The following is a 115,343-nucleotide window of genomic DNA, read 5'->3' on the forward strand; positions in this document are numbered from 1 at the left end:
CCACCTGATCCCTTGCCGAACTCAGAAGTGAAACCGCTCAGCGCCGATGGTAGTGTGGGGTCTCCCCATGCGAGAGTAGGTCATCGTCAGGCATTTATTCAGAAGAAGCCCGGTTATCGAGAGATAATCGGGCTTTTTCATATGCATGGGAAGACCCCCCTCTTTATATGTGGGGCCGCGCCGATAACCCCCTCGGCGCGGTCCGGCCGCTCGCAGGCTCGCGTCGTTCGTCCCCCCTTGCAGCTTCGCTGCAAAAGCTCGGGGTGACTCACCCCCATGCGAGGGCGCTGTTGTTTGTGTGACGCCCTCAGGTCGTTTGCAGGAAGCCCATTGGGAGCGAGGCCAGGCGGCGTTGCCGCAGTCCTTGTGAAGAGCTTCGGGGTGACTCACCCCCATGCGAGGGCGCTGTTGTTTGTGTGACGCCCTGAGGTCGTTTGCAGGAAGCCCATTGGGAGCGAGGCCATGCGGCGTTGCCGCAGGCCTTGTGAAGAGCTTCGGGGTGACTCACCCCCATGCGAGGGCGCTAGTGTTTGTGTGACGCCCGGAGGTCGTATACCCCTCACAGTGGCATGTTGGCATGACCGGAAAAAGACTCAAGCGTTGAACCATCGCGCTGTTCAGGGGGTGGTCATGCGGCGTCGACATTGTCATGCTTTTTTTACGATACGCCTGGAACGGGTTCCAGGCGAGTCGCCGGGTTCGATTCGCGCATGAGGCGCGGTGAATCCTTTCCCTTCAGCCACAGAGCTGTCATGAAATCGCGGAATCCTCCGTGCTTCCTTCATGCCCATCAGGGCGCCATTCATCTTTCCCAAAAGGAGAGTCCGACAGCCTGACCCTAGTCTGCTGTCGCTACCCACCACATGAGTCATACCACCGCTTCCTCCGACTCGCGGGCTTCTTCGGCCGGTTCTCGACTGGGTGATCCCATCGTGCTCATCTTGAGCATCGGCTTCATCATGGGCTTCGTCGCCCTGTCTGTGTACGACATCGAGATGGTTGCCAACGGCATCTCGGCAGGCTTTGCCTGGACCGCCAAGACCCTGGGCAGCTATTTCCAGCTGTTGTTGCTGGCGACCTTCTTCATCGCCATGGGCATCGCCGTGTCTCCCAGCGCCAAGGCGCGTATCGGCAATCTCGAGACGCCAGAGATCAGTACCTTCAAGTGGCTGTCGATGATCATGTGCACGCTGCTCGCGGGAGGCGGTGTGTTCTTCGCCGCCGGTGAGCCGGTCTATCACTTCGTGGTGACGCCGCCGGCCTTTGACAGCGAAGCCGGGACGGCCGAGGCCATTTCAGGGGCTCTGGCCCAGTCGTTCATGCACTGGGGGCTGCTGGCCTGGGCCGTGCTGGGTACGCTGGCGTCGGTGGTGCTGGCTCATGCCCACTACGTCAAGGGACAGCCGCTGCAGCCGCGGACCCTGCTGTATCCGGTGCTGGGCGAAAAGGTCATGAAGGGGCCCTTCGGTGGCCTGGTCGACGCTCTGTGCGTAATCGCCGTGGTGGCGGGTACCGTCGGCCCCATCGGTTTCCTGGCGACTCAGGTCAGCTTCGGTTTTCATGAGTTGTTCGGTGTCAGTGAAGGCTACAGCACCCAATTGATGGTGCTTGCTGCTCTGGGGGTGGTGTACGTGACCTCGGCGGTCACCGGGATCCACAAGGGGATCCAGATCCTCAGCCGCTTCAACGTGTTTCTGGCTCTGGCGATCGCTGCCACGATCTTTATCCTGGGACCGACGCTGTTTCTGACCGATGCCTTTACCCAGGGGGCGGGCGCCTATCTGAGCTCGTTCTTCGAGATGGCGACCATGACCACCCAGACCGCACCGGACTGGTGGATGCAGTGGTGGACAGTGTTCTTCTTTGCCTGGTTTATCGGTTACGGCCCGCTGATGGCGATCTTCGTCGCTCGGATTTCTCGTGGACGCTCCATCCGGCAGATGATTCTGGCGGTGGCGGTGATGGCGCCTGTGGCTACCATGATTTGGTTCACCCTGCTGGGCGGTTCCGGCATCTACTATCAACTGAGCGGTGCCATCGATCTGACCGAGGCGCTGAACAACTTCCAGTTTGATGTCGCGACCCTGACCGTGGCCCAGGCGCTGCCCGGCGGAAGCCTGATGGCCATGGCCATCCTGCTGTTGACCACCATCTTCGTGGCGACGACGGGTGACTCCATGAGCTACGCCATTTCCGTGGTCGGTGCCGGTCACGACGAGCCCAACGCACTGGTTCGTGCCTTCTGGGGCATCGCCATGGCGCTGATGGCTGCCATTCTGCTGAGAATGGGCGCAGGCCAGATCAGTGCCCTGCAGCAGTTTATCGTGATCACCGCCATCCCGGTGTCGCTGGTGCTGCTGCCGACATTGTGGACGGCCCCTCGGGCGGCTCGTCAGATGGCCAAGGAGCAGGGCATCCTGTAATCGGGACATCGCCTCTGTTGGCCGCGGCCTGATGGCTCTGCAGGTTGAGTCCTGATTGCGGCCTCCGCTCCATTGTCTGCCCCCGACGCTTGCGTCGGGGGCAGTTTCGTATATGGCACAGCGGTCCGGCAGTCGCTACCGGATCGGCAAGTTGTGCGTCTTCCTGCGCGAGCTTGGCTCAGCGTACCGGGTGTGTCGCTCCCGGTGCGTCAAGCTGACCTCCAAGGCCGGGGAAGGACCGCGCGACTCGTCGCCAGGCGCCGTGACTGCTACCATGACCGACTTTCGTCGATCCTCTGGAGTGCCCCCGTGAACTTGACCACGCCGGCCCTGCTGTTTCCCGCCATTTCATTGCTGTTGCTGGCCTATACCAATCGCTTCCTGACCCTGGCCGGACTGATCCGCAAGCTGGCGGAGCAGGTAAAGGAGGGGGAAGAAGATCACGTCACCCAGATCCGACTACTGCGCCGGCGCATCTCGCTGACCAAGCGGATGCAGATCGCCGGGGTTTTCGCTTTTCTACTGTGCACCCTGTCGATGTTTGCGCTGTTCCTGTCATGGACGCCGCTGGGTATGCTGCTGTTCGGCATCAGCCTGGCATCGCTGTCGATATCTCTGGTGTTTTCGCTGTGGGAGGTGGTGATCTCCACCAACGCCCTGAATGTTCAGTTGAAGGATATCGAACTGACCGCCGAGGGACGCGCCGGACTCGACTGGAGAAAGAGAACCTTTACCCATGACGCCTGATCAAATCCTTCTGTTCTGTCGCCCGGGGTTCGAGCCGGACCTGGCCGCCGAGCTGACCGACCGCCTGCACGCTGAGTTCCTGGCCGAAGGCGAGGGCGCCAGCGTCGAGCCCCTGATGGAGGAGGGGCTGGTCAGGGTCAGCATGGACTGCGAGCACCCGGCCAATGACTTGCATCGTCGCCTGCGTCTCGACGAGCTGGTATTTGCCCGCCAGTCGTTGCTGGCCCTGCCGGAGCTCTCGCTGTCCCGGGACGATCGACTCTCGCCCATCTTCGAGCAGCTCAAGGCCTGTGGCTGGAGCTTCGAGTCGATCTGGCAGGAGACCCCGGATACCAACGAGGCCAAGGCGCTGAGTAGCCTGTTGAAGGCGTTGGAACGCCCGCTCAATTCCCAGCTCAAGAAGCGTGGTGCCTTGCGCCGCAAGGCGGGAGGACGACGGCTGCACCTGGTCTGGCGTGACGGTGACCGGGTCCAGCTGGCGATGAGCTTTCCCGGCAATCGCAGTGAATTCCCCGGCGGCATTCGACGTCTGCGCTTCCCCCACGCCGCGCCAAGCCGCTCGACCTTGAAGCTCGAGGAGGCCTGGCATGAATTCGTGCCACGTGACGAGTGGGACGAGCGGCTCGGGGAGGGCATGCAGGCCGCGGATCTTGGCGCGGCTCCGGGGGGCTGGACCTGGCAGCTGGTGCAGCGGGGGATGCAGGTCTACGCCATCGACAATGGCCCCATGGACAAGGCCCTGATGGCCAGCGGCATGGTCGAGCACCTGCGTGAGGATGGCTTCGTGTGGGAGCCGCCGATGCGCCTGGACTGGCTGGTCTGCGACATCGTCGACAAGCCCTCGCGCGTCATCACCATGATGGAGCGTTGGCTGTTGCAGCGCTGGTGTCGCGAGGCGGTGTTCAACCTGAAGCTGCCGATGAAGAAGCGCTGGGAGGAGGTATCGCTGTGTCTTTCCGGCCTCGCGTCACGCTTGCAGGAGGCCGGGGTTCGGGCTGAGATACGCTGTCGTCACCTCTATCACGACAGAGAAGAGGTCACCGTGCACGTTCGCCTCGATTGAGGCGGCGACACGGGCAGCAGATCGGCGTGGGTCAGTAGGCCGGTTCGAAGATCCGGACGTTTTCGGCCTCGGTCAGCAACGGCTGGACGTGCTGCATCACTCTTTCTCGGGCCTCGCTGTTGTACCATGCCTTCCAGGCGCGCAGATCGCGCCACTTGGTGATCATCAGACGGCGGTCGGAGCGTCCTTGTTCGACCAGGCTCTCGCCGCCGAAGAAGCCATCGGCGCCCAGCGACTGGCGCATGGCCTCTCGTGCGGCCTGCTCGTATTCTTCTTCCAGGCCCGGCATGATGCGGCGCTCGATGATGATCTTGATCATGCTTTCACTCCAACTCCGAGGTATTGATGGTGGATTCTTCCGATGCGCTGCCCGCAAGCGACAAGGAACTGGATACCAGCGGTCTGTTCTGCCCTGAACCGATCATGATGATGCACAACGCGGTGCGGGACATGAGTCCTGGCCAGGTGCTCAAGGTCACGGCGACAGATCCGGCGACCACCCGAGATGTGCCCAAGTTCTGCCAGTTTCTCGGGCACGAGCTGGTGGAGCATCGCAGTCTTGAAGATGGCTCGCACTTCTACTTTATCCGGCTGGGATGATATTGCCGAGGGAGGGGACTCAACGCTTGAGCCCCCTCCCTGGTGGTGACGCTCTTTCTGACGTTATGGCGCGGCTTCCTCATCGTCGTCAGGCATGACCATCATGGCCAGAGCTTCCAGTGTCGCCGGGTCTTCCTGGCGAATACGATTGGCGATCTGGCGCTGGAAGAAGTACACCACCCGGTGTCGGCTGTGGCCCGGGTAGAGGCAGGCGTCGCCGGGCAGCACCGGGACGGTTTCGATCAGGTTCTCGTCGGCCAGCAGGGACTCGATGGTGCCATCGCTGTACAGGCGCCAGCCGAAGACCTGCTTGAGCTGCCAGGGCGCGCCTTCCTCGTCCATGCACAGGGCGTGGGTACCCTGATGATCCGGCAGGCTCTGGATCAGGGTGGTTTCGCGGGTATCCTCGTATTCGAAGTAGGCCGCCGCGTGGGCCAGTTCCATTTCCTTGTGTTCCGGGGGCTGGTCGAACAGCTCCTCGGTTTCCGGATCACGGTAGCCGACGAAGTGACCGTGGTCCGGATCGTCGAGCTGCTCGCATGGCGTCAGCGACTCCATCCACGGGACCAGCCCGACAATATCGCCGTTCTCACGCATCCCCCAGGCCAGTATCGGCATGCCGTACAGGGTATCCGGGTGCGCGTCGAGTCGGTACACCATCTCCAGTCCATCGAGCTCCGGGGCCAGGCGAACCAGGCGTCTGCGGGCCAGTTGGCGTTGGCGCATGCTCTCCAGGTCGATGACCCGAGCGGGGCGGGGTGACAGTGGAATGCCCATGATCTCCCTCCAGCGGCTGCTTGCTTACGGCATCGCATCTCGGCCCGGGGCCGGACGCTGCGCTCTACGTCCCTGTTCTCATCAATAGCACAGACTCATCAACTAGCGTAAGTCCTCGTGGGTATCACAGCGTTGACGCCATTGCTGACGCAACCACAGGTGATCGTCTCGTACGCGCACGAAACTTGCCAGTGGCGTGGTTTCGCTGTCCAGGTCGAGCCATTGCCGGCGGTAGTCCTGAAAGGCCTGGCTGCCCGCCACATGGGCGTCCAGCAGTCGGTCCATGCCAGCGAACCAGCGTAGCGCCTGCGTCTCGAGGCGCTCAAGTGACGCTAGGGTGTCGCCTTCCTCGCGCAGCGTCGTCGTCTGTGAACATGCCGCATCAGCGCCGGTCCGGTCGTTGTCTGGGCCATGGCGGGAGGCGAGGGCGCGCTCAAGCAGTCGACTGGCTTCCTCGATGCGTTGGCTTGCCAGCATCAGGGCGCGCATCAGCTCGGCACTCAGTGGACGATCCAGCAGGGTGGCAAGCGCCTGTTCCAGTGGCCCGGACTCTGGCGTCCACTGGCGGTCGAACTGGTGGATGACCGCTTCGTTCAGATAGCCAAGCGCCGCAAGCTGCTCGTCGACCGCCGAGAGTTCGTCGAGAGGCAGGGGGGAGCTTGCCCGCGAGAAGCTGCCGGTCCACTCCTCGGAGGAGACCAGGGCGTTGTAGCTGGCCAGCGGCAGCTGGCGTGTCTTGATGTCGGTCAGGCGAGCCAGACGCTGGCGGTCGCCCTCGGCCAGGGCGTCGGCGGCCTCGGCGTTCCAGCAGGCGCTGAGGCGGCGCCACAGACGCAGCTCGTAGAGCCAGCGCTGGCTGGGGGCGGCGGTCTTGCCAAGCTGGTTGTTGCGCTCGGCGACCAGGTTGGCGATATGGCAGCCGCGCAGGGCAAAGACGTCGAGCATGCCTTCCCTGATCGGCGGGATCTCGAGCGTCAACTGACGGCGTTCGGGGAAGTCGCCGATGTTGGCCACCGGCGCGGGCTCCGGTGGTGGCTGGTCGAGTGCCTCGGCTAGCCGCTGTTGATAGGCCAGCAGATCACGTTCCAGCGCCGAGTCGCCACAGCCCACCAGCAGCGACAGGCAGGAGGTGAGCAGCAGCAGCCGCCACCGGCCAGGACGAAAGCCGTTCATGCTCAGCCGTCCTCCGCGCGCCTGGCAACGCTTCGGGCCTTGCGCCGGAAGCGCTCACCGAGCAGCAGCGCGGCGACGGTCAGCCCCGCGATCAGCCCGATCCAGTAGCCGTGTACCCCCATCGGTTCGATCCAGTCGCCAACCCCGTAGCGACCCAGCAGGTGGCCGCCGCCGAGGCCGACCAGCCAGTACGCCAGCAGGGTGATGAACATGATCACCCGGGTATCCTTGTAGCCGCGCAGGGCGCCGGCGAGAGCCACCTGCAGGGAATCCGATACCTGATAGAGCATCGCCAGCCCCACCAGCGACAGGGTCAGTGCCTGGACCTCGACGTTATGGGTGTAGAGCCCGACGATGGTCTCCGCCGTCAGCCACAGCAGCAGGCTGTTGAACAGCGCCACCAACAGCGCGATCAGGATGCCGTTCCAGGCCACCAGTCGCGCCAGCCGAGGGTCACCACCGCCGAGGGTGTTTCCGACCCGCACCGTCAAGGCCATACCCAGCGACAGCGGCAGCATGAACAGCACCGAGGTGTAGTTGAGCGCCACCTGGTGGGCGGCCACCACGATCTCGCCGAGGCTTGCGATAAACAGCGCGATCAGGGTGAACAGGGTGACCTCGACAAAGATCGCCACACCGATGGGAACGCCTACGTAGAGCAGTTCGGCGATCATTCGCGGGTTCGGACGGGTGGGCGAGTGCCACAGTTCGATACTGCCATAGGCGCGGCTCTTCTGGGTGTAACGGATCATCGCCAGGGTCATCACCCACATGGCGATGGCGGTGGCGATGCCGCAGCCATAGGCGCCCAGTGCCGGCAGGTCGGCCAACCAGCCGGGGGTGGCGTCGCCCAGCAGGCGAGTAAAACCGTCGCCACCGTAGATCAGCACATAGTTGCTGGGAATATTCACGGCCAGCCCGATCAGGCTGATCCACAGCGCCGGTCGGGTATGATTGACCCCGTCGGAGAAGGCTCGCAGTGCCAGAAAGATTGCGACGCCGGGCATTCCGAAGGCCACTGCGCCGACATAGTCACGCGCGCGTTCGGCCACTTCCGGCGGCACTTCCATCCAGGCGAATACCGGCGCCACCGCCAGGCGCAGCAACAGCGCCGAGACCAGCCCCAGCACCAGGCCCACCCACAGCGCCTGGTGCACGTTGGGGCGAATGCCCGCCTGGCGCCCGCCCCCCAGCAGCTGGGCGACGATCGGCGTCAGCCCCATCAGGGTACCGGTCATGAACAGCATCAAGGGCATCCACAGACTTGCACCGACGGAGACCGCGGCGAGGTCGGTGGCGCTCTGGCGGCCAGTCATCATGATATCGACGACGCTCATGCCGGCCTGTGCCAGTTGGGCGCCACAGATGGGCAATGCCAGACGGATCAAGGGCCAGCTCTCGCGGCGGCTGGTGGCGCCGAGGCCGGTGGGGAAAGGACGCACGTTCGTGGGCTCCATGCAGAGAATACGGGCTTCTTGCCCTGGTGCCTCGAGTCAGCGGGCCGCTGTCGGGACAGACGGCCAAGAGGTGATCGCCGGGCAAGCGCCGACTCCGGGCACGGGGTACCGTGAGAGTGTACCAGCGATGCACCATCTTGGCGCCGCGCGGCCAGTTGCCAGTGCGCGAAGGCGGAGCGCTGTCATCGGTGTCTGGTCAATCAAACCACCGATGTCGCCAGAATCGAACGCTTCGAGAGTTTGGCTGTGCGCCAAGCCTTGGTATCCTTGCCGGCTCGCGCCAGTCGGCATCGGCCACTGTTCTCGCCAGGCGGGCTCGGCCATCGTTGTCGGCAGGCGCCCTTGGCAAGCGCCCTCGCCAACATTGCTCGGTAGTGGCGTTGGTCAACAACCCGCCGCCGCTTTAGACAAACGCCCGACGTGAAGGAGCCCTTGTGGAGCACCGCCTGGAAGACGTGATCGAACTGTTCGATGGGCTGTTTCTGGGCCCCTGCAATACCCGTCTGGTGCGTGGCGGTGATGAGCCACTGTATCTGCCCGCCGACGATCAGGTGCCCTGGCATCGGGTGATCTTCGCACGGGGCTTTTTTGCCAGCGTACTGCACGAGGTCAGTCACTGGTGTATCGCCGGGCCGCGCCGGCGACTGCTGGAAGACTACGGCTACTGGTACGAGCCTGACGGTCGCAGCGAGATGCAGCAGCAGGCCTTCGAGAAGGTCGAGGTGGCGCCCCAGGCGCTGGAGCGCATCTTCAGCGAGGCGGCCGGGCTGACCTTTCACGTCAGCGTCGACAACCTCGGCGAGGTGGAGGTCGATCGCGAAGGCTTCGCCCGACGGGTGGCCGAGCGTGCCCGCCGTTACCGTGACGAAGGACTGCCGCGCCGTGCGGCAGCCTTCGAAGCGGCGCTACGCGGCTTCTATCGGCAAGGGCTGGCGTTGAGCGAGGCGATCGAGCTCGGACGAGAGCAGCTCGAGCCTGCCATCGCCTGATGGTGTCGGTCACTCGATGACGTCAAGATCATCGGGTAGCAGCACCCTGCCATCATAGTCGGCGCGAACCTCGTCAAGCACGCTCTCCCGCGGGGCCGAGTAGTGCAGAACATGGGTCAGCACCAGGGTGCCGGGACGCGCTTCCCGGGCCAACTCTGCCAGTTCATCGCTCAGCGTGTGGGCGTATTGATGGTAGGCCTGCCACTGCGGTGACAGTTGTTCCCACCCCTGACGGCTGATCACCTCGTGGATCAGTACGTCTGCGCCGCTTGCCTGGCGACGCACTTCCTCGGAAAGCGACGTGTCACCCGAGATCACCAGGGTCAGGTCATCGGTGACGACCTTGTAGCCGTAGGCCTGCTCCCAGTCTCCATGAGTTACCCCGAAGGCGTGGATGCTGATGCCGGGTGACTCGTGGACCAGCCCCTCCTTCTCGATTTCGGTCACCAGGGCCCTGGCCGCCGCTGGATTGGTGACAGGACTCTTGTCGGCCAGGCGCGTATTGGTGTCCTCGGCCAGCATGGTGTAGACCCCTTGGCTCATGGCCTCGGTACCCACCGGGCCGACCACCGAGATGGGCTGTTCGCGGCGCCACCAGTAGGTGCCGAGCAGTTCCGGGTAATCCAGTACATGGTCGCTGTGGAGGTGGGTCAGAAACAGCCGCTCGATGTTCACCGGGGCAAGCGCTTCGAAGCCCATTCGCTCCTGAGCCTGGCTGGCGCGCTCGACGACACCGGGGCCAACATCGAAGAGATAGGCCTCGCCATCATGGATGACCGCGACCCCCGAACCGGCCCGCTCTCCGTCGGGTACCGGGGTGCCGGTGCCCAGCATCACGATACTGGTGTCGGCCTGGGCGGAGGTGGGCAGGGTTGCGCTGAAAAGGGCTGCGCTGGCCAGGGCCAGGAAGGTGGCGATGGCGCGGGGGGCAGGTCGGAGGCCGGCAAGACGACGGGGCTGGGCAAAAGACGTGGCAATGGTCGTCGTAATGCTCGTGGCAATGTTCGTGGCAATGGGCATGGGCTCACTCTCTCGAAGCTTATTGTTCGGATGGCGTACTTAAGTTCGATTTGTTGGGAAGAACAAGCCTGGCCCGAGAGGAGGGAGGAGACCAGTCGACCAAGGTATACCGCGACCACCACGCCGGGGTGACGCCAGCCGCTGCTTTGCTTCGCGCCCGCACGGGCGGTACTGCGTAGTGACCAAGCGATAGTTCGCGAGAACGCCTGAAGCCCTGGTAACAGGGTATGTAGCTATGGGTGGGCTGGCGGGAGGGCTGACGGGAGGGCTGGCGGGAGGACTGACGGCCCGAGTCGCACCGTCAGCGGTCGCATTTCGTTTGCGGTCTCAGTCGCTGTCGCTGAGTCGCTTGTGCAGATGCAACATTACCTCTACCTCCTGCTCCGGACGCATGGGCTCGAGGCCCAGTTCGGCGAACAGCTCGTTGCGGGCGCGCGCCCACTCGCCAGGATCCAGGTCGGGATAGAGGGATTCTGCCGGGGCCAGCTCGACGAAGGGGTCGAGACCGTAGGTGTCGAACAGCCGTGAGATGGCCGCCTCGTCGTCGAATACGCCGGCGGTCAGCAGGGTGGCATTGAAGTGATCGGTTTCCAGTTCACGGATCACGTCCAGCGGACTCACGCCGATGCTGGCCAGTTCCTCGCGGCTGTAGTCGCCGAGGGACACCGTCTCGGCATCGAGCCAGTCCTCGTCGGGCTGGATCAGGGTGTGCTTGATGCGGCCATCGTCGAGGCTCCAGGCGATGGCCAGGGGCAGATCGCCATCGCCGCCGGTCTCCACGGCGATAAAGGCAGGCATGTCGCCCATGTCAGGACTCCTTGATATCGAAGAAGGCGCGGGCCGTCGCGGTGCTGCTGGCGGCAAGCTCAGCTTCGCTTTCGCCGCGCCAGTGGGCGATCTCTCGCACGATCCAGGGCAGCAGCGCCGGCTCGTGGCGGCGGCCCTTGAGCTTGGCCGGCAGATTACGCGGCAACAGGTAGGGACAGTCGGTCTCCACCATCAGTCGATTGGCGGCGATATCGCCCACCAGATCACGTAGATGATGGCCCCTGCGCTCGTCGCAGATCCAGCCGGTCAGGCCAATGTGCAGGTCAAGATCCAGGTAGCCGTGGAGCGTCTCGCGATCCGCGGTGAAGCAATGTATCACCGCCCGTGAAATATCATCTCGCCAGGCGCCGAGGATGTCACGCATTCGGGCACCGGCGGCGCGCTCGTGCAGGAACAATGGCAGCCCTGACTCGGCAGCCAGGGCGAGTTGCGCCTCGAAGGCGCGTTCCTGTTCGGCCGGGGTCGAGAAGTTGCGATTGAAGTCGAGGCCGCATTCTCCCACCGCGACCACCTGGGGCTTTTGGTGTAGCTCGGCCATGGCGGCTTCGAGCTCCGGACCCCATTCGCTGGCCTGGTGCGGGTGAATGCCGGCGGTGGCGTAAAGGCCTTCTTGGGCCTGGCACAGGGCCACCGCCTGTTCGGCATGCTCACGATCGGTACCGGTGAGAATCAGCGTCTCGACGCCGGCCGCGCGGGCACGGGCGAGGGTGGCATCGATATCGTGGGTAAAGCTCTCGTGGGTCAGGTTGGCGCCGATGTCGACCAGAGGGGCAGGCGAGTGAAAGCGCAGCGGCTCCGGCAGCGGGTTCGGCAGCGTCTCGTCTGGGGCTGGCTTGTCTGGGACGGACAACGCGGTCTCCTTGGGGCGGCTATATCGATGGAGGCGCATTGTACCTGTGTGTCGGCGGCACAACCACGTGGTGCGGTGCTCGAGGTGGCCATGTCGCTGATCGCGTAGTCTCTGATTTTGACTCTCAGGTGGGATCGGTCATGCCAGCAGGAGGGGGGCATGAGGTACACTGTCGCGATGATCAAGCGAAGAGGTGAAGCGTGACCCTGCTACGATTGGAGCAGTTGCAACTGGCCTATGGCCACCATGTGTTGCTCGACGGTGCCGACCTGGTGCTCGAGCGGGGAGAGCGGCTGGCGCTGGTGGGCCGCAATGGCACCGGCAAGTCCACGCTGCTGAGACTGGTGGCGGGCGAGAATCAGGCCGACAGCGGCACCATCTGGCGCGCCCCAGGCCTCAAGATCGGTGTGCTCGAGCAGGACCTGCCGGAGGCCAGCGGCGAGACCATCTTTGATGTGGTGGCCCAGGGCCTGCCCGAGGCCGGCGATCTGCTGTCCGAGTATCACCATCTGGTGCAGTCCGAGGATCCGGACATGAACCGCATGGCCACGCTGCAGACGCGGCTGGAGGCCATCGACGGCTGGTCGTTCCACCAGCGGATCGATGTGGTGCTGACCCGCCTGGGGCTGCCCGAAGACGCCGAGATGTCCTCGCTGTCGGGCGGCTGGCGCCGGCGGGTGGCGCTGGCTCGGGCGCTGGTCGCCGAACCTGATCTGCTGCTGCTCGATGAGCCGACCAACCACCTGGACCTGGACACCATCGCCTGGCTCGAGGAACAGCTTGCCGCCTTTGCCGGAGCGGTGCTGTTCATCACCCACGACCGCGCCTTTCTGTCGCGTCTGGCTACCGGCATCCTCGAGCTGGATCGTGGCAAGCTCGGGCGCTATCCCGGTGACTACGCCACCTACCAGGCCCAGAAGCAGCACGAGCTTGAGGTCGAGGCCCGGGAGAACGCCGAGTTCGACAAGAAACTGGCCCAGGAAGAAGCCTGGATTCGTCAGGGGATCAAGGCCCGACGTACGCGCAACGAAGGACGGGTGAGGGCGCTCGAGCAGTTGCGCCGCGAACGCAGCCAGCGGCGCGAGCGCCAGGGCAATGCTTCGCTGACGGTAGATACCGGCGAACGCAGCGGCAAGCGGGTGGTGGAGCTGTCTCACGTCACCCAGCACTTCGAGGATGCGACGGTCATCCGTGACCTGAATATCGAGATTCAGCGTGGGGATCGTATCGGTCTGATCGGGCGCAATGGCGCCGGCAAGACCACCCTGTTGAAGATCCTGCTGGGCGAACTCGAGCCGAGCGAAGGCACGGTGCGACTGGGGACCAAGCTTCAGGTCGCCTACTTCGACCAGCTCCGCGCCGGGCTTGAGCCTGAGCGCACCGTCTACGACAACGTGGCCCAGGGCAGTGATCGGGTCACGGTGGGTGGCAAGGACCGCCACGTGATGAGCTATCTGCAGGACTTTCTGTTCTCGCCGGAGCGTGCGCGTCAGCCGGTCAAGGCACTGTCCGGGGGCGAGTCCAACCGCCTGCTGCTGGCCAAGCTGTTCACCCAGCCGGCCAACGTGCTGGTGCTCGATGAGCCGACCAATGACCTGGACGTCGAGACCCTGGAGCTGCTCGAGGAATTGTTGCTCAACTTCGACGGCACCCTGTTGCTGGTATCACACGACCGCGCCTTCATGGACAACGTGGTGACAAGCGTGCTGGCCTTCGAAGGCAGGGGGCAGGTACGTGAGTACGTCGGTGGCTACAGCGACTGGGTCCGCCAGGGCGGCAAGTTGCCGCCGGCGCCCTGGGAGGGTGCGGCGCGCCAGCGGGTGGAGCCGACCGCGGATGACGCGGCACCGGCGCCGGCATCCAGCAAGACGGATACGGCGGACACGGCCGCAGCGCCAGCCAAGGCCAAGCCGGTCAAGCTATCCTACAAGCTGCAGCGGGAGCTCGATGGCCTTCCGGCGGAGATCGAACGGCTGGAGTCTGAGGTGGCCGAGCTCGAGGCGGAGGCGGGCAAGCCCGACTTCTACCAGCAGCCATCCGGTGTGGTCACCGAGCGGCTGGCGTTGCTGCAGGAGACTCAGGAACGCCTCGACGCGGTCATGGAGCGCTGGATGGAACTCGAGGCCATGGCCGCCGGCGAGTAGACCCGGACGCGCTCTGGCCCCTTTGCGTGGTACCGAGGAGTCGCTCGATAGGCGCCTTGCGAAAGGTGTCTTGCGAAAAAAGCTCGCCCGTCCACCGCTTGGGTGGACGGGCGAGGGCAAGCTCCCGGGAATGAACGGGGCAGTGGGCGCGATCCGGTTGCCGCGAGGTGCGATCCGGTCAACCGCTGGGGTTACTCTTCGCTTTCCTTGCCGACGCGCACGGCCAGTACGTCGCACTGAGCACCATGGAGCACGCCGGTGGAGGTGGAGCCGAGCAGCAGCGCAAAGCCATGACGGCCGTGGGAGCCGACCACAATCAGGTCGACGTCGTGTTCATCGGCGAAGCGATGGATCTCGGTATCGGGCATGCCGACGACCACGTGCTGGTCGTCGCGCGCCACGTGGGCATCGGCGATCTCGGCCAGGCGCTGCTTGGCATGGTCGTCCAACTGGTCCTGGATGCTGGTCAGGTCCATGGGGATGTCGCCCCCGTAGGCAAAGCCGAGGGGCTCCAGCGTATGCATGATCGACAGCTTCGCGTGGTTGCGATCGGCGATCTGCAGGGCGCGTTCGAGGATCTTGTGGGAGTCCTTGGTGAGGTCCACGGCCACCAGCACATGACGATATTCATTGCTCACGGGACTACGCCTCCAGCGGCGGTCGGTTGAGAAAAGGTCTGTGCTTCCACTCTAGGCCGCCAGTCCCGTCAAAACAATGCTGATGATCAACGATTTTTCTGAGGAAACCGTATGTTGTGGCTGCTGATCCTGGGGGTGGTAGGAATGGTCTTTGCCCCGGCCATGTGGCTGCGGCCCACCGCCCGAGAGCGTCGTCAGGGGTCGCTGCGCCAGGTGGCGATCGAGGCGGGGGCCAGCGTCAAGCTGGAGACGCCGCCGCTGCACGGCGAGACCGACAAGATGGCGGCCTATCGCTGGGTCTATCCGAGCCAGCGGCCTGGCCCACGTTTTGTGCTGGTACGCACAGAACGTGCCAGCGAGGCGCTCAAGTCGTTCGACTACGACAATGGTTGGCGCTGGCGGATTCAGCCGCTGGAGCCGTTGCCATCGGTGATCAATGCGCGACTGTCGCGACTGCTTACCCAGTTGCCCGAGGACGCCTGCGTGGTCGAATCCAGCGACAAGGCCTTGACGCTGTGGTGGGAAGAGTCGCTGGAGGCCGACGCCTTCGGCAGCCTGGCGGCGCCTGCGACGGCGCTACGCGACGCCCTGCAGGGACGTCCGGATCGTCCCGCCGCCAATCTCCCCAACTCGCCGCCCTGATATTGGCGGCTCGACAATGGACGATGGCGATCGACCACCCAGGATCGAACAGGGCTGCGTCAGGCTGGGTATCCGGCCCAGGTGTCAGGGCGGGCTTTGAAGGCGATCTCGGCGAGGCTCTTGCTGGGCTCGTCGAGCTCAGGTGTCAGCGCTGGCAATCATCCGGCGTCAGCAAGGCCTGACCGTTGGCCTCGATGCGGCTGAGCATGTCGCTGAGTCTTTCCTGTTCCTGCTCGTCCAGCCCCTTGAGCATCTCTTCCCTGGCCTGTTGCACGATGGCATCGATCTTCTCGAGCAGAGGCGTCGCCTGCTTGGTCAGGTGCACGCGTTTGGTGCGGCGATCCTGGTCACACGGACAGCGCTCGACCAGGCCCTGCTCGCAAAGCTGATCCAGCGTCCTGACCAGCGACGGCGCCTCGACGCCGATGGCCCGCGCCAGGTCGCACTGGGGCTGCCCGTCCGGCATGCGCCACAGGTGATAGAGCGTCACCCACCGCGTCTGGGTCAGTCCCAACGGTGCGAGGCGCTGATCCAGCACCGCACGCCAGATGCGTGGTGCCCGAGACAGTTGAAATCCGATGTTCTCGTTCATAGTGATCAAGATCGCAAGGCTGCAAATGATTTGATTGTCCGAACGCAGCGGCGGTAATGCAAGCCAACTCCCTCCTTTGCGCCGAATACGCACCTTAGATTCACTCTTCGGGGGTACAGCCGCTCCCTGGCTGTAGCTCGTTCGCGACTCACGACTCACGCCCTGTCTCACCGTTGTCGTGTTCCCCTTCATCGTCTGCTTGCGGCGCTTGCTCCTCCTTGCCCTCGCGATCCCCTTTCTGGTCAGCCGCCGAATCGCTCTCCCTCGTCTCGCCGCTTTGTCCCGTGGCATCTTTCGGCTCACCCTCCGCATCCTCTTCAGCAGGGGCTGGCTCCTCGTGATTCGGCGGCTCTTGCTGGCGTGCCTTGTCGGATGCCATGTCCGGTGTCTCCTGCTGTCCCTCGGGGCGGGCGGTCAACCAGCGTAGCCTGAGGCCGGGAATGCCCGCCTGGGTATCGATGCTGGCGTCGGCGGTGGTCGCCGCCCCAGGGTCTTCGGCAACCTCGAAGCGCAGTACGCCGATACGTTGGCCGCCGGCGGTCATCACATCGATGCGCCAGCTGCCGCTGCTGGCCTCGGGGAAGTTCTGCTTGCGGGTCCAGGCGCGATAGCCCTCGGCGCGTCCGCCGTAGATGTTCAGCGCGATGCGGTCGACGAGTTCTCCCTCGTGGCGCCACTCGTGTACCACCTCTTCCTTCAAGCCGCGTGGCGCATGGATCGCGGTGTAGGCATAGAGCCCTTGAGACGACAGCGCCTCCGGTGTCAGCGCCATGGAGCCCTGCGGCGTGCGTGCGGCCTCGTCGAAGGCCGGCGACAGGGCGCTGCCGGACAACCACAGGGTCGCCGGCGGCACCCACACCCGGCCCAGCCAGGCGACCCCGGCCAATAGCGGTAGCAGCGCGAACATCGCCAGCCAGCGGGCGGGACTCATGGGGCGCAGCAGATGCAACAGACTCGGCAGGCTGAATACCACCATGGCCACGGCGGCCGCCAGCATGCTCTGACCGGTACTCAGGTGCAGGACCAGCGGCAGGGTCACCAGCACCACCAGGAACACGCACTGGGCGTGGAACACGAAGTAGAGCCAGCGCTTGCGTTCGGCCAGTCGGTAGTAGAGCGGATCAACGATGGACAGCACCGCCATGCCAAGCATGAACAGGGTGAACAGCGCCTGACCACTGCTCCACACCGTGGTGGCGACCAGAAAGGGCAAGGCGAAGAACAGCGTCTCCTGGTGGATCATCTGGGCGATGAAGGTGGTGACGCCACGGGGAAGGGCAGGATAGCCACGGCGCACCATCAGGCGTCCGATCAGGCTCTCCGACAGCAGCAGGGTCCAGGCCAGCAACATGCCCCCGGCCAGCAACACGCCGAGCCACTGCTGGCGCTCGACCAGAAAGAAGCTGGCGACACCGGCAGCGAAGGCCAGCGGTGGCCAGAGCCAGTGCCAGGGCCGCAGACGCGCTACCCAGGTCTCGATGAATCGCTGCGTCGCGTTGAGGGTGGTGCGCTGAGGGGGCGAGGAGGGCATGGCGTGGTCCGCGGCGGCTGGGAGGGGCATGCTATCAGTATGCTTAAACGCTGGTGAAGCGCCGCTGCATGCTTCAACGCCTCGCAAGCCCTCTAAGGTATTGGTAGGGGTTGACGGAAGTGAATCTTTGCACCAAGCTGGCGAAATCAAACGGGCGTATGAATGTCGCCTGGCCCTTCGATTGTCGGGCCCTTTCCGGATGACACGGCATGACTTCAGTGGAGATGCGTGGATGATCTATCAAGGCAATGCCATTTCGGTGGCTCGCAATGGCGACGATATCGCCACTCTGACCTTCGACTTGAAGGATGAATCGGTCAACAAGCTCTCTGGCGCGGTGATCAAGGAGCTGGGCGAAGCGCTGGACGCGGTACGCGGCGAGAGCGGCGTCAAGGGCCTGATGCTGAAAAGTGCCAAGGACGCCTTCATCGTCGGTGCCGACATCACCGAGTTTCACGCCATGTTCGGCAAGGACGAGGCGGAGATCCAGGGCATGCTCGAGCAGGTCCACGGTATCTTCAATGGCCTCGAGGACCTGCCCTTCCCGACGGTCAGCGCGATCAACGGCCTGGCCCTCGGTGGCGGCTGTGAGGTGGTGCTGTCCACCGACTTCCGCGTGATGACGCCTGACGCCAAGATCGGCCTGCCCGAGACCAAGCTCGGTATCGTCCCCGGCTGGGGCGGCTGCGTGCGTCTGCCCAGGGTGATCGGCGCCGACAACGCCATCGAGTGGATCGCCGGCGGCACCGAGAACCGTGCCGACGCCTGCCTCAAGGTCGGCGCCGTGGATGCGGTGGTGCCCGCCGATGACCTCGAGGCAGCGGCGCTCGACATGCTGGCGCGAGCCAACGCCGGCGAACTCGACTTCAAGGCCCGGCGCGAGGAAAAGAACACCGCGCTGAACCTCAATCCGGTCGAGCAGATGATGGTGTTCGAGACCTCCAAGGGATATGTCGCCGGCAAGGCCGGGCCGCACTATCCGGCGCCGGTGGAAGCGATCAAGGTGATCCAGAAGGGCGCCGGTGAAGGTCGTGCGCGGGCCCAGGCGATCGAGGCCAAGGCCTTCTGCAAGATGGCCAAGACCGACGTCTGCTACAACCTGGTCGGGCTGTTCCTCAACGACCAGGTGGTCAAGAAGAAGGGCGGCAAGTACGCCAGCAAGGCGCAGCCGGTGCGCCAGGCGGCGGTGCTCGGTGCCGGCATCATGGGCGGCGGAATCGCCTACCAGAGCGCCTCCAAGGGCACCCCGATCCTGATGAAGGATATCAAGGAAGACGCCATCGAGCTGGGCCTCAAGGAGGCGCGCAAGCTGTTCGGCAAGCAGGCCTCCCGCGGCAAGCTGTCCGTCGAAGGCGTGGCCGAGAAGCTCGCCAACATTCGTCCGACGCTGTCCTACGGTGATTTCGACAATGTCGACCTGGTGGTCGAGGCGGTGGTCGAGAACCCCAAGGTCAAGGGTGCGGTGCTCAGCGAGGTCGAGCAGCAGGTAGGCGACAACACCATCCTGGCGTCCAACACCTCGACCATCTCGATCACCCGACTGGCCGAGAACCTGAAGCGTCCCGAGAACTTCTGCGGCATGCACTTCTTCAACCCGGTGCACCGCATGCCGCTGGTCGAGGTCATCCGTGGCGAGAAGACCAGCGACGCAGCCGTGGCCGCCACCGTGGCCTACGCCAAGGCCATGGGCAAGACGCCGATCGTGGTCAACGACTGCCCGGGCTTCCTGGTCAATCGCGTGCTGTTCCCCTATTTCGGTGGTTTCAGCCTGCTGGTCGAAAAGGGTGCCGACTACCAGCGCGTCGACAAGGTGATGGAGAAGTTCGGCTGGCCGATGGGCCCGGCCTATCTGCTCGACGTGGTCGGCATGGATACCGCGGTGCACGCCAACGAGGTGATGGCCGAAGGCTTCCCCGACCGCATGGCGCGTGACGCCAAGACCGCCATTCAGGTGATGTTCGACAACGATCGCCTGGGGCAGAAGAACGCCAAGGGCTTCTACGCCTACGAAGAGGATCGCAAGGGCAAGCCCAGAAAGGTCAGCGACGAGGCCGCCATCGAGCTGGTCAAGCAGGTGGTCAGCGAGAACCGCGAGTTCTCCGACGAGGAGATCATCGCGCGGATGATGGTGCCGCTGTGCATGGAGACCGTGCGCTGTCTCGAAGATGACATCGTCGGCACCCCGGCCGAGGCCGACATGGCGCTGATCTACGGCATCGGCTTCCCTCCCTTCCGAGGTGGTGCACTGCGCTATATCGATGCCATGGGTGTGGCCGAATTCGTCGCCCTGGCCGACAGCCTGGCCGAGGAGCTCGGGCCGCTTTATGCGCCCACCGATGGCCTGCGTGAGATGGCCAACAGTGGCAAGACCTTCTACGCCGACGCCAAGTGACCCCACCAGACAGGAGAAGACAGATGAGCTTGAACCCGAGAGATGTGGTGGTGGTCGATGGTGCCCGTACCGCCATGGCCAAGGCCAAGAACGGTGGCTTCCGCCACGTGCGTGCCGAGAACCTGTCGGCGGCGGTGATGAATGCGCTGCTCGAGCGCAACACCGCCGTTGATCCCGGCGAGGTGGATGACGTTATCTGGGGCTGCGTCAACCAGACCCTGGAGCAGGGCTTCAACGTCGCACGCAACGCCCAGATCATGACCGCCATGCCGCGCAGCGTGCCGGCCCAGACGGTCAACCGCCTGTGCGGCTCGTCGATGAGCGCACTGCACATCGCCACCGCCAACATCAAGGCCGGCATGGGTGACGTCTATCTGGTCGGTGGCGTCGAGCATATGGAGCACATCCCGCTGACCCACGGCATCGACGTCAACCCCAGCGCCAGCAAGCACGCCGCCAAGGCGGCGATGATGATGGGCATGACCGCCGAATTGCTGGGCAAGCTGCACAGCATCTCCCGCGAGCAGCAGGACAGCTTCGGCGTACGCTCCCACCAGCGTGCCTACGAGGCCCAGCAGAGCGGCGCCTTTGACCGCGAGATCATCGGTGTGGAAGGCCATGACGCCGACGGTCGCCGGATTCTGGTCAAGCGTGACGAGGTGATTCGTCCCGAGGCCAGCCTGGACAGCATGGCGGGCCTCAAGCCGGTGTTCGATCCGCGTGGCGGCACCGTTACCGCCGGCACCTCCTCGGCACTGTCGGTGGGCGCCAGTGGCATGCTGGTGATGAGCTACGAACGCGCCCAGGCCCTTGGTCTTTCGCCGATTGCCCGGGTGCTGTCCACCGGAGTGTCCGGCTGCGACGCCTCGATCATGGGCTATGGCCCGGTACCGGCGTCCCAGAAGGCGCTCAAGGCGGCGGGACTGAGCATCGATGACATCGACACGGTGGAGCTCAACGAAGCCTTTGCCGCCCAGGCGCTGCCGGTGCTCAAGGACCTGGGGCTGCTCGACGTGATGGACGAGAAGGTCAACCTGCACGGCGGCGCCATCGCCCTGGGTCACCCGCTGGGCTGCTCCGGCACCCGTATCAGCAACAGCCTGCTGAACGTGATGCGGCGCCAGGACACCCGCCTGGGTCTCGCCACCATGTGTATCGGCATGGGGCAGGGCGTGGCGACCGTGTTCGAACGCCTCGACTGAACTCTTGCCGCCTTCGGGCGGAGCAGAGCGGAAAACGCCGGCACTGTCTGACAGTGCCGGCGTTGTTGCGAGAGTGCAGTGTACACGCGCAAGTCATTCAACCGCTGGATGCTGCCGTGGCCATCATCTGATCGTGGCAGAGGCGCACCATGGCGCCTCCTCGTCCCAGTGGCACGATCTGACCGACGTTGTCCGGCGGGTTCTGCTGGTCCGATGGTTCGACCACTTCCTCGAGTTCCACCCTGTAGCGATGTCCGGTGAGGTGGGTCAACACGAACCGATGGCCCTCGGGCATCTCGGCGGAGGCCGGGAGGAGCCGGCGTACACGATCCAAGACCTCCTCTGACAATACCTCATCCTGCTTTTTGACCAACATCCAGCCAAGCTGCGTCACGATCCCCGCGACGGTAGCGATGGGGCCCGGGTAGAGCTGCCAGAACTGGGTGAAGGTGGGGCCGCGGGCGATCGATACGCTGACGTACTCGGGGCCGAAAATGATGATGAGAACGGCGATGATCAAGACAATCAGCGACACCGCAATGACCAGATAGCCAAAGACAGTATCACCGGTGTAGGAGGGACCTTCGAATTCGATCGGTAGGTCCTCCAGCGTCTGCTGTGCATCCATGCGCATCTCCTGTGGCTCCGTTGGCCGGAGCCGTTGTACTTCCCTGTAGACCCCGACCTCGCCGTGATTTACGGCATCCCTTGAACGGACGAGTATCGAGTGAGTGACGCACAGTCCGGGCGACATCAGGCATCTTGCCAAAGGCCCATCTGTACGTTGGTGAGAGTGTCTCCACAGGGATCGTGGCCTGGCAATGCCGAGGCTTTATGCGACCCAGCTAATGCGCCATTGGCGATGTGATGGTGCATAGTTGTGAGGTCTTGGCGACATTTCCGTTCGCCGCGGCAAGCAAGGGGACGGCGAGTCGATCGCGACGTCAGGCCTATTCGAACGTCTCCTCCGGCAGAGCATAGCGCCAAGGCGCTGACCAGACGGCGGCTCGGTAGCGAGGCTTCTCGATTCTGGATGGTGCTGGACGGTGCCTCTGTCGGCGCCGCTTGCGGCGATGGGTAGTGCCTGCCTGCGCCTTACACGATCCCCGCATCAAGCCCCGCCGCCAGGGTCATGGCGAGTTCTTCTACCTGACCGGTGAAGTCGTCCTGCCATTTACCCCGCAGCACCAGTGGCGCCTGGACCCATTTCCAGCGCAGACCGGTGACGATGCCTTCCACCGCCCGCTGCGTGCCGGTGCCGTCGTGACCCGCGCGGATGTACAGCACGCAGGGCAGCCCCTGGGTGTGTTCCAGCACGGGGTAATAGCTACGATCGAAGAAGTCCTTGAGGGCACCGCTCATGTAGCCGAGGTTCTCGGTGGTGCCAAGCAGGATGGCGTGCGCTTTCCTGACATCCTCGGGGCCAGCATCAAGCGGCGCCAGTACCTGGACGTCCACGCCGTCGATGTCCGGATGGCGGGCGCCACGCTCGGCCGCTTCCCTTAGTGCCAGGGTGTTGGGCGAGGGTGCATGGGCGACGATCAGCAGACGTTTCATGCAGGGCTCCTGCAAGGCTGGTGCGAGGATGGTGGCTAGAGCGGCGAGCGACGGTTCAGTGCGTCGATCTTCCGGCTGCCCCCCTTGAAGCCATGGGGGATCATCATCATGTCAAAGACATGCGGGTTTGACAGCCCGGGGCGACTCGTCAAGGCTGGACATGGCTGCCGCGGTGAAACATCGCCTAGCGGTTGCATGAAAATCACGCAGACGCCCTTTGCAGATTGTGAACCATTTCGATCCAGGGAGGATATCACCATGCCCTTTGCGCTTTCTTCGCTAAGAGTGACCAGCACCGCCTTCGACAATGACGGCGCCATCCCCGCACGGCACTCCCAGGAGGCAGAAGATCTGTCTCCGGCGCTGGCCTGGGACGGCCTGCCCGAGGGTACCAAGTCGGTGGCGGTCATCTGTCACGACCCCGACGCGCCGCTGGTCCAGAAGGGATGCTACGGCTTTGTTCACTGGGTGCTCTACAACCTGCCGGCGTCCCTCTCCTCGCTGGAGGAGGCTACCGAGGAAGGCACCCGAGGAATCAACGACGCCGGCAACCTCGGTTTCAATGGTCCGATGCCGCCGGAAGGGCATGGCGTGCACCGCTACTACTTCTGGGTACTGGCGCTGGACACCGAGACGAACCTGCCGGAGGGCCTCGGCATGAATGAACTGCTGTCCGAGGTCGAGCCGCACCTGCTCGGCATGAATCGGCTGGTGGGGAGCTATCAGCGCGACGCCTGAGGCGCCTCGGCCACCATCAGAACATGACGTACTGAAGCCCGTTTTTAACGGGCTTCTCGTTCAAGGATGACGCCCATGTACGAATGGATTTCTGCCCACAAGGATGTATTGCAGACGCTGGCCAGCGTCGGCTCCTTCATGATCTGGCTGATCTACGCGCAGCTTCTGTACTTTGGCTTTCGCCGCCAGCGTCGCCCTCGGCTGATCATCAATCGCGGCAAGCGAAAGAATCTGGATGCGCTGTGTGTGATCAGCAACATGAGCGCCGAGCCCATCTACTTGCAACATATCATGATGACGCTGGAGACCTCGGAAGGTGACTGGACGCTGGATGTCAGTGACCACGAGGCGGATCTTGATGATGATGAAGATCAGCAGGAAGCGGGCCACAACGCCAGTCATTGTACCCACCAAGGTCCGCTGGACAGCGGTGGCTTCGTTCATATCGGTTCGTTCAATGCCTTGAAGGAACGTATTACCACCATCGCCGACATCGACGAGTCGCGGGATGGGCTGGTATTCAAGGCCGTCTGTGTACGGGTGATCGGCACCTACTGTTCGGAGAACCTGCCGATCGGTGCCGAGCGGCGTTTCGTGTTTCACCAGAGCGAGGATTCCTGCACCCTGGTGCCCGAGACCTGGGATACTCTGCAGTTCAGTACTCGCCGCCAGCGGCGGGCCCTGAAGGCCGATATCAAGCGTATCCATGAGCGCCAGGCCCAAGGCGAGGGCGAAAAGGCGGAAAAGGAAGATAAGGAGGAATAGGGAGGAATAGGAAGACAGCGCCTGACAAGGCTCTCCTTCCATTGGACGACTGGCAATCCAGCGGGGGGCGGAGTACCGTCTTCGCTTTTCCCACCTGCGAGAGTGTCATGAGCGACCTGCCCCCCTGTCCCGCCTGTGAGTCCCCGTACGGCTACGAGGATGGCCATTCCCTGGTCTGTCCCGAGTGCGGCCACGAATGGTCGTTGAACGCCGAGCCCGATGAGAGCGGTGACCAGGTGCGGGACGCCCACGGCAATGTGCTGAGCGACGGCGACAGCGTCACCGTGATCAAGGATCTGAAGGTCAAGGGGTCTTCTTCGGTGGTCAAGGTTGGCACCAAGGTGAAGAACATCCGCCTGGTCGATGGTGACCACGACATCGACTGCAAGATCGATGGCATCGGTGCCATGAAGCTCAAGTCGATGTACGTCAAGAAGGCCTGAATGCGGCCCTTGAGGCGTCGTGCAAGAGCAAACGCCAGCGCTTGGAAAGCGCTGGCGTTTTTTTATGCTCGACTTGCGTTGGTTGCCCTGACGCGATCTGTGCTCAGGTGAGGCTGGCGCCCACGAACAATGTCACGGTGGTGACTCCCAGCGTCATCAGGATATAAGGCAGCGCCCACTTGACGAAGCGCTCGTAGGGTATCTTGGCAAGCGCCAGTCCGGCGACCAGATGGGCGGCGGTGGGGGCGAACATGTTGATCCAGCCGCTGGCGGACTGGAAGGCGGTGACCACCAGTTCGCGATCTACGCCCGAGAAGTCGGCCAGTGGCGCCATCAGCGGCATGGACACCGTGGCCAGCCCTGAAGTCGATGGGATGAAGAAGCTCAGCACGATGTGGACCACGTAGGCCACCACCACGAACAATCCCGAGGACAGGCCGGCTACCGCGCCTTCTGCCCAATTGAGGATGGTGTCGATGATCACGCCGTTGTCCATCACCACATAGATGCCGCGTGCCACGGCCACCACCAGGGCCACGCCGATCAGGTCCTTGGCGCCATCGAGGAAGGTCTCGATGAAGTCGGATTCGGACTGTCGATTGATCAGGGCGATCAGGATGGCAGCGCTCAGGAACAGGGTGGAGAGTTCATCGAACCACCACCACAGGGTCGGAAAAGCCGTGATGCCCATGTCTTCCCAGGGCACGACGCCGTAGACCATGATCCCGAAGGTCATGAAGAACACCGTCATGGTCAGCTTGTGGCGCAGGGTGAACGCCTGGGTCGAGGCGGCCTCCTTGGCCTGAGGGGCGGCTGTCAGATGCAGGTCCGCCAGCACCGAGCGCTGCGGGTCGCGCTTGATCCGCGCGGCGTAGCGCATCACGAACCAGATAGCCAGTGACACCAGGATCACGAACTGCGCCAGCCTGAGGGTGATACCGGCGCCGATCGGCAGGCCGGCGAAGCCCGAGGCGATGCCGGTGGCGAAGGGGTTGACGGTGGAGGCCAGCACACCGGTGCCGGAGCCGAGCAAGATGATGCCTGCGGCCACCATGCGGTCGTAGCCGGCGGCGGTGATCACCGGCAGGATGATGGCCCAGAAGGCGACCGTTTCCTCGGCCATGCCGTAGGTGGACCCGCCGAGGGCAAACAGCACCATCAGTACCGGAATCAGGTACTGCTCGCGCCCGCCAAAGCGCTCGACCACCGCGCCGATCCCGGCATCCAGGGCGCCCGAGCGCATCGTCACCGCCAGGAAGCCGCCGATGACCAGCACGAACAGGGCAACGTCCACGGCCTTGTGGAATCCCTGGATCGGTGCCACCAGCACATCCAAAGGCCCCTGGGGGGAGCTTTCCAGCACCTGGTAGGTGCCGGGAATCGGCAACAGGCGGCCGTCACCCTGATAGTCGAGCACGTCGCTGGCAGCAATGACCTGATCGCTGCCTTCCACATGGTAGTCGTACTTGCCGGCGGGCATGACCCAGGTCAGCACCGCCACCAGCGCGGTGATCACAAAGAGCAGGGTATAGACCGTGGGCATGCGCAGGCTGGAGCGCCGTTTGGAGGAGGTCACTTGCGTTTCCATCTCGGTTTCCTCGTTTCAGAAGGTCATGGTGTAGGCTCTTTTGTTGTCGGTGTGATCAGGGACAGACGGCCCTTGTGTGACCGCCTGTCTTCGAGTCTACGGGCCTCGACAGTCTGCCGGGAGTTGGGTCGGCACAATGCTTGATCCGCTGCAAGGACGGCGACGATGCGGCGAGATGAGAGGTAAATTTGCTGGCCTGGCTCAAGAAATGAGGCGACGCCAATGTTTCACCACACGCGGTCTCGCTGCACGACGAGACACGCGCAGGGTTGTCGTGTGCAGGGCAATAGGAAGTGGCGCTGGGGTCGGCTGACAGGGCCGCTGAAAGGGCGGCCGGGAGGCCGACTGAGCGAGCGGCCGGCCCTGCCGCAAATGAGGGCCTAGGGTCAAGTGATCTGGCCAGGGGCCCGGTGTGGCGGCCCCTGGCGAGTTCATCCATAGCCCAGAGATCAGCCTTCGAAGTTCCAGGTCAGGCGGGCGTTGATGCGACCCTCGCGGCTATCGGTCTCGAGGTCACGATCGCCGATGGGCTCAGCGTATTCCAGGGTGAGGCCGTACAGACGTCCTTTGCCCAGGCTGACGCCGGCCGCCGCCGAAGCCAGGTGGCTATCCGCGTTGCGCTCCTGAAACTCGGTGCGGGCGCCATCCAGCACCAGGTAGGGCTCGACGCGGGAAAGCCAGGCACTATTCACAGGCTGCAGATAGCGTAGTTCCAGCGCCCCGGCGAAACCGTAGTCGCCCTCCGCCTGGCCGGCGTCATAGCCGCGACCGAAGCGTTGGCCACCGTAGTTGCCGCGCTCGGGTTCCGGCAGCGCATCGTCGGAGTAGAAACCGTTGGCGCTGGCGGTAAGGCGCCAGTGATCGCCATACAGGCGTCTGTACTGGGCGTCCAGCTGCCAGCGGGTGAAGTGTAGATCTCCGTTGTCGGCAAGCGGTGTACCGTTGAGCCGGCGCTGCTGCTCGTTGGCCCCCAGATCCATGCCCTGGCGCAGGGCCAGCGAGGCCAGCCAGAACTGCCGTCCACGCTGGGTGCGATAGTTCAGGTCCAGATCGGCGGCCGAATACTCGGACTCCTCGACCAGTTGGTTGAGGGTCTGTTCCTCGAAGCTGAGTGATGTGGTCTTGGTCTCATCGTGGTGACGCAAGGCGCCGCCCAGGGTCAGGCTCGAGGAGCGTGACAGCAGCAAGGGGTAGGACAGCCCCAGGCGATAGCGTTGTCGGTCGGTGTCCTGGTCCAGGTCAAAGAGCCGTCCTTCGAATGGATAAACATCTTCATCCTCACCACGATAGCTGTCGGAGGAGGCAGATAGCGTCAGGCCGTCGTGGCCAATATCGGTACGATAGTCTAGCGCGTAGAGCTCGTTGTCGTTGTCGATGGGCCACAGCCAGGAGAAGCCCAGGCTGTCTCCTCCGGCCGTCAGGCTCTGGGCCGACACCCGATTGATGAAGATGGTGTCCTGCTCGTCGCCACCGCTGATGTTGCCCGAGTAGCCATAGTGATCGATTCGACGCTGTTCGACACGCAGGGTGGTGGCGCCGCTGGGGGTGCGCGGCACCGGTGCCTTCAGGGTCAGGCTGGCACCGGGAATTCGCTCGATCAGCCCGCTGACACGCTCAAAGGTGCTGCGCGTCAGAGGGCGTTCTTCCAGCAATGGCTGGACCAGTTTCTCCACCCGGCCCGCCACGGGGTCATCGTCTACCACGATCTCGGTACGGGCGATATGCCCCTCCACCAGTACGATGCGCACGTTGCCGTCACGAAAGTTGTTGGTCGGCAGGTAGGCGAAGGACAGCGGATAGCCGCCTTCCTGGTAGGCGTCGGTGATCGCCTGGACTTCGGCCTCGATGGCCTCTCGGCTCACGCTCTGCCCGATCATGGCCTGAAGTCCCTGACTCAGTTCGGCCAGATCCAGCACGCTGTCGCCGATGAAGCGCACGTGACGCACGGTGACGTGGGCGGGGATGCCGGCGCTGGCGTCGCTTGGCAGGTCAACCTCGGTTTCTACGCTGCGCTGTTGTGGCGCCAGCCGGCGATTCTCGATGATGTCGTCGACGGTCTCCAGCGTCTGCTGGGCCTGGAGGGGGGACACGGCCAACAGGCTGCCGGCGGCCATCACCAGGGGAAGGTGGCTGTATCGCGAGCGTGGTGGGGAAGGGGGGTGTGTGTGGGGCGTTGGATGCGGCGTAGTGCTTGGCATAGGCTTCCTTGTGGATCCCTGGACGAGGCCCGTCAGGGGGCCTCGAATATTGTTATGAGCAGCGTCTGGACTGGTGTTGAGCATGATTCCAAGAAGAGGCCCGATACCCGCGGGGGTATCGGGCCTGCGTTTACCATTCTGGAGCGGGCAAGATTAGTTCTTGCCCAGAAGGCCTCCTACCAGTCCACCGACGATGCCCTTGTCGCTGCTGGCGTCATCACCGCTGTCCTGGTTGCCGCCCAGGTCACCGGTGAGCTTGTCGGTCACGCCACCGACGGTGTCCAGGGTGCCGCCGACCAGGCCGCCGCTGCTATCGTCACCGCCGAGGCTGCTGGTCAGGCTGTCGGAGACCCCGGACACCAGACCGCCGCCGCTTTCGCTACCGCCGAGGCTGCCGGTCAGGCTGTCGGAGACCCCGGACACCAGGCCGCCGCCACTGTCGCCACCGCCGAGGCTGCCGGTCAGGCTGTCGGAGACCCCGGACACCAGGCCGCCGCCGCTTTCGCTACCGCCGAGGCTGCCGGTCAGGCTGTCGGAGACCCCGGACACCAGGCCGCCGCCGCTTTCGCCACCGCCGAGGGTGCCGGTCAGGCTGTCGGAGACCCCGGACACCAGACCGCCGCCGCTTTCGCCACCGCCGAGGGTGCTGGTCAGGGTATCGGAGACTCCAGAGACCAGGCCGCCGCCACTGTCACCACCGAGCGAGTTGCCGAGCCCGGCGGTCAATCCACCGTCGCCGCCCAGCGTATCGTTGAGTCCGGCGATGAGGTTGCTGTCACCACCTAACTGGCTTCCGAGTCCCGCCTCGAGGCCACCTTGCTGGCCTCCTCCGAGGTCAGAAAGCAAGGCCCCTTCGCCCAGCAGCCCGGCCGATTCCAGCTGACTGAGTCCCTGTCCGTCGAGACGCGAAAGCAGTCGAGCTTCATCACCGCCCAGCAGTCTGCCGGTGTTGGCGGCGATGCCTCCGACACCGCTGACAGCCGCACCCAGGCCAGTGGCGAGGTCATTGCCCTGGCCCAGGCGACCACCCAGACCATCCACCGCAACACCGGTCTGGATCAGCACGCTGCCTACCTCGGGGCCGACCACCAGGGCCTGGCTCAGCTGGGTAACACCGCTATCTGTCTGGATGACAACGGGGCGCAATACCGCTGACACTTCGCGGGTCAGGCCACCAAGGTGCGAGCCGTCGTCGTTGAAGTTCAGTGTCAGCACGTTGCCGGCCTGGGTCACGCCGCCACCAAGGGCCGCGACGCTGCTGCCGAGCTGGGTGATGGCGCCGCTGCGGTTGTCGAGCTGCATGACCAGGGGGAGCTGGTTCAGGTTGCCGACGGTGGCGCCGAGGCTGGATACCACCTCTCCGGTTTCGGATACCGCTACACCGCCGCCGGCCAAGGTGGTCCCCAGAGCGTTGGGATTGTTCGAGAAGTTGCCCAGACCATTGTCGAGTCCGTTGCTGAGCCCGGATACGGCTTGGCCGCCATTGCTGATGACATTGCCCAGTCCGTCGGTGACGAACTCTCCACGTCCTCCTAGACTTTGCTGCGAAATGCCATCGCCCAGGGCGGTGACCGCGTCTCCAGCACCGGCCCCGGTCTGTCCTGCGCTGGCGATGGTGCGTTCCAGGTCGGTGCGGCCGTCTTCAGGCGCGCTGGTATCGCCATCGAGCAGTCCGCCGAGTCCCCCGCCTGAGCCATTGTCGCCTTCACCTCCGCCGAGCAGCTCGCCGGTCGCGATGACGATATTGCCGGTACCGGTCACGCTGTCTCCGGCGCCGCCAAGCAGAGAGTAGCGTTCACCGATACGCTGACCGAGGTCGGCCAGGGTGCCACCGGTGCGTAGCAGCAGGTTGCCGGCCTGGGCCGGCAATACCAGCGCTTGACCGACGCGAGTGACCTTACCGTCTGTGCCCAGCAGCACCGGACGAAGGGCAACACCAAGCTTGGTAGTGGTGGCCCCGAGCACCTCGCTGGAATCCTCGAAATTGACGCTGAGAGCATCGCCTACGCGCTCCACTTTGCCGCCAAGGCCATTGACGGTGGTGGCGAGCTTGGTCACCAGGCCTGTCCGGGCATCGAGTTCCAGCACCACGGGCAGTTCGCCCAGCCCCGCAATGGTGTCTCCTGTCGCCGAAACTGCCTGTCCAAGCTCGCCAACACCGTTGGTCACGCCAGCGGCAGTGGTGCCCAGATAGTTGTCATTGGTGCTGAGGCTGCCGGCACCATCGCGTACGCCGCTCGAGATGTCGCCGACCGCATCGCCCGTTTCGGAGACGATCGTACCTGCAGGCTCGGTGACGCTTGCCATGCGGGGGGCGACACTCTGTTGGGAGATGCCGTTACCGATATCGGACAGGGTTGTATCGACTCCATCACCGGTATCGGCGGTCTTCAGGAAGACGTCTTCCAGCGATGAGCGGGCAATGCCATCGCCGCCATCGCCACCGTCGGATCCATCACCATCGCCATCGCCGCCATCGCCGTCGGAGCCGTCACCATCGCCGCCGTCACCACCGGAGCCATCACCATCGCCTCCATCGCCGCCAGAGCCGTCACCACCGGAGCCGTCACCACCGGAACCATCACCACCGGAGCCGTCACCACCGGAGCCATCACCACCGGAGCCGTCACCACCGGAGCCGTCACCACCGGAGCCATCGTCGCCACCGCTGGTAATCGGGTCCTGGCTGTTACTGGCCAGGGTGCGAGAGTTGCTGGAATCACCAGAGCAGGCGGTCAGGGTCGCCATCGCGCTGGCGAGAGCAATAACGAGTAGTTTTCGTTGCAAAGTCATCGGTTTATACCTCACCTAGTCCGGATGTAATGGTTATCTTGGTGGAAAGGCAATGAAGCTTGTATGGGCTTTCTAAAACTCTTGTAGTTGAATATTTAGCGTAGATGCATCTTTACGCATAATTCCTTTTTATTAGCTTTTTATGGGTTTTAATTGGTGTTTAAGTGTTATAAAGCGTAACGAAAGGTGTTATGAAGTGATTGTGCTGAAGATTGTTTTGAAAAGGGCGGGGCGCTCGGGCGTACACTGAACTAGCACCGTGCTAGGCTCATGTAGCAGCAAGGAGAGGTGATGATGAGCCCTTGGCGTTTTGTAGTAATGTTGGTCGCAGGAGCCATGGTTGCCGGGGTGCTGGCGGCCTGTGATGGAGATTCAACAGTGAGTCAGCCTTCGGAGCAGAGCGGTGAGCGAGACATCGCGTCCGGTTCTGTCGAAAGGGTGACGTCCCGAGCTGATGAACCTGAACCTGAACCTGAACCTGAACCGATGACGGTAGCGGCGCTGGACGAGCCGGTGACGGTATCGCTGGATATCCGGCTGGCGTCGGATCGGCGAATGCATGTGGCGGCCACGACCAACTTGCCGGAAGGCACCAGAGTCCAGCTGCGGGTGGTGCGCGAGGCCAGCAATGTGCGTTGGCAGTCACGCACCGAGGTGCGTGAGGGCAGTGTGGCAGCCGGGCCCTACGGTCCCGGTAGCGGGTTGCCCGATGGCTACTATCGTATCGAACTGGTCACCGCTCCTGCTGACGTGCAGCCCGCCGAGGTCAAGGCGCGGATCGGGCCGAGCGGCGAGCACCTTGGTGGGCCACTGGTTGCCACGTCGGAGCATGGACTGGGCAAGATCATCAAGGCTAGCCAGCGGTTTCTGGTAGGGCAGGAAGTGCGACGAACGCTGGACGATGTCGAAGTGCAGCAAAGCCCCTGACTCAATCCTTGAAAGCAGCCCTTGATAAGTGTCCCGAAGACGCGAACGCAGCAGGAAGTTGTTACAGGCCGCCCGTGGAAGTCGCTTTTGGAAATCGTTTTTGGAAATCGTTCCGGAAACGTGTTCTTGAGAAGTGTTCCTGGCAAAGTTCTTGCGAAAAGTTGTTGAGAAGATGTATCTGAAAAGGCTTTGAGAAGTGTTCTCGGAAAACATGCTTGAGAAAAGTTCTTGGGAAGAGTTCTCGGGGCAACGTTCTTGAGAAGAGTTCTTGGAAAAGACTGAGAACAGTTCTGGAGAAGTGTTCCAGAAAAGCGTCCTGGAAGATGGCTGGAAGCGGACGTCATGTGTCGAACGCGCCTGGACGCCATCGCCGACTTATAAGTAAGAGGGATAAACGGCGCCAGGGGTAAGAAGCTCAAGGGATAAGAAGCTCAAGGGATAAGAAGCGCAAGTGATGAGAAGGGCAGGGGATAAGAAGGGCAGAGGATAAGAAGGGCAAGGCACAGAGAGCGGTGGCGACAAGACTGCCGGGCAGGGCAGAGGCGGCAAGGGACGGTCAGGCCGGAGTGACCGACCTGACCCGTCGGGCTCGCTCTCGGGGCTTGGGCGCCTGGATGGATGATCTGGGTAGGCGAGAGATGAAACGTCAGGCCCGGCCGACTGCTTTTGGTTTCATCTCTGCTTTTCGTCTCACCTCAGGTCGCTGACTCGCTACGCCATAGCGCTACCACCTTGGCCTTGAGGCGCATGCCGCTGTGATAAGGCATGGTGGTGGTCTGGCCCTGGCGCTGAAAGGTCAGTTGCCCGTTGTTGTCCTGTGCGACTCGGCGCAGGTACAGGGTGTCTTCCTCCGCCACAAGATAGAGTCCCGGCTGCCGGAATATCTCGGTCGGAGCCACGGCGGCCAGATCCAGCGGTCCCAGAAAATCGAAGTGCTCATCCGGCGCTGGCGTCACCAGGTGGCAGTCACCGTCCCAACGCTGCTCCGGGATCAGCTCCAGTGGCAGATCGATCCCCTTGTGGGCGACTTCCTGCCAGGGCAGCGGCAGGGTCGATCTCAGGTAGAGGGGAGATGGTCGGCTCGGTTCTCCTTCCAGCAGGTGTGCCAGTGGGCAGTTAAGGGCCTGTGACAGCGCCACCAGGCGTTCATGCCCGATCTGCTTGATGGTGCCGGACTCCCAGTAGGAAATGGTGACGTCAGAGACCCCGACCTGGCGAGCCAGCGCCGCCTTGTTCAAGCCGGCTGCCAACCTCAAAGATTTGATGCGCGGACCCAGCGCGTCCATGGAACCTTCCTGTCGACACATAAAGAGAATTTAGAATACTCATTCATAAGTACCTCTTGTGCAATATCAGGCGTCAACGATATTCGACGGTTCCTATGCCGCACTACCAGGTGATCGGCTCGTTGGCCCAGTCGAAGAAGCCGCCGCTGTCGTCGGGGCCACGCTGCTGCACCATGGTCAGCAGTCGGTCGGCGACAAAGTTGGCGGTGAACAGCTTGTGCTCAGGGACTCGGGCCTGAAAAGGGCGTGACAGCAAGCTGTCGGTGGTACCCGGGTGGAAGCTCAGCACGCAGGACTGGGGATTCAATCGCTTGAGTTCGATGGCAGCGGTTTTCATCAGCATGTTGTGGGCGGCCTTGCTGGCGCGGTAGGCGTACCAGCCGCCCAGGCCGTTATCGCCGATCGAGCCGACCCGTGCCGATAGGCTGACCACGGTGGTGGGATGGGAGCCCTTGAGGTGGGGAAGCAGCGTCTGGAGCATCAAGGCCGGCGTGGCGGCGTTGACCTGAAAAAGGGTCGTCAGGGCGGCTTCGTCGAGGTCCTCCAGGCGTTTCTCGGGCTGAATGTTGCTTGCCTCGTCGTGCAACAGGCCAATGGCGTTGACCACGAGGTGAAGAGGAACGGCTTGGCCAGCAGGGCCGTGAAGGGCTCGACCCAGGTCAGCGCGGCCCTGTGCAGTGGTGACATCGCCTTCGATCGCTTCCAGGCGAGAAGAGGAGGCCTGAAAGGAGGTTCGGCTGACGACGGTCGCCTGCCCCAGCCGTGGGTCGGCGAGCAGTCGATCGACGACGGCGCGACCTATGCCTCCATTGCCGCCGATGACGAGGGCGCGATAGCCGTCGGGAAGTCTGTCCATGTCGCTCTCCTGGCCTGGGTGGGGTGGCAACCTGTTCGAGCCCTGCACGGGGTGACGATTTCAGAGTTTCGCGAATCCCGCCGGGTCCTGCGCAATTGCTTCGTCGGTGCGTATAATGCGCCCACGCCGCCAGCTTGGCTTCAACGACTTCAGGATGCAGGACGTTATGACTGTTCGCACGCGTATCGCCCCGTCGCCCACCGGGGACCCCCACGTAGGAACCGCCTACATTGCCTTGTTCAACCTATGCTTTGCTCGACAGCATGGGGGAGAGTTCATCCTTCGCATCGAGGACACCGATCGTGTTCGTTCCACCGCCGAGTCGGAGCAGATGATCCTCGATTCGTTGCGCTGGTTGGGGCTCGAATGGGACGAAGGACCCGATGTCGGCGGCCCGCATGGTCCGTATCGTCAGAGCGAGCGAGGAGACATCTATGCCGAGCACGCCCAGCGATTGATCGATGCCGGCCATGCCTTCAAGTGTTACCGCACCAGCGAGGAGCTCGACGAGCTGCGTGAGGCGCGCAAGGCCCAGGGGCTGCACCTGGCGCTGAAGCCGGCCGATCTGGCGCTTGATCCCGATGAACAGGCCCGTCGCGAGCAAGAGGGCATGCCCTATGTGGTGCGCATGCAGGTGCCGGAAAGCGGCCCCTGCGTCGTTCAGGACATGCTGCGTGGCGCCATCGAGGTGGACTGGGCCCAGGTGGATGCGCAGATCCTGCTCAAGTCCGACGGCATGCCGACCTATCACCTGGCCAATGTGGTGGATGATCACCTGATGGGGATCACCCACGTGCTGCGTGGCGAGGAGTGGATCAATTCGGCGCCCAAGCACCAGTTGCTGTATGAGTACTTTGGCTGGGACATGCCTGAGCTGTGCCATATGCCGCTGCTGCGCAATCCCGACAAGTCCAAGCTGTCCAAGCGCAAGAACCCTACCTCGATCAACTATTATCGGCGTATGGGATTCCTGCCCCAGGCGGTAACCAACTATCTCGGACGCATGGGCTGGTCCATGCCGGACGAACGAGAGAAGTTCTCCCTCGCCGAGATGATGGAAAACTTCGACATTCAGCGGGTATCGCTGGGTGGCCCGGTGTTCGATCTCGAGAAGCTGACCTGGCTCAACGGTGTCTACCTGCGCGAGGACCTGGACGATCGCGCCTTTCTCCAGGCCTTGATGACCTGGGCCTTCAATGAAGACTATGTGGCGCAGATCCTGCCCCAGGTGCGCACGCGGGTCGATACCTTGTCCGACGTGGCGCCTCTGGCGGGGCACTTCTTCTCCGGGCTGCCCGCCATCAGCGAAGCAAGCTTCGACGGGATCAACCTGGAGCGTGAAGATCTCGTCAAGCTGCTGCAGTTCCTGGTCTGGCGGCTCGAAGGTGTGTCCAGCTGGAACAAGGACGCGCTGCTGGCCGAGATCAAGCTGTTGGGCAGCCACTTCGATCTGAAGATGAAGGTACTGCTGGCACCGGTCTTTATCGCCATCACCGGCTCTTCGTCGAGTACCTCGGTGATGGACGCCATGGCGATTCTTGGCTCCGACATGACCCGCGCCCGCCTGCGTCACGCCATCGGCGTGCTGGGTGGCGTCTCCAAGAAGCAGGCCAAGCGCTTCGAGAAGGAATATCGCGAGCTGCCGGCGGCATGATGAAAAAGATGGGGAGGCCTGCTGGCACCCCATCACCTTGGCATCGCCATGGCGCTTGATACGTTCAGCTCCCCCGCGCCCGCCTGCGTCACGCCATCGGCGTGCTGGGCGGCGTCTCCAGGAAGCAGGCCAAGCGCTTCGAGAAGGCGCGCCGCGAGCTGACCTGAGAAAAAGCGCGAGCTGCCGGCGGCATGATGAAAAAGATGGGGAGGCCTGCTGGCACCCCATCACCTTGGCATCGCCATGTCCGGGGCGCCGAAAAATTTTGGCGCTTCCGGGGTTGACCAAATCTTATGATATCCGTAAGATACGTCTCGTCTTCACGAGATGGGGCCTTAGCTCAGCTGGGAGAGCGCGACACTGGCAGTGTCGAGGTCAGCGGTTCGATCCCGCTAGGCTCCACCAATCTCGTTTCAGGCTGCGTCCCATTCGTCTAGTGGTCCAGGACACCGCCCTTTCACGGCGGGAACAGGGGTTCGAACCCCCTATGGGACGCCACTTCCTGTGCGTGACGTCTGCTCCGCATGGATTCATGCTTTCGCATGAATCGTTGTGAACTCCGTGGTCTCTCCTCTTGTTATCACCATTCGCTTTGTGAGCTCTTCGTGATTTGCACGAAGCCTCAGTTTGCTTGTGGATGGTTTGCAAAAACTGTCTTGTACGGCTTGACAGAACCTTCCTCTTGTCCACCAGTGACGCATTTTTCCCCCGGTCAGCCTCTGCTACGGGGATAACGCCCGTGGTTGCGCGATTTATATTTTTTCCCTTCAAAATCAACGTGTTGCGACAGGTTAAAAATTAACCAATCTAAGCCCAATGCCCAGTTCATGGCGATTCGAGGGCGGTTTCGATAGGTTGTGAACAGGGTTATCCACAGAAAGTGTGGAAAACGCTGGGCGGGGTGAAAGGGGCCTGGGGAGAGAGGGGGATGTTGGCCCATGAGCGCATGCCGGCGCCGCGGGAAGGTCGGGCCAGCAGGAGGGCGCTGGCCCGGCAGGTATGGAAAATGTCAGTCCTTGCGGTCAGACCTTTCGCGCAGACGTCGCAGCAATGAGGACGTGTCCCAGCGCCCACCCCCCATTGCCTGCACGTCGGCGTAGAACTGGTCTACCAGGGCGGTCACCGGCAGGCGAGCCTCCAGCTGACGCGCCTGGTTCAGACAGATATCCAGATCCTTGCGCATCCAGTTGACGGCGAAGCCATGCTCGTATTCGTCACGGATCATGGTCGCGTGACGGTTCTCCATCTGCCACGATCCGGCGGCTCCCTGGCTGATGACCTCGACCACCCGCTCCTGGTCGAGACCCGCTTGCTCGGCAAAATGAAGGCCTTCAGCGAGGCCCTGGACAAGGCCCGCGATGCAGATCTGGTTGACCATCTTGGTCAGCTGTCCAGCGCCGACGCCGCCCATCAAGGTCACGGCTCTGCCATAGTGCTCGAGTACCGGCCTTGCCCTGGAGAAGTGTTCCTCCTGGCCGCCGCACATGATGGTCAGGGCGCCGTTCTCTGCTCCTTGCTGGCCGCCGGAGACCGGCGCATCGATGAAGCCCACATCCTGCTTCTGGCAGGCCTGGTCGAGCTCCTCGGCGAGGCTCGAGGAGGCGGTGGTATGGTCCACCAGGATGGCGCCCTGGGAGAGCGTCGACAGTACCCCGTCGGGCCCGGTGGTGACCTCGCGAACGTCGTCGTCATTGCCCACGCACACCAGTACCAGATCGGCGCCGCTGGCGGCCTCGGCGGGTGTCGCATGATGGCTGCCGTCGAAGCGCTCGCACCACTGCTCGGCCTTGCTTTGGGTGCGATTGTAGACCCGTACCGTCAGTCCGGCTTCGGCGAGATGGCCTGCCATGGGGTAGCCCATGACCCCAAGGCCGATAAAGGCGACGGTGGAGATGTCTCGACTCATGAAAGCGCTCCTTTGTTATTTGCTTCGAAGGGGTCAGCATAGCGCCGGTAGGCGTGTCCGTTCATCCGTTGGGCAAAAAAGTTGAACAAAAAAAGGGCCGCCCCGGAGGGCGGCCCTTTTCATGGTAATGCGACGCGGGATGGTGCGTCTTCTGGCGTGGCGGCGATTCCCTTGCATGGGGCAGCGGGCACCACGCGAATTACCTGGTCGGCGAATTACTTGGACGGGTAGTCGCGCTTGGGATGCCCGGTGTAGAGCTGGCGCGGACGACCGATCTTGTAGCTTTCGCTGATCATCTCGTTCCAGTGCGAGATCCAGCCGATGGTACGGGATACCGCGAAGATGACCGTGAACATGTTGGTCGGGATGCCCATCGCCTTGAGGATGATGCCGGAATAGAAGTCGACGTTCGGGTAGAGCTTGCGCTCGACGAAGTACTCGTCTTCCAGGGCGATCTGCTCCAGGCGCTTGGCGATCTTGAGTTGCGGATCGTCGGCCTTGCCCAGTTCTTCCAGGACCTCGTCGCAGGTCTCTTTCATGACCTTGGCGCGCGGGTCGAAGTTGCGATAGACGCGGTGACCGAAGCCCATCAGCTTGAACGGGTCATCCTTGTCCTTGGCCTTGTCGATGAAGCGCTGGATGTTCTCTTCGGAGTCGTCGCCGATCTCGTCGAGCATGTTGAGCACTGCTTCGTTGGCGCCACCGTGGGCTGGACCCCACAGAGCGGCGATGCCGGCGCTGATGCAGGCAAACGGGTTGGCGCCGGTGGAGCCTGCCAGACGCACCGTGGAGGTGGAGGCGTTCTGCTCGTGGTCCGCGTGCAGCATGAAGATGCGGTCCATGGCCTTGGCGTAGACCGGATTGATCTCGTAGGGCTCGCACGGGTTGCTGAACATCATGTAGAGGAAGTTCTCTGCATAGTTCAGGTCGTTGCGCGGGTAGTTGAAAGGCTGGCCGATGTTGTACTTGTAGGACATGGCCGCGATGGTCGGCATCTTGGCGATCAGGCGAATGGCGCTGATCTCGCGGTCCTTGGCCTGGGTGATGTCCAGGTGGTCATGATAGAACGCCGCCAGGCCGCCGATCACGCCGCACATGATCGACATGGGGTGGGCGTCGCGACGGAACCCCTTGAAGAAGTTGGCGATCTGCTCGTGGACCATGGTGTGGTTGCGCACCCGGTGCTCGAAGTCCTTGTACTGCTCTTCGTCCGGCAGTTCACCGAACAGCAGGGTGTAGCAGAGCTCAACGAAGTTGGAATGCTTGGCCAGTTGCTCGATCGGGTAGCCGCGATGCAGCAGCACGCCGTTGGCGCCATCGATGTAGGTGATGCCGGATTCACAGGAAGAGGTGGCCAGGAAGCCGGGGTCGAAGGTAAAGAGGCCTTCCGCTCCGAGTCCGCGCACGTCAACGACGTCGGGGCCGAGGGTGCCTGAATGGACGGGAAGTTCGACAGGTTTCTCCAGACCATCCACCGTCAGGGTCGCTTTTCTCTCAGCCATGTCAGGCCTCCTTCGTGTTCGATATGGAGCGATACGTTGTCATTTCTCACTAACGTGCCGACGAATAGGGGGTCGCCCGGCAAAAAAGGTTCGCCCACTATAGAAGCGTTCAGGATATTGTCAATTCTCCCATTGAACGCTTGCTGTTGTACTATGCTCATTTAGCAGTATAGGTGTTGTACAGGTTATGGTGCTTTGCATCATAGGCTGTCCTTTTGCGGTGCAGCAACTTGACGAAGTCGCATTTTTATGCAGCTTTGCCGCATTTTCCGACGAAGCGTTCGCCAAATTGCATGGTCATGCCATTTGTCATGGTGGGGGCATGTCCCTATAATTCAGGCCGCGACTGGCAGGAACAGGAGGTCGTGTCCAACTTGTCGAAGGTTGGGTCACGACAGCGCCCTTCCCAAAACCACCGCCCGCTCGGGCCTCTGGCCCGTATGTCGTAGAGTGGGCCAAGAGAGTGTGTAGAGAGCCGTGAATAGCAAACGACCCGTAAATCTGGATCTATCCACGATCCACTTCCCCCTTCCCGCCTTGACGTCGATTACCCACCGGGTCACTGGCGTCATTCTCTTCGTCGGTCTGATCTTCGGCTTCTGGGCGTTGGACGCCTCGTTGTCCTCGCCGGCCGGTTTCGACGCCGTACGCGATGCGCTGGCGCACAACTTCTTCGCCAAGCTGGTGGCCTGGGGACTGTTGTCCGCTCTGGCCTTCCACTTCGTCGCCGGCTGCAAGCACTTCATTATGGACGCCAACATCGGCGTGTCATTGGAAGGTGCGGTGAAAAAGGCGCAGATCACCATCGTGGCGAGCGTTGTCCTGATCATTCTGGCGGGAGTCTGGGTATGGTAACCAACATCACGAGCTTCAGCCGCAGCGGCCTGTCCGACTGGATCATCCAGCGCGCCAGTGCGGTTGTCATGGCGCTCTACACGGTCTTTCTGGTGGTCTATCTGCTGGCTCATCCGCAGCTCGACTATGCCACCTGGAGCGGTCTGTTCGAGCAGACCTGGATGCGAATCTTCTCGTTGCTGGCCTTCGTCTCGCTGGCCGCCCATGCCTGGGTGGGCCTGTGGACCGTGACCACCGACTACATCAAGCCGACCGCCATTCGTGTCGGCACCCAGTCCGTCATCATCATTGCCATCTTCGTGTTCCTGGTCTGGGGCATCCAAGTGCTGTGGGGAGCCTGATACATGTCAACCATGCGTAGTTTGACCTTTGACGCCATCATCATCGGTGGCGGTGGTGCCGGCCTTCGTGCGGCGCTGGAGCTGGCCAAGTCCGGCAAGAAGACCGCGGTGCTGTCCAAGGTCTTCCCGACGCGTTCGCACACCGTGTCCGCCCAGGGCGGCATTACCTGTGCCATCGCTTCCTCCGACCCCAACGACGACTGGCGCTGGCACATGTACGACACCGTCAAGGGCGGTGACTACATCACCGACCAGGACGCTGCGGAATACATGTGTTCCGAGGGGCCGAAGGCGGTGTTCGAACTCGAGCACATGGGCCTGCCGTTTTCCCGTTTCGACAATGGGCGGATCTATCAGCGCCCGTTCGGTGGTCAGTCCAAGAACTTTGGCGAAGGCGGCCAGGCGGCCCGTACCTGCGCCGCGGCCGACCGTACCGGACACGCTCTGCTGCACACGCTGTACCAGAACAATCTGAAAAATAACACCACCTTTCTCAATGAATGGTACGCCGTCGACCTGGTGAAGAACGCCAACGGTGACGTGGTCGGCTGTATCGCCATGGATATCGAGACCGGTGAAGTGGTGCACGTCAAGTCCAAGGCTACCGTGCTGGCCACCGGCGGTTCCGGTCGCATCTATGCCTCCACCACCAATGCCCTGATCAACACCGGTGACGGTATCGGCATGGCGCTGCGTGCCGGTGTGCCGATGCAGGACATGGAAATGTGGCAGTTCCACCCGACCGGTATCCACGGTGCAGGTGTGCTGGTGACAGAAGGTTGTCGCGGTGAAGGCGGCTACCTGGTCAACAAGGACGGCGAGCGCTTCATGGAGCGTTATGCGCCGAACGCCAAGGACCTCGCCGGCCGCGATGTGGTTGCGCGTTCCATGGTCATGGAAATCCTCGAAGGCCGTGGTTGCGGCGAAGACGGCGATCACGTCTTCCTCAAGCTCGACCACCTGGGCGAGGAGGTGCTGTCCAAGCGTCTGCCGGGCATCGTCGAGCTGGCCAAGACCTTCGCCCACGTGGATCCGGCCAAGGAGCCGATCCCGGTGGTGCCGACCTGCCACTACATGATGGGGGGTATCGCCACCAACGTGCATGGTCAGGCGATCGCTCAGGATGCCGACGGCAACGACCAGATCATCAATGGTCTCTACGCCTGTGGCGAGGCAGCTTGTGTCTCCGTGCACGGTGCCAACCGCCTGGGCGGCAACTCGCTGCTGGATCTGGTGGTGTTCGGGCGTGCCGCCGGCATGTACATCGAGAGCGCGCTCAATGAAGGCATCGAGTACCTGGATGCCCGCGAGTCCGACATCGAGACCGCGATGAAGCGCATCACTCGCTGGAACGAGTCCGAAGGCGGCGAGAGCGTGCCTGAGCTCAAGCGCGAGCTGCAGAGCATCATGCAGAACTCCTTCGGCGTGTTCCGCGAAGAGAAGAACATGGTCGAGGGCGTCGAGAAGCTGGCCGAACTGCGTGGACGGATCGCCAACGCCCATCTGGCCGACAAGTCCCATGCGTTCAACACTGCCCGGGTCGAGGCGCTCGAGCTCGACAACCTGATGGAAGTGGCCGAGGCCACCGCCATCGCGGCACTGGAGCGCAAGGAGAGTCGCGGTGCGCACTCCCGCTACGACTATCCGGATCGTGACGACGCCAACTGGCTGAAGCACTCCATGTTCTTCCCCGGCGAGAAGCGGGTCGGCCAGCGCGATGTCAATTTCGCGCCGAAGACCGTCGACAAGTTCGAGCCGAAAATCCGTACCTATTAAGGGGGAGTCAACATGTCCAAGCTTCAGGTATCCCTGTACCGCTACAACCCGGAAACCGACTCCGCGCCTTATATGCAGGAGTTCGAGGTCGACACCCAGGGTCGCGACCTGATGGTGCTGAACCTGCTTGAGATGATCAAGGAGGACGACAGCTCCGTGGCCTTCCGTCGCAGCTGCCGTGAAGGCGTCTGCGGTAGTGACGGCATGAACATGAACGGCAAGAACGGCCTGGCTTGTATCACCCCGCTGTCCGAGGTGGTCAAGAACAACAAGCTGGTGCTGCGTCCCTTGCCCGGTCTGCCGGTCATTCGTGACCTGGTGGTCGACATGGCGCTGTTCTACAAGCAGTACGAAAAGATTCAGCCGTACCTGCAGAATGACACGCCGGCGCCGGCCATCGAGCGCCTGCAGTCTCCGGAAGAGCGCGACAAGCTCGACGGTCTGTATGAGTGCATCCTGTGCGCCTGCTGTTCCACCTCGTGCCCGTCGTTCTGGTGGAATCCGGAGAAGTTCGTCGGTCCCGCCGGCCTGCTGCAGTCCTATCGCTTCCTCGCGGATTCCCGCGACACGGCGACCCAGGAGCGTCTGTCGGAGTTGGAGGATCCGTTCTCCGTATTCCGTTGCCGCGGCATCATGAACTGCGTGGCGGTCTGTCCCAAGGGGCTTAACCCGACTCGGGCGATCGGCAAGATCCGTGAGATGTTGCTGGCGAATGCCACTTAAATCGTGGCGCCGGGCTTGTTATCATGGGCTCGGTCCGGGGCGCGGCATCCTGTCGCGCCCCCGGATGACAGCGTCAGGAGCCGGTGCCATGGGCACCGGCTTTTGAGCATGATGCAAGACCGCTAGGCAGATCGACCGCGGCCCCGATGACCGCGGCAGAACCACCAGGGCGCTCGATGATGGTCAGTGCCAAGGGTGACGATGGGCAGGACGCCTTCCACTGAGGGGCCTGCGCCACGCCCGCGGTAGATCACGAGCATCGAGCCCACTACCACCCCATCAGTGCAGGGTGACCGAGAGATGCAACAAGGCATAATGGAGTTGATGTGGCGCTCCTCTCACGTGACGGGCAGCAACGTCCACTACGTGGAAGCGCTCTATGAGCAGTACCTCGACGACCCTAGCGCCGTCTCCGATGAATGGCGCGATTACTTCGACGAGTTGTCACGCCAGGAAGGCGCCCCGTCCGACGAGACCCCCCTCTCACCGATCCGTGATCAGTTCTATCAGCTTGGCCGCGAACGTCGCACCGCCGTTGCCGGCGCCGCGACCGTCGACAGCGAAGAGAGCCGCAAGCAGGTCAAGGTCCTGCAGCTGATCAACGCCTATCGCTTCCGGGGCCACCAGAAGGCCGACATCGACCCGCTGGGGCTGCGCGATCCGAAGCCGGTGCCTGATCTTGATCTGGCGTTCCACCAGCTGTCCAAGGCCGACCTCGATACCGAGTTCCAGACCGGTTCCTTCTTCCTGGGCAAGGACCAGGCGCCGCTCAAGGAAATCGTCGATGCGCTGGATCGCACCTATTGCCGTTCGATCGGTTGCGAGTTCATGCATATCGTCGACACCGAAGAGAAGCGCTGGCTGCAGCAGCGTTTCGAGTCGGTGCGCTCGGCTCCGGACCATGGTGATGATCGCCGCAAGCAGCTGTTCGAGCGGTTGTCCGCGGCCGAGGGGCTGGAAAGCTATCTGGCCTCCAAGTACCCGGGCACCAAGCGCTTCGGCCTCGAGGGTGGCGAGACCTTCATTCCGATGATGGACGAGCTGATCCAGCGCGCGGGCAGCTACGGCACCAAGGAAGTGGTCATCGGCATGGCCCACCGCGGTCGCCTCAACGTGCTGGTCAACATCCTCGGCAAGAACCCCGGCGAGCTGATCGACGAGTTCGACGGCAAGAAGCTGATCGAGCGCGGTTCCGGTGACGTCAAGTATCACCAGGGCTTCAGCTCCAACGTGATGACGCCGGGCGGTGAGGTTCACCTGGCGATGTCCTTCAACCCCTCGCACCTCGAAATCGTGGCGCCGGTGGTGGAAGGCTCGGTACGCGCACGCCAGGATCGCCGCGACGATGTCGATGGCGGCAAGGTGCTGCCGATCAACGTCCATGGCGATGCCGCCTTCGCTGGTCAGGGCGTGGTCATGGAGACGTTCCAGATGTCCCAGACCCGTGCCTACAAGACTGGTGGCACGGTGCACATCGTCATCAACAACCAGGTCGGCTTCACCACCTCGCATCCTGAGGACGCGCGTTCCACCGAGTACTGCACCGACATCGCCAAGATGGTGCAGGCGCCGATCCTGCACGTGAACGGTGACGATCCCGACGCGGTGCTCCACGTGACCCAGGTGGCCCTGGACTATCGTCAGCAGTTCAAGAAGGACGTGGTCATCGACCTGGTGTGCTACCGCCGCCGCGGCCACAACGAGGCCGACGAGCCCTCCGGCACCCAGCCGATGATGTACCGCAAGATCAAGGACCATCCGTCCTCTCGTGCGATCTACGCCGAGCGCCTGGTCAAGCAGGGCGTGCTGAGCGAAGACGAAGCCAAGGCGGTGGTCGAGAAGTATCGCGATGATCTGGTCGCCGGCAATCACGTGGCCAATGCCCTGGTGCAGGAACCCAACACCTCACTGTTCGTCGACTGGAAGCCGTACCTCGGTCACGAGTGGACCGGGCACGCCGATACCACCTTCGACATGAAGCGGCTCAAGCAGCTCGCCGCCAAGATGTGCGAGATCCCTGATGGGGTGAAGGTGCAGCGTCAGGTGGCCAAGATCTACGATGATCGCCGCAAGATGCAGGGCGGTGGGCTGGCCATGAACTGGGGCTTCGCCGAAACCCTGGCCTACGCCACCTTGCTCGAGCAGGGGCACCCGATTCGCCTGACCGGTCAGGATGTCGGACGCGGTACCTTCTCGCACCGCCATGCGGTGATCCACAACCAGGCCGACGGTTCCACCTACGTGCCGCTTCAGCACATGGCGGACGGTCAGCCGCGCTTCACCATCCATGACTCCTTCCTCTCCGAGGAGGCGGTGCTGGCGTTCGAGTACGGCTACTCGACTACCATGCCCAACGCGCTGGTGATCTGGGAAGCGCAGTTCGGTGACTTCTTCAACGGCGCCCAGGTGGTGGTGGACCAGTTCATCTCCTCCGGCGAGACCAAGTGGGGCCGTCTGTGTGGCCTGACCATGCTGCTGCCCCACGGTTTCGAAGGGCAGGGCCCCGAGCACTCCTCGGCGCGTCTCGAGCGCTTCCTGCAGCTGTGCGCCGAGCACAACATGCAGGTGTGCGTGCCAACCACCCCGGCGCAGATCTATCACCTGCTGCGCCGTCAGGTGATTCGCCCGCTGCGCAAGCCGCTGGTGGTGATGTCGCCGAAGAGCCTGCTGCGCCACAAGGAAGCCACCTCGAGCCTCGAGGACCTCGCCAACGGCAGCTTCAACATGGTGCTGCCCGACCAAGGGCAGCGTGATGCGTCCAAGGTCGAGCGGATCATCATGTGCTCGGGCAAGGTCTACTACGATCTGGCCAACTGGCGCGAGGAGAACCTGCGTGACGATGTAGCGATCGTGCGCGTCGAGCAGCTCTATCCGTTCCCCAAGGAAGAGCTGATCGAGACGCTCAAGGACTACAGCGGCGTCACCGACATCGTCTGGTGTCAGGAAGAGCCCCTGAACCAGGGCGCCTGGTATTCCATGCAGCACAATCTGCGCATCGTCGCCGATTCGCTCAAGGACGGCCTGGGCGGTCAGCTGAAGTTTGCCGGACGTCCGGCATCGGCGGCTCCCGCGGCGGGCTACATGTCCGTTCACACCGAACAGCAGCGCCAACTGGTGGAAGACGCCTTCAATCTCTAAGGCGACCATCGGGAAGAGAGAGAACACTAAGGATACGACATGGCTACCGAGATCAAGGCACCATCCTTTCCGGAATCCGTTGCCGAAGGCACCGTAGGTACCTGGCACAAGAAGCCGGGTGACAGCGTCGAGCGTGACGAACTGATCGTCGAGATCGAGACCGACAAGGTCGTGCTCGAGGTGGTGGCGGTGGAAGCCGGCACCCTGTCAGAGGTGCTGGTGGAAGAAGGCGACACCGTGGAGTCCGAGCAGGTCCTGGGCCGCATCGGTGAAGGCGGCGGCGAGTCCAAGGAGGCGTCCGAGGAGTCGTCCGAGAAAGACGAGGACGACGCCAAGGAAGACGCTTCCGAAGCGTCCGACGACAAGGCCGAGAAGAAGCCGGCCGAAGCGCCCAAGGGCGGCGGCGAGAAGCGCGACGTCAAGGCGCCGAGCTTCCCCGAGTCGGTGCAGGAAGGGACCGTCGCCAGCTGGACCAAGAAGGTCGGCGAAGCGGTCAAGCGTGACGAAGTGCTGGCCGAGATCGAGACCGACAAGGTCGTGCTCGAGGTGGTCGCACCGGAAGATGGCGCCCTGGCCGAGATCAAGATCGAGGAAGGCGACACCGTGGAGTCAGAGGCCGTGCTGGCGGTGTTCGAGGTGGGTGCAGGCGGTGGCTCTGCCGATACCGCCGACCAGGAAGCGCCCAAGGCCAGCGCCGACGATGGCGACAGCGACGAGCAGGTCGGTGACAAGATCGTGGCGCCTGCCGCGCGCAAGCTGATCGCCGAGCACGACCTCGACGTCAGTGCCATCAAGGGCACCGGCAAGGATGGTCGCGTGCTCAAGGAAGACGTGCTCAAGGCGGTCAAGGACGGCGGCGCCAAGAAGTCCGCGCCGGCCAAGAAGGCCAGCTCCGGCGCCACCGCAGCCCCGGCCGTGGAAGGCGAGCGTCCCGAGAAGCGCGTGCCGATGACCCGTCTGCGCAAGACCATCGCCAAGCGTCTGGTCCAGGCTCAGCAGACCGCTGCCATGCTGACCACCTACAATGAGGTGGACATGGGTGCGGTGATGGAGCTGCGCTCCCAGTACAAGGACACCTTCCTGAAGGCCCACGACGTCAAGCTCGGTTTCATGGGCTTCTTCGTCAAGGCGGCTTCCGAGGCGCTCAAGCGCTTCCCTGACGTCAACGCCTCCATCGACGGTGACGACATCGTCTACCACGGTTATCAGGACATCGGCGTGGCCGTATCCACCGACCGTGGCCTGGTGGTGCCGGTGCTGCGCGATACCGACAGCATGAAGATCGCCGACGTCGAGAAGGGCATCGTCGACTTCGGCAAGCGCGGACGCGAAGGCAAGCTGGGCATCGAGGACATGCAGGGCGGTACCTTCACCATCACCAACGGCGGCATCTTCGGCTCGCTGATGTCGACCCCGATCCTGAATCCGCCGCAGACCGCGATCCTCGGCATGCACAAGATCCAGGAACGTCCGATGGCGGTCAACGGCAAGGTCGAGATTCGCCCGATGATGTATCTGGCGCTGTCCTACGACCACCGCATGATCGATGGCAAGGATGCGGTACAGTTCCTGGTCACCATCAAGGAGCTGCTCGAGGATCCGGCGCGTCTGCTGCTGGAAATCTGAGCCTGACCGTGGCAGCGACAGGGATTTACTGCAGAGCCTCTGCACACAGAACGAACAGGAGCCAACATGGCCGACAAGTATGATGTGATCGTCATTGGCGCGGGCCCGGGTGGCTACGTGGCCGCCATCCGTGCTGCTCAGCTGGGTCTGAAGACCGCCTGCGTCGAGAAGTGGATCGGCAAGGAAGGCAAGGTGGTGCACGGCGGTACCTGCCTGAACGTGGGCTGTATCCCGTCCAAGGCACTGCTCGAGGCCTCCCACAAGTTCGTCGAGGCCCAGCACGACTTCGACGACATGGGCATCCAGGCCGGCGACGTCAGCATGGACGTGTCCAAGATGATGGCGCGCAAGGACAAGATCGTTAAGCAGCTGACCGGCGGCATCTCCGGGCTGTTCAAGGCCAATGGCGTCACCGCCATCGAAGGTACCGGCAAGGTCGTGGCCAAGAACAAGGTCGAGGTCACCGACAAGGACGGCGAGTCCAGCACGGTCGAGGCGGACAACATCGTCATCGCCGCCGGCTCGGTGCCGGTGGAGATCCCGCCGACCCCGCTGACCGAGGGGCTGATCGTCGATTCCACTGGCGCCCTCGAGTTCCAGGAGACGCCCAAGCGTCTGGGCGTCATCGGCGCCGGCGTCATCGGCCTTGAGCTTGGCAGCGTGTGGAGCCGTCTTGGCAGCGAAGTGACCGTGCTCGAGGCGATGGACAGCTTCCTGCCGATGGTCGACTCGGCCATCGCCAAGGAGACTCAGAAGCTACTCAAGAAGCAGGGTCTGGACATCAAGCTCAACGCCCGCGTGACCGGTTCCGAGGTCAAGGGTGAGGAAGTCGTCGTCAAGTACGAGGACAACGAGGGTGAGAAGGAACTGACCTTCGACAAGCTGATCGTCTGTGTCGGCCGTCGTCCCTACACCAAAGGCGTGGTAGCCGACGGCCTGGGCGTCGAGCTGGATCAGCGCGGCTTCATCCACGTCGATGACCAGTGCCGCACCAGCGTGCCGGGCGTCTACGCCATCGGTGACTGCGTGCGTGGCCCGATGCTGGCCCACAAGGCCTCCGAAGAGGGCGTGATGGTGGCCGACATCATCGCAGGCCACAAGGCGCAGATGAACTATGACGCCATTCCCAGCGTGATCTACACCCACCCCGAGGTGGCCTGGGTCGGCATGAACGAGCAGGACGCCAAGTCCGCCGGTATCAAGGTCAAGACCGGTAGCTTCCCGTTCGCCGCCAGTGGCCGTGCCATGGCCAACAACGCCACCGAAGGCCAGGCCAAGATCATCGCCGACGCCGAGACCGATCGCATCCTGGGGATGCACATCGTCGGTCAGCACGCCGGTGAGCTGATCGCCCAGGGCGTCATCGCCATGGAATTCGGCTCCAGCGCCGAAGATCTGGCGCTGACCTGCTACGCGCACCCGAGCCTGTCCGAGGCGGTGCACGAGGCGGCGCTGGCGGTGGAAGGTCACGCCATCCACGTGGCCAACCGCAAGAAGCGCTAGCAAGACAACAAGCGCCCGGTAATCCTAGGCAAGCCTGTGCAGTTTTGGCAGGCTTGCCGGTGTTTTCCGCGAGCGCATCGCCGCCGACCATGTATCGGTGGCGGTCGGTGGCGACCCGATGACTTTCGTCCCTCGGGGCAGGGTGGGTCGCCGTTCGAGTCACATGCAACCAATGGCATGAATCGATGAACCTTCACGAGTATCAAGGCAAGCAGCTGTTTGCTGACTATGGTCTGCCCGTTTCCAAGGGCTTCGCCTGCGACACCCCCGAAGAAGCCTATGAGGCTTGCAAGAAGATCGGCGGCGATATGTGGGTCGTCAAGGCCCAGGTCCACGCCGGTGGCCGCGGCAAGGCCGGTGGTGTCAAGCTGATCAAGAGCCCGGACGAAGCCAAGGCCTTCGCCGAGCAGTGGCTGGGCAAGAACCTGGTGACCTTCCAGACCGACGAGAACGGTCAGCCGGTCGCCAAGATCCTGGTCGAGAACTGCACCGACATCGCCAATGAGCTGTACCTTGGCGCGGTGGTCGACCGTGGCACCCAGCGTGTGGTCTTCATGGCCTCCACCGAAGGTGGTGTCGAGATCGAGAAGGTCGCCGAAGAGACGCCCGAGAAGATCCTCAAGGCCGAGATCGACCCGCTGGTCGGCGCTCAGCCCTACCAGGCGCGTGAGCTGGCCTTCGCCCTCGGCCTGGAAGGCGCGCAGGTGAAGCAGTTCACCAAGATCTTCCTGGGTCTGTCCAAGATGTTCCACGACAAGGATCTGGCGCTGCTGGAGATCAACCCGCTGGTGATCACCGACGAAGGCAACCTCCACTGCCTCGACGCCAAGATCAACCTGGACGGCAACGCCCTGTACCGTCACCCGGACCTGCAGGAAATGCGTGATCCGTCCCAGGAAGACGAGCGTGAAGCCAACGCTGCCCAGTGGGACCTGAACTACGTCGCCCTGGAAGGCAACATCGGCTGCATGGTCAACGGCGCAGGCCTGGCCATGGGCACCATGGACATCATCAAGCTCCACGGTGGCCAGCCGGCCAACTTCCTTGACGTCGGCGGCGGCGCCACCAAGGAGCGCGTGGCTGAGGCGTTCAAGATCATCCTGTCCGACGACAGCGTGCAGGCCGTGCTGGTCAACATCTTCGGCGGCATCGTGCGTTGCGACATGATCGCCGAAGGCATCATCGGTGCCGTCGAGCAGGTCGGCGTCAATGTGCCGGTCGTGGTGCGTCTGGAAGGTAACAACGCCGAGCTGGGTGCCGAGAAACTGGCCTCCAGCGGTCTGAACATCATCGCTGCCAAGAGCCTCACCGATGCGGCTCAGCAGGTCGTCAAGGCAGCGGAGGGCAAGTAATGAGCATCCTGATCGACAAGAACACCAAGGTCATCTGCCAGGGCTTCACTGGCGGACAGGGGACCTTCCACTCCGAACAGGCCATCGAGTACGGCACCCAGATGGTCGGCGGCGTGACCCCGGGCAAGGGCGGCCAGGAGCACCTGGGCCTGCCGGTGTTCAACACCGTCAAGGAAGCCGTCGAGCAGACCGGCGCCGAGGCCAGCGTGATCTACGTGCCAGCCCCGTTCTGCAAGGATTCCATCCTGGAAGCCGCCAACGCCGGCATCAAGCTGATCGTGTGCATCACCGAAGGCATCCCGACCCTCGACATGCTGGACGTCAAGGTCAAGTGCGATGAGCTGGGCGTGCGTCTGATCGGTCCGAACTGCCCCGGTGTCATCACCCCGGGCGAGACCAAGATCGGCATCATGCCGGGTCACATCCACAAGCCGGGCAAGGTCGGTATCGTGTCGCGTTCCGGCACCCTGACCTACGAAGCGGTCAAGCAGACCACCGACCACGGCTTCGGCCAGTCCACCTGTGTGGGCATCGGCGGTGACCCGATCCCGGGCTCCAACTTCATCGACATCCTCGAGATGTTCGAGAAGGACCCGGCGACCGAGGCCATCGTCATGATCGGTGAGATCGGCGGTACCGCCGAGGAAGAGGCTGCTGCCTACATCAAGGAGCACGTCTCCAAGCCGGTGGTGTCCTACATCGCTGGTGTCACCGCTCCTCCCGGCAAGCGCATGGGCCACGCCGGCGCCATCATCGCCGGTGGCAAGGGCACCGCGGACGAGAAGTTCGCCGCCCTGGAAGCCGCGGGCGTCAAGACCGTGCGCTCCCTGGCCGAGATCGGCGACGCCCTGAAGGAAGCGACCGGCTGGTAAGCGGTCCTACCGTCAGAATAAGCGTCAGAATAAAGGCCACCTCCGGGTGGCCTTTTTTGTGGCTGGAACTCCACCAGATGCGACGAAGGGGCGGGTCGAAGGGGGAAGTACTAGGAAAGGGATCAGGACGGGGCGACTACGATCTGGCCCGCGTGCGCCACCAGCCGACCACCTGTGCCACGAACACCGGCGCGCCCGCCACCAGATAGAGGTGGTAGCTGACCAGGCGCCAGACGATCACCGCCGCCGCGGCCTGCTCTCGGGCCATCAGCGGCAGCAGCAGGGCGCCTACGCTGACCTCTGCGGCGCCGGCGCCGCCCGGCAGTACGCTCAACTGGCTGGCGGCCATGGCCAGCATCTGCACCAGAAAGGTCCAGGCCCAGTCGGCGCCGCCGCCGACCCCCACCACCGCCAGGTACAGGAGGCTATAGCGCGCCAGCCAGTGCAGGCAGCAAAGCGCGAAGATCGCCATCAGCACTCCCTTGGGCAGCGCCAGCGTGGTCGCCAGGGTTCGGCGACAGCGCAGCAGGCGCCGGACCAGCCAGCGCCTGGGCCCCGGGCCGACAAAGGGAGGGGGAGGGACATGGCGCAGCAGCCAGGGTAGCCACACGATCACCACCGCAAACACCACAAGCGCCAGCAGCAGCGCCGCCAGGGAGGCCTCGACCAGGGCCTGGTGAGGCCAGCTGGCCAGTCCGCTCATCGACAGCGACACCAGTACGCCCAGCATCAGGCTGAAGAACAGCATGTCGGCCAGTTGATCGACCAGAAAGATGGCCGAGGCCTGGGCCGGCGGATAGCCGCGTCGTGCCAGCAGCCACAGCAGGGTGGCGACGCCTCCGCTTCCAGCGGGGGTGGCACACAGCGCGAACTTCGACGACATCTCGATCGCCAGGGCACCGCCCTGACCGAGGCGGCCGGCTCGTCCGTCGAGCATCAGGCGCAGGCGCGCCGCGTTGAGGTTCCAGCAGATCACCGCCAGGGCTACCATCAGCGCCAGCAGGGGCAGCGGGAAGGCGATGACCGCAGTGAAGGTGCCGGCGCCCCCTAGCCACCACGGCAGCAGCAGGGTGATGGCCAGGGTCAGGATCAGCAGGGCGGCCTTCCACCACAGGCGCGATCGTATCCCGGCAGGGGCACGCAGGCGCCTGTCCAGCGATGGTGTTGGCCCAAATCTAGCCATGGCGCCGATCGCGCGGGCAGACCGGATCGATGACGGCTTCGTAGTGGTTGAGCAACGAAACCATCACCTTGTCCCAGTCGAACTGGCGCTCGACGAAGCGCCGAGCGTGGCGCCCGGCCGAGCGTGGATCATTGGCGAACAGCGCCTCGGTAGCCTCGGCCATGGCGGCTGCCGAGTGTGGCTGACATAGCACGCCGCCGCCCAATGGCACGTTCTCGATCAGTGCGCCGGCCCTAGCGCCGATCACCGGGATGCCGCTGGCCATGGCTTCCTGGGCGATCAGCCCGAAGGTCTCGCGGGTGCCCGCGTGCAGCAGGGCATCACTGGAGGCGAGCGCACGGGCGACTTCGTGAACGCCGACGCAGCGATTGATGACGCTGACGTTGGCGGGCACCTCGGTGGGCATGCCGGGGCCCATCAACAGCAGGTGGTAGGGAGGCCCAAGGCGCCTGGCGGTGTCCAGCAGCACCTCGATGTTCTTTTCTCGTGAGTAGCGCCCGACGAACACCAATAGACGGCTGTCATTGTCCAGGCCCAGCTTGCGCCTGAGCTCGGGATCGCGCCTGTCCGGGTGAAAGGTCGCCAGATCGACGCCAAGGGGCTGCACCCGAACCCGTTTGACGCCCCAGGATGTCAGACGGTCGGCCATCGCCTGGCAGGGCGCCAGCACGCTGTCGAAGCGGCGGTAAAGGTCGACCACGTAGCGCTCCAGCCGTCGCTGCACCATCGGCCCGAAGCGATCCCCCATCAACCGAGGAAGGTCCGAGTGGTAGAAGCCCACCACCGGCACGCCGAGACGCTGGCCGGCGTTTAGTGCCGCCCAGGCGGTGACGTAGGGGTCGCCGGCTTCGATCAGATCCGGCGATAGCTCCACCAGGGCGTCGCGCCAGGGCCGGCGGCGCAGCGGAAAGCGGTAGCTCTGGCCCAGCGGGATGCGCAGTGCAGGCAACTGGTGATGGTCGCCGAGGCTGTCTCGCTCGGCCCCCGGCACCAGCAGACTGGTGCGCAACTGCGGGAAGCGCGAAAACACCCGGTGCTTGGCTTGAAGGTAGGTGCGTACGCCGCCGCTGGCGGGGGCGTGAAACATGGTGACGTCGGCGAGATGCAAAAGGGGCCTCCATGGCGAGCGCGTCATTGCCATGAGCCTACGAGGGAAATAAGTCAGTTCAGCGACAGGGGTGGGCAGTACGTCATCATCCTCGAGATGAGCTGGGCAAGAAGTAAGCGAGGTGGACTGACCCTTGCATCGGATGTGCCTTCGGTCGCTGGCGCCTTGATCTCGATACGCTCCGGAAGCGCGCTTGTCGAACCGGAGTAGTGGTTAGGTGTTCTCGTACAGAAGTTGGAGGTGGCGACCCCTTATGCTGAGAGAAACAGCGGCGGCAAGGTCCAAGCCGCGTTTCATCGCCACCAGCACATGGAGCGGGAAGGCGACTTCAGGGAAGGGGGAGAAGTATGGCGGACGTCAGGATTAGCGAGATTGCCGACTGGCTCGAGGCACTGGACGACAACAGCCCGCTGCCAGGAACGAAGCAGCAGGGCTGCCCTTGCTGCGACAGGGTGGGACTACCCATCCTGCCGGTGCGCTACGCGGTATCGGACCGTCACGTCAGCGACTGGTCGCAAGACCTTCCCAGGTCGATGGCGGTACACGCCAATCGCCACTTTCCTGCCCCGCGTGAGACGCGCTATGTCCTGCGCCTGATGCGCGAGGGCTATCTCTACCTGTTCGACGAGAAGCGCCAGCGCTGGCAAGCCTGGCGCATCACTCACGACTCCCGTTTCGAAGAATTTGACCCCTATGGACGCGGGCCGAGAGAGGCGGCCTACGGGGACTCGCACATCGACGCGCCTTGCAATATTCCCGAGAATAACCTCTCGGCACGCCTGATTTCTCTACCGAAGGCTCAGGAAGCTGGCATCGTACACGTTGGCTATAGTGACCATCCCTTCACGCAGGCCATGCTGGGGCGGCTGGAGCGCAACGACAGCGGCCTGCGTGATCGCCTACTTAGTCCTTTCGATGTGGCTGCCTGGCTCGGTAAGGGAGAGGCCGCTGGCGTCATTCCCTCTACGCAACTCGGCACGCATGTCATGGAGTTCAATGACACCTGTCCCGAGGAACTGCTGGAAAACGATGGTTTTCCTCTTGTTGGCGTCTGCGAGCGATTGCCGTCGACGGTGAGTCAGCTTCGCGATCGGATGAACTGGATGGTCCAGGACGCCCCTCAGTGGATCGACAGGACCCCGGTACTAGCGGTGGCTGACCCTATCGGTATGTGCATCTCCGTCAATCATTTTCGTAACCAGGCCAAGGCTCGCCTCGATCGCTATGCCCGCGGCAAGGATGTGGTGGAAAAGAAGGTGACGTCGGAATTGATCGAGGGCATACGAGAAGCGGTGAAAAGCAAGGCCGAGCACCAGGCTGAGAAACATATTGAACGGGCACGTCGAGCCGAGGTATTTGGTGACCAGAGGCTCGCTCAGGAGTTCGATGCGCTGACGGACGCATCAGAAAAGGCAAGGCGCTGGGCGCTGATGGGCGATATCGACAGGCGAAGAGTCGAGCGGGGGCGCCGCGAGCTCGAATTGCTGCGCGCTCAGCAGGCTGATAACGCGCTAGCCTATCAGCGTCGTGCCATCGAGCAGAGCTGGGAAAAGTATCAGGCCTGCTATGACGAGCAGCGGCGTCTGGAGTTCGAGTCGCGCTATAGCGCCCATCTTGAACGTGACAGCCAAGCGGTGGTGAAGCTGGCCGAGATTCACCGTGACTGGTTGATGTCCGATCTGGTCCGTGACGCCATGCTGGGCTACGACGACCAGGATCTGGACAATGGGGCGGCCTATGAGGTGGCAGTGGCCGCCATGACGGTGGGCATGACCACGACAGAGACGGGGCAGGAAACCGTCGCCGAGTTGATCGAACGATCGATCGACGAGGTGGATTCCTACCTGTGGCGTGCCACCTTCGCCAATCACGCCCCTGCCATCGACATGGTCAAGGATCTGGTCTACGAAAGTGCCTTCTGGGGCAGCAAGATTCTGGGTCCCTTAAGGCGGGTGCTGGGGGCTGACATGGACAACCGCTCCCAGACCGAGCAACTGCTGGCCACCATGGCCAGTCAGATCGCGCAAAAGCTCGGGCTGGTCAGCTACACCAATATCGCCAACGACTCGCTGGCACGACTGTGGCAGGCGGTTGGCTGGGTGCGCTATGGGTTCAAGACGTCCTTGATGGTGTTCGATGCCACCCCCAGACAGCTGTTGTCCATGTACGACCAGGTGCTCTGGCGTGATGAACTGGCCTTCCGCAATATTCGGCATGACCTGCGCCACTTCTTCCCACCCTTGCCGGAAGGGCCTCCTGATGTGCCGATACGTCTGTGGGCCTTTGTTCCCACCTCCGTGGACCCGCTGCAGCGCCCGATCATCCAGGCGGAACTTGCCCAGTCGATCGAGATGCGGCGAATAGCCGTCGCATCGGCAATGACGCCCGGCTCCTGGTTGGGCGTCTTCGCCGCCAGCCTGGAGCTGATCAATTCGGTGTATCTGGGCGAAGCCGTGTTTGACGAGAACTCCGCCAGGAGTCAGGCGGAGCGAAACTGGATGTTTGGCGGTGGGCTGCTGTATCTGGCCAGTAGTCTGGTCGGGGTGACCAATCAGATGATCCACCCGGTGGCGGCGCCGGAGAGCCGTCTTTACAGAGGGCTGGCCTGGGGCGGAGGAATTTCCGCAGCGCTGGGGGCCTGGATTTTTGGCGTATGGCATGCAGTTAAGGCAGTCAAGGCATATCAAAGCGGGGACTTGGTTCTATTTGCGTTGTACGCATCTTCCTCACTTGTCTTTTTGGGCTCTGGAGCCTCCGCGCTGGCTGCTGTGGCTCAACAGGTAGGCAAGATATCGGCAACGGAAGCGGCGATGGGTTCCTTGATCATCAGTCGCTCAGGCTGGGCCTTGGAGGCTGCCAGGCTGGGTTGGATTGGCCTGGCGGTGGCGCTGTTGATCGTGGCGTTGGAGAAGAACCAGCTCGAGACCTGGCTGACCCGCTGCGTCTTTGGCAATGGAGATGCTGACGTTCGTTACCGGGATCTTCAGGCGGCGCTCGATGCGCTGGACGATATGACGCGCTAGAGGATGGCCGCGATGATCAACGAGTACTTTACCCAGCTGTTGTATCGCGACCGGGGGCTCGACTGGTTTGCCGAGCCGCTGGATATTCCTGTGGACGACGATATCCCCTTTGACCTAAAGACTCGAGCAACCGATGAGCCCTATGACGCCGAGTTTATCTACACAAAGAATGATGTTTTTCTGGAAACCGTCAATGCCGATGAGTTTTGTCGGCGGGGCATGTACACAGCAATGTTTGGCTTTCTTTTTGGTGGGTTGATTCCCTTTGCTGTATTGTTTTTTCTTGAGGTTGCCTGGGATTTTTATACTGATGGTCTAAGCGTTCTGAGATGTGTGGCGCTATTTTTTTGTTCTGTTTTCATTTTTTTTCTTTCCTACGTAGTCTGCAACGCCCACTCCGCCTGGGACTGCTTTACCTATCGCCATGCGGCGATTCGCTTTAACCGTCGAACCCGTCAGGTGCATGTGTTCTATACGCCCAAGCTGGGCGGTCCACGCAGCTATGACTGGGACGATATTCTGGCGACCATCACCCCCTTCGACAACGGCGGCTACTTTGTGCTGAACATCATGGCGGCAACGCCGGACGGAACCCGCTACTACGACAGCTTTCCGGTGGGGGGTGAGTTAGTGAAGCATGAGGAGTGCCTGGGCTGGTGGGAGTATATCCGCCGCTATATGAAAGAAGGGCCGGACCAAGTGCCGGAGCCCGGCTGGTACCACACCGACAGGCTGTCGCTGAAGGAGTCCTTTCTGCGCTGGTTCCCACTGCGGGAGATGAAGCGTGACAAGGCCCGGGGCCATGATATTCGTTACTCTCAATGGCGCATGGTGCTGATGTCGCCGATGCTGGCGCTGTTCTCATTGGGGCACTTTGTCTCGATGCTGACCAGCCGCAAGGTGGCCTGGTCGAAGGAGATTCGCGAGGCCTGCGGGAAAGGCGAATGATGGCGTGAAACACCGGGAGCCTTGCCAGTCTTGCCTGGTCTTGCCGCCGTTGGGCCGCAGCAATTGAAGCCATCTAAGAAAACGGCGACCCGAAGGTCGCCGTTTTCTGTACTTCCAGGTCGATAGCGGTGTTACCGCCGCGACCGAGCAGGAAGGATCGCTCAGGCGGCGGGCTGGGCCACCAGTGAGCGGGTCTCTTCCTTGGCTTCGGTCAGGGCGACGCGTACCGCGTCGCCGAGCTTGAAGCGCTCCTCGCCCTCGATCTGGATGCGGCCTTCCTTGTCGTCGACCACCACCTTGTCGCGATCTGCGTGCATCAGCGGTGCCGGCACGAAGGCGGTGGCGCCGTTGGCGGTCAGGCGTACCCGCATGCCGCCGCGGTTGATGGCGATGATCTCGGCATCGAACACGTCCTGCTGCTTGGCCGCCGGGGTCAGGTAGCGCACGTAGAGCCAGTCCTTGACGTCGCGCTCGGCCAGGCGGTTGAGGCGACGACGCTCGGTGAGCTGCTCGGTCAGCTCGACGCTGGCCTCCTTCGGCGCCTGCTCGCCCTTGAGCACGCGCTTGATCAGGCGGTGGTTGACCATGTCGCCGTACTTGCGGATCGGCGAGGTCCAGGTGGCGTAGGCGGCCAGTCCCAGGCCAAAGTGCGGGCCCGGCTGGGCGGACATGGCGGTAAAGCCTTGGAACTTGCGCAGGCGGGCGTCGAGCCAGGCATCGTCACGGCTTTCCAGCGCACGCTTGAGCTCCTTGTAGCGCGACAGGTCGGTCAGCGCCTCACGCTCGACGGCGATGTCTTGGGTCGCGAGGAAGCTCTGGGCGGCCTCGGCCTTGTCGTCCTCGAAGGCACGATGGACGTTGAAGATGCCGTGACCGACCTTGTCGGCCAGCAACGCCGCACAGCAGGCATTGGCGGCGATCATCGACTCTTCGATCATGCGGTTGGCGATGCGCCGCTCTTCGGTGCGGATCGCCAGCACGTTGCCGGCCTCGTCCAGGTCGAAGACATAGTCGGGACGGTCCTTGAACACCAGGGCGTGCTCCTGACGCCAGGCGGTGCGTGCCTCGGTCAGATCGCGGAGGGCCTTGAGCTGTTCACCGATGGTGTCGTCGGGTGCCCAATCGCCCTGGCCCTCGAGCCAGTCAGAGACGTTGTCGTAGACCAGGCGAGCCTGTGAACGCGCGGTGGCCGCGAAGAACTGATAGTCACCGAGGCTGCCATCGGCGTTGACGTCCAGGCGACAGGCCAGCACCGGGCGCTCCTGGCCCTCGTGCAGCGAGCACAGATCGTCGGCCAGCTGCTCGGGCAGCATGGTGACGTTCTGGCCCGGCAGGTAGACGGTGAAGGCGCGGGTGCGGGCCTCGAGGTCGGCGGCGTGGCCTTCCTCGACGTAGGCGGTGGGGTCGGCGATGGCCACCGACAGGCGCCAGCCGCCGTCCTCGCGGACCTCGACGCGCAAGGCGTCGTCCATGTCCCGGGTCTTCTCGCCATCGATGGTGAAGAAGGGCTCGGCGGTCAGGTCCTCTCGCTCCAGGCCTTCGTCGCGCAGCGGCCAGTCGTTGCCGGCGTCGGGGCATTCCTGCTCGAGGGCGTGGCGGGCCAGGGTGACGCGCCAGGGCACTGCGGGATCATCGGTCTTGGCCACCAGCTCGTCGATCTGGGTAAAGAAGGCGCGATCGTCGGGCTTGAGCGGGTGGCGCACCAGACGTGCCACTACCCAGTCGCCGTCACCGATGGCGTCTTCCTCGAGGCTGCGCTTGATGCGTGCCTTCATGGCGGTCTTGATCGACGGGTGATCAGGCACCACCGCCAGGCGTCCATCGCGCTTCTGCACCCGGGCAACGAAGCGCTGCATGTTGCTCTCGATCAGGGTGTCGGGTTCCACCGACTTGCGCTCGCCTTCCTCGTGCAGCACTGCCTCGACGCGGTCGCCGTGCAGCACCTTCTTCATGGCGGGGGGCGGCACGAAATAGGACGCACCGTCCTCGCACTCGAGGAAGCCGAAGCCCTTTTCGGTGGCTTTGATGACACCCGTGACGCGGGGGGTGTTATCGCGGATCTGTTGCTTGAGCTGAGCCAGCAAGGCGTTGTTCTGCAGCATGGTCACGATCGAGTGGCGGGAATAAGGGGGCCACTATACGGATTGTTGCAGCCCCGGCCAAACCCCGTGGAGCCCGAGGCCACAAATCAAGGGGTTGGAAACGGTATCCGGCAAAATTTCACCGATTCCTGCGCGGCATCCTTGCTACGCCTCCTTTCGCTCCCGTGGGAATACCTCGGTAGAGGAGTTGAGGGGGCGTGTGGGTCGCCGTGAAATGCACAGTCAGGGTTCGACCAATGTGGTATTAGATTGGTATTCAATTGGTCTCTAGGTGGAGCTATAGTGGTTATCACCAAGCTCCCAGGGACCACGCCGCCATGGATTCACGATTCGAGCACCTGCACCTCGACGCCTCGCTTGCCACGCCACTGTACCGCCAGCTGGCCAACGGCCTGGAGGCGGCCATCCGCAGTGGCAGCTGGCGCGCCGGAGAGGCGCTGCCGTCGGAACGCAACCTGGCCGAGGCGTTGGCGGTGTCACGCATCACGGCGCGCAAGGCCCTCGACCAGCTGGAGGAAAGCGGCCTGATCCGACGCGACCGCGGCTCCGGCACCTTTATTCGTCCCAGCATGGATCAGCCGCTGACCCGACTGGCGAGTTTCAGCGACATGCTGATCCAGCGGGGGTTTTCGCCGCGCTCCGAGTGGCTGCGACGCGAGCGCTGCCAGCCGAGCTCCGAGGAGAATCTGCGCCTGGGATTGTCGAGCAATGCCCAGGTGTCGCGACTCAAGCGTCTGCGTCTGGCCGATGACGTGGTGATGGCGGTGGAGGAGAGCTGCCTGCCGGTCACGGTGCTGCCGGACCCCATGGCGGTCGACGTCTCGCTGTATCAATGGCTCGAGCAGGCTGGTCGCCCCATCGTGCGTGCCCGTCAGCAGGTCACCGCGGTCAATGCCGACGCCGAACTCGCCGGGCTTGCCCAGGTGGCCGAAGGCCAGGCTCTGCTCAAGGTGACGCGGCTGGGCTACCTGGCCGACGACACTCCGGCGGAGCTGACCATCACCTACTGCCGTACCGACTACTACGACTTCACCGTCGAACTCGCCCGCTAGGAGACCGCCATGAGTACCGCTCCCACCCGCCTTGCCGGTAACGTGCTGACCCCCGAGGGCTGGCGCCTGGGTGAGATTCGGCTGGAACAGGGCCGGATCGCCGCCATCGAGGGCTCCCCCGTGGACCCCTCTACCAATGATGCCCCTCGGCTGATCCCCGGCTTCGTCGACCTGCACGTGCATGGTGGTGGCGGAGCCGACGCCATGGAGGGGCGCGAGGCCGTCTCGACGCTCGCCCGCACTCACCTGCGGTTTGGCACCACCAGCCTGCTGGCGACCACCATGACCGCGCGCCCGGAAGAGGTGCGTGCGGTGCTGGGCGAGATCTCAGGCTATATGGAAGCCCCGGACCCCGCGGCTTCCCGGGTGCTCGGCGTACACCTCGAAGGGCCCTTCATCAATCCTGGCAAGCTCGGCGCCCAGCCGGCCCACGCCCAGGTCGCCAGCGTCGCTGAAATGGATGAACTGATGGCGTTGGCGCCCATCCTGCTGATCACCCTGGCACCGGAAATCAGCGGCCATGGAGAAGTGATCCGTCACCTCACCGACAAGGGCGTGCGCGTCCAGCTGGGCCATACCCTGGGCAGCTACGAAGAAGGCGTCGAGGCGCTGTCCCACGGCGCCTGCGGCTTTACCCACCTGTTCAACGCCATGACCGCGCTGCACCACCGCAAGCCGGGCATGGTCGGGGCGGCGCTGGCCCACGCCGAGTACGCCGAGATCATTCCCGATCTGCTGCATGTACATCCCGGCGCCATTCGCACCGCGCTGCGCTGCATTCCGCGGCTCTATGCGGTGACCGATTCCACCGCGGCGGCTGGCATGCCCGACGGCGACTACCGCCTGGGCGAGCAGAAGGTGACCAAGTGCCTGGGCGGCGTGCGTCTGGCCGACGGCACCCTGGCCGGCAGCACCCTGACCATGGATCAGGCGCTGCGCAACTTCGTCAGTGTCGGGCTCAGCCTGGCCGAGGCCTCGGATCGGCTGTCGCGCTTTCCCGCGGACTTCCTCGGGCGCCGTGACATCGGTCGCCTGGAGGCCGGGGCCCGCGCCGATATCGTGACCCTCGACCCCGAACTCACCCTTACCTCTGTCCATCTGGACGGTCGTCTTGTCTCTGGAGAATCCCATGTCACTCATGCTTGAAGAGGCGCTGAACGCGCCGGAACGCCTTCGCGGTCAGTTGTCGCGTAACCAGACAGTGCTGCGGGAACTGGGTGATCGCCTGCGTGCCGAGCCGCCGACAGGCGCCGTCACCGTGGCCAGGGGCAGCTCTGACCACGCCGCCAGCTATCTCGCCTACCTGTGCATGCAGACTCGCGGCATTCCGGTGGCTTCGCTGCCGCCGTCACTGTCGACCCTGTCGCGTACGCCCTGGCGATTGGCCGGCCAGCTGTCCATCGCCATCTCCCAGTCGGGCCAGAGTCCCGACCTGGTGGCGAGCCAGGAGGCGCTGAAGCAGGGTGGTGCCACCACCATCGCGCTGGTCAATACGCCGGAGTCACCACTGGGCCGGGCGAGCGATCTGGAAGTGCCGCTGTTTGCCGGTGAAGAGAAGAGTGTGGCGGCCACCAAGAGCTTCCTGGCGACCCTGTCCGCCGGTGCCCAGCTGATGGCCCACTGGAACGAGAGCGCCATGCTGCTGGGGGCGCTCAATGAGCTGCCCGACCGCCTCACCGACGCCGCCGCCCAGGACTGGAGCCCGGCGGTAGAAGCGCTCAAGGACGCCGATCGGCTGATGGTCATCGGCCGCGGTACCGGGCTTGGCATCGCCCAGGAGGCGGCGCTCAAGTTCAAGGAAACCTGCGCCATTCAGGCAGAGCCCTTCAGTGGCGCCGAGGTCAAGCACGGCCCCATGGCGCTGATCGAGCCAGGCTACCCGGTACTGGTGTTCGCCCCCCCCGGCGCCGAACAGCAGGGCTTGCTGGAGCTGGCCGAGTGGCTCGAGAGCGTGGGTGCCAAGGTGCTGCTGGCCGCCGACGACCGTGTGGCCAATCGCCATCTGACATTGACCTCGGCGGGTCACGAGGCGCTGGAGCCGCTGTCGGTAATCCAGAGCTTCTATCCGATGGTGGCCCGCCTGGCCGAGGCTCGCGGTATCGATCCAGATCAACCGAGGCACCTGCGCAAGGTGACCTGCACGCTCTAATCACTACGACAATCATACGGAGCCGATCATGACTTCCAGCAATGTCACTCTGGTGGCGCCGGTCAAGGGGGTGGTAGTCCCCCTGGCCGACGTGCCGGACCCGGTCTTTGCCGAGGGAACCCTCGGCCAGGGCATCGCCCTGGATCCCCTGGGCGGTTGCCTGCACGCGCCCTGCGCCGGCGAGGTGATTCAGTGTGCCCGTACCCATCACGCCTTCACCATCAAGAGCGACGAGGGCGTCGAGGTACTGGTTCATCTTGGCCTCGACACCGTCGCCCTCGAAGGCAAGGGCATCGAGCCCTGCGTCAGCCTGGGCCAGCGCATCGAGGCGGGCGAGCCGCTGTGCTACTTCGATGTGGATCAACTGGTATGCGAGGCGGTATCGCTGGTGACACCACTGGTGGTGCTGGATGCCGGAGGTCGTGAGTGGGTGTCGCTGGACCTGCGTGCCGGCGATATCGTCCAGCGCGGTGATCCGCTGGTGGTGCTGGGCCCCGAAAGGCTTGCCGATGATGTCACCGATGAAGAAGTCAGCGATGGCCAGGTGCTGGAGCGCTCTCTGGTACTGGCGATCGAGTCAGGGTTGCACGCCCGGCCGGCGGCACGCCTGCGTGCCATCGCGCGTGATCACCAGGTGAGCCTGAGCCTGCTGCGCGACGCTCGCACGGCCAGTTCGGATAGTGTCAGCGCCCTGATGAACCTAGGGCTCGAGTGCGGCGACGAGGTGGTCATCAGAGTAAAGGGGCGTCAGGCCGAAGCGGCTCTGGCGGCGGCGATGGCGCTGTTGACCACCCCGGAAGGACATGGCCCAGGACAGGCGGAGGCCGCCACATCATCGGCAGCGCCCAGCGTCGATCTGCCCGCCGGGCAGCTCGCAGGTCTTGTGGCCAGCGCCGGGATCGCGACCGGTCCGCTGGCGACACTGTCGGTCAAGTTACCCGAGGTGCCGCTGGAAGGGCTGGGGCGCAAGCTGGAAAGTCCGCGTCTGAAAGAGGCGCTCGAGCGCGTCGGGCGTCAACTGGAGGCTGCCCGAGAGCGCGCCGAGCGCAGCGGCCAGACCGCTGAGGCGGAGGTGTTCGAGGCGCACCAGGCGTGGCTTGAAGACCCTGATCTGGTGGCCTCGTCGATCAGCCGCCTGGAAGAGGGACTAAGCCCTGGCCAGGCCTGGCGCGAGGCGCTGGACGCCGAGGCCGATCGGCTGCGGGCCACTGGTAACCCCATCTTGATCGGGCGGATCGCCGACCTGCGTGATCTGCAACGCCAGGTGATGCTGGAATTCAGCGAAGGCGAGGGCAGTGGGTTCGGTGATATCACCCCCGGCGCCATCGTCGTCGCAGAAGATCTGACACCGTCCACCTTTGTCGATCTCTGTGCCCTGGCGCCGGCAGGGATATGCCTGGCCGCCGGAGGCACCACCTCCCACGTGGCCATCATGGCCAGGGCCAGGGGAGTGCCGTGCCTGGTCGCCATGGGCAGTGGCCTGATGGAAGCAACCGAGTCGTGTCTGGATCGGGCGGTGGTGCTGGATGCCGACAACGGCCGGCTGGAACTCGAGCCCGACCAGGCGCGCCGCGATCAGGTGGTGGCGGACATCGCCGCCCGTCAGGCGCGTGCCGAGGAAGAACGTGCCGAGGCTCACCTGGAGGTGGTCACCCGGGACAACCGCATGGTCGAGGTGGCGGCCAATATCGGCAGCGCCGAGGAAGCCCGTCAGGCCAGCGACTGTGGCGCCGATGGTGTCGGCCTGATGCGCTCGGAATTTCTGTTTCTGGGGCGTGACGCCGCGCCCGAAGAAGACGACCAGCGCCAGGAGTACCAGGCCAGCGTCGATGCGCTGGGCTCCAGGCCGGTGATCATCCGAACCCTGGATATCGGCGCCGACAAGCAGTTGCCGTATCTCACCCTGCCCGCCGTTCCCAATCCGGCGCTGGGCGTGCGCGGCATGCGCCTGTGGCAGACCCAACCGGCTCTGCTGGACACCCAGTTGAGGGCCTTGCTCGGGGTCAAGCCCTTGCGTCATCTGCGCATCATGGTGCCGATGGTCAGCGACGCCAGCGAACTCGAGTGGGTGCGCGAACGCATGGAGGCCCTGGCCGCCGAGATGCGGCTGACCGAACTGCCGCTGCTCGGCGCCATGATCGAGGTGCCCAGCGCAGCGCTGTGCTCCGCCGCCATGGCCAAGGTCGCGGACTTCCTGTCGATCGGCACCAACGACCTGACCCAGTATGGCCTGGCCATGGACCGTGAGGATCCTCAGCTGGCGGCCCAGGCCGACGTGCTGCATCCCGGAGTGCTGCGGCTAATCCAGGCCACCCTGTCGGGCACCGCCAACCGCTGCCCGGTGGGGGTGTGTGGCGCCGCGGCGGGAGACGACCTGGCCGGCCCGCTGCTGGTGGCCATGGGCGTGTCGGAATTGTCGGTGGAGCCGTCGCGTATCGCTTCGGTCAAGGCCCGCCTGCGCAGGCTTGATGCCGCCGTGATCGCGCGTGAAATCGACACCCTGCTGGCGATGCCCGATGCGGCCTCGGTGCGCAAGGCACTGGCACCGCTGGTGGACGCCGCCCTCGACGTCGAACCCACACCCGAGAGGATCCTGACATGACCACCTCCTTTGGTTCACGCCTGATGGCGGCGCTTCAGCTGCTCGGGCGCTCCTTGATGCTGCCGATCGCGGTACTGCCGGTGGCCGGCCTGCTGCTGCGCCTGGGCCAGCCGGACCTGCTGGACATCGCCTTCGTCGCCAGCGCCGGTCAGGCGATCTTCGCCAACCTGGCGTTGATCTTCGCCATCGGCCTCGCCGTCGGCTTTGCCGACGACAGCAACGGCGCGGCGGGGCTCGCCGGGGTGATCGGCTATCTGGTGCTGGACGCGGTGCTGCAAAGCCTCAACCCCGAGATCGACATGGGGGTGCTGGCCGGCATCATCATGGGTACCGTGGCCGGGCTTCTGTACAACCGCTTCAAGGCGATAAAACTGCCCGACTATCTGGCCTTCTTCGGCGGACGGCGCTTCGTGCCCATCGCCACTGGCCTTGCCGGGGTGGTGCTGGGGATCGCCTTCGGCTGGGGCTGGCCGCCGATCCAGCACGCCATCGACACCCTGGGACACTGGCTGATCGACGCCGGCGCCTTTGGCAAGTTCGTCTACGGTGCGCTCAATCGACTGCTGATCGTCACCGGCCTGCACCACGTGCTCAACAGCTTTGTGTGGTTCGTGTTCGGCAGCTTCGGTGACGCCACCGGTGACCTCAATCGCTTCTTCGCCGGTGACCCGGCGGCGGGTGGTTTCATGGCCGGCTTCTTCCCGGTGATGATGTTCGGTCTGCCGGCGGCGGCACTGGCCATGTACCACACCGCAGACAAGGGCCGTCGCGCCCAGGTCGGCGGGCTCTTGATGTCGCTGGCGCTGACCGCCTTCCTGACCGGGGTGACCGAACCGATCGAGTTCACCTTCATGTTCCTGGCGCCGCTGTTGTACGCCTTCCATGCGCTGATGACCGGGCTGAGCATGGCGATCATGCAGTGGCTCGACGTCAAGCTTGGCTTCACCTTCTCGGCCGGGGCCTTCGACTACGCCCTGTCCTACGGTCTGTCCACCAACGGCTGGCTGATGCTGCCGGTGGGGCTCGCGATCGGTAGCGTCTACTACGTGCTGTTCCGGTGGGCGATCGTACGCTTCGATCTGCCGACGCCAGGGCGTGAGCCGATGGACGAGGGCGTCAAGGTACAGGCCGAGGACCTGGGCGAGCGGGGGCCGGCCTTCGTCACGGCACTCGGCGGTGCCGCCAACCTCGAGGCCGTCGGTGCCTGCACCACACGCCTGCGGCTGGTGCTCAAGGAGCCGGAGCAGATCGACGAGCCGGCACTCAAGGCGCTGGGCTCGCGTGGCATCATGCGCCTCGGCGGAGGTGGCATCCAGGTCATCCTGGGCCCCATCGCCGACAGTGTATCCGATGAGATCCGCGCCGCCATGGCCGCCGAGGGCCAGACCCCGCCGGTGGGCGCCGACCCCGCACCTATCGCCACCGGCGTCCCCAAGGTGGTGAGCGCCAAGAGTCTCAATGACGAGCAGATAGACGCCTGGACCAAGGCGCTGGGGGGCTCGGACAACGTTCGCGCGCTGGAAGCCCGGGCGGCGACCCGCCTGCGCCTGGAGGTCGGCAGCGACGGTGCGCTGGACGAGCAGGCGCTGGCGCAGCTGGGTTGTCACGGCGTGATGCGGGTGGCCGATGGCGTCTGGCACCTGGTGGTGGGCAAGGACGCCGAGGCCCTGGCCGGCGGTCTGCACCAGGCTGGGTTGGCAGCCCGCTGAGTGGTAGCCCGCTGGGTGGCAGGTGGCGAGTGTGATGCGCCCGCCACCTGCGGTCATCTCGCCTTACCGCCAGCGGCGGCACACTTCAGGGTGTGCCGCCGCTGGCGTTCTACGCCTGGCCATCTGGTGTAGACTTCCCCGTTCCCCCTGAAGACCCGGAGTCGCCATGCTGCCTCACCTGATCGTGTCCGACCTCGACGGTACCCTGCTGGGTGCCAACCATGACCTGGCCGAGCTGACCGTCGAGACCCTGCGTCGACTGGCCACCGATGGCCACTGCATCGCCCTGGCCTCGGGCCGTCATCATCGCGACATGATCGGTTTTCGCGATCGCCTGGGGGTGGACGCCCATATCATCTCCAGCAACGGCGCCTGGACACTGGACCCGAACGACCGCTGCGTGCGGTCGGCCCACCTCGCCCCGGAGCTGGTCGAGGCCCTGATCCAGCTGCCGCGTCATCCCGACGTACGCCTCAACATGTACCGCGACGAGGCCTGGGTGATCGATGATCACGCCCCGGGCCTGCTGTCGCTGCACGAGGCCACCGGCTTTGGCTACCGGGTGGAGGGACCGGGAGAGATGGACGTCCAGGGGGTCGGCAAGGTGCTCTATATCGGCGATCCCAGGCTGCTCGCCGAGATCGAGGCCGGCGCGCGTGAAGCGGCAGGCGAGGCGCTGCACATCACCTACTCGATGAGTCACTCGCTTGAGATCATGGCCGCCGGGGTCAACAAGGGCACCGCCGTCTCGGCACTGCTTGACGACCTCGGCATCCCCGCCACCCGTTGCCTGGCCTTCGGCGACAACCTCAATGATCTGGAGATGCTGGCGCTGGCCGGCGAGGCCCAGGTGATGGCCAACGCCCATCCCAGGCTGGCCGAGGACCTGCCCGAGGCCCGCGTGATCGGTCACCACGCCGAGGCAGCGGTGGCCCAGCACCTGCGGCAGCGGTTTGGACTGGACGGCTGACGGGGCGGCCGAGGCAAAGGCAGCGCGCTACACTGAGGCCACACTTGGGGCAGTGGTGGGGCGGCGGCCTAGCGCCGTCATACCGAGGTCTTGCATCCCCTGTAACAGGAGGCAGTGATGAACGGATTTGACCCGATGTTTCTCGATCGCCATGTGCGCGACACCATGGCGTTCTATCATCCGCGGGCGATCGATCCGCACGGCGGTTTCTTCCAGTATTTTCGTGACGATGGCCACATCGTCGACGCAGGACATCGGCATCTGGTCTCCAGTACGCGTTTCGTGGTGACCTACGCTCGCTTTGCTCGCCAGACCGGCAATCCCGAGTATCTGCACTGGGCCCGCCATGGTCTGGCCTATCTCGAAAAGGCCCACTTCCAGACGCGCCATCAGGGCTACGCCTGGACCCTGCGCGATGGAAAGGTCGAAGACCCCACCCATCACTGTTACGGCCTGGCCTTCGTGTTGCTGGCCTACGCCGAGGCCTATCGCGCCGGCATCGATGAAGCCTACGAAGGTATCGGTCGGGTACACGCCATGCTCGACAAGCGCTTCTGGGAACCCCAGTGGCAGCGCTTCGCCGATGAGGCAGATGAGCACTGGAATCTCAGCGACTATCGCGGCCAGAACGCCAACATGCATGGCTGTGAGGCGCTGATCGCCGCCTTCGAGGCCACCGGCGAGACCCCTTATCTGGACCAGGCCATGGCCATCGCCCGCGCGATCACCAAGGCCAGCGATGACCATCCCCATGGCTGGATCTGGGAGCACTACAACCGCCAGTGGCAGCGCGACTTCGACTACAACCGCGACGATCCCAAGCATCTGTTCCGTCCCTGGGGCTATCAGGTGGGCCACCAGACCGAATGGGCCAAGCTGCTGGTGCTGCTGGCACGCTATCGCGATGATGCCTGGTTGATCCCCACCGCCGAGCGGTTGTTCTCGAGCGCCTGCGAAGCGGGCTGGGACAGGACCCATGGCGGCCTGGTCTATGGCCTGGATCTCGACGGGCAGGTATGTGACGGCGACAAGTACTTCTGGGTCCAGGCGGAGAGCTTCGCCGCGGCCGCCGTGCTCTGGGAGGTCACCGGCAAGGCCAGCTATCGACGCTGGTACCAGCGGCTGTGGGACTACAGTTGGCAGCACATGATCGACCACCACCATGGCGCCTGGGTGCGTATCCTGACGCCGGACAATCGTCGTTACGACAACCTGAAGAGCCCTGCCGGCAAGGTCGACTACCACACCATGGGCGCCTGTCAGGAAGTCATGGAAGTGCTCGAGCGGCTGGATCGTTAGGCATCTGTCTTCGGCGCCGGCCGATCCATGTCACGGCCGGCGCTCCACACCGTCCTGGGCCGTCAGGCGTCCTTCTTCGGTGCCTCCATGCGCCTGAGCTGGCGCCACAGATCGCGGCGCAGGTCCGCCACTCGGGGGCGCTCGTCAGGGTCGAAGGCCAGCGGGCGCACCAGACGCTGGGTGCGCAGCCCCAGACGTGCCCCCAGCAGCCCCACGCCGAGGCCCTGGGCGGCGCGGGTGGACAGCCGCCCGGCCAGGTCCAGCGACAGCATCTGCATGCTGGCGTCGGCGGCAAGCTCGGTGGCGCCGGCGAAGGCCATCTGATAGAGCACGCTGCGCAGCAGGCGTACCCGGGCGGCGTAGCCCAGCTCCAATCCGTAGAGTCGGCACAGGCGATCGATCATCGCCAGGTGGCGCCAGGCCACCAGTGCCATGTCGACCAGGGTCAGCGGGCTGACCGCCACCATCACGGCGGTCTCTCCGCTCATGCGCGAGATCAGCCGGCGCGCCTCTCGGTCACGGGGGGCGAGCAGATGGTGGGCCACCAGCGCCTGCAGGTCACGGCCGTCGTGGTGGTCTTCACGGGCGGCCTCGAAGGCCAGCCAATGGGGATCGTCGTCGCCGAGGGCCAGCTGATGCTTGAGCCGTCTGACCATCGACAGTGCGTCCCTGGGGGAGCGCGACGGCAATTCGGCCAGGGATTCACGCAACTGATCGTGGCGCTTGAGGCGCCTGAGGCGAAACAGCTCCCGGCTCAGGGCGAGCCCGCCAAGGCCGATGGTGGCAAGTCCCAGCAGTTGCCAGCCGGTGGCGATCAGGTCACCGCCTGCCAGGGTAGCGGGGACCCCGGTCACCAGTTCGGCGCCGCCCAGTCCCACCGCCGCTCCCAGCACTGCGATCAGGCCCCAGCGGCGCTTGCGTGGGCGTCCCAGAGAACCCTCGAGGTCGACCTTGGCATCGGTTTCCGGCGCCTCGGCCGGGGTCAGCGCTCGGCTATCCAGGTGATCGTCGAAGCGCAGGCCCGGACGCGGGTCACTGAAGGTGGTGTTGTCGACGCCGGCAGTGGAGGGCGCATCGTCGTCATCGGCGAAGCGTACCGCAGGGCGCGGGTCGTCACGGCTATCTCGAGTCATGCGAGCTTGTCTCCAATCAGCCAGTCCAGCGCCAGGTCCATGCGAATATGGGGCAGCGCACCGGTGGTCGAGGGCTGAGGGCGGAAGGCGGTGAAATCGAACCCCTGGCGATCCCAGAAGGCCGGGTCAGGCAGGCGGCTGGGCACCTCGCCGGGGAAGGCCAGCAAGGGCTCGCCTTCCAGGGTGACGCCCTTGAGCGCGGGGGATTTCCTGCCCTGGTGGGTGACCTCGCGGGCCTCGGTGGCGCGAATGGCCGCCAGCGACATGGCCTTGACCGGAATATTGGCGTACTTGAGGTTCTTCAGCGGCTCGGCCAGCAGTGCCTCGAGCAGCCCGACCAGACGGGCATGCTGTTCCGGGGTCACGTGGTCGGCCTTGGTGGCGGCGATGGCGAGGCGGTCGATACGCGGCGTGAACAGCCGCGAGAACAGGCTGCGCTGGCCGTAGTTGAAGCTCTGCATCAGACGATGGAGCGCCTTGGACAGATCCTCGAAGCGTTCCGGCCCGGCGTTCAGTGCCCCCAGCACGTCCACCAGCACGATCTGGCGATCGAAGCGCCGGAAGTGCTCGCGGTAGAACGGCTTGACGATATGTTGCTGGTAGTAGCTGAAACGTCGGGCCAGGGTACGGTAGACGCTGGTCTCGGGCAGCCGTTCGAGGTCCTCAGGCGATGCCTGCTCCAGCCCCGGCAGGGGGAAGAACTGCAGCACCGGGGCGCCGGACAGCTCCCCCGGCAGCAGAAAGCGGCCGGGCTGAAGGTCGGAGAAGCCGGCCTCCCTGGCGGCGCGCAGGCCTTCTGCGTAGCGCTCGCTGATCTCCGCCAGGCGGGCCTCGTCGGCCTCGTCGTCGAGCCGAAGTTCACGCACCGCGCTTTCCCAGTCGGCCAGCATGGCGCGCCTTGCTGGCCCCGCCGCGTCCCATTGGGCGAGGCTCCAGCTCAGGAAGTCGTGGTCCAGCAGCGGCAGGTCGAGCAGCCACTCGCCAGGATAGTCGAACAGGTCCAGGGTCAACTCGGCGGTATCGGGTCGCAACCACTGCTGGCGACCGGGGCGATAGCGAATCTTCAGGCGCAACTCGCTGATGCCACGGGTGGGCTGGGGCCACTCGGGAGGCGTGCTCTCGAGGCTGGCGCGGGCTCGGTCGAAGGGAAACCTGGGGACCGCGAGATCCTGCTGGGAAACGCGCTGGGCGCCCAGCAGGCGCCCCTCGCGGCTGGCCGAGAGCAGGTCGAGCCGCGCCTCGAGCCCGGCGTGACGCAACTGGTCCACCAGGGAGGTCAAGAATGCCGTCTTGCCGGCCCGAGATAGCCCGGTCACCGCCAGACGCAGCTGGCGGTCTCGGCCGCGCTCGATCAGGTCCATCAGATCACGGGTCAGGTCCGTTGGCATTGCCACTCCGTCGGTGAAAGTTATTCCTTAATCTGGGGGCGACCGGCGTCAAAGGCAAGACGCTGCGCCGCGATCAGTATCAGCGGCAGGGCAGCCATCGGCAACAGCCACAGATTGAGCGTCTGCCAGCCCAGCCACTGGATCAGCGGGCCGGCCGCCAGGGCGGTGATCGCCGCAGTAGAAAACACCAGGAACTCGTTGGCGGCCTGAACACGGGCCTTTTCTGCGGGCAGGTGACACTCGGTCAGAAGGCCAGTGGCCGGCAGAAAGGTAAAGTTCCAGCCCAGTCCCAGCAGGATCAAAGTGACATTGAAGCCCGCCAGGCTGGAGGGTGCCAGGGCGCTGAGGGCACTGGCGCAAAGCAGCACACAACCCAGCGCGATCATGCGTGTCGTGCCGAACCGCTGGGTCAGTTGGCCGGTGAAGAACGAGGGCGCGAACATCGCCAGCACATGCCACTGAATCGTCATCGAGACGTGGTGAAAGGCGTGGCCATCGGAGGCCATGGCCAGGGGGGTAGCCGTCATGGCCAGGTTCATCACGCCGTAGCCGATCATGGCGGCGAGTACCGCAAGCCAAAGCTTGGGCTGTGCCAGCAGCTCCCCGAGCGGACGTCTCTTGCCATGACGGGTGCTCGGGTCCAGCGGGGGCAAAGGTACCACCAGCAACAGGGCCAGGGCGATGAGGTAGAGCGCTCCCAGGCCGATGAAGCTTCCGAGAAAGGGCGTCGTGACAGCATCCTGACTGATACGCGCAAGCCAGGGGCCGAAGAAGGCGGCCAGCACACCACCGCCCATGACCAGACCGATGGCCCTGTCCCTGGCGCCGCTCGGGGCCAGCTCGATCGCCGCGAAGCGATAGAGCTGACCGAAGCCGATGCCCACGCCAATTGCCATGGTCGCCACGGCGAAGGCGGCGAAGTGATTGGCCAGCAGCGCCAGGTAGGCGGCTACCGTGCCGGCGAAGCCGATCAGGTTGCCGATCACGAAGCCTCGCTTGCGCCCCAATCGGCCCATGATCAAGGAGGCCGGCAGGGTGGCGAGCATCAACCCCAGCCACTGAGTCGCCACCGGCAGGGTGGACAGCCAGGGCGAGGGCGCCAGGCTCTGGCCGATCAGCGGTGAGACGGCGATCAACAGAATGTTGCCGCTCACCAGCAGCGCCTGACACAGCGACAGCAGAAGCACACCGCCGGGGAGGCGGGATGAAGTCACAGGGGGCATGGCGGAGTCTCCGGTAATGAAGGTCGTGGATAAAAAAGACTGAGGCGGTAGCTCAGCGATGGTTCGCTGAATCGGCGCCGAAGCGCGCACGGTAGACCGATGGCGAAACGCCATAGTGGCGATGGAACTGGCGTCTCAGTTGTTCGCTGGTGCCCAGGTGCCAACGTGAAGCGAGGCGTTCCAGCGAGGTTTCGCCACGCACCAGTTCGCGCCGAGCCGCCTCCAGGCGCAGTCCGGTGAGGTACTCGCCGGGACTGGTGTCCAGGTGGTGGCGAAACAGCCGGGTCAGGTGGCGTGGGGTGATCTTCAGGCTGTCGGCCATGTTCTCCAGATCGAAGGAGCCGCCGGGGTCGGCGTGCAGCCGATCGATCAACGGGCGCAGACGGGGGCCGCAACGATGCTGGCGAGACAGCAGTTCGCTGAACTGGGACTGGCCGCCGGGGCGATGGAGGAACATCACCAGTTCGCGGGCCACCGCTGCGGCGGCTTCTGCGCCCAGATCACTCTCGACCAGCGACAGCGCCAGGTCGATGCCGGCGGTGACCCCGGCGCTGGTGTAGCGCCCGCCGTCATGGACGTAGAGCGCATCGGCCTGGACTCTTACCTGCGGAAAGTCGTCGGCAAGCCGTCGACAGTGGCGCCAGTGGGTGGTGGCGCTGCGTCCGTTAAGCAGGCCCGCATCGGCAAGCAGGAAGGCGCCGGTGCAGACGGCGCCCAGGCGCCCGAGGTGCGGCGCCACCCGCGTCAGTCGTTCGCGCCAGCGCTGTTGCTGGCACTGGACGAAGACGCCGTGGCCCCCGGCGATGAGCAGGGTGGTCAGGTCGCGGCCGTTGCCGCCAGCATCGGGGGCCTCGTCGAGTTCGCTCTCCCACCCTTCCCAGTCAAGATCCGGCAGCAGTCGCAGACCGCCGTTGGTGACCAGTTCGCTCGCACTTCGGCCGATCAGACGTAGCCGGTAGGCAGTCTTGCCCAGCACGTCGTTGGCGCTGGCGAAGACCTGCCAGGGGCCGCTGACGTCGAGCATCTGACAGTCGGGGTAGGCCAGCAGGGCGACGTTTCGAGTCGTGGTCACGATGGGGGCTCCAGAGAAGGGGGGACGCACCTGACAACGGCGCGACAGCGAATCTCTGGAGTCTGGGGGAGGTCAGGAATGTCGGCAAGGACCATTACCCCACCGATATGGACATATGGTGTCCACAACGACGACGCCCCGCCTTGACAGGGCGGGGCGTCGCGGTCAGAGCAGACCGTGGTGACGGTCAGGTTCTGGTCCGTCGGAGATCGGGAGCATCAGCCGGCAAAGGCCAGGTAGATGGCGATGACCAGGATGACCAGCACGATGCCCGCCGGCACGGCGCCCTTCCAGGGCGTCAGGTCGACGGCGCCCACGTCCTCCTGCTTCCAGGCCTCGGCGCGCGGGCGCAGCTTGCCGATCACCAGCATCAATGCCACCAGCAGCACGAACACCAGGGCGACGAAGTGGAACTCGTGCATGATCACCGGCAGCTTGTTGAAGGGCGGGATGAAGTAGCCACAGAAGATGGCCAGACAGCCACCCACCAGGGCGATCTTGGCCGCCATGGGGGGCACACGACGGGTCAGCAGGCCGACCACCACCACCGCCAGGATGGGGATGAAGTAGATGGCGTTCATCTTCTGCAGGTAGCCGAACAGGCTTTCCTGACCGGCCAGCAGCGGCGCGATGATCATCGCGGAGATGGCCATGATCCAGCCGAACACCTGGCTCGACTTGACCACTTGGGCCTCGGTGGCGTCCTTCTTCAGTACCGCCTTGTAGAGGCCCAGACTGAACAGGGTGGTGGTGGAGTTCAGCGCCGAGTTGAAGGAAGACAGGATGGCGCCGACCATCACCGCGGCGAAGAAGCCGGTGAGCGGCGCCGGCAGCACGTTGAACACCAGGTGGCCGTAGGCCGCGTCAGCCTTGACGCCCTGATCGGCGTACAGGTGGTAGGCGATGATGCCCGGCAGGACCAGGTACAGGGGCCCCAGCAGCTTGAAGAAGCCGGTCAGCAGCACGCCCTTCTGGCCCTCGGCCAGGTTCTTGGCGGCGAAGGTCCGCTGGATGATCTGCTGGTTGGTGGTCCAGTAGAAGACGTTGATCAGGAAGACGCCGGTGAACAGGGTGAAGAAGGGGACGCTCTGCTCGCTGCCACCGATGGAGTTCATCTTGTCGGGGTTGGATTCCTTGAGGATCTCCCAGCCGGCGAGCACACCGCCGCTGTCGCTGACCGCCTGAAGGCCGAAGTAGACGATCACAAAGCCACCGATCAGCAGGCCGACGCCATTGAGGGTATCCGACACGGCAACGGTGCGCAGGCCCCCGAACAGGGCATAGATGGAGCCGATGATGCCGACGATCCACACCGTCAGCCACAGCAGGGTGGTGCTGGATTCGATGCCGGTGAGCCCGGACAGGTCGAGCATGCCCTGCAGGCCGATGGCGCCGGAGTAGAGGATGATCGGCAGCAGTACCACCGCGTAGGCGATCAGGAAGATCACGTTGGTGATCAGCTGGGTGCCCTTGTCGAAGCGAATCTCGAGCAACTGGGGCAGGGTGGCGATGCCGCTTTTCAGAAAGCGCGGCAGGAAGAACAGCGCCAGCGCCACCAGCGCCATGACCGCCACCACCTCCCAGGCCATCACGCTGAGGCCATCGGTGAAGGCGGAGCCGTTGAGGCCGACCATCTGCTCGGTGGACAGGTTGGTCATCAACAGCGAGCCGGCGATCAGCGGGAAGGTCAGGCTGCGGCCCGCCAGGAAGAAGCCGCTGGTGCTTGAATGGTCGTCACGGCGGGTGATGCGCCAGGTGATGAAGGCGACCAGTCCTGTAAAGAACAGGAAGGACGCGAAGGTGAGTAGGGGCATGGTGTCATCCTTGCGGTCGTTGTCCGGTGCGGCGTGGTCGTGAGCCACCTCCCAAAGGGGGCATGGCGATTACCGCACTTGGGTCGATGTCCGTGCCGAGCGCCAGCTGGCAGGCCAGTGGCGCCGACACCCAGGAAGTATCTTTGCAGCGCTTGCGTCATCCTGCCCGCTGCAGTGCATCTTTTGGCGCTGAAGCAGCGCGGGTTCGCGCAGTGTCGCATTGACGTCAAGTCGGTGGAAATTCCGAAAGTCTTCGTCTTTTTCCAGAAAGACGTCGAACTTAAAGGATTAAGTTAACCGACGGTTGCGTATTCCAACTACGTGATCGCAAGTCTAATCGGCTCTCCGTGGCGAGCCATACGTCTTTTGTCGCAGCGGGTCAGTTTGGTGGAGCTGCTGAAATCGGCACAGGCTCGATGATGCCGAACAGTTGCAGCAGTGTCGGCGTTGCCGCGATGATAAAGCCGCACAGGGCCAGTGCACGACCGGGCCATCGGCGCTGCGGGTGGCGTGCCAGGTGAAGGCCGAGCAGGCAGACCAGCAAGCCCGTGAGATGAAACACCACGGCGAGCGATCGAAGCAGTTCAAACGAGGTCATGGGCTGTCCCTGGGCATCCTGTGGCAGAGGGGCGACGTGGCGGAATCCGCGAGCGAAAGGGCGCGGCCGCCTGGGTCACAAGCGAGCGAAGGGGAGTCTGCCATGACCGACAGGGTGGTGCGAGCCGACGAAGTGATCGAGTTCTGGTTTCAGACGCTGACACCAAAACAGTGGTTTGCCAAGGATGATGCGCTGGATGGCCGTATCCGCGATGACTTCGGTGCGACCCTGGCGGCGGCGGCCGCCGGCGAGACCTGGCAGTGGCGTACCTCGGCCCGCGGGCGGCTGGCGGAAATCCTGGTGCTCGATCAGTTTTCTCGCAACATCTACCGCGGCGAGCCGCGAGCCTTCGCCTGTGACGGTCAGGCCCTGGTACTGGCCCAGGAGGCGGTGTCCCAGCGCGCAGATCGGGTGCTCGATCCTCCCTGGCGAGCCTTCCTGTACATGCCCTATATGCACAGCGAGTCGTTGCGTGTGCACGACGAGGCGCTGCGCCTGTTCGACCAACCGGGACTCGAGCACAACCTGCACCACGAGCATCGCCACCGCGAGGTGCTGGTGCGTTTTGGTCGCTATCCTCAGCGCAATGAGGCGCTGGGACGAGCGTCCACCGCCGAGGAACTGGCCTTTCTTGCCCAGCCCGGCAACCGATTCTAGACGCGACGAAGGGCCTGTCATCGGCGCTGACCCAGCGTCACCGGACGGTATTCGTGCTGTCGCGTCTCACATTACGTGACATATCCCTACTTTCGTATGCATTGATGTAATGGTATAGCTGTGAACGGTGAAGATCGTCCCCGGGCGATCGACGCGGCACCTCGCGCCCTGGTCAAGGGATTTGGTCGAAGGAGCGAGGGTGAATGATTCGCAAGTTTCCATTCAGTGACGAAAGGAGAACGCAATGAGCTTTATCGCGTGGTTGATCATCGGTGGTCTGGCGGGCTGGATCGCGGGCAACATCATGCGTGGCGGCGGCTTCGGCCTGCTCGGCAACATCGGCGTCGGCGTGGTGGGTGCCCTGATTGGCGGCCTGCTGTTCAGCCTGGTGGGGCTGTCCAGCGGCGGCTTTATTGGTTCACTGGTCACAGCGGTGGTGGGTGCCGTGGTGCTGCTGTGGGGTGTGGGCAAGCTACGAGGTTAGCGCGCTCTGATCAGCGACCGAATGGCGGCGACTCGCCGTCATCGCAAGGGGCCCGGTGCACTGCACCGGGCCCTTGTCGTAGCTGGCCCCTGCCAGGGGCCTGATGCACCGCTCAGCCGGCGCGCTGGGCCGGGTCCGGCAGGGTCGGGAAGCGCGGCGGATGTGCCTCGAGAAAGGCGTGGCAGGCGCGCAGTACCCGGGCGTCGTCGAACTTGCCGCCGGCCAGCTGGAAACCCACCGGCAGGCCACGGTCGGTGAAACCGCAGGGTACCGAGGCGGCCGGCTGCTGGCTCAGGTTGAAGGGGTAGGAGAACGGCGCCCACTCCTCCCAGTCGCGCATCTGGCTACCCGGCGGCACCTGGTGGTTGATCTCGAAGGGGCTGATCGGCACCGAGGGCGTCATCAGCAGGTGGTAGTCCTGGTTGAACTGCTCAAGACGCATGGTCAGCTCGGCTCGGGCCGCCTGGGCGCGAAACAGCTCCACGGCCTTCCACTCTTCTGCACGCAGGGCGTTCTCGTAGAGGCCGGGGTCCAGCTTGGCGCGTTCGCTGTCGCTGAGCTGCGAGACCATCTCCAGCGAGGCGGTGAACCACAGCCGCTGAAAGATCCATAGCGGCGAGGGCAGCTCTGGATCCACCTCGCAGATCTCCGCGCCCAGATCCCGCATGCGATCCGCCGCTTCTCTGACCCGTGTGGCGACCTGAGGGTCCACCTCGGCGAAGCCCAGATCGGTGGAAAAGGCGATGCGCAGTCCCTCGAGCCCCTTGCCGATATCCTGGCCCCAGTCCTCCGGCTGGCCCCGGGTGGCGTAGGGATCGACATAGTCGTAGCGGCCAATGACATTGAGCATCGCCACGGCGTCGTCGACGCTGCGGGCGATGGGCCCGATATGGGACAGCGTCGGTTCTTCCGCCGGCGGCCACTGGGGCGTCCAGCCGAAGGTCGGCTTGAAGCCGAACACCCCGCAGAAGGCGGCAGGAATGCGGATCGAGCCGCCGGAGTCGCCGCCCTGGTGCAACACCCCCATGTTGAGGGCCGCTGCGGCGGCAGCACCGCCGGACGAGCCTCCCGCGGTCAGGCGGGTATCCCAGGGGTTGCAGGTGGCGCCGAACACCCGATTGTCGGTGACCGCCTTCCAGCCGTCTTCCGGGGTGTTGGTCTTGCCCAGCAGGATGGCGCCGGCCTCTCTCAGGCGTTTCGCCGGTGGCGCGTCGGCATCGCAGGGCTCGCTTGAACCCAGCAGCGAGCCGTTGGACGTCGGCATGCCGGCCACGTTGGTCAGATCCTTGAGCGAGACCGGAACACCGTCGATCGGACTCAGCGGCTTGCCCTGGCCCCAGCGACGTGCCGACGCCTTGGCCGCCTTTTCGGCACCCTCGGCGTCGACGTAGGTGTAGGCATTGACGGCTTCGTTGAAGCGCTCGATGCGCGCAAGCGCCGCCCGGGTGGCTTCCAGGGGGGAGGCGTCGCCACTGCGATAGTGCTCCGTCAGCGCGGCAACGCCCAGAATGCCCAGTTCGTCCTCTTGCATGGTCGGGTCCCTCGCGTCCATGGATGGACCCTTACCCTAGCTTGATTCGGCATAGTGTTGCCAACCCCCACAAACGACGACGCCACCGGCGGGGCCGGTGGCGTCATCGGCTGACGGCTCAGGCCGTCAAGGCTTCACGATCAGGCGGTGGCGGTGGCTTCGCTGCCGACCAGGGCCTTGAGGTTCTGCTCGACGATGTCCAGGCCTTCCTCGAGTACCTTGTCCTCGATGGTGACCGGCATCAAGAAGCGGATGGTGTTGCCGAACATGCCGCAGGACAGCAGGATCAGGCCCTGCTCCCGGGCGCGCTTGCACAGGGCTGCGGCGAGATCCGGAGCCGGCTGACCGTCCTTGCCGTTGAGTTCAAAGGCAGCCATGGAACCCAGGTTGCGCGGGTGGACCACGGCGTCGAAGTCGCTCGCCCACTGGGCAAAACGCTTGGCCAGCTTGTCGCCCAGCGCCTGGCTCTTGGCCAGGATGTCCTCTTCCTCGAACACCTCCATCACCGCCAGGGTCGCGGCGCAGGACACCGGGCTGCCGGAGTAGGTGCCGCCCAGCGAGTTGCCGCCAGAGGCGTCCATGTGCTCGGCGGTACCGACCACGGCGGAGATCGGCATGCCTGCGGCCATGCTCTTGGCCATGGTCATCAGGTCCGGCTTCACGCCGCTGTGCTCGATGGCGAACATCTTGCCGGTACGACCGAAGCCGCTCTGGACCTCGTCGACGATCATCAGGATGCCGTGTTCGTCACAGATCTCGCGGATCTTCTCGAGGAAGCTCTGCGGAGCGGGGTAGAAGCCGCCTTCACCCAGTACCGGCTCGAGCACGATGGCGGCGGTGTCCTTGGGGTTGGCGTCGGTCTTCAGCACCATCTTGAGGCGACGCACCGCCTCTTCCTCGCTGATGCCGTGTTCGGCCACCGGGTAGCCGGCGCGGAACACGCAGCCCGGCATGGTGCCGAAGTCGCTGGCGTAGGGGGCAACCTTGCCGTTCATCGCCATGGTCATGAAGGTACGGCCGTGGTAGCCGCCGTCGAAGCAGATGACGTTGTTGCGGCCGGTGGCGGCGCGGGCGATCTTGACCGCGTTTTCCAGCGCCTCGGCGCCGGAGTTGGCCAGCATCACCTTGGCCTCACCGCGCACCGGGGTGATCTCTGCGAGCTTTTCGGCGACCTTCACGTAGCCCTCGTAGGGCATCACGGTCTGGCAGGTGTGCATCACCTTGTCGAGCTGGTCCTTGACCGCCTGCACCACCTTGGGGTGGCAGTGACCGATGTTGAGCACGCCGATACCGCCGGCGAAGTCGATGAAGCGGTTGCCATCGGCATCCCACAGTTCGGCGTTCTTGGCGCGGTCGGCGAAGGCGGTGGCGGGGCTGGCCGCGCCCTTGGCGACGTACTTGTCCTTGAGTTCGTTCAGCTGAGCGTTATTCATGTCGTGACTCCTTTGAGGGCACTGAATGTATAGGGTAGACGCTAGGTCCGGGACACGCAGGGCGTGCCCCGGGGAGACAGGGCTGGCCCTTAGAGGCCGCCGACACAGGCGTACTTCAGCTCTGTGTACTCATCGAGGCCATGGCGTGAACCTTCGCGACCGAGACCCGATTCCTTGACGCCGCCGAAGGGGGCGAGCTCGGTAGAGAGGATGCCCTCATTGATGGCGACCATGCCGTACTCGAGTTGTTCCATGGTGCGCCAGATACGGCGATAGTCGGTGGCATAGAAGTAGGCGGCCAGACCGAATTCGGTGTCGTTGGCCATGGCGATGGCTTCGTCGTCGCTGGAGAAGCGGAACACCGGGGCCAGCGGCCCGAAGGTCTCTTCCCGGGCGACACGCATGTCGGTGGTCACGTCGGCCAGCACCGTGGGCTGGAAGAAGGTGCCCTCCAGGGCCTCACCGCCGGCGACCAGGCGGGCACCGTTGTCGAGTGCGTCAGCGATATGCGACTGCACCTTGTCCACCGCTGCCGAGTTGATCAGGGGACCCTGAACCACACCGTCCTCGAGGCCGTTGCCGACCTTCAGCTCGCCCACGCGCTTGGCCAGCTTCTCGACAAAGGCATCGTAGACGCCGTCCTGAACCAGGAAGCGGTTGGTGCATACGCAGGTCTGGCCGGAGTTGCGGTACTTGGAGGCGATGGCTCCCTCGACGGCGGCGTCCAGGTCGGCGTCATCGAAGACGATAAAGGGCGCGTTGCCGCCAAGCTCCATGGAGGCCTTCTTCACGGTGTCGGCGCACTGGGCCAGCAGGATCTTGCCCACCGGTGTGGAGCCGGTGAAGGACACCTTGCGCACTCGGGCATCGCCGGTCAGTACCGGGCCGACTTCGCGCGGGGAGCTCGAGGTCACCACGTTGAGCACGCCGGCGGGGATGCCCACGTCTTCAGCGAGCTTGGCCAGTGCCAGGGCGGTCAGCGGGGTGGCCTCGGCCGGTTTGACCACCACGGTGCAGCCGGCGGCCATGGCCGGAGCGCACTTGCGGGTGATCATCGCCAGCGGGAAGTTCCAGGGGGTGATGGCGGCGACCACACCGACCGGCTCGCGGAATACCAGGATACGCTTGTCGGGTCCGTGGCCCGGCAGGGTCTCGCCAGCCACACGCTTGGCTTCCTCGGCGTAGAACTCGACGAAGGCAGCGCCGTAGGCGACCTCGCCACGGGACTCGGCCAGCGGCTTGCCCTGTTCACGGGTCATCAGTTCGGCCAGGGCTTCCTGGTGGTCCATGATGCTGTTGAACCAGGCGCGCAGCAGGGCCGAGCGTTCCTTGGCGGTCTTGCGCTTCCAGCCGGCCCAGGCCGCATCGGCGGCACCGATGGCTTCGCGGACTTCCTCGGCGTTCAAGTCCGGCACCTCGGCCAGGGTCTCGCCGGTGGCGGGATTGGTGACGCTGAAGTGGCGATCGGCGTCACGCCACTGGCCGCCGATGTACGCCTTGTCGATGATCAGGTCCTGAACGTGGGACATGCGGGAGCTCCGGAAAGGGTCAGAGAAGAGGGGTGTTATGCCATGATTGACGAGTGTGCATTATTTGAAACATCTCGCCAAGGGCTGTGATCGGAATTTTTTACGCCCGTTCGAAGAATGCATCGATGAGGCTTGCCGGGCCCTCGAGGCCCAGGTCTGGAAGATCTATCGGCAACAATCGCCATCGGCGTGGCGAACAGTTTCCGGTACACTGTGTCGCCGACTTCTAGCTGCCCGAAGCGATGGTCCTTGGCGCCTTGTGTCAGGCCGGACCGGGCTGGCCTGACTCCGTGTTTCTGCGAGGTGAGACTTGGTTGATCCGCTCAATGCCTGGTGGGCTCAGCAACTGGTGCTGTGCGACTGGGCCTTTATGCCTGACCCCTTGATGCTGCCTGAAGAGGCGGCACGTGAGCGATTGGCCGCCCTCGAGATCCCCGACCGGGGCGAACTGGGGTGGCGCCTGCTCGAGCTCAATGCGTCGAACACGCTGCCTGCCTCCCACCTGTTGGGAGCGCTTGAGCTGGTGGCCCTGGCAGGGGCGTCGGGATGGATGTCGGCCGAGGTGAGTCGTGGCTGGGCAGCACGCCTGTGCAGCGACATCCACCATCGTCACGCAAGCCTGGATGAATGGCTGGAGGCACTCTGCGCCTCCCGCAGCGGCGAAGGCTGGCTTCGCGGCGATGAGGGCTTGCTCGATACCTGCCGGGCACTGTCGAAGCTGGAAGGCGAGGGTGCCGGCATCACCTGGCCGTTGCTCGGCACTGCGCTGAGTCGCGAGCCTGCCGCCGCCCTCTGGCCCGACAGCCCGGAAGATCGCGTCTGGCGATTGCGGGCGGCCTTCTCGCCGGTACTGATGACGCCGGCCAGCATCGATGACTGGGACGGGGTCGAGGCCTGGCTGGGGGAAGTCTGGCAGATTCACGGCGCCGAGGATCTCAAGCGCGCCTTGCTGTGGCTGACCAGTCAGGGGGATCGCCAGGGCTGGGATATCGACGCCGCGCGATTGATGGCGGTCAGTGCCGGCGAACGCCAGGCCTGGTGTGAGGGGCTGGCGCCCCAGGAGCGCCCATACGGCCGCCTGCTGTGCCGCTACGTGGATCAGGGGGAGCCGCTGGAGTGGGCCGCCTGGGACTGGCTGAGGGCGGTGGATCTGGCCTGGGCCGGTAGCTGCATCGGCTGGCTGACACCCCAGGAAGCGTCGCTGCTGGCGCATCACGCAGGCGATCTGGTCCAGCGTCGCTACAGTGACTGGAGCGCCCTGGCGCGCTCCTATCAGCGCGGCCGTGGTCTGTTCGAAGGTCAGGACCGACTGCCGACCCTGGCAGCCGACTGGCAGTTGCTGATGGGATCGCCGGTGAGCCCTTGGCATGGCTCGTTGCAGGAGTTGCTCGACCAGGAGCAGGTCGAGGCATCACGCCAGGCGGCCAGGCAGTGGCGCGCCTCGCCTCGCCACTGGGTGCTGGCGCTGGCCTCGGTGCGTGAACCCGAGCTGGCGGCACGTCAGGGGCCGACTCCGCCGCTGCCCCAGGCGCGTCGTGACGAGGCGCGCAAGTACCTGGCGGAGACCCTCGATCTGCACCCCGACGAGGGCGCCCGCTCACTGGTGCGCTACTGGCTGCCGGCCCAGGCCCATCATCTCAATCAGCTGGCGGCTGACGCGGCGCATCGAGCGCTGCCATCGGCCAGAACCCCCTTTGGTGATGCGCCCCAGGCGGATCTGGCAGGTCGTGATGGCCTGGCCAGGGCGACCCGCCATTCGGCGACCATCCATATGGCCGAGAAGTATGCCTTCTACTTGCTGATGAGCATGGACAGTGAGCAGTTCGACGAGGACAGCCTGACCGATATGGCGGCGTCCCTGCGCGATGTGCTGTGTCGGTTCTACAGCACCCCCAAGCGCCTGCTCGAGGCCTGGGCGACCTGGGATGCGCTGTTGCCGGAACCGGATCAGCCTTCCTTGACCTACGAGATTCGCTGGCACCTGGACGATCCGGGTAGCCTGTTCCACTGGCTCGAGTGGCGCAGCGGCGATTGGCGCGAGCCTGGCGAGCGTCCGAGCCTGATGCACTTTACCGCGCTGTCGCTGGTGGGACCCTTGAACACCGCCGCCTGGAGCCTGCCGCAGCCGGAAAGCGACCGGGAAGGGGCTTCGATCCTGGAGTGGATCGATGGACACTACGGCCTGCACTCCGCCACCGAGCTGATCGATTTCGTGCGCTTTCTGCTGGACGCCGGTGATCGCCAGGAATATCAGATCAACTACGCGCCCTACACCCTCAACAGCGCGCGCCTGAATTCCGAGATTGCGACCCTGGAGTCCGGTGAGTGCAACGAGGAAGAGCGCAATCATCTGGAGCGCCTGCTGCGGGTACGTGACAACGCCGACCAGTGCAATGACGTCGACATGTGTGCCTGGGACCTGGCCCAGGCGGTCGACCTGGCGATCGCCGGGCGCCAGCTGGGCTGGCTGGCTCAGCAGGACTTCCTGGCACTGCTGGAGCGTGCGCACCAGTTGGCGTCGGAGCACTACGCCGGTTGGCAGGAGTATGCCCGGGGTCTCTATGCAGGATTTTCGTTCTTCATGGGGGAAACCCCTGAGCGCGAAGCGTTTCTGGCCAGCTTCCGCCAGGCGCTGGTGGCCTGGCTGTCGGGCGCTCCGCCCCTCGCCGGCACCTGGGCTAGCCTGGATTTCCCGGGTGCGCGTCCCCGCCATTGGGCACCGCTTCACATCGATACCTTGCCGGGAGATGGACGAACCCTGCACTGATCGTCGCGAAACAGCAGAAAAAAACGCCAAAAAATTGTCCTGATCTATCGTCAGATCGGATAATTTTGGCTAGTATCGTGTTGATCTTTCGTCAGGCCTCCCATCAAGAAGGAGGCCGAATTGTCAAACTTGCAGCTGAGGGGCGTTATGGTAGTGACACGAATGCGTCACTTCCACAGCGGCTCTTGGGCGCCGGCAGGCCGTCAGCCAGGCCGGTTCAGGGAATGAGGTGTGTGTCGCATGAGCGTCGCCCAGACAAGCCGCGTGACAGCGGCGATGGTGTTGCTTGGCCTGCTGTCAGGCTGTGCGGCATCGAACTACCAGAATACTGCCGATAACGACTACTTTTCCCGCGATATGCCGAGCCTGGCCGAACGCGCCGCCTCGCGCATGTCCCCGCTGGAGGACCCAGCGGCAGGGGGAAGCTTCCTTGAAGATCCCGCCGCTGCCATCCGCGAGGCGCTGATGGCGGAGCACGATCGCTGGGCGGGTACGCCCTATCGTTTTGGCGGCACCGGCATGAGCGGCATCGACTGCTCGGCGCTGGTGCAGAACATCTTCAGCGACGCCTTCCAGGTGCAGCTGCCGCGCACCACCGGCAGTCAGGTCCATACCGGCGAACCGATCACACGTGATCAGCTGTCTCCCGGCGACCTGGTGTTCTTTCGTCCTCCGGGCAACCGCCACGTCGGCATCTACGTCGGCCAGGGTCGCTTTCTGCACGCCTCATCGTCGCGCGGTGTGATGATCTCCAAGCTGGACAACAGCTACTGGCGCCGCTACTACTGGCAGGCGCGTCGACCGCTGGAACCCACCCGGTTGAGCATGCGCCAGTTCGCCTACAGCCCGGCGGGCATGGGCGGCTGAAGCGTCCTCGGCGCCATCGACGTCGCCACCAGAACGGGGCGAGCCTTTCACTGGGCTCGCCCCGTTTGCGTTGGGTAGCCTTGGGCTTGGTTGGCGAGGCTTCGGCCAGTCCTTGGCGAGCCTTCGGCGCCTCCAGGGCTACAACGAGTCGCGTTGCGACAGGGCGTAGTCGATAAAGGCGCGCTCGGCGCGTGACAGGTAGCCCTGGGGCTGCCAGGCCAGCGACAGGGTCAGCCAGGCGGCGGGGTCAAAGGGCACCGCCGACAGGTCATCTTCCTCGATCACCCGGCGCAGAAAGGTGGTGATGCCAAAGCCCTGGCGGACGATGGCCTTGGTCAGCGGGATCAGATTCGACTGGAACGTCAGGCGGGGCTGGATATCCAGCCGTCGGGCCATGGCGTCGACAAACTCGCGGTGAAAATAGCCGTCCTGAAACAGCACCAGCGGCTCGCTCAGAAAGGCTTCCGGAGTCACGCTGTGGCGTGCCGTGAAGGGATGGTCCCGGGGCGTGCAGACCACCATCTCGGCACGTAGCAGGGCCTCGGTTTCCAGTTCGCAGGTACTGCCATCCTCGACCACGATTCCCAGGTCTAGCTCGCGGGCCTTGATCATTGCCTGCAGTCGGCGGGCGCCCGCCTCGATCACCGTCATGCGGATGCCAGGGTGGCGTGCGGCAAAGCCCATCAGCAGCGGCGGCAGATAGTAGGAGCCCAGCATCGAGGGGATGCCGATGCGCACTTCGCCCTTTACCAGGCCGTTGAGTTCCTTCAGCGCCAGTTCGGTGGCACTGGCGTCGGCGAGTAGCCGTCGGGCATGTTCCAGTAGCACCTCACCTTCTGGTGTCAGTCGAACACGCCGATCATGGCGTTCGAACAGACGAGTGTCGAGGCGTCGCTCCAGGCCTGCGATGGTCTGGCTGACGGCGGACTGGGCGATGTGACGGGCGCGGGCGGCGGCGCTGAAGCCGCCGTGGTCCACCACCGCGACAAACAGCGACAGCGAGCGCAGGTCAAAGGGTAGCGACATAAGGGAATGTGATGGATAGCATCATGTTCTTCTGTTGGTGTGATGGTAGTGAAGCATGGAAGATGGGCGAGGCCAACCGGAGACCGCCATGATTCACGCCAATACCCCTGCCTGGCGCAGGGCGACCCTCGCTCTGTGTCTGGGCTCGATGCTGGTATTCATCAACCTCTACGCCCCCCAGCCATTGCTGCCGCTGCTGCGCGATACCCATGAGGCTTCGACCCTGAAGGTGGGCCTGGTGATGTCGCTTGCCACCCTGACCCTGGCGCTCTCGTTGCTGGTCTATGGGCCCTTGTCCGACGCCATCGGGCGGGGCGGTATCATGCGTGCGAGCCTGTCGGTGGCAGCTGTCGCGACACTGTTGGCGGCATTTGCGCCTGGGCTCGACTGGCTGCTGGTCGCTCGCGTGCTGCAGGGGGTCGCCCTGGGAGGGCTGCCGGCGGTGGCGATCGCCTGGATGGGCGACGAGTTCTCGCCGGAGGCGATGAGTCGAGCCGTGGGGCTCTATATCGCGGCCAATACCCTGGGCGGTATCGGTGGTCGCGTGCTGGGAGGCGTCATCGGTGAATGGTATGGCGTCCAGGCGAGTTTCGTGGCGATTGGCGGTTTGACCCTGGTGGGCGTGGCGGTGTTCTGGTGGCTGCTGCCGGCGGCCCGTGCCTTTGCGCCTCAACCCTTTCGAGTGGGGCACGCCTGCCGCCAGATGCGTGGCCACCTGGCCAACCCATGGCTGCTGTCGGCCTATCTGATCGGTGGTCTCAACTTCCTGGTGTTCATCAACCAGTACAGCTACATGACCTTTCGTCTGGCCGAGGCACCCTTTGCTCTCGGGCCCCGCTGGCTGGGCCTGCTGTTTCTGACCTACCTGGGCGGCACTCTGGGCTCGACGCTATCTGCCAGGGTCGTCGCCAGAGCGGGAGCGCCCGCCACCATGGGGTTGGGCGTTGTCATCATGATGCTGGCGCTGGGTCTGTCCCTGATACCGATGCTCGCCGTCATCATTGCCGCCTTGACCCTCAGCGCCTTCGGCTTCTTTCTGTGCCACGCCACCGCCTCGGGCTGGGTCGGTCGCCAGGCCCGCGAAGGACGAGGCGGCGCATCGGCGCTCTATCTGGTGTTCTACTACCTAGGGGCGAGTCTCGGGCCGCTGTGGCTCGAGCCGTTCTGGCTGTGGCGGGGCTGGCCTGGGGTGGTGGCGGCCAGCTGGCTGGTGCTGGCGACCACGGGCTGGCTGTCCTGGCGGCTAGGAAAGCGGCTGCAGCGTGCACAACACCAGTGCGTCGTCGAGCGTCGACTCGAACACGTATGAGTCCGCTACTGCGACGCGGTTGCCGATAGGTTGCAGATGCGTTGCAGAGACCGATCGACCTTGGCTCGCACCAGGGTCGATCGGTGTGGCATGACGTTGCTGTCAGCGCCGCGCCCTAGGACGCTGCGGACTGCTCTGGCGCCTCGTGGGGCATGGCTTCGTCTCCCCAGATTTCCTTTAGCCGGTCAGGGCGGCCGCAGGAGTTCTTGTAGAAGGTGTAGCGCACCTTGTTCTTCTGGTAGTAGTCCTGGTGTTCATCCTTGGTGGCATAGAAGGTGCCAGGATCTTCGATGGTGGTCTCGATCGGCTGGTCGAAGCGCTCGGCGATGTCCGCCTTGCTGGCCTCGGCCAGTTCACGCTGCTCGTCGTTCAAGGGCAGCAGGGCAGAGCGATAGGAATCTCCCACATCGCAGAATTGGCGGTTGGCGACGAAGGGATCGATATTGCGCCAGAAGACGTAGAGCAGATCCTGGTAGCTCACTTTGTCGCTGTCGTAGGTAATCTCGACGGCTTCGGCGTGCCCGGTTCCACCGGCGCCCACCTGTTCATAGGTCGGGTTTTCCGTGTTACCTGCTGCAAAGCCGGATATGGTGGCCTCGACACCATCGATCTTGTCGAAGGCTTCCTCGACACACCAGTAGCAGCCGCCAGCGAAGATGGCCTTCTCTTCGGCGGCGAGGGCGGGGGTCGTGGAAAGCACGGCACCAGTCAGCAGGCCGGCCAGCAGGAAGGTACGCTGATTGAAGGGATATCGCATTCGTAGGCTCCGTCAGGATGGCGTCATTGTAAGGTTCGAGTAGGGCAGTTCCCGGTTGGTTCAGTCATTGTGGCAGGCGCATCCTTACATGCGCTGTCGATAAGGGGATGATTTTTTGCATTTTCGGTCGTAAGGCTCGGTCGCCTGTGCGCGACTCAGGCAGACTGCTAATCTCGATTGCATCCCGATAGCCGGCCGCACAGCTCCTGGTAACGTCATCGTCTCGTCGCAGGACGGGCGCAGGACAACGGGTGCCGCTGCTGCTGGCCACGGCTACCTATCGATCATCGACCCGATCATCGACACCAGTTGACCTAGAAGGAGACGCGGGTGACCCGTAACAAATGGATCTTGCTGGCACTGATTGCCGTCGCCGTGGTGGCGTTCTTTGTCACCGGCGCCAACGAGGCCTTTACGCTGGACGCGATCAAGGCCCAGCAGGCGCAATTTCAACAGTGGTTCCACGAGGACCCCTGGACCGTGGCCGGTGGCTTCTTCGCGGTCTATATCGTGATGGCGGCGCTGTCGCTGCCTGGGGCGGGGTTGCTGACGCTGCTGGCGGGGGCCTTGTTCGGCTTCTGGATCGGTCTGGTGCTGGTGTCCTTTGCCAGTTCGCTGGGCGCGACCCTTGCCGCGGTGATCGCCCGGACCCTGCTGCGTGAGACGCTGGAGACGCGTTTTTCGCGCCAGCTGGCGCGAATCAACGGCGGCATCGAGCGCGAAGGCGCCTTCTACCTGTTCACGCTGCGGCTGATTCCGATCTTCCCCTTCTTCGTGATCAACCTGGTGGTCGGCCTGACCCGCATGCGTCTGTCCACCTTCTATTGGGTCAGCCAGCTCGGCATGCTGCCGGGTACCATGGTGTTCGTGAATGCTGGCCGGGAACTGGGTGAACTCGAGTCGCTGGCGGGCATCCTGTCGCCAGGGCTGATCCTGTCCTTTGTGTTGATCGGCTTGTTTCCCTGGATCGCCAAGGCCGTGGTGGCGGTGCTCAAGCGTCGCCGGCTCGCCGCCGAATACCAGTGCCCGTCGCGTTTTGACCGGGATATCGTCGTGATCGGTGCGGGCTCGGCGGGCCTGGTGGCAAGCTATATTGCTGCGGCGGTGAAGGCTAAGGTAACCCTGGTGGAGCGCCACCGCATGGGCGGCGACTGCCTCAATACCGGCTGTGTGCCGTCCAAGGCATTGATTCGCGCCGCTCGCGCCGCCGAGGACATTCGTCGGGCGCCGTCCTATGGTGTCAGCGCCGGTGAGCCAAGCGTCGACTTCGCCGCTGTGATGGGCCACGTCCATGGCGCCATCGCCGAGGTCGAGCCCCATGATAGTCCGGAACGTTATCGGGGCCTGGGCGTCGATGTGGTCGAAGGAGATGCCAGGCTGCTCGATCCCTGGCGGGTGCAGGTTGGCGAACAGGTGCTGACCACCCGTCACGTGATCATCGCCAGCGGTGCCCGCCCCAGAGTCCCGCCGTTGCCGGGGATCGAGGATATCGAGGTGCTGACCTCCGACAACCTGTGGGAGCTAAAGGCATTGCCGAAGCGCCTGGTGGTGCTTGGTGGTGGTCCGATCGGCAGTGAACTGGGCCAGAGCTTCGCCCGGCTGGGTAGCCAGGTCACCCTGGTGGAGATGGGCCCGCAACTCTTGCCACGCGAAGACGAGGACGTCGCCAGGGAGGCGGCTCAGGGGCTCGAGGCCAGCGGCGTGACGCTGTGCCTGTCGACCCGGGCGCTCAAGGTGGTGGCCGGTGACGGTGATCTCCATCGACTCGAGATCGAGGTCAACGAGGCAGGCGAGACACGTATCGAGCAACTGGAGTTCGATCAGTTGCTGGTGGCGGTGGGTCGACAGGCCAACGTCGAGGGGCTCGGGCTTGAAGAACTGGGCGTGGGCACTCGAGACAACGGCACCCTGGACGTGGATGGCGGGCTGCAGTCAGTGCTGCCGAATGTCTGGGCCTGTGGCGATGTGGTCGGGCCCTTCCAGCTGACCCATGCCAGCGCCCACCAGGCCTGGCACGCCACCGTCAATGCCCTGTTTGGCGAGTTCAAGCGCTTCAATGTGAGCTATCGGGCGCTGCCGGCGGTCACCTTCTGTGACCCGGAGGTGGCGCGAGTGGGGCTCAACGAGCGCGAGGCCGAGGAGCAAAAGGTGCCCTTCGAGGTCACCCGCTATTCCTTGTCCGAGCTCGACCGGGCCATCGCCGAGGGCGATACCACCGGATTCGTCAAGGTGCTGACCGTGCCGGGCAAGGATCGCATTCTCGGTGCCACCATTGTCGGTGCTGGCGCTGGCGAGATGCTGGCGGAGTTCACCCTGGCAATGACCCGCGGTATCGGACTGAACAAGCTGTTGGGGACCATCCACCCGTACCCGACCCATTCGGAAGCCGTAAAGGCCGCCGCCGGGGTGTGGAAGAACGCGAACAAGCCCGAGCGGGTCCTGGGGTATCTGGAGCGTTACTTCAATTGGCGGCGAGGCGGGGGAGGCGACGCCGATTCCTCAAGCCAGCCGGTGACGGGAGACAGAGCCGGTGCGAGCCCCGAGCGACACGAAGCATCGTCGCTGTCCTCTGCCCAGTCCAACGACTGAGCGAGCCGCCCAGGCAGTAGCCTGGACCTGAAGACACAAGCGGTGGGCCCTGGCCCGCCGCTTGTGCTTTCCTTCTACCGAATCGACGTTTTACTGCTGACGAGACTTTTATGCTGGATCGCTGGACCATGCCCAGAACCCAGGCGCCCCTGGCGCCTCTGGTCAAGATGCTGGAGCGCTGCAAGGTGACGCCTGATCAGGTCACTCTGGTGGGTTTTCTTATCGGCTTGCTGGCGCTGCCGCTGCTGGCCGTTCAGGCCTATGGATGGGCGCTGGCGGCGATCCTCCTCAATCGACTCGCCGATGGCCTGGACGGGGCGCTGGCGCGCCGTCGGGGTACGCCCAGCGATGCCGGGGGATTTCTCGATATCGGGCTGGACTTCGTCTTCTACGCCGCCGTGGTGCTCGGTTTTGCCCTGGCCGACAGCGAGCGCAATGCCTTGCCGGCAGCGCTGCTGCTGTTTGCCTTTATCGGCACCGGGACGTCCTTTCTGGCCTTCGCCATCATGGCGGCGCGCCATGATCTCGAGCGCCCACGCTTCCAGCGCAAGGCCTTCTACTATCTGCACGGCCTGACCGAAGGTACCGAGACCGTGCTGGCGCTGGTGGCCTTTTGTCTGTGGCCGGCGCACTTTCCTGTACTGGCAGGGCTGTTCGCCGCGGCCTGTCTGCTGACCACCGCCACTCGGCTATGGGGCGGCTATCATACCCTCAGGGCAATCGAGCGAGGCGCTGGCGCCGAGGACAGAAGCTGATTCCGGTCGAGGTTAGCGAGGCGAGGGGTCTTTCATCAGACGTGATACTCAGACACGCGAAAGGGCAGCCTGGGCTGCCCTTTCTTTTGACCATGCCGGCTCTTGATCCTGCTGGCACTTGATTTTGCCAGCTTAAGATCATGCCGGCACTTGATCATGCATGCTCGTGGTGCTTCCGACGAGCGTAGCGCTGATCAGTGCTCGTGGCCGCCTTCGCCGTGCACGTGGCCGTGCTCGATTTCTTCCTGGCTGGCTTCACGGACTTCTGCGATCTCGACGTCGAAGTTCAGGTTCTGGCCGGCTAGCGGGTGGTTGCCGTCGACGGTGACGGTGTCGCCTTCGACCTGGGTCACGGTGACCATCAGCGGACCGCCCTGGGTCTGCGCCTGGAACTGCATGCCCGGCTCGATGCTCTCGACACCCTGGAAGGCGTCACGCGGCACTTCCTGGACCAGCTGCTCCTGTACTTCGCCGTAACCTTCGGCGGGGGCAACCTTGGCGTTGACCTTGTCGCCGGCGGCCTTGCCTTCGAGTTCCTTTTCCAGACCCGGAATGATGTTGCCGGCGCCGTGGAGGTAGGTCAGCGGCTCGCGGCCTTCCGAGCTGTCCAGCACTTCACCTGCATCATTGGTCAGGGTGTAGTGGAACGCGACAACGGAATTTTGCGCAATTTGCATTGATGAACCTTTGGTGAGTGCGTGTGAGGACGCATGGTAACGCGTGGGTGCTGGGGCTGTCAGGGGCGTGGGACATTTTTCACCTTGTGTGGTCATATCCTGAACGGTATTCACGCGCGCCCTCTGCCACCTTCGGGTTGTTGCGCAGTATCGGTGGTGGGGATACCCTCTTGTGAGATTTTTCGATTCTGCCTTTCACGCTTTTCTTGCGGAGCTGAACATGACGCTATTTGTGATCTGGGTGCTGGCCTTTGCGGTACTGCTGGCGGTGATGATCAAGGCCTGGGACAAGGGCCTGAGCTGTGCCCTGGGCAGCCTGCTGCCGGCGGTGCTGCGCAGTGACGATGACCAGTGGATCTGGTGCCCCGCCCTTGCCGTGCTGGGGGCCACGGCTATCGTCTTCCCCATCGATATGCTGATGACACTGCTGGTGATCGGCATCATCGCCCTGGTGGGCTGCAAGCTTGGCTGCTGGGTGATGGGCAAGATCCACTAAGCGGTGAAGCCGTGCATCACCTGGCCTTTGCCGGGTGATCACCGAAATGGCCTCATCGAAAGGGCCCTGAGGCGGATACGTCTCAGGGCCCTTTGCATGTAACGCAGAGATGTTTGCGGGGGAGCGAAGTGCTGTTGTCGCTTACAAGTACAAGCCCCTTTCTCGAGCGCTTTCGTCAAGCCCTCAGTAGGGGGCAACACTCTGACGTGAACCGCTGCCGATCAGGCGAACACGCTGCCCCACCTGGAAGGCTTGGTCTGCCTTCTGCACGACGACCACGGTCTGGCCGCTGTCCTTGCGAATCTCCATCTCCCAGGCGTCGGTGCGGTTGACGCCTTTCTCGATCTGGTTGCCGGCTACGGCGCCACCGATGGCACCTGCGGCGGTGGCGATGGTGCGACCGGAACCGCCGCCGACCTGGTTGCCGAGCAGGCCACCGATCACCGCGCCACCACCGGTGCCGAGGATGCCGCCGGCGGAGCTTTCACCCTGGATCTGGACGCGACGCAGGGCGGTGATGGTGCCGAACTGCACGTTCTGGGCGGTCTGTGCCTGGTTGCCGGAATAGACGTTGCCCGAGTACTGATTGGTGGCGGTGCAGCCGGCAAGCACCACGACGCTCAGCGCCAGGACAGGAAGGATGGATGTTTTCATGGCGATTCTCCTTGAATGTCTTCTGCGCCGCATTCTGAACGCATCGGTTCGGGTCACATTCGCTTGTAGTGGTACCGCACCAAAGTTCGCAAACGCTGTTCGAAAATAGTGTAACGCCTGTTTAGAGGCTTTGACAGGGCGATGGTTCCCCGGATCCAACGATGATCGGGTCTCGTCCGTCCCATGGTGGCCGTCCGCCTGTCGCCCTTGTCGCCCCGCGACTGCCACTGAGTCGCGCCGACAGCGCTTTCCTGACATTCATCATATGCCGAACCGGACCTGCCAGGCCAATGGGCATCGGAGGGAGTCGCATTGCTGCAGTTGTCGGACTCGCTGGAGCCAGACGTGTTAGGGCTTGTCTGAAAAGTGCCTGCGCTCGGTAATACGGCGTTAAAAATCGGATCAACATGCTCATTTACACCCCGTAAACTGCGCTTTCTCACCGATTTTTGCCTTGTCTAACCTTCGCTCGTCGACCTTTCGGACAGCGCCTAGTTCGAGCGTAGGCTCTTGCCAGGGAAGAAGGGAAGGCTGGCTTGGCAGGGCAAGGTCACGGACAGCAAAAAAGGGAGGCCAACGGCCTCCCTTTCTCACAGTCACAGGGCTCAGTGTCCGGGCTCAGTGACTGGGTGCCGCTGGCCCGCGATACTCAGCCGAACTGGTTCATGGTGTTGTCCTTGCCGCCGGCCTTGAGCGCCGCGTCGCCGTGGAAGAACTCCTTGTGGTCGTCACCGATATTGGAGCCGGCCATGTCCTGGTGGCGAACGGTGGCGATACCCTCGCGGATCTCGCGGCGCTGCACACCCGCCACGTAGGCCAGCATGCCCTCGTCGCCGAAGTAGCCCTTGGCCAGGTTGTCGGTAGACAGGGCGGCCGTGTGGTAGGTCGGCAGGGTGATCAGGTGGTGGAAGATGCCTGCCTCGCGGGCGGCGTCACGCTGGAAGTTGCGCGTCCACTCGTCGGCCAGTTGGCCAAGCTCAGTGTCGTCGTAGCGTGCGTTCATCAGGTCGGCACGCTCGTAGGCGGAGACGTCCTTGCCTTCGGCTTCCCAGGCGTCGAACACCTGCTGGCGGAAGTTCAGCGTCCAGTTGAACGACGGCGAGTTGTTGTAGACCAGCTTGGCGCTGGGCACCGCCTCGCGGATGCGGTTGACCATGCCGGCGATCTGGCCGACGTGGGGCTTTTCGGTCTCGATCCACAAAAGATCGGCACCGTTCTGCAGGCTGGTGATGCAGTCCAGCACCACCCGGTCTTCGCCGGTGCCAGGCTTGAACTGATAGAGGCCGGAGGCGAGACGCTTGACCTTGACCAGCTTGCCGTTCTGCTTGATCACCACGTCGCCGTTGTCGATATCGGAGGCCGAGGAAATCTCTTCACCGTCGAGGAAGCTGTTGTACTGATCGCCCAGGTCGCCTGGCTCGTTGGTGACCGCGATCTTCTGGGTCAGGCCGGCACCCAGGGAGTCGGTACGGGCCACGATCACCCCATCATCCACGCCCAGTTCAAGGAAGGCGTAACGTACGGCGTTGATCTTGGCGATGAAGTCCTCGTGGGGCACGGTGACCTTGCCGTCCTGGTGGCCGCACTGCTTCTCGTCGGACACCTGGTTCTCGAGCTGGATACAGCAGGCACCGGCCTCGATCATCTTCTTGGCCAGCAGGTAGGTGGCCTCGGCGTTGCCGAAACCGGCGTCGATGTCGGCGATGATCGGCACGATGTGCGTTTCGTGGTTCTCGATCTGGTTGGTCAGATCGTCGACCTTGGCGCTGTCACCGGCTTCCTTGGCTTCTTCTCGGGCACGGAACAGGTGGTTGAGCTCCCAGGTGTCGGCCTGGCGCAGGAAGGTGTAGAGCTCCTCGATCAGCGATGCCACGCTGGTCTTCTCGTGCATGGACTGGTCGGGCAGCGGACCGAACTCGCTGCGCAGGGCGGCGACCATCCAGCCGGACAGGTAGAGGTAGCGGCGCTTGGTGTTGCCAAAGTGCTTCTTGATGGAAATCAGCTTCTGCTGACCGATGAAGCCGTGCCAGCAGCCCAGTGACTGGGTGTAGTTGGTGGTGTCGGCGTCGTAGGCGGCCATGTCCTCGCGCATGATGGCGGCGGTGTAGCGAGCGATGTCGAGACCGGTGCGGAAACGGTTCTGCACGCGCATGCGGGCGGCGCTTTCCGGATCGATGTTGTCCCACTTGCCGCGCTGGGCTTCACGAAGCTGGGTCAGGGTCTTCAGTTCTTCACGAAAGGTCATGATCGGGCCGTCCTGATGTTGAATCGACTGTTTGGTTCGACGTTCTGATACGACTTGCCTGGCATCCATGGTGAGGGGCGGTGTCGGGGCGGTCGCTTTCGACCGGCCTTTGGCTCCAGTGGCTTGCAGGCTCTTGCGGTTGGCGTCATTGCAAGAGGATCGACTGCTGGCCATGCCATGCTGCACCTGCGAAGTGTAGTCAGGTTCCTGCACCTTGGCCGAGAAGTCTTTACGGCCTTGGTCGAATCTTGGCGGAACGGTAGAGGTCGACTACAAAGTGAGCGATCTGACTCGCCATCGAGGTCTGTCCGCTGCGCCATGGTTGTGACTATGGCCCACAGCGGCGGGGGTTCGCCATTGGTACTTGGGGGGACAAGGCGTTGTAGTCCGACTACAGGAAAGCGCCGTAGAGGCACATTCCTGTAGTCGAGTTTCCTGAACGGAGGAGTTGACGGAGAGGTCAGTCGTTCAGGGAGAGGGTCATATTGCGATGCGGAATGCCGGCGTCGAGGAAGATATCTCCCTCGGCGCGGAAGCCCAGGGCTTCGTAGAAACCGAGCGCATGGGTCTGGGCGGCGAGCTCGACGCTCGAGTGACCACGCTGTCGCGCAGCCTCGATGGTGGCGCGCATCAGCGCCACGCCGACGCCGAGTCCCCGGGCTTCGGCAAGCACCGCCACGCGACCGATATGGCCATCGGGCAGCAGTCTCGCCGTACCCAGTACACGCTCGTCCTGGCTCGCCAGGAAATGCAGGCAGTCAGGATCGAGGCCGTCCCACTCTTCCTCGATCGGCACCTGTTGTTCGATGACGAAGACGCGATAGCGAATGTCACCGGCCGCTTCGCCAAGTTGTTCCCAGCTTCCCTGTTCGATCACCACCTCAGGCATCGTCGTCCTCCATGTCGTCGACCGGCCAGCCAAGGCTGCCGGCGTCGAACAGCCGTGTCAGCACCTCGGCGGCGCCGGGGTAGTCGAGCAGCGAGGCGTCGAACTCGCCGCGGTTGGCGATCTCGCGGGCCAGCGCCAGATCGCAGTCGATGCCGTCGCCGTCGGCAAACAGGGTGGCCCGGTCGTCCGCCAGGGCGTGCCAGGCGAAGCGAGAGCCCGGCGCGGCCACCAGCACCTCGCCTTCCTGTAGTGCAGCGACAAGCTCGTCTGGCGCCGTCGGTGTCTCGCTGGGCTCGAGCTGGTCCACGTACTTGGGCTGGGTCATCACCCGGCCGAACCACTGGGCCATCTGGGCTGGATCGTCCAGGGTCTCGAGGATCAACTGGCGCATGCGTGACAGCGCCGCCTGATCGAGTTCGCCCGGGTCCTCGGCCGGGGTCATGCCGGCATCGCCGTAGCGGCGAGAGGGGGGTTGCTGCTCACCCAGGTAGTCGGCGAAGGAGGTGATCGCCTCGTCCGCCGAGGGGGCGCGAAAGCCCACCGAGTAGGTCATGCAGTCATCGCTCTGGCTGACCCCGTGGTGCGCCCAGCCGGGGGGCAGGTAGAGCATGTCGCCGGGCTCCAGCACCCAGTCCTGATCGGCGTTGACCTCGAAGGTCTCGAGGATGCGCAGGTCGATGCCGCGCAGGATCGGGGCGTCATCGGCCACCTTGCCGCCAAGCTGCCAGCGGCGCTGACCACTGCCCTGGAGCAGGAAGACATCGTACTGGTCCAGGTGCGGGCCGACGCTGCCGCCTGGCGGCGCGTAGCTGACCATGATGTCATCCAGGCGCCAGCGCGGCAGAAAGGTGAAGTCCTCCAGCAGGGCGGCGACCTCCGGCACATAGTGATCCACCGCCTGTACCAGCAGGGTCCAGTCGCGCTCCGGCAGGCGGGCGAAGGTGGCCTCGTCGAAGGGGCCGTGGCTGACCTGCCAGGGTCCGTCGGGGCCCTGTTCCTCGACCAGGCGTGCCTCGATATTGTCCTCGCAGGCGAGCCCGGCCAGTTCGTCTGGCGTCAGCGGGTTGTCGAAGTCGGGAAAGGCGCCACGGATCAGCAGAGGTTGCTGCTGCCAGACATCGCGCAGGAACTCTGCCGATGTCAGGCCGCCCAGCAGGGTGAGGGGGGTATCAGTTGACATGAGGAATCCTGATGGTGATTGGGAGTAGCGGGCTCGGTATCGGCCCCGGCCCCGAAGAGAGGGCTCCAGAAACGCCTCACCCCACCGATTGGCGGGGTGAAGCGGGGTTCTGTCAGCGGCTCCGGCTCAGTGCTGCGGCAGGGCGCGAGCCTGCTCGACGGCATTGCCGATGTAGTTGCCGGGGGTCAGCTGCTTGAGCTCTGCCTTGACCTCGTCGGGCAGTTCCAGGCCATCGATGAAGGCGGCGAAACCGGCCTGGTCGATGCGCTTGCCGCGGGTCAGCTCCTTCAACTTTTCGTAGGGCTTCTCGATGCCGTAGCGACGCATCACCGTCTGGATTGGCTCGGCCAGTACTTCCCAGCTGGCGTCCAGGTCCTCGGCCAGACGCTGGGGGTTGGCCTCGAGCTTGCCGATACCCTTCAGCGAGGCCTGGTAGGCGATCAGGCCGTAGGCCAGGCCGACGCCCAGGTTGCGCAGCACGGTGGAGTCGGTCAGGTCACGCTGCCAACGGGAGATCGGCAGCTTCTGGGCCAGGTGGGCGAGGATGGCATTGGCCAGGCCCAGATTACCCTCGGAGTTCTCGAAGTCGATCGGGTTGACCTTGTGCGGCATGGTCGAGGAGCCGATCTCGCCGGCCACGGTGCGCTGCTTGAAGTAACCCAGCGAGATGTAGCCCCAGACGTCACGATCGAAGTCGATCAGGATGGTGTTGAAGCGACACACAGCATCGAACAGCTCGGCGATATAGTCGTGGGGTTCGATCTGGGTGGTATAGGGATTGAAGGTCAGGCCCAGGCCTTCGACGAAGGTGCGAGCGTTGGCTTCCCAGTCGATGTCCGGGTAGGTGGCCAAGTGGGCGTTGTAGTTGCCCACGGCGCCGTTGATCTTGCCCAGTACCTCGGCGCTTTCGATCTGCTTGAGCTGGCGGCGCAGACGGTAGGCCACGTTGGCCATTTCCTTGCCCAGGGTGGTGGGGCTGGCGGTCTGGCCATGGGTGCGCGACAGCATTGGCACGGCAGCGTGCTCTTCGGCCAGACGGGCGATCTCGTCGGCCACCTGGCGCATGGTCGGCAGCAGGCTGTCGAGGCCATCGCGCAGCATCACGCCGTAGGACAGGTTGTTGATGTCCTCGCTGGTGCAGGCGAAGTGCACGAACTCGGTGACGGCATGCAGCTCTGCATTGTCGGCAATGGCTTCCTTGATCCAGTACTCGACCGCCTTGACGTCGTGGTTGGTGGTGCGCTCGATGTCCTTGATGCGCGCCGCGTCGGCTTCGCTGAAGTTCTTGACCAGGCCATCCAGGAAGGCTGTGGCGGTGGCCGACAGCTCCGGCACCTCGGTGATCTGCGGGTGCGCGGCCAGGCGCTCCAGCCAGCGGATCTCGACGATGACGCGGGCGCGGATCAGGCCAAATTCGCTGAAGTGTTCGCGCAGTGATTCGGCCTTGCTGCCGTAGCGACCGTCGACGGGAGAGAGGGCGGTGAGAGCGGAGAGTTGCATGGCGGTTTTCCGGTACGGGTAGGAAAGGAAGATCGAGCGATCAGAGGGTGTCCAGGGCGCGCTTGAGGCTGCCCCGCTGGAAGATCAGCTTCCAGCGACGTCCGCCCTGCTGGTGCCACAGCAGGCCGAAGCGAATGCCGGAGAGCAGGCAGGCGCGGACCCGCTCCGGCATCATCCGGCTTTGCAGCAGCGAAGGGTCGCCCTGGACCACGATTCGGTTCTTGAAGGTGGAAAGCGTCTGCTGGTAGGCCTCGCCGAGGCTCGCCACGACGTTCTCGTGGGTCGGACCGAAGTGTTCGGCCTGGCCCTGGATACGGGTCAGGTGGGTGCCGAGCGCGTCCATCATGTCGGGCTGGGTGCGCAGCTTGTTCATCAGCAGCATCAGGCTGAAGCCGTAGCGCATCACCACCGGGTTGGCCTGGCGTCGGCCGAGCACTGCCTCCAGGGTCTCGAGCCCCAGGCGCAGATTGTTGGGATGCCCGCCATAGATGGATTCGAAGGTTGGCGGGTTGGTTTCCAGGGTGGCGGTGATCTGGGTGTCCCAGGCGCGGCTGTCGACCTGGCCGGTGCGCGCCAGCTCGTCGACCAGATGGGCGGCCTGAAATACGCCGGCCAGGGCGATCGCCTGGCGAGCCGCCGGGGACTCGGGGGCGCGGTGGATAGGTACCGAATCGGTCATGCCGCTCGCTCCTCGGCGTTCCAGGTGGACCGGATGACGCCGCCGCCGAGGCAGACGTCACCGTCGTAGATGACCAGCGATTGGCCCGGTGTCACGGCTCGCTGTGGGTCGTCGAAGTGTACCGCGACGCCGCCATCGGCCCGGGTCGTCAGCGTGCATGGCACGTCGTCCTGACGATAGCGGGTCTTGGCGCTGAAGCGCCCCTCGGCGCAAGGCGGCTCACCGGCGACCCAATCCATCGCCTCGGTGGCCAGGCTGTCGGTGTACAACAGAGGGTGATGCTTGCCTTGAACCGCGATCAGCACGTTGCGCTCGAGGTCCTTGCCGGCCACGTACCAGGGGTCTTCCGAATAGTTGGCGAGACCGCCGATGCCGAGGCCCTGGCGCTGGCCCAGGGTGTAGTACATCAGGCCCATGTGATCGCCGATGACGTCGCCGTCCGGTGTCTCGATGGTCCCCGGCTGGGCCGGCAGGTACTGCTTGAGAAAGTCGCTGAAGCGGCGCTCGCCGATGAAGCAGATACCGGTGGAGTCCTTCTTCTTTGCGGTAACCAGATCGTGCTGTTCGGCGATGGCGCGAACCTCGGGCTTTTCGATCTCGCCCACCGGGAACAGGGTGCGCGCGATGGCGGCTTCCGGCACGGCGTGCAGGAAGTAGCTCTGGTCCTTGTTGCCGTCGAGTCCCTTGAGCAGTCGCGGGCGGCCGTCGCGCTCGCCGCGGCGAACATAGTGACCGGTGGCGATCATCTCGGCGCCGAGCATCTCGGCGTAGTCGAGGAACACCTTGAACTTGATTTCGCGGTTGCAAAGGATATCGGGATTCGGTGTGCGTCCGGCCTTGTACTCGGCGAGGAAGTGCTCGAACACGTTGTCCCAGTACTCGGCGGCAAAGTTGGCCGTGTGCAGGGGAATGTCGAGCTTCTTGCACACCGCTTCGGCGTCCGCCAGGTCTTCCATGGCGGTGCAGTATTCGGTGCCGTCGTCCTCATCCCAGTTCTTCATGAACAGCCCTTCCACCTGATAGCCCTGTTGGATCAGGCGGAGGGCGGAAACGGAGGAATCGACGCCGCCGGACATGCCGACGATGACTTTGCCGGTGGACGCTGACATAACGACTCTCGGAGTGGTGGGGCAAATGGGCGGTGATTATACACGAATTGCACCCGTCAACCGAAGCCTCAGCGTTCGTGCAGCACCTCCATCGGGAAGGTCTTGCCGGCCAGGGCGTCGCGGATGCGCTTGATCACCAGTGGGCTGCGCAGGCGGCCCTCGCGCTCCAGCGCCTCGACGTCCTCCAGGGTCAGCCAATGGATGGCCATGATATCCCGGTCCAGTTCGGTGCCCAGGTGGGCCAGCGCCATGCCAAAGAAGGCGTGGCTGTGGAAGGTCTTGCCGTCCGGGGCCTCGTACACGTACATGCCCAGGTAGTCGGTGATGCCGACCCGCCAGGCGGTCTCTTCGGCGACCTCGCGCAGGGCGCCGTCGCGGATGCGCTCACCGGGTTCCAGGTGGCCAGCGGGCTGGTTGAACAGGGTATGGGGGCCGCCACGGTCTTCTTCCACCAGCAGGAAACGACCGGCTCGTTCGACCACCGTGGCCACGGTCACGTAGGGGGTCCAGCGCATTATCGGCGTCTCCTTGTTGTAGGGGCTGAGCCCCGGGGGCGCTTTGGCGCGTGCAGCGTCTGGCGCTGCCATTGTCCCGGGGCCAGGCCGTCGAGCCGCCAGGGGCCGATGGCGACGCGTACCAGCCTCAGCGTCGGGTGGCCCACATGGGCGGTCATCCTGCGCACCTGGCGATTGCGCCCCTCGCTGATGGTCAGCTCCAGCCAGCAGGTAACGGGATGGCGCTTCGGGTCCAGCGGTGGCGTGCGCTCGGGCAGCCCGCTGGTCGTCAATCGCCGGACCTTGGCCGGCCGGGTGGGTCCATCGTTGAGAGTGACCCCTTCGGCGAGCGCCTTCAAGGCCCGATCGTCCGGCTGTCCCTCGACGAGCACTCGATACGTCTTCGGCTGCTTGTGGCGCGGGTGGCTGATACGATGAATCAACTCGCCATCGTCACTGAGCAACAACAGGCCTTCGGAATCGTAGTCGAGGCGGCCGGCCGGATAGATGTCCGGCACGTCGATCAGCGAGGCCAGGGTATTGCGTCCCTGGTCATCGGTGAACTGGGACAGCACCCGATAGGGCTTGTGCAGCAGATAAAGTTGACTCATGGGCGGGCTCGATGATCTGGCTCGGAAGGCGTGGCGGCGGGCCGTTTAGGCCTTTTCCAAAGATTGTCGACAAAGCCTACTCCGGGCGCGGGGGGTAATGCTATACTCCGCGCTCCACTGAATAGACCTGACAGGGGAGTTCTCAATGGGTTTCCAGAAAATTGTCGTCCCTGAGGGCGGCGAAAAGATCACCGCCAACGCCGACAACAGCCTGAACGTACCGAATAATCCGATCATTCCCTTCATCGAGGGTGACGGTATCGGTGTCGACGTGACCCCGGCGATGAAGATCGCCATCGACGCCGCTGTGCAGAAGGCTTACAACGGCGAGCGCAAGATCCACTGGATGGAAGTCTACGCCGGCGAGAAGGCCACCCACGTCTATGACGCGGACACCTGGCTGCCGGAAGAGACCCTGGAAGCGGTCAAGGACTACATCGTTTCCATCAAGGGCCCGCTGACCACGCCGGTCGGTGGCGGCATCCGTTCACTGAACGTGGCGCTGCGCCAGAAGCTGGATCTGTACGTCTGTCAGCGCCCGGTGCGCTGGTTCGAAGGCGTGCCGAGCCCGGTCAAGAAGCCTGCCGACGTCGACATGGTCATCTTCCGCGAGAACTCCGAAGATATCTACGCCGGCATCGAATGGAAGGCCGGTACCGCGGAAGCCGACAAGGTCATCAAGTTCCTGCGTGAAGAGATGGGTGTCACCAACATCCGCTTCCCCGAGAACTGTGGCATCGGCGTCAAGCCGGTCTCCATCGAAGGCACCAAGCGTCTGGTCCGTCAGGCCCTGCAGTACACCATCGACAACGACCGCGAGTCGCTGACCCTGGTGCACAAGGGCAACATCATGAAGTTCACCGAAGGCTCCTTCAAGGATTGGGGCTACGAGCTGGCCAAGGAAGAGTTCGGCGCCGAACTCCTCGATGGCGGCCCCTGGATGACCTTCAAGAACCCGAAGACCGGCAAGGACATCGTGGTCAAGGACGTCATCGCCGACGCCATGCTGCAGCAGATCCTGCTGCGTCCGGCCGAATACGACGTCATCGCCACCCTGAACCTGAACGGTGACTACCTGTCCGACGCCCTGGCGGCGGAAGTGGGCGGCATCGGCATCGCGCCGGGCGCCAACATCTCCGACACCACCGCCATGTTCGAGGCGACCCACGGCACCGCGCCGAAGTACGCCGGCCAGGACAAGGTCAACCCGGGCTCGCTGATCCTCTCCGCCGAGATGATGCTGCGCCACATGGGTTGGGTCGAGGCCGCCGATCTGGTGCTCAAGGGCGTGGAGAAGGCCATCAGCAAGGGCGAGGTCACCTACGACTTCCATCGCCTGATGGAAAACGCCACGCTGTTCAAGTGCTCCGAGTTCGGTCAGGCCGTCGCCGACAACATGTAAGCGACGTACCGATCGTCCGATGACAGCGTCTGGTGCCGGTGATCGCTATCGCCCGTACCGGCTGTTCATCGCGGCGCTCTGAAAAGGCCCTCGCCCGCTCGGGCGGGGGCTTTTTGCTTTGTACGTTTTTTGCGTGAAAGCGTCCGTCGGATTTCCGATAATGGGAGACGGAACGGAACCCTGCCGCGCCGCCGACGTCCAATGCTCGACGCGGGTGGGCGCAGGCACCCGATTGACAGTGTGAGGCCTATGTTCAACGCAAGAGAGGAGGATCCTGTCTGGATCCGCGCCCCCTTCGCCGGAATGACCCGTCCGCCCAGTGAGCCGGGCGAGCAGGATGACGGTGATCTGGCGACCCAGGAGGCTGACCCCGAGGTGGCCAGGCCACCCATGTATAAGGTTGTCTTGCATAACGACGACTTCACCCCCATGGAGTTTGTGGTGGAGGTGCTGCAGACCTTCTTCCATCTGGACAGCGAGACCGCCGTGCAGATCATGCTGACGGTCCACAGCCACGGAAAGGCAACCTGCGGTGTCTTTACCCATGACATCGCCGAGACCAAGAGCCATCAGGTCAACGAGTATGCGAGAGAGTGCCAGCATCCGCTGTTGAGCGATATCGAGGCAGCGGACTGAGACGGGTCGATATCGGATCGCCCTGACAGTGCTGCCGCTGGCGGCGACGAGTGGTCACAGATCCGCACAAGCCGGCCCCGCGTTAACGAGAGACGGCTGCTGCGTTGACGAAGAACTTGCAACGGCGCCATTTGTACCCGATGTTGATGGTGCCGGACCACAAAAGATCCGATGCAAGCCCTATGCGGCGAGAAGGGGACTGCCATGCTGAGCAAAGAACTTGAACTGACCCTGAACACGGCCTTCACCGTGGCGCGTTCCAAGCGCCATGAGTTCATGACCGTGGAGCACTTGTTGCTGGCGCTTCTGGATAATGCTTCAGCATCAGATGTGCTGCGTGCCTGTGGGGCCAATCTCGACAAGCTGCGGTCCGACCTGCAGGATTTCATCAATTCCACCACCCCGCTGATTCCGGAAGACCAGACCGAGCGCGAGACCCAGCCGACGCTGGGCTTCCAGCGAGTGCTTCAGCGGGCCGTGTTCCACGTGCAGTCTTCTGGCAAGAGCGAAGTGACCGGTGCCAACGTACTGGTTGCGATCTTCTCCGAGCAGGAGAGCCAGGCGGTCTACTTCCTCAAGCAGCAGAACGTGGCACGGGTCGATGCGGTCAACTACATCGCCCACGGGATCTCCAAGGTCACCGGCCACGGCCAGAGCCCGTCTTCGGCGGCTCCCGAGGCCGAGGACGCCGAGGAAGCCGGCAGCGAGGCCGGCGGCAATCCGTTGACCGGTTTTGCCACCAACCTCAACGAGCAGGCCCGCATGGGCAAGATCGACCCCCTGATCGGGCGTGATCATGAGCTCGAGCGGGTGGTGCAGATTCTGGCACGGCGGCGCAAGAACAACCCCTTGCTGGTCGGTGAGGCCGGCGTCGGCAAGACCGCCATCGCCGAGGGCCTGGCCAAGCGCATCGTCGAGGAAGACGTGCCCGATGTGATCGGCGACGCCGTGGTGTACTCGCTGGACATGGGCGCGCTGCTGGCGGGTACCAAGTATCGTGGTGACTTCGAGAAGCGCTTGAAGAGCCTGCTGGCGGAACTGCGCAAGCTGCCCAACGCCATCCTGTTCATCGATGAGATCCATACGGTGATCGGCGCCGGTGCGGCGTCCGGTGGAGTGATGGACGCATCGAACCTGCTCAAGCCGCTGCTGTCCTCCGGCGAGCTGCGCTGTATCGGCTCCACCACCTTCCAGGAATTCCGCGGTATCTTCGAGAAGGATCGTGCCCTGGCACGTCGTTTCCAGAAGGTCGATGTGATGGCCCCCTCGGTCGAGGACTCCATCAAGATCCTCAAGGGGCTGCGTTCACGCTTCGAGGAGCACCACCAGCTCAAGTACACCGACGCCGCGCTGGACAGCGCCGCGCGGCTGGCGGATCGCTACATCAACGACCGCTTCCTGCCGGACAAGGCCATCGATGTCATCGATGAGGCCGGTGCCCACCAGCGCCTGCTGCCGCCGGAAATGCGCGTGGACACCATCGACGTCGATCAGGTCGAGGCGGTGGTCGCTTCCATCGCGCGGATTCCGCCGAAGAGCGTGTCCAGCTCCGATCGCAAGCTGCTCGAGAACCTGGATCGCGATCTCAAGATGCTGGTGTTCGGTCAGGATGAGGCCATCGACAGCCTGGCGGCGGCGATCAAGCTGTCCCGCGCCGGGCTCAAGTCGCCGGACAAGCCGGTCGGCAGCTTCCTGTTCGCCGGCCCCACCGGCGTCGGCAAGACCGAGGTGGCGCGTCAGCTGGCCCATATCATGGGGGTCGAACTGCTGCGCTTCGACATGTCCGAGTACATGGAACGGCACACGGTATCGCGGCTGATCGGCGCACCTCCTGGCTATGTCGGCTATGACCAGGGTGGTCTGCTGACCGAGGCGGTCACCAAGCAGCCCCACTGCGTGCTGCTGCTCGACGAGATCGAGAAGGCGCACCCCGAGGTCTTCAACCTGCTGCTGCAGGTCATGGACCACGGTCGTCTGACCGACAACAACGGGCGCGAGGCGGATTTCCGTCACGTCATTCTGATCATGACCTCCAACGCCGGGGTCGAGATCGCGACGCGTCGCTCGATCGGTTTCCAGACCCAGGACCACTCCACCGATGCCATGGAGGCGATTCGCAAGACCTTCACGCCGGAGTTCCGCAACCGTCTGGATGGCATCATCCAGTTCGCGTCACTGGCCAAGCCTGTCGTACGCAATGTGGTCGACAAGTTCCTGGTGGAACTGCAGGCCCAGCTCGACGAGAAGCGGGTGCAGCTCGAGGTGGACGACGAGGCGCGCGACTGGCTGGCGACCATGGGTTACGACCCGGACATGGGCGCCCGCCCCATGGCTCGACTGATCCAGGAAAAGCTGAAGAAGCCCCTGGCCGAGATGATCCTGTTCGGCGATCTGGCCGAGCACGGTGGTCTGGTGCACGTCAGTCTGGAGGACGGAGAGCTTCACCTGTCCACCGACGTGGAGATGGCCGACGCGCCTTGAGCGTCGAGGCAGGCTTTGTGGGGTGTGGCCAAGCCTGAAGCCTGCCTGTTGGGCCTGCCTGCTGAGACTATCAGCAAGTTGGTTGCTTCGACTGGTCAGGAAGTGAAACTACGCGACGCCCCGTCAACGACGGGGCGTCGTCGTTTGTATCCAGCAGGGTCTGGACGGCAACAGCCGTGCGAGTCCCCGGTAGCGGGTCGTTGCCCGGCTTTTGGACGAGGCGGTGCCGCCCTGCTGCGTCAGGCAAAGCAGGGCTGGTGCTGCACCAGAGTCTTGCTGTCTTGCGAAAGGGGGCTGCGCTTGCCGGTGGGGTGGGGCGCGCCGCTAAGGCGCGTTACCGGCAAGTAGCGTCGGCGCTGAAGCGCTGACGCCGGCCGTTCTCAACGGGAACGGTAGACGATGCGACCCTTGGACAGGTCGTAGGGAGTCAGCTCGACCTTGACCTTGTCACCGGTCAGGATGCGGATGTAGTTCTTGCGCATCTTGCCCGAGATGTGGGCGGTCACCACGTGGCCGTTTTCCAGTTCGACCCGGAACATGGTGTTGGGAAGGGTGTCGACGACCACGCCTTCCATTTCGATATGGTCTTCGCGTGCCATATAGGCGAATCCTCGCTGGTGAAATCGAAAAGATGCCTGACCTTGAGGCGTCACTGCCGTTACTGTGGTCAGGATAGCGCGATATTCTGCCGGATGCAGAACCAGATGGCAAAGGCAGATGGCAGGTTAGCTCTCAAGGATAAGCAAAGTGCGCGATATTCTGCCGCTTTCCAGTATCCCCGGAAGCAGATGGCAGGTTAGCTCTCAAGGATAAGCAAGGTGTGCGATATTCTGCCGCTCTCTAGAGAGCAGAGAACGTGCTTGAGCTATCAGGTTGGGCGGTTACTCGCTGTCGATCGGTACCAGTCGTCGCCAGAGCCGGCCATCCAGGCGCTCGAGGGGCGAGAAGCTGCTCTTGTAGCTCATCTTGCGGCACTCCTCGATCCAGTAGCCCAGATAGACGTGGGGAAGTCCCTTCAGGGATGCCATCTGGATCAGCGCCAGCACCGCCTGGGTGCCAAGAGAACGGCGCTCGAGGCTGTGGTCCGGGTCGAAGAAGGTGTAGATGGCGGACAAGCCGTGGCGCAGCTCGTCGAAGGCCGATACCGCTACCAGCTTTCCGTCCAGGCGCATCTCCAGCAGTCTCGCGTAGGGCTGATCGAGGCTCAGGAAGGTACGGTACTGCTCGTGACTCGGTGGGAACATGTCACCGTCATGGTGGCGCGTGCAGATATAGCGAGCGTAGAGGTCGTAGTGGCGGGAGTCGAACTGAGCCGGTACCACCTCGATGGTCAGGTCGGCATTGCGCCGCATCAGGCGTCGCTGGGTGCGATTGGGGCTAAAGTCCGCTACCGGGATTCGCACGGAGATGCAGGCGTGGCAGCCTTCACAGTGAGGGCGGTAAAGATGCAGACCGCTGCGACGGAAGCCAAGTAGCGTAAGCGCGTCATATACGCCCTGTCCCGGGGATTCCTTGGGATCCAGGAACAGGGTGGTCGCTTCCTTGCCCGGCAGATAGCTGCAGGCGTGCGGCACAGTAAGAAAGAACCGCAGGTCGCGTACGGGTTGACGCGGTGTATTGCTGCTCAAGGCTGCCGTCTCCCTGTCGGATGGCATCGAGTGATGGATCAGGCGTTGGTATGGGTCGTGTCAATGGTGGTCGTCATACATTGCCTACTGATACCACGTCATTCACCGATGCCGGTGAATGACCATGCCGGCGTCGTCAGGCTGTCTCGGTCCAGATCATCCAGCCACCTCTCAAGATAGCCGATGAAGGCTGATCGAGCGATACCTCGAGCGCCGAGGCTGGCCAGGTGGGGCGTGTGCATCTGGCAGTCGATCAGACGCCCGCCGCCGGCCGCCATGGCGCGGGCCAGATGCACCAGGGCGATCTTGGAGGCATCGGCCTCGCGGCTGAACATGGATTCGCCGAAAAACACCGGTCCCAGGGCGACACCATAGAGCCCGCCGACCAGCCGGTCGTCACGCCAGATCTCCACCGAGTGAGCGACCCCCTCCCGGTGCAGGTCGCAGTAGGCGTCACGCATTTCATCGGTGATCCAGGTGCCTGACGCATGACCATCGTTGCGCGGTGCAGCACAGGCGTCGATGACGGCGTCGAACGCCTGGTCGGCGGTGGCGCGAAAGCCCCCATTTCGCAGTCGTTTGGCGAGGCTTCGGCGCACGCGTAGCTCTTCGGGGTGCAACACCATGCGCGGATCGGGGCTCCACCAGAGAATCGGCTGGTCGTCGCTGTACCAGGGGAAGATTCCGCGGCGGTAGGCCTCTATCAGCCATTCGGGAGATAGCCCGCCGCCAGCGGCCAGCAGGCCGTCCGGATCGTCGAGGGCAATATCGACCGAAGGAAAGGTTACGGGGTGTTCGTTGAGCCAGGGCAGCATGGGGCTCCCTTTGCAATACCGGGTGGAAGATGGGGCAGTGTGCCCCCAGCCCGCGCTTCGCTCAAGGTATGCTGGGCCTATTCGCTCACCGGCTGGCTCGGTATCATGACCGCCAGTCAGAAGGATGGAAGACGCCGTTATGGCGCAAGGGGAAGGCCGTTTGAGTGCCAACAAGAAGTCCATGTCGTCGCGCGCGACGGCGGCAGCCGCCAAGGAGACCGCCCGCAAGGTCGGGTTGCGTCTGCATGGCTCTGCCAGGGAAGGTGTGATCATCGTACTGCTGGCTGCCTGCGTATTCCTGCTGCTGGCACTGTTCAGCTTCGAGCCGGCGGACCCCGGCTGGTCGAGCAGTGGCCCCGAGACCGCGGTGGCCAACTGGATGGGCCCCATCGGGGCCTGGCTCGCCGACGTGCTGTATTCGTTGTTTGGCATCAGCGCCCTGTGGTGGCCAGGCATGCTGGCGTTTGCCGCCTGGTACCTGATCCGTTCCCGTCGAGTGGAGTTCGAGTGGGATGCGACCGCCCTGGCCGTGCGCTGCGGCGGGCTGATTCTGCTGCTGCTGGGGTGCACCACCCTGGGGGCGCTCTACTTCCATCAGCCCGACAGCGTGTTGCCATACTCCACCGGTGGCATCCTCGGAGTCGGGCTGGTCGGCGCCCTGCGGCCACTGGTGGGCGTCGGCGGAACAGGTCTGCTCGCCGTTGTCGCTATCCTGGGCGGAATGCCGCTGTTTACCGGGTTGTCCTGGCTCAATGTCATGGACGAGGCGGGCCACCGTTGTCTGTTGCTGGGACGCTGGCTCAAGTCCCGCTTCGCGTCGTCTAAAGACGAGGACGACGCAGGGCAGGGCGCCGACCAGCACAGTGCACCTGAGCCCAGGACCAAGGCGTCATCGCCGATCGACAGCGAAGATGGCGAGGAAAGCGATACGACGCCCCGGCCCTCCTTGTGGCAGCGCCTGCGCGGCAAGGGGACTCCGACCGACCTGGATGAGGCCGCGGGGTCGTCCATGGGCGACGACGGCAACACCGATATTCCCTGGGACGTGGCGGAATCCACTCCGTCGGCCAAGCAGCCTGGCGCTGCCTATACCGAACGCTTTGCCGAGGCCGCGCCTCGCCGCCGCCATGAAGGTAGCGTTCAGGACGGCACCACAACGCCGCGGGACACCCGTCCCACCGAACCTGAGGGCGGGCGGCGAGAGCCGACCCTGGCCCCGGAGCCCACGGCTTCCAGAGAGCGGCGAGAGCCGACCCTGGGCGGCAGTTTTGCGGCAGAGGCACCTTCGGCGGCAAGGGCAGAAGAGCCGATGTCGCTGCGTGCTGAGAGGGATGCGCCGGTGCCTTCGCCTGAACGTGCAAGCGAGCCGAGCTCTTTAGAGGCCCCCGAAGCCGGGCCTACTGCTCAGGCACGCTCTCCACAGGCGCGCTCTCCACAGGCGCCCGAAGCCGCGCCAGCCGATCCACAGGAGCGCTCTCCACAGGCGCCCGGGGCCGCGCCCGGCTCTCAACAGGCGCCCGGGGCCGCACCTGGCTCTTCTGAGGCGCGCTCTCCGCAGACGCCCGAAACCTCGCCCGCTGCGCCTTCTGCTCAGGCGCGCTCTCCGCAGGCGCCCGAAACTGCGCCCGAAGCCGCGCTCGCCGCGCCTAGCTCTTCTCAGGAGTCCGAGGCTGCGCCGTCCGCGCCGGCGACTGGCGCTCCACAGGAGCCGCGTCGGGAAGAGCCCGCTCGCGGGGAGGAGCCGTCGAGCCACCAGACGCAGCCTCGTCGAGAGGAGCGTCGTGCCGAGGAAATCCCCGAGCCGGTGCTGCTTGATGATGGTGGTGCCCTGGCTGGTGGCGCCATCGCTGCAGGGGCGGGTGCCGGTCTGTTGGCGGCCACCCATGAGGCGCCGCGTAGTGTCTCGAGCCAGGCCCCCAGTTCTTCTCCCCGTCCGTCTTCTGCTGAGGACGCTGGTCAGGATGCTGGTCAGCGCGTGCAGCAGGAAGCGGAGCGCAGCGACGCCGGCACGCCGGCCGAGCCTCCCCGCGCTGAGCCAGGTCACGACGCCGCGGGCGGGAATGTTGCCGGAGGCCACGACAGCGTGGGCGAAGGACGTGTGGCTACCGCAGAGCAAGCCCGTGAGGCCGCCGACAATGACGGCCCGACGCTGTGGACGGTAGAGCACCTGCAAAGCCAGCGTCCCGGTTTCGATGACCTGCCGGAACCCGACGGCGAGCTGCCAAGCCTCAGGCTATTGACCCCGCCGGAGCCGCATCAGCCCAACTACACCGAGCAGCAACTGGCCGATATGGCGGAGTTGCTCGAGATGCGCCTGCGCGAGTACGGCGTCAAGGCCGAGGTCGTCGATACCTGGCCGGGCCCGGTCATCACCCGCTTCGAGATCAAGCCGGCAGCGGGGGTGAAGGTCTCCAAGATCAGCAACCTGGCCAAGGACCTGGCGCGTTCGCTGATGGTCAAGAGCGTACGCGTGGTGGAGGTGATTCCCGGGCGTCCCACCGTGGGTATCGAGATCCCCAACCCCAATCGCGCGATGATCCGCCTGCGCGAGGTGATCGACTCGGACCGCTACCAGCACGAGGCCTCCGGTCTCACCATGGCGCTGGGTCAGGACATCGGCGGCGCCGCGGTGGTTGCCAACCTGGGCAAGATGCCCCACGTGCTGGTCGCCGGTACCACCGGCTCGGGCAAGTCGGTCGGGGTCAACGCCATGCTGATCTCGATGCTGCTCAAGGCGACCCCCGACGAGCTTCGGCTGATCATGGTCGATCCCAAGATGCTGGAGCTGTCGGTCTATGACGGTATCCCGCACCTGCTGGCGCCGGTGGTCACCGACATGAAGGAGGCCGCCAATGCCCTGCGCTGGTGCGTGGCCGAGATGGAGCGTCGCTACAAGCTGATGGCCGCCATGGGGGTGCGCAACATCGCCGGCTTCAACAGCAAGCTTGATGAGGCCGAGCGGGCCGGCGCCCAGGTGGCCGATCCATTGTTGGAGCCCCAGCCCTGGGAGATGCACCAGACCCCGCCGGTGCTGGAAAAGCTGCCCTACATCGTGGTGGTGATCGACGAATTTGCCGACATGTTCATGATCGTCGGCAAGAAGGTCGAGGAGCTGATCGCCCGACTGGCGCAGAAGGCCCGCGCCGCCGGTATCCATCTGGTGCTGGCGACCCAGCGTCCCTCGGTGGACGTGGTCACCGGCCTGATCAAGGCCAACATCCCCACCCGCATGGCCTTCCAGGTGTCGTCGCGGGTCGACTCCCGCACCATCCTCGATCAGGGCGGCGCCGAGAACCTGCTGGGCCATGGTGACATGCTCTACTTGCCGGCGGGCTCCGGTCAGCCGACCCGCGTGCACGGCGCCTTCGTCGATGACGATGAGGTGCACCGGGTGGTGGAAGACTGGAAGCGGCGCGGCGAGCCCGAGTACATCGACGAGATCCTCTCCGGTGGTGTTTCCGCCGATGCCCTGACCGGGCTTGAGGCCGAAGGCTCCGGCGACGACAGCGACGCCGAGCAGGACGCCCTCTATGACGAGGCCGTGGCCTTTGTCACCGAGACGCGCCGGGCCTCGATCTCGGCGGTCCAGCGGCGCTTCAAGATCGGCTACAACCGTGCCGCACGCCTGGTCGAGGCCATGGAGATGGCCGGGGTGGTATCGTCCATGGGCAGCAACGGCGGGCGAGAGGTGCTGGCACCGCCGCCCACCGCAGGCTAACCCGATCGGCGCGACACTGTCTCCATTTGGGGACAGTGTCGCGTCAGGATGTAATCACCATGCAAGAGGGTGTCACGACCGGGTTCAGCGGCAACTTGCCAGGCATACTGGACTCAAACGGACATCCTCCCGGCGCCGGAGCCGCTCCGGCGCGACAAGGATTTCGACGATTTCGACGGAGAGACGCTATGCCCGCACGCCTTACCTTGAGTTCCGGTCTTGCCACGCTGGCCCTGGCGCTGGCGATCCCCGCCACCGCGCTGGCCGACGGCGCTGAGCGCCTGACCCGCATGCTGGAGCCGTTGAACACCTATTCCGCCGACTTCGAGCAGCAGATCCTCGACGGCAGTGGCCAGCGCCTGCAGCAGACCGAAGGGCACATGTGGCTGTCGCGCCCCGGCAAGTTCCGCTGGGAGGTCAAGGCACCTTACGAGCAGATCGTGGTCTCTGACGGCGACGAGGTCACCCTCTATGACCCCGATCTCGAGCAGGCCACCATCCAGCCGCTGGATGAGCGCATCACCCACACCCCGGCTCTGCTGCTGTCCGGCAGCGCCAACGAGCTCACCGACAGCTACGAGGTCAAGAGCTCTCAGCAAGGCACCGCCGAGACCTTCACCCTGGAGCCCAAGGCCTCGGACACCCTGTTCGAAAGCCTGCGCCTGACCTTCTACAGCGAGCAGCTGGCGGCGCTGGAGATGACCGACAGCACCGGTCAGCGTACCGCCATCGCCTTCGATAATGCCGAGCAGAACGGCAACATCGATGACCAGCGCTACCGCTTCGAGGTGCCCGAGGGTACCGACGTGATCCGCCAGACCCGCTGATCACAACGGCCGCCGCCGATCACGCTCGGCGGCGGCCTCCCTTCCGCACCTTTCCACGGCCTGCCATTTTCTGCCCGATCCCTCCTTACCGTGCGCTATCGAGCACGCCGCTTGTCCCCGATCAACCCTGAAGTCTACTGCGACCTTGGCCCAATAGTGTGAGCCGACTAGGGAAACTACTATCCCGGGTATCGTTTTCACGAGGTGCCCCATGTATCCCTACGCCGCTCCCCTGCGAGACCTGTCCTTCGTGCTGTCGGAAATGCTCGAGCACGATTCCTTGAACCTGGCCCCCTTTGCCGAGGTTGGCCCCGAGCTGGTCGACGCTGTGCTCGAGGAGGCTGCCAAGCTCGCCTCTGATGTCTGGGCGCCGCTCAATGCCAGTGGTGATCGCCAGGGCTGCAGCCGGCTGGAAGACGGCAGCGTGACATTGCCCGACGGCTTCGCCGAGGCCTACCAGGCCTATGCCGAGGGCGGCTGGAACGGGATCGGTGTGTCCGAGGAGCGTGGCGGTCAGGGGCTGCCCGAGGTGGTGGCCAGCAGCGTGCAGGAGATGCTGCACGGCGCCAACATGGCGCTGGGCCTGTGTCCGATGCTGACCGCGGGTGCCATCGAGGCGCTGGCTCACCATGGCAGCGACGAACTCCAGCAGCGTTACCTGGCGCGTCTGGTGGAAGGCAGCTGGACCGGCACCATGAACCTGACGGAGCCTCAGGCCGGCTCGGACCTGTCCCGGGTGCGCACCCGCGCGGTGCCGG

At 64.1% G+C, this 115,343-nt stretch carries 92 protein-coding genes, 2 tRNA genes and 1 rRNA gene (1 of these 95 running past the window's edge); 49 read left to right on the forward strand and 46 right to left on the reverse strand.

Annotation, left to right across the window (positions count from 1 at the left end; all coding sequences use genetic code 11):
* From rrf to rlmM, 4 genes are all read left to right on the forward strand, one after another.
* Window positions 1-92, forward strand: a 5S ribosomal RNA gene (gene rrf, locus C9F12_RS11955); the annotation flags it as partial.
* 771 nt (window positions 93-863) lie between these two features.
* A complete protein-coding gene (locus tag C9F12_RS11960; protein WP_045992980.1) occupies window positions 864-2,423 on the forward strand; it encodes a BCCT family transporter in 1,560 nt (519 codons plus the stop codon).
* 309 nt (window positions 2,424-2,732) lie between these two features.
* A complete protein-coding gene (locus C9F12_RS11965) occupies window positions 2,733-3,170 on the forward strand; it encodes a DUF2721 domain-containing protein (RefSeq protein WP_108449027.1) in 438 nt (145 codons plus the stop codon).
* Entirely contained in the window at window positions 3,160-4,233 is a 1,074-nt protein-coding gene (rlmM, locus tag C9F12_RS11970) for a 23S rRNA (cytidine(2498)-2'-O)-methyltransferase RlmM (RefSeq protein WP_108449028.1), read from the forward strand. Before C9F12_RS11965 ends, rlmM begins: the two co-directional genes overlap by 11 nt.
* Before the next feature lie 31 nt (window positions 4,234-4,264).
* Here rlmM and C9F12_RS11975 read toward each other — a convergent pair whose 3' ends face one another.
* On the reverse strand, window positions 4,265-4,552 hold the full coding sequence (locus tag C9F12_RS11975; protein ID WP_045992977.1) for an antibiotic biosynthesis monooxygenase family protein: 288 nt from the start codon (window positions 4,550-4,552) through the stop codon (window positions 4,265-4,267).
* A 26-nt stretch (window positions 4,553-4,578) separates the two neighbouring features.
* On the opposite strand from C9F12_RS11975, the gene tusA reads away from it, so the two are divergent.
* Window positions 4,579-4,833: a sulfurtransferase TusA gene (gene tusA, locus C9F12_RS11980; RefSeq protein WP_045992976.1), complete on the forward strand. Its 255-nt coding sequence runs from the start codon at window positions 4,579-4,581 to the stop codon at window positions 4,831-4,833.
* Between the two features lie 63 nt (window positions 4,834-4,896).
* Here tusA and C9F12_RS11985 read toward each other — a convergent pair whose 3' ends face one another.
* The 3 genes from C9F12_RS11985 to C9F12_RS11995 form a co-directional block, all read right to left on the reverse strand.
* On the reverse strand, window positions 4,897-5,610 hold the full coding sequence (locus C9F12_RS11985) for a hypothetical protein (protein WP_045992975.1): 714 nt from the start codon (window positions 5,608-5,610) through the stop codon (window positions 4,897-4,899).
* A gap of 102 nt (window positions 5,611-5,712) precedes the next feature.
* Window positions 5,713-6,783: a DUF3080 family protein gene (locus tag C9F12_RS11990; RefSeq protein WP_108449029.1), complete on the reverse strand. Its 1,071-nt coding sequence runs from the start codon at window positions 6,781-6,783 to the stop codon at window positions 5,713-5,715.
* A gap of 2 nt (window positions 6,784-6,785) precedes the next feature.
* Window positions 6,786-8,225: an MATE family efflux transporter gene (locus tag C9F12_RS11995; protein WP_240184243.1), complete on the reverse strand. Its 1,440-nt coding sequence runs from the start codon at window positions 8,223-8,225 to the stop codon at window positions 6,786-6,788.
* A 449-nt stretch (window positions 8,226-8,674) separates the two neighbouring features.
* Between C9F12_RS11995 and C9F12_RS12000 the strand changes: the two genes are divergently transcribed.
* A complete protein-coding gene (locus C9F12_RS12000) occupies window positions 8,675-9,229 on the forward strand; it encodes an elongation factor P hydroxylase (protein WP_108133205.1) in 555 nt (184 codons plus the stop codon).
* 9 nt (window positions 9,230-9,238) lie between these two features.
* Here the strand turns inward: C9F12_RS12000 and C9F12_RS12005 are convergent, their stop codons facing one another.
* The 3 genes from C9F12_RS12005 to C9F12_RS12015 form a co-directional block, all read right to left on the reverse strand.
* Window positions 9,239-10,249, reverse strand: coding sequence for an MBL fold metallo-hydrolase (locus tag C9F12_RS12005; RefSeq protein WP_108449031.1), 1,011 nt, complete (start codon window positions 10,247-10,249; stop codon window positions 9,239-9,241).
* 327 nt (window positions 10,250-10,576) lie between these two features.
* Complete coding sequence (locus C9F12_RS12010; RefSeq protein WP_108133207.1) at window positions 10,577-11,056, reverse strand: hypothetical protein; 480 nt, start codon at window positions 11,054-11,056, stop codon at window positions 10,577-10,579.
* Window position 11,057: 1 nt separating this feature from the next.
* Window positions 11,058-11,927, reverse strand: a complete 870-nt coding sequence (locus C9F12_RS12015; protein ID WP_240184244.1) for a TatD family hydrolase — start codon at window positions 11,925-11,927, stop codon at window positions 11,058-11,060.
* A 200-nt stretch (window positions 11,928-12,127) separates the two neighbouring features.
* Here C9F12_RS12015 and C9F12_RS12020 point away from each other — a divergent pair, with 200 nt between their 5' ends.
* The gene (locus C9F12_RS12020; RefSeq protein ID WP_108133209.1) at window positions 12,128-14,071 is read left to right on the forward strand and encodes an ATP-binding cassette domain-containing protein; all 1,944 of its coding nucleotides are present in this window, start codon (window positions 12,128-12,130) and stop codon (window positions 14,069-14,071) included.
* A 191-nt stretch (window positions 14,072-14,262) separates the two neighbouring features.
* On the opposite strand, the gene C9F12_RS12025 is transcribed toward C9F12_RS12020, so the two are convergent.
* Window positions 14,263-14,709 carry a universal stress protein gene (locus C9F12_RS12025; protein ID WP_045992968.1) on the reverse strand — a complete coding sequence of 149 codons (447 nt, stop codon included), beginning with the start codon at window positions 14,707-14,709 and terminating at the stop codon, window positions 14,263-14,265.
* Between the two features lie 111 nt (window positions 14,710-14,820).
* Here C9F12_RS12025 and C9F12_RS12030 point away from each other — a divergent pair, with 111 nt between their 5' ends.
* Complete coding sequence (locus C9F12_RS12030; protein ID WP_045992967.1) at window positions 14,821-15,351, forward strand: hypothetical protein; 531 nt, start codon at window positions 14,821-14,823, stop codon at window positions 15,349-15,351.
* Window positions 15,352-15,496: 145 nt separating this feature from the next.
* On the opposite strand, the gene slyA is transcribed toward C9F12_RS12030, so the two are convergent.
* Both slyA and C9F12_RS12040 read right to left on the reverse strand, forming a co-directional pair.
* On the reverse strand, window positions 15,497-15,943 hold the full coding sequence (gene slyA / locus C9F12_RS12035) for a transcriptional regulator SlyA (RefSeq protein ID WP_045992966.1): 447 nt from the start codon (window positions 15,941-15,943) through the stop codon (window positions 15,497-15,499).
* Window positions 15,944-16,091: 148 nt separating this feature from the next.
* Window positions 16,092-17,474 carry a DUF5924 family protein gene (locus tag C9F12_RS12040; protein ID WP_108449033.1) on the reverse strand — a complete coding sequence of 461 codons (1,383 nt, stop codon included), beginning with the start codon at window positions 17,472-17,474 and terminating at the stop codon, window positions 16,092-16,094.
* A gap of 232 nt (window positions 17,475-17,706) precedes the next feature.
* On the opposite strand from C9F12_RS12040, the gene fadB reads away from it, so the two are divergent.
* Window positions 17,707-19,866 carry a fatty acid oxidation complex subunit alpha FadB gene (gene fadB / locus C9F12_RS12045; protein WP_108449034.1) on the forward strand — a complete coding sequence of 720 codons (2,160 nt, stop codon included), beginning with the start codon at window positions 17,707-17,709 and terminating at the stop codon, window positions 19,864-19,866.
* 23 nt (window positions 19,867-19,889) lie between these two features.
* Window positions 19,890-21,068: an acetyl-CoA C-acyltransferase FadA gene (gene fadA / locus C9F12_RS12050; protein ID WP_108449035.1), complete on the forward strand. Its 1,179-nt coding sequence runs from the start codon at window positions 19,890-19,892 to the stop codon at window positions 21,066-21,068.
* A gap of 97 nt (window positions 21,069-21,165) precedes the next feature.
* Here the strand turns inward: fadA and C9F12_RS12055 are convergent, their stop codons facing one another.
* Window positions 21,166-21,702, reverse strand: a complete 537-nt coding sequence (locus C9F12_RS12055; protein ID WP_162816466.1) for a hypothetical protein — start codon at window positions 21,700-21,702, stop codon at window positions 21,166-21,168.
* 461 nt (window positions 21,703-22,163) lie between these two features.
* Window positions 22,164-22,625, reverse strand: a complete 462-nt coding sequence (locus C9F12_RS12060) for a flavodoxin (protein WP_108449037.1) — start codon at window positions 22,623-22,625, stop codon at window positions 22,164-22,166.
* A gap of 258 nt (window positions 22,626-22,883) precedes the next feature.
* On the opposite strand from C9F12_RS12060, the gene C9F12_RS12065 reads away from it, so the two are divergent.
* The 3 genes from C9F12_RS12065 to C9F12_RS12075 all read left to right on the forward strand — a co-directional run bounded on the left by C9F12_RS12065 (window position 22,884) and on the right by C9F12_RS12075 (window position 24,571).
* The gene (locus C9F12_RS12065; RefSeq protein ID WP_108133225.1) at window positions 22,884-23,363 is read left to right on the forward strand and encodes a YbhB/YbcL family Raf kinase inhibitor-like protein; all 480 of its coding nucleotides are present in this window, start codon (window positions 22,884-22,886) and stop codon (window positions 23,361-23,363) included.
* Between the two features lie 75 nt (window positions 23,364-23,438).
* Complete coding sequence (locus C9F12_RS12070; protein WP_108449038.1) at window positions 23,439-24,128, forward strand: hypothetical protein; 690 nt, start codon at window positions 23,439-23,441, stop codon at window positions 24,126-24,128.
* 107 nt (window positions 24,129-24,235) lie between these two features.
* Window positions 24,236-24,571 carry a zinc ribbon domain-containing protein YjdM gene (locus C9F12_RS12075; RefSeq protein ID WP_108133227.1) on the forward strand — a complete coding sequence of 112 codons (336 nt, stop codon included), beginning with the start codon at window positions 24,236-24,238 and terminating at the stop codon, window positions 24,569-24,571.
* A 103-nt stretch (window positions 24,572-24,674) separates the two neighbouring features.
* Here C9F12_RS12075 and C9F12_RS12080 read toward each other — a convergent pair whose 3' ends face one another.
* The 3 genes from C9F12_RS12080 to C9F12_RS12090 all read right to left on the reverse strand — a co-directional run bounded on the left by C9F12_RS12080 (window position 24,675) and on the right by C9F12_RS12090 (window position 31,150).
* A complete protein-coding gene (locus C9F12_RS12080) occupies window positions 24,675-26,159 on the reverse strand; it encodes a YfcC family protein (RefSeq protein ID WP_108449039.1) in 1,485 nt (494 codons plus the stop codon).
* A 449-nt stretch (window positions 26,160-26,608) separates the two neighbouring features.
* Window positions 26,609-28,249: a ShlB/FhaC/HecB family hemolysin secretion/activation protein gene (locus C9F12_RS12085; protein WP_240184248.1), complete on the reverse strand. Its 1,641-nt coding sequence runs from the start codon at window positions 28,247-28,249 to the stop codon at window positions 26,609-26,611.
* Between the two features lie 261 nt (window positions 28,250-28,510).
* Window positions 28,511-31,150: a collagen-like triple helix repeat-containing protein gene (locus C9F12_RS12090; protein WP_205254682.1), complete on the reverse strand. Its 2,640-nt coding sequence runs from the start codon at window positions 31,148-31,150 to the stop codon at window positions 28,511-28,513.
* A 378-nt stretch (window positions 31,151-31,528) separates the two neighbouring features.
* Between C9F12_RS12090 and C9F12_RS12100 the strand changes: the two genes are divergently transcribed.
* Window positions 31,529-32,077: a hypothetical protein gene (locus C9F12_RS12100; RefSeq protein WP_162816468.1), complete on the forward strand. Its 549-nt coding sequence runs from the start codon at window positions 31,529-31,531 to the stop codon at window positions 32,075-32,077.
* Window positions 32,078-32,772: 695 nt separating this feature from the next.
* Here the strand turns inward: C9F12_RS12100 and C9F12_RS12105 are convergent.
* Together C9F12_RS12105 and C9F12_RS12110 are read right to left on the reverse strand one after the other, a co-directional pair.
* Window positions 32,773-33,363: a helix-turn-helix transcriptional regulator gene (locus tag C9F12_RS12105; RefSeq protein ID WP_162816469.1), complete on the reverse strand. Its 591-nt coding sequence runs from the start codon at window positions 33,361-33,363 to the stop codon at window positions 32,773-32,775.
* A gap of 103 nt (window positions 33,364-33,466) precedes the next feature.
* Complete coding sequence (locus tag C9F12_RS12110; RefSeq protein WP_108449044.1) at window positions 33,467-34,219, reverse strand: SDR family NAD(P)-dependent oxidoreductase; 753 nt, start codon at window positions 34,217-34,219, stop codon at window positions 33,467-33,469.
* A gap of 166 nt (window positions 34,220-34,385) precedes the next feature.
* Between C9F12_RS12110 and gltX the strand changes: the two genes are divergently transcribed.
* The 3 genes from gltX (at window position 34,386) to C9F12_RS12125 (ending at window position 36,371) form a co-directional block, all read left to right on the forward strand.
* Entirely contained in the window at window positions 34,386-35,873 is a 1,488-nt protein-coding gene (gene gltX, locus C9F12_RS12115) for a glutamate--tRNA ligase (protein ID WP_108449045.1), read from the forward strand.
* 329 nt (window positions 35,874-36,202) lie between these two features.
* Window positions 36,203-36,278 (forward strand) — tRNA-Ala (locus tag C9F12_RS12120).
* Between the two features lie 17 nt (window positions 36,279-36,295).
* Window positions 36,296-36,371, forward strand: a tRNA-Glu gene (locus C9F12_RS12125).
* Window positions 36,372-36,882: 511 nt separating this feature from the next.
* Here C9F12_RS12125 and C9F12_RS12130 read toward each other — a convergent pair.
* Window positions 36,883-37,779 (reverse strand): NAD(P)-dependent oxidoreductase, encoded by an 897-nt coding sequence (locus tag C9F12_RS12130; RefSeq protein WP_108449046.1) that lies wholly within the window; start codon window positions 37,777-37,779, stop codon window positions 36,883-36,885.
* 215 nt (window positions 37,780-37,994) lie between these two features.
* A complete protein-coding gene (gltA, locus tag C9F12_RS12135; RefSeq protein WP_045992953.1) occupies window positions 37,995-39,281 on the reverse strand; it encodes a citrate synthase in 1,287 nt (428 codons plus the stop codon).
* A 477-nt stretch (window positions 39,282-39,758) separates the two neighbouring features.
* Between gltA and sdhC the strand changes: the two genes are divergently transcribed.
* The 9 genes from sdhC to sucD all read left to right on the forward strand — a co-directional run bounded on the left by sdhC (window position 39,759) and on the right by sucD (window position 51,467).
* Entirely contained in the window at window positions 39,759-40,136 is a 378-nt protein-coding gene (gene sdhC, locus C9F12_RS12140) for a succinate dehydrogenase, cytochrome b556 subunit (protein WP_045992952.1), read from the forward strand.
* Entirely contained in the window at window positions 40,130-40,477 is a 348-nt protein-coding gene (gene sdhD / locus C9F12_RS12145; RefSeq protein WP_045992951.1) for a succinate dehydrogenase, hydrophobic membrane anchor protein, read from the forward strand. Before sdhC ends, sdhD begins: the two co-directional genes overlap by 7 nt.
* A 3-nt stretch (window positions 40,478-40,480) precedes the next feature.
* Window positions 40,481-42,253, forward strand: coding sequence for a succinate dehydrogenase flavoprotein subunit (gene sdhA, locus C9F12_RS12150; RefSeq protein ID WP_045992950.1), 1,773 nt, complete (start codon window positions 40,481-40,483; stop codon window positions 42,251-42,253).
* A gap of 12 nt (window positions 42,254-42,265) precedes the next feature.
* Window positions 42,266-42,976 carry a succinate dehydrogenase iron-sulfur subunit gene (locus C9F12_RS12155; RefSeq protein WP_045992949.1) on the forward strand — a complete coding sequence of 237 codons (711 nt, stop codon included), beginning with the start codon at window positions 42,266-42,268 and terminating at the stop codon, window positions 42,974-42,976.
* 300 nt (window positions 42,977-43,276) lie between these two features.
* On the forward strand, window positions 43,277-46,114 hold the full coding sequence (locus C9F12_RS12160; protein ID WP_045992948.1) for a 2-oxoglutarate dehydrogenase E1 component: 2,838 nt from the start codon (window positions 43,277-43,279) through the stop codon (window positions 46,112-46,114).
* Between the two features lie 39 nt (window positions 46,115-46,153).
* The gene (gene odhB, locus C9F12_RS12165; RefSeq protein WP_108449047.1) at window positions 46,154-47,740 is read left to right on the forward strand and encodes a 2-oxoglutarate dehydrogenase complex dihydrolipoyllysine-residue succinyltransferase; all 1,587 of its coding nucleotides are present in this window, start codon (window positions 46,154-46,156) and stop codon (window positions 47,738-47,740) included.
* A 66-nt stretch (window positions 47,741-47,806) separates the two neighbouring features.
* The gene (gene lpdA / locus C9F12_RS12170; RefSeq protein ID WP_045992946.1) at window positions 47,807-49,243 is read left to right on the forward strand and encodes a dihydrolipoyl dehydrogenase; all 1,437 of its coding nucleotides are present in this window, start codon (window positions 47,807-47,809) and stop codon (window positions 49,241-49,243) included.
* Window positions 49,244-49,428: 185 nt separating this feature from the next.
* Window positions 49,429-50,595: an ADP-forming succinate--CoA ligase subunit beta gene (gene sucC / locus C9F12_RS12175; protein ID WP_045992945.1), complete on the forward strand. Its 1,167-nt coding sequence runs from the start codon at window positions 49,429-49,431 to the stop codon at window positions 50,593-50,595.
* Entirely contained in the window at window positions 50,595-51,467 is an 873-nt protein-coding gene (gene sucD / locus C9F12_RS12180) for a succinate--CoA ligase subunit alpha (RefSeq protein ID WP_045992944.1), read from the forward strand. Before sucC ends, sucD begins: the two co-directional genes overlap by 1 nt.
* A gap of 136 nt (window positions 51,468-51,603) precedes the next feature.
* Here the strand turns inward: sucD and C9F12_RS12185 are convergent, their stop codons facing one another.
* Together C9F12_RS12185 and C9F12_RS12190 are read right to left on the reverse strand one after the other, a co-directional pair.
* The gene (locus C9F12_RS12185; protein ID WP_108449048.1) at window positions 51,604-52,650 is read right to left on the reverse strand and encodes a lysylphosphatidylglycerol synthase transmembrane domain-containing protein; all 1,047 of its coding nucleotides are present in this window, start codon (window positions 52,648-52,650) and stop codon (window positions 51,604-51,606) included.
* Window positions 52,643-53,758: a glycosyltransferase gene (locus tag C9F12_RS12190; RefSeq protein ID WP_108449049.1), complete on the reverse strand. Its 1,116-nt coding sequence runs from the start codon at window positions 53,756-53,758 to the stop codon at window positions 52,643-52,645. Before C9F12_RS12190 ends, C9F12_RS12185 begins: the two co-directional genes overlap by 8 nt.
* 347 nt (window positions 53,759-54,105) lie before the next feature.
* Here C9F12_RS12190 and C9F12_RS12195 point away from each other — a divergent pair, with 347 nt between their 5' ends.
* Both C9F12_RS12195 and C9F12_RS12200 read left to right on the forward strand, forming a co-directional pair.
* Window positions 54,106-56,781, forward strand: coding sequence for a T6SS effector BTH_I2691 family protein (locus tag C9F12_RS12195; protein WP_108449050.1), 2,676 nt, complete (start codon window positions 54,106-54,108; stop codon window positions 56,779-56,781).
* A 12-nt stretch (window positions 56,782-56,793) separates the two neighbouring features.
* A complete protein-coding gene (locus C9F12_RS12200; protein WP_108449051.1) occupies window positions 56,794-57,729 on the forward strand; it encodes a DUF6708 domain-containing protein in 936 nt (311 codons plus the stop codon).
* A gap of 161 nt (window positions 57,730-57,890) precedes the next feature.
* On the opposite strand, the gene C9F12_RS12205 is transcribed toward C9F12_RS12200, so the two are convergent.
* Window positions 57,891-59,831 carry an exoribonuclease II gene (locus tag C9F12_RS12205; protein ID WP_108449052.1) on the reverse strand — a complete coding sequence of 647 codons (1,941 nt, stop codon included), beginning with the start codon at window positions 59,829-59,831 and terminating at the stop codon, window positions 57,891-57,893.
* A 317-nt stretch (window positions 59,832-60,148) separates the two neighbouring features.
* Here C9F12_RS12205 and C9F12_RS23035 point away from each other — a divergent pair, with 317 nt between their 5' ends.
* The 7 genes from C9F12_RS23035 to C9F12_RS12240 all read left to right on the forward strand — a co-directional run bounded on the left by C9F12_RS23035 (window position 60,149) and on the right by C9F12_RS12240 (window position 69,612).
* Window positions 60,149-60,883: a GntR family transcriptional regulator gene (locus tag C9F12_RS23035; protein ID WP_108133240.1), complete on the forward strand. Its 735-nt coding sequence runs from the start codon at window positions 60,149-60,151 to the stop codon at window positions 60,881-60,883.
* A 9-nt stretch (window positions 60,884-60,892) separates the two neighbouring features.
* Window positions 60,893-62,029 carry an N-acetylglucosamine-6-phosphate deacetylase gene (nagA, locus tag C9F12_RS12215; RefSeq protein WP_108449053.1) on the forward strand — a complete coding sequence of 379 codons (1,137 nt, stop codon included), beginning with the start codon at window positions 60,893-60,895 and terminating at the stop codon, window positions 62,027-62,029.
* Complete coding sequence (locus tag C9F12_RS12220) at window positions 62,013-63,032, forward strand: SIS domain-containing protein (RefSeq protein WP_108449054.1); 1,020 nt, start codon at window positions 62,013-62,015, stop codon at window positions 63,030-63,032. Before nagA ends, C9F12_RS12220 begins: the two co-directional genes overlap by 17 nt.
* A gap of 28 nt (window positions 63,033-63,060) precedes the next feature.
* Window positions 63,061-65,634, forward strand: a complete 2,574-nt coding sequence (ptsP, locus tag C9F12_RS12225; protein WP_108449055.1) for a phosphoenolpyruvate--protein phosphotransferase — start codon at window positions 63,061-63,063, stop codon at window positions 65,632-65,634.
* On the forward strand, window positions 65,631-67,343 hold the full coding sequence (gene nagE / locus C9F12_RS12230) for an N-acetylglucosamine-specific PTS transporter subunit IIBC (protein ID WP_108449056.1): 1,713 nt from the start codon (window positions 65,631-65,633) through the stop codon (window positions 67,341-67,343). Before ptsP ends, nagE begins: the two co-directional genes overlap by 4 nt.
* A 166-nt stretch (window positions 67,344-67,509) precedes the next feature.
* Window positions 67,510-68,313 (forward strand): Cof-type HAD-IIB family hydrolase, encoded by an 804-nt coding sequence (locus C9F12_RS12235; protein WP_108449057.1) that lies wholly within the window; start codon window positions 67,510-67,512, stop codon window positions 68,311-68,313.
* A gap of 117 nt (window positions 68,314-68,430) precedes the next feature.
* Window positions 68,431-69,612 carry an AGE family epimerase/isomerase gene (locus C9F12_RS12240; protein WP_108449058.1) on the forward strand — a complete coding sequence of 394 codons (1,182 nt, stop codon included), beginning with the start codon at window positions 68,431-68,433 and terminating at the stop codon, window positions 69,610-69,612.
* 62 nt (window positions 69,613-69,674) lie between these two features.
* On the opposite strand, the gene C9F12_RS12245 is transcribed toward C9F12_RS12240, so the two are convergent.
* The 6 genes from C9F12_RS12245 to C9F12_RS12270 form a co-directional block, all read right to left on the reverse strand.
* A complete protein-coding gene (locus C9F12_RS12245; protein ID WP_108449059.1) occupies window positions 69,675-70,745 on the reverse strand; it encodes a TIGR01620 family protein in 1,071 nt (356 codons plus the stop codon).
* Window positions 70,742-72,133: a YcjX family protein gene (locus C9F12_RS12250; RefSeq protein ID WP_108449060.1), complete on the reverse strand. Its 1,392-nt coding sequence runs from the start codon at window positions 72,131-72,133 to the stop codon at window positions 70,742-70,744. Before C9F12_RS12250 ends, C9F12_RS12245 begins: the two co-directional genes overlap by 4 nt.
* Before the next feature lie 20 nt (window positions 72,134-72,153).
* A complete protein-coding gene (locus tag C9F12_RS12255) occupies window positions 72,154-73,356 on the reverse strand; it encodes an MFS transporter (protein ID WP_108449061.1) in 1,203 nt (400 codons plus the stop codon).
* A 52-nt stretch (window positions 73,357-73,408) separates the two neighbouring features.
* Window positions 73,409-74,428, reverse strand: coding sequence for a helix-turn-helix domain-containing protein (locus tag C9F12_RS12260; RefSeq protein ID WP_240184245.1), 1,020 nt, complete (start codon window positions 74,426-74,428; stop codon window positions 73,409-73,411).
* Between the two features lie 218 nt (window positions 74,429-74,646).
* A complete protein-coding gene (locus C9F12_RS12265) occupies window positions 74,647-76,242 on the reverse strand; it encodes a solute:sodium symporter family transporter (RefSeq protein ID WP_045992933.1) in 1,596 nt (531 codons plus the stop codon).
* 379 nt (window positions 76,243-76,621) lie between these two features.
* A complete protein-coding gene (locus C9F12_RS12270; RefSeq protein ID WP_045992932.1) occupies window positions 76,622-76,840 on the reverse strand; it encodes a hypothetical protein in 219 nt (72 codons plus the stop codon).
* A 102-nt stretch (window positions 76,841-76,942) separates the two neighbouring features.
* Between C9F12_RS12270 and C9F12_RS12275 the strand changes: the two genes are divergently transcribed.
* Together C9F12_RS12275 and C9F12_RS12280 are read left to right on the forward strand one after the other, a co-directional pair.
* Entirely contained in the window at window positions 76,943-77,497 is a 555-nt protein-coding gene (locus C9F12_RS12275) for a DUF924 family protein (protein WP_108449062.1), read from the forward strand.
* Between the two features lie 244 nt (window positions 77,498-77,741).
* Window positions 77,742-77,981, forward strand: a complete 240-nt coding sequence (locus C9F12_RS12280; RefSeq protein ID WP_045992930.1) for a GlsB/YeaQ/YmgE family stress response membrane protein — start codon at window positions 77,742-77,744, stop codon at window positions 77,979-77,981.
* A gap of 112 nt (window positions 77,982-78,093) precedes the next feature.
* On the opposite strand, the gene C9F12_RS12285 is transcribed toward C9F12_RS12280, so the two are convergent.
* From C9F12_RS12285 to C9F12_RS12295, 3 genes are all read right to left on the reverse strand, one after another.
* Complete coding sequence (locus C9F12_RS12285) at window positions 78,094-79,512, reverse strand: amidase (RefSeq protein ID WP_108449063.1); 1,419 nt, start codon at window positions 79,510-79,512, stop codon at window positions 78,094-78,096.
* Between the two features lie 140 nt (window positions 79,513-79,652).
* Window positions 79,653-80,945 (reverse strand): 4-aminobutyrate--2-oxoglutarate transaminase, encoded by a 1,293-nt coding sequence (gabT, locus tag C9F12_RS12290; protein WP_108449064.1) that lies wholly within the window; start codon window positions 80,943-80,945, stop codon window positions 79,653-79,655.
* Between the two features lie 89 nt (window positions 80,946-81,034).
* Window positions 81,035-82,474, reverse strand: coding sequence for an NAD-dependent succinate-semialdehyde dehydrogenase (locus C9F12_RS12295; protein WP_045992927.1), 1,440 nt, complete (start codon window positions 82,472-82,474; stop codon window positions 81,035-81,037).
* Between the two features lie 310 nt (window positions 82,475-82,784).
* Here C9F12_RS12295 and C9F12_RS12300 point away from each other — a divergent pair, with 310 nt between their 5' ends.
* A complete protein-coding gene (locus C9F12_RS12300; protein ID WP_108449065.1) occupies window positions 82,785-85,241 on the forward strand; it encodes a DUF1266 domain-containing protein in 2,457 nt (818 codons plus the stop codon).
* Window positions 85,242-85,481: 240 nt separating this feature from the next.
* Complete coding sequence (locus tag C9F12_RS12305) at window positions 85,482-86,108, forward strand: NlpC/P60 family protein (RefSeq protein WP_231498679.1); 627 nt, start codon at window positions 85,482-85,484, stop codon at window positions 86,106-86,108.
* A 138-nt stretch (window positions 86,109-86,246) separates the two neighbouring features.
* Here the strand turns inward: C9F12_RS12305 and C9F12_RS12310 are convergent, their stop codons facing one another.
* Entirely contained in the window at window positions 86,247-87,134 is an 888-nt protein-coding gene (locus C9F12_RS12310; protein WP_045992925.1) for a LysR substrate-binding domain-containing protein, read from the reverse strand.
* 88 nt (window positions 87,135-87,222) lie between these two features.
* On the opposite strand from C9F12_RS12310, the gene C9F12_RS12315 reads away from it, so the two are divergent.
* A complete protein-coding gene (locus C9F12_RS12315; RefSeq protein WP_045992994.1) occupies window positions 87,223-88,443 on the forward strand; it encodes an MFS transporter in 1,221 nt (406 codons plus the stop codon).
* Between the two features lie 115 nt (window positions 88,444-88,558).
* Here the strand turns inward: C9F12_RS12315 and msrA are convergent, their stop codons facing one another.
* The gene (msrA, locus tag C9F12_RS12320) at window positions 88,559-89,200 is read right to left on the reverse strand and encodes a peptide-methionine (S)-S-oxide reductase MsrA (protein WP_045992924.1); all 642 of its coding nucleotides are present in this window, start codon (window positions 89,198-89,200) and stop codon (window positions 88,559-88,561) included.
* Window positions 89,201-89,530: 330 nt separating this feature from the next.
* On the opposite strand from msrA, the gene C9F12_RS12325 reads away from it, so the two are divergent.
* The gene (locus tag C9F12_RS12325) at window positions 89,531-91,789 is read left to right on the forward strand and encodes a bifunctional TVP38/TMEM64 family protein/FAD-dependent oxidoreductase (protein WP_045992923.1); all 2,259 of its coding nucleotides are present in this window, start codon (window positions 89,531-89,533) and stop codon (window positions 91,787-91,789) included.
* A gap of 110 nt (window positions 91,790-91,899) precedes the next feature.
* Window positions 91,900-92,544 (forward strand): CDP-alcohol phosphatidyltransferase family protein, encoded by a 645-nt coding sequence (locus C9F12_RS12330; protein ID WP_108449066.1) that lies wholly within the window; start codon window positions 91,900-91,902, stop codon window positions 92,542-92,544.
* A 194-nt stretch (window positions 92,545-92,738) separates the two neighbouring features.
* Here C9F12_RS12330 and C9F12_RS12335 read toward each other — a convergent pair whose 3' ends face one another.
* A complete protein-coding gene (locus C9F12_RS12335; RefSeq protein ID WP_045992921.1) occupies window positions 92,739-93,221 on the reverse strand; it encodes a peptidylprolyl isomerase in 483 nt (160 codons plus the stop codon).
* Window positions 93,222-93,441: 220 nt separating this feature from the next.
* Here C9F12_RS12335 and C9F12_RS12340 point away from each other — a divergent pair, with 220 nt between their 5' ends.
* Entirely contained in the window at window positions 93,442-93,717 is a 276-nt protein-coding gene (locus tag C9F12_RS12340; protein ID WP_108449067.1) for a hypothetical protein, read from the forward strand.
* A 183-nt stretch (window positions 93,718-93,900) separates the two neighbouring features.
* On the opposite strand, the gene C9F12_RS12345 is transcribed toward C9F12_RS12340, so the two are convergent.
* From C9F12_RS12345 to C9F12_RS12385, 9 genes are all read right to left on the reverse strand, one after another.
* Complete coding sequence (locus C9F12_RS12345; protein WP_108449068.1) at window positions 93,901-94,371, reverse strand: glycine zipper 2TM domain-containing protein; 471 nt, start codon at window positions 94,369-94,371, stop codon at window positions 93,901-93,903.
* 649 nt (window positions 94,372-95,020) lie between these two features.
* Entirely contained in the window at window positions 95,021-96,616 is a 1,596-nt protein-coding gene (locus C9F12_RS12350; protein ID WP_108449069.1) for an isocitrate lyase, read from the reverse strand.
* 460 nt (window positions 96,617-97,076) lie between these two features.
* Window positions 97,077-97,505 carry a GNAT family N-acetyltransferase gene (locus C9F12_RS12355; protein ID WP_108133258.1) on the reverse strand — a complete coding sequence of 143 codons (429 nt, stop codon included), beginning with the start codon at window positions 97,503-97,505 and terminating at the stop codon, window positions 97,077-97,079.
* Window positions 97,498-98,685 carry a cupin domain-containing protein gene (locus tag C9F12_RS12360; protein ID WP_108133259.1) on the reverse strand — a complete coding sequence of 396 codons (1,188 nt, stop codon included), beginning with the start codon at window positions 98,683-98,685 and terminating at the stop codon, window positions 97,498-97,500. The genes C9F12_RS12355 and C9F12_RS12360 overlap by 8 nt, the downstream gene beginning before the upstream one ends.
* 126 nt (window positions 98,686-98,811) lie before the next feature.
* Entirely contained in the window at window positions 98,812-100,185 is a 1,374-nt protein-coding gene (purB, locus tag C9F12_RS12365) for an adenylosuccinate lyase (RefSeq protein WP_108449070.1), read from the reverse strand.
* Window positions 100,186-100,225: 40 nt separating this feature from the next.
* Window positions 100,226-100,864, reverse strand: coding sequence for a high frequency lysogenization protein HflD (hflD, locus tag C9F12_RS12370; protein WP_045992914.1), 639 nt, complete (start codon window positions 100,862-100,864; stop codon window positions 100,226-100,228).
* On the reverse strand, window positions 100,861-101,973 hold the full coding sequence (gene mnmA, locus C9F12_RS12375) for a tRNA 2-thiouridine(34) synthase MnmA (RefSeq protein ID WP_045992913.1): 1,113 nt from the start codon (window positions 101,971-101,973) through the stop codon (window positions 100,861-100,863). Before mnmA ends, hflD begins: the two co-directional genes overlap by 4 nt.
* 68 nt (window positions 101,974-102,041) lie before the next feature.
* Window positions 102,042-102,491: an NUDIX hydrolase gene (locus tag C9F12_RS12380; protein ID WP_045992993.1), complete on the reverse strand. Its 450-nt coding sequence runs from the start codon at window positions 102,489-102,491 to the stop codon at window positions 102,042-102,044.
* Window positions 102,488-103,078, reverse strand: coding sequence for a pseudouridine synthase (locus C9F12_RS12385; RefSeq protein WP_045992912.1), 591 nt, complete (start codon window positions 103,076-103,078; stop codon window positions 102,488-102,490). Before C9F12_RS12385 ends, C9F12_RS12380 begins: the two co-directional genes overlap by 4 nt.
* Before the next feature lie 145 nt (window positions 103,079-103,223).
* Between C9F12_RS12385 and icd the strand changes: the two genes are divergently transcribed.
* The 3 genes from icd (at window position 103,224) to clpA (ending at window position 107,597) form a co-directional block, all read left to right on the forward strand.
* A complete protein-coding gene (gene icd, locus C9F12_RS12390) occupies window positions 103,224-104,480 on the forward strand; it encodes an NADP-dependent isocitrate dehydrogenase (RefSeq protein ID WP_045992911.1) in 1,257 nt (418 codons plus the stop codon).
* Between the two features lie 303 nt (window positions 104,481-104,783).
* Window positions 104,784-105,116 (forward strand): ATP-dependent Clp protease adapter ClpS, encoded by a 333-nt coding sequence (clpS, locus tag C9F12_RS12395; protein ID WP_045992910.1) that lies wholly within the window; start codon window positions 104,784-104,786, stop codon window positions 105,114-105,116.
* A 204-nt stretch (window positions 105,117-105,320) separates the two neighbouring features.
* Window positions 105,321-107,597: an ATP-dependent Clp protease ATP-binding subunit ClpA gene (gene clpA, locus C9F12_RS12400; protein ID WP_045992909.1), complete on the forward strand. Its 2,277-nt coding sequence runs from the start codon at window positions 105,321-105,323 to the stop codon at window positions 107,595-107,597.
* Window positions 107,598-107,977: 380 nt separating this feature from the next.
* Here clpA and infA read toward each other — a convergent pair whose 3' ends face one another.
* The 3 genes from infA to aat form a co-directional block, all read right to left on the reverse strand.
* Window positions 107,978-108,196: a translation initiation factor IF-1 gene (gene infA, locus C9F12_RS12405; protein ID WP_013332816.1), complete on the reverse strand. Its 219-nt coding sequence runs from the start codon at window positions 108,194-108,196 to the stop codon at window positions 107,978-107,980.
* 282 nt (window positions 108,197-108,478) lie between these two features.
* The gene (locus tag C9F12_RS12410) at window positions 108,479-109,225 is read right to left on the reverse strand and encodes an arginyltransferase (RefSeq protein ID WP_045992908.1); all 747 of its coding nucleotides are present in this window, start codon (window positions 109,223-109,225) and stop codon (window positions 108,479-108,481) included.
* A 98-nt stretch (window positions 109,226-109,323) separates the two neighbouring features.
* The gene (gene aat, locus C9F12_RS12415) at window positions 109,324-110,040 is read right to left on the reverse strand and encodes a leucyl/phenylalanyl-tRNA--protein transferase (protein WP_045992907.1); all 717 of its coding nucleotides are present in this window, start codon (window positions 110,038-110,040) and stop codon (window positions 109,324-109,326) included.
* 181 nt (window positions 110,041-110,221) lie between these two features.
* On the opposite strand from aat, the gene C9F12_RS12420 reads away from it, so the two are divergent.
* The 3 genes from C9F12_RS12420 to C9F12_RS12430 form a co-directional block, all read left to right on the forward strand.
* Window positions 110,222-113,758, forward strand: a complete 3,537-nt coding sequence (locus C9F12_RS12420; RefSeq protein ID WP_240184249.1) for a DNA translocase FtsK 4TM domain-containing protein — start codon at window positions 110,222-110,224, stop codon at window positions 113,756-113,758.
* Between the two features lie 188 nt (window positions 113,759-113,946).
* Entirely contained in the window at window positions 113,947-114,585 is a 639-nt protein-coding gene (lolA, locus tag C9F12_RS12425) for an outer membrane lipoprotein chaperone LolA (protein WP_045992906.1), read from the forward strand.
* A gap of 211 nt (window positions 114,586-114,796) precedes the next feature.
* On the forward strand, window positions 114,797-115,343 hold the beginning of the coding sequence (locus C9F12_RS12430) for an acyl-CoA dehydrogenase (RefSeq protein ID WP_108449071.1). 1,241 nt of this gene lie beyond the right edge of the window; only the first 547 of its 1,788 coding nucleotides appear in the window; the start codon lies at window positions 114,797-114,799; its stop codon lies beyond the right edge, outside the window.

It is taken from the genome of Halomonas sp. BN3-1, from assembly GCF_003056325.1.
Lineage (GTDB): Bacteria > Pseudomonadota > Gammaproteobacteria > Pseudomonadales > Halomonadaceae > Halomonas > Halomonas litopenaei.

Coding starts and splice junctions, on each gene's coding strand:
- C9F12_RS11960 (WP_045992980.1), top strand. CDS start 864: ATGAGTCATACCACCGCTTCCTCCGACTCGCGGGCTTCTTCGGCCGGT.
- rlmM (WP_108449028.1), top strand. CDS start 3,160: ATGACGCCTGATCAAATCCTTCTGTTCTGTCGCCCGGGGTTCGAGCCG.
- C9F12_RS11975 (WP_045992977.1), bottom strand. CDS start 4,552: ATGATCAAGATCATCATCGAGCGCCGCATCATGCCGGGCCTGGAAGAA.
- tusA (WP_045992976.1), top strand. CDS start 4,579: ATGGTGGATTCTTCCGATGCGCTGCCCGCAAGCGACAAGGAACTGGAT.
- C9F12_RS11985 (WP_045992975.1), bottom strand. CDS start 5,610: ATGGGCATTCCACTGTCACCCCGCCCCGCTCGGGTCATCGACCTGGAG.
- C9F12_RS11990 (WP_108449029.1), bottom strand. CDS start 6,783: ATGAACGGCTTTCGTCCTGGCCGGTGGCGGCTGCTGCTGCTCACCTCC.
- C9F12_RS12005 (WP_108449031.1), bottom strand. CDS start 10,249: ATGCCCATTGCCACGAACATTGCCACGAGCATTACGACGACCATTGCC.
- C9F12_RS12010 (WP_108133207.1), bottom strand. CDS start 11,056: ATGGGCGACATGCCTGCCTTTATCGCCGTGGAGACCGGCGGCGATGGC.
- C9F12_RS12030 (WP_045992967.1), top strand. CDS start 14,821: ATGTTGTGGCTGCTGATCCTGGGGGTGGTAGGAATGGTCTTTGCCCCG.
- slyA (WP_045992966.1), bottom strand. CDS start 15,943: ATGAACGAGAACATCGGATTTCAACTGTCTCGGGCACCACGCATCTGG.
- C9F12_RS12040 (WP_108449033.1), bottom strand. CDS start 17,474: ATGCCCTCCTCGCCCCCTCAGCGCACCACCCTCAACGCGACGCAGCGA.
- fadB (WP_108449034.1), top strand. CDS start 17,707: ATGATCTATCAAGGCAATGCCATTTCGGTGGCTCGCAATGGCGACGAT.
- fadA (WP_108449035.1), top strand. CDS start 19,890: ATGAGCTTGAACCCGAGAGATGTGGTGGTGGTCGATGGTGCCCGTACC.
- C9F12_RS12055 (WP_162816466.1), bottom strand. CDS start 21,702: ATGCGCATGGATGCACAGCAGACGCTGGAGGACCTACCGATCGAATTC.
- C9F12_RS12060 (WP_108449037.1), bottom strand. CDS start 22,625: ATGAAACGTCTGCTGATCGTCGCCCATGCACCCTCGCCCAACACCCTG.
- C9F12_RS12065 (WP_108133225.1), top strand. CDS start 22,884: ATGCCCTTTGCGCTTTCTTCGCTAAGAGTGACCAGCACCGCCTTCGAC.
- C9F12_RS12070 (WP_108449038.1), top strand. CDS start 23,439: ATGTACGAATGGATTTCTGCCCACAAGGATGTATTGCAGACGCTGGCC.
- C9F12_RS12075 (WP_108133227.1), top strand. CDS start 24,236: ATGAGCGACCTGCCCCCCTGTCCCGCCTGTGAGTCCCCGTACGGCTAC.
- C9F12_RS12080 (WP_108449039.1), bottom strand. CDS start 26,159: ATGGAAACGCAAGTGACCTCCTCCAAACGGCGCTCCAGCCTGCGCATG.
- C9F12_RS12090 (WP_205254682.1), bottom strand. CDS start 31,150: ATGACTTTGCAACGAAAACTACTCGTTATTGCTCTCGCCAGCGCGATG.
- C9F12_RS12105 (WP_162816469.1), bottom strand. CDS start 33,363: ATGGACGCGCTGGGTCCGCGCATCAAATCTTTGAGGTTGGCAGCCGGC.
- C9F12_RS12110 (WP_108449044.1), bottom strand. CDS start 34,219: ATGGACAGACTTCCCGACGGCTATCGCGCCCTCGTCATCGGCGGCAAT.
- gltX (WP_108449045.1), top strand. CDS start 34,386: ATGACTGTTCGCACGCGTATCGCCCCGTCGCCCACCGGGGACCCCCAC.
- C9F12_RS12130 (WP_108449046.1), bottom strand. CDS start 37,779: ATGAGTCGAGACATCTCCACCGTCGCCTTTATCGGCCTTGGGGTCATG.
- gltA (WP_045992953.1), bottom strand. CDS start 39,281: ATGGCTGAGAGAAAAGCGACCCTGACGGTGGATGGTCTGGAGAAACCT.
- sdhD (WP_045992951.1), top strand. CDS start 40,130: ATGGTAACCAACATCACGAGCTTCAGCCGCAGCGGCCTGTCCGACTGG.
- sdhA (WP_045992950.1), top strand. CDS start 40,481: ATGTCAACCATGCGTAGTTTGACCTTTGACGCCATCATCATCGGTGGC.
- C9F12_RS12155 (WP_045992949.1), top strand. CDS start 42,266: ATGTCCAAGCTTCAGGTATCCCTGTACCGCTACAACCCGGAAACCGAC.
- C9F12_RS12160 (WP_045992948.1), top strand. CDS start 43,277: ATGCAACAAGGCATAATGGAGTTGATGTGGCGCTCCTCTCACGTGACG.
- odhB (WP_108449047.1), top strand. CDS start 46,154: ATGGCTACCGAGATCAAGGCACCATCCTTTCCGGAATCCGTTGCCGAA.
- lpdA (WP_045992946.1), top strand. CDS start 47,807: ATGGCCGACAAGTATGATGTGATCGTCATTGGCGCGGGCCCGGGTGGC.
- sucC (WP_045992945.1), top strand. CDS start 49,429: ATGAACCTTCACGAGTATCAAGGCAAGCAGCTGTTTGCTGACTATGGT.
- sucD (WP_045992944.1), top strand. CDS start 50,595: ATGAGCATCCTGATCGACAAGAACACCAAGGTCATCTGCCAGGGCTTC.
- C9F12_RS12185 (WP_108449048.1), bottom strand. CDS start 52,650: ATGGCTAGATTTGGGCCAACACCATCGCTGGACAGGCGCCTGCGTGCC.
- C9F12_RS12195 (WP_108449050.1), top strand. CDS start 54,106: ATGGCGGACGTCAGGATTAGCGAGATTGCCGACTGGCTCGAGGCACTG.
- C9F12_RS12200 (WP_108449051.1), top strand. CDS start 56,794: ATGATCAACGAGTACTTTACCCAGCTGTTGTATCGCGACCGGGGGCTC.
- C9F12_RS12205 (WP_108449052.1), bottom strand. CDS start 59,831: ATGCTGCAGAACAACGCCTTGCTGGCTCAGCTCAAGCAACAGATCCGC.
- C9F12_RS23035 (WP_108133240.1), top strand. CDS start 60,149: ATGGATTCACGATTCGAGCACCTGCACCTCGACGCCTCGCTTGCCACG.
- nagA (WP_108449053.1), top strand. CDS start 60,893: ATGAGTACCGCTCCCACCCGCCTTGCCGGTAACGTGCTGACCCCCGAG.
- C9F12_RS12220 (WP_108449054.1), top strand. CDS start 62,013: ATGTCACTCATGCTTGAAGAGGCGCTGAACGCGCCGGAACGCCTTCGC.
- ptsP (WP_108449055.1), top strand. CDS start 63,061: ATGACTTCCAGCAATGTCACTCTGGTGGCGCCGGTCAAGGGGGTGGTA.
- nagE (WP_108449056.1), top strand. CDS start 65,631: ATGACCACCTCCTTTGGTTCACGCCTGATGGCGGCGCTTCAGCTGCTC.
- C9F12_RS12235 (WP_108449057.1), top strand. CDS start 67,510: ATGCTGCCTCACCTGATCGTGTCCGACCTCGACGGTACCCTGCTGGGT.
- C9F12_RS12240 (WP_108449058.1), top strand. CDS start 68,431: ATGAACGGATTTGACCCGATGTTTCTCGATCGCCATGTGCGCGACACC.
- C9F12_RS12245 (WP_108449059.1), bottom strand. CDS start 70,745: ATGACTCGAGATAGCCGTGACGACCCGCGCCCTGCGGTACGCTTCGCC.
- C9F12_RS12250 (WP_108449060.1), bottom strand. CDS start 72,133: ATGCCAACGGACCTGACCCGTGATCTGATGGACCTGATCGAGCGCGGC.
- C9F12_RS12255 (WP_108449061.1), bottom strand. CDS start 73,356: ATGCCCCCTGTGACTTCATCCCGCCTCCCCGGCGGTGTGCTTCTGCTG.
- C9F12_RS12265 (WP_045992933.1), bottom strand. CDS start 76,242: ATGCCCCTACTCACCTTCGCGTCCTTCCTGTTCTTTACAGGACTGGTC.
- C9F12_RS12270 (WP_045992932.1), bottom strand. CDS start 76,840: ATGACCTCGTTTGAACTGCTTCGATCGCTCGCCGTGGTGTTTCATCTC.
- C9F12_RS12275 (WP_108449062.1), top strand. CDS start 76,943: ATGACCGACAGGGTGGTGCGAGCCGACGAAGTGATCGAGTTCTGGTTT.
- C9F12_RS12280 (WP_045992930.1), top strand. CDS start 77,742: ATGAGCTTTATCGCGTGGTTGATCATCGGTGGTCTGGCGGGCTGGATC.
- C9F12_RS12285 (WP_108449063.1), bottom strand. CDS start 79,512: ATGCAAGAGGACGAACTGGGCATTCTGGGCGTTGCCGCGCTGACGGAG.
- gabT (WP_108449064.1), bottom strand. CDS start 80,945: ATGAATAACGCTCAGCTGAACGAACTCAAGGACAAGTACGTCGCCAAG.
- C9F12_RS12295 (WP_045992927.1), bottom strand. CDS start 82,474: ATGTCCCACGTTCAGGACCTGATCATCGACAAGGCGTACATCGGCGGC.
- C9F12_RS12305 (WP_231498679.1), top strand. CDS start 85,482: ATGAGCGTCGCCCAGACAAGCCGCGTGACAGCGGCGATGGTGTTGCTT.
- C9F12_RS12310 (WP_045992925.1), bottom strand. CDS start 87,134: ATGTCGCTACCCTTTGACCTGCGCTCGCTGTCGCTGTTTGTCGCGGTG.
- C9F12_RS12315 (WP_045992994.1), top strand. CDS start 87,223: ATGATTCACGCCAATACCCCTGCCTGGCGCAGGGCGACCCTCGCTCTG.
- msrA (WP_045992924.1), bottom strand. CDS start 89,200: ATGCGATATCCCTTCAATCAGCGTACCTTCCTGCTGGCCGGCCTGCTG.
- C9F12_RS12330 (WP_108449066.1), top strand. CDS start 91,900: ATGCTGGATCGCTGGACCATGCCCAGAACCCAGGCGCCCCTGGCGCCT.
- C9F12_RS12335 (WP_045992921.1), bottom strand. CDS start 93,221: ATGCAAATTGCGCAAAATTCCGTTGTCGCGTTCCACTACACCCTGACC.
- C9F12_RS12340 (WP_108449067.1), top strand. CDS start 93,442: ATGACGCTATTTGTGATCTGGGTGCTGGCCTTTGCGGTACTGCTGGCG.
- C9F12_RS12345 (WP_108449068.1), bottom strand. CDS start 94,371: ATGAAAACATCCATCCTTCCTGTCCTGGCGCTGAGCGTCGTGGTGCTT.
- C9F12_RS12350 (WP_108449069.1), bottom strand. CDS start 96,616: ATGACCTTTCGTGAAGAACTGAAGACCCTGACCCAGCTTCGTGAAGCC.
- C9F12_RS12355 (WP_108133258.1), bottom strand. CDS start 97,505: ATGCCTGAGGTGGTGATCGAACAGGGAAGCTGGGAACAACTTGGCGAA.
- C9F12_RS12360 (WP_108133259.1), bottom strand. CDS start 98,685: ATGTCAACTGATACCCCCCTCACCCTGCTGGGCGGCCTGACATCGGCA.
- purB (WP_108449070.1), bottom strand. CDS start 100,185: ATGCAACTCTCCGCTCTCACCGCCCTCTCTCCCGTCGACGGTCGCTAC.
- hflD (WP_045992914.1), bottom strand. CDS start 100,864: ATGACCGATTCGGTACCTATCCACCGCGCCCCCGAGTCCCCGGCGGCT.
- mnmA (WP_045992913.1), bottom strand. CDS start 101,973: ATGTCAGCGTCCACCGGCAAAGTCATCGTCGGCATGTCCGGCGGCGTC.
- C9F12_RS12385 (WP_045992912.1), bottom strand. CDS start 103,078: ATGAGTCAACTTTATCTGCTGCACAAGCCCTATCGGGTGCTGTCCCAG.
- icd (WP_045992911.1), top strand. CDS start 103,224: ATGGGTTTCCAGAAAATTGTCGTCCCTGAGGGCGGCGAAAAGATCACC.
- clpS (WP_045992910.1), top strand. CDS start 104,784: ATGACCCGTCCGCCCAGTGAGCCGGGCGAGCAGGATGACGGTGATCTG.
- clpA (WP_045992909.1), top strand. CDS start 105,321: ATGCTGAGCAAAGAACTTGAACTGACCCTGAACACGGCCTTCACCGTG.
- infA (WP_013332816.1), bottom strand. CDS start 108,196: ATGGCACGCGAAGACCATATCGAAATGGAAGGCGTGGTCGTCGACACC.
- aat (WP_045992907.1), bottom strand. CDS start 110,040: ATGCTGCCCTGGCTCAACGAACACCCCGTAACCTTTCCTTCGGTCGAT.
- C9F12_RS12420 (WP_240184249.1), top strand. CDS start 110,222: ATGTCGTCGCGCGCGACGGCGGCAGCCGCCAAGGAGACCGCCCGCAAG.
- lolA (WP_045992906.1), top strand. CDS start 113,947: ATGCCCGCACGCCTTACCTTGAGTTCCGGTCTTGCCACGCTGGCCCTG.